The organism is Kribbella sp. ALI-6-A, assembly GCF_001984195.1.
GTDB lineage: Bacteria > Actinomycetota > Actinomycetes > Propionibacteriales > Kribbellaceae > Kribbella.
Genome location: NZ_MTQN01000008.1, coordinates 54,746 through 170,088 on the forward strand (window position 1 = coordinate 54,746; position 115,343 = coordinate 170,088).

Consider the following 115,343-nt stretch of genomic DNA (forward strand, 5'->3'; position numbering starts at 1 on the left):
GTACTCGCGCGTGTGGCGGACGCCGTCCACGGCGTACTGGACGCCGGCGAGCGAGTTCTCGACGTCGAGGTGCCGCCGGTACGCCGTCGGTGTGCCGGAATGCCGCATGGCCAGCTTCAGGTCGAGCAGCGGCTGGTAGTCGCCGAAGCCGATCTCGTTCTGGGCCAGCATGGTGGTGGCGACGTCGGGGGAGACCTTGCGGTCGCGGTCGATCATCGCGCGGATGTCGGTCAGCGCGTTCGGGCGCGGGGTGCGCCAGTTGCCGAAGTCGTAGCCCTGTTGCGACCCGGGACCGCCGGTCCACAGGGTCTTCTCGTTGAGCTGCAGATGCTCGGTGCCGGTGCCGCCGAACACCATCGCGCCGCTCGCGCCGTTGCCGATCGGCAGCGCCTCGGACTCCCAGTCGGTGGCCGGTGCGGTGTACCAGAGCGCGAGCTCCCCGGGACTGCGCGGCGGTGGCGCGGCTTCGGACGGCTCCGAAGGCAGGGTCAGTCCGGCCATCACCGTTGCCGCAGCCAGTAGGGCGAAACCAGCAGTGCGCATCCGAGCCCCCACAGAGATCCGATGAATTTCGGACACTGTAAGCGGGCGGTCACACGGTGTCTACAGCTCGTCTCCATACGTCATAGGATCTCTCACCCGGTCAGCACCTCGGCGATCAGGCGACCCACCTGGTCCAGCTCGAGCAGAAAGCCGTCGTGCCCGTACGGCGACTTGACCAGGTGCAACGGGCCGGACGGCGGATGGGCGTCGACGAGTTCGGCGGACAGGCGGGGCGGGTAGAGGCGGTCGGAGTCGACAGCGGCCACGACCAGGCGGGCTCGCAGTCCGTCGAGTGCCTGGACCAGACCGCCGCGGTCGCGGCCGATGTCGTGGGAGTTCATCGCGCGGGTCAGGACGACGTACGAGCCGGCGTCGAAGCGGGTGGACAACTTGGTGGCGTGGTGGTCGAGGTACGACTCGACGGCGAAGCGGCCGTCGCCTTGGGGGTTGCGGCCGAAGCGGGTGGCGAGTTCGTACTCGGAGCGGTAGGTGACGTGCGCGATGCGGCGGGCGATGCCGAGGCCGGTGAGCGGGGCTTCGCCGGTGTCGTAGTAGTCGCCGCCATGCCAGTGTGGATCGGATTCGATCGCGGCGAGTTGCGGTGCGCACCAGGCGATCTGCTCGGCGGTGGCGTAGCCGGTCGACGCCAGGACGACGGCCGTCGCGACTCTGTCCGGATGGAGCAGAGGCCATTCGAGCGCACGCATCCCGCCCATCGAGCCGCCGATCACCGCCGCCCAGTGATCGATGCCGAGGGCATCGGTCAGGGCGGCCTCGGCGGCGACCTGGTCCCGGATGGTGATCGCCGGGAACCGGCTGCCCCAGGCGCGGCCGTCGGGCGCCGGGGACGACGGCCCGGTCGAACCCTGGCAACCACCGAGCACGTTCGCCGCCACGACGTACCAGTCGTCCGGGTTCAGGTAGGCCGGGATCAACCCGTCCCACCAGCCCGGCGTCGGCTGCCCGGGCCCGGCCGGACCGACCACATGCGCGTCCCCGGTGAGCGCATGGCAGATCAGGACGGCGTTGTCGGCGGCCGCGTTCAGCCGTCCCCAGGTCTCGTAGGCGATCGTCACCCCGGGCAGCGATCCGCCGTACTCCAACGGCAGTTCGCCGACGGTCACGAACCGCCGGGCGCCGGCGGGATCGCCCGCCCGCCACCCACCGGCCACCTGACCTGGTGAGGGATCCGTTACGGGCGGGCGATCCCGGTCCATGGGGTCAGGCCGTCTTCGCCGCGGCGAAGCCGGTTTCGAGGTCGGCGAGAATGTCGTCGACGTGCTCGATGCCGACGGCCAGGCGGACCAGGCCCGGGGTGACACCGGCGGCCAGCTGGTCCTCGGCGGACAGCTGGCTGTGCGTGGTCGAGGCAGGGTGGATCACCAGCGACCGCACGTCACCGATGTTGGCGACGTGGCTGTGCAGCTGCAGGGCGTCGACGAACCGCTTGCCCGCCTCGACGCCGCCCTTGATCTCGAACGCGATCACGGCCCCCGCGCCGCGCGGCGCGTACTTCTGCGCCAGCGCGTGCCACGGCGACGACGGCAGGCTCGCGTACGCGACGCTCTCCACCTCGTCGCGACCCTCCAGCCACTGTGCGACCTTCAGCGCGTTGTCGACGTGCCGCTCGATCCGCAGCGACAGCGTCTCCAGGCCCTGCGCGATCAGGAACGCGTTGAACGGCGACACCGCCGGGCCGAGGTCACGCAACCACTGCACGCGCGCCTTGAGGATGTACGCGAGGTTGCCCAGCTCGCTGCCGACGCCGAGTGCCTGGGCGTAGGTGAGGCCGTGGTAGCTCGGGTCCGGCTGGTTGAAGCCGGGGAAGCGCTCCGGGTTCGCCGCGTAGTCGAAGTTGCCGGAGTCGACGATCACGCCGGCGATCGCGGTGCCGTGGCCGCCGAGGTACTTGGTGGCCGAGTGCACGACAACGTCCGCGCCGTGCTCGATCGGACGGATCAGGTACGGCGTGGCGACGGTGTTGTCGACGACCAGCGGGACGCCGTACTCGTGCGCGACCGCGGCGACGCCCGCGATGTCGAGGATCTCCGACTTCGGGTTGGCGATCGTCTCGGCGAACAAGACCTTGGTGTTCGGCCGGATCGCGGCCTGCCAGGAGGCCAGGTCGTTCGGGTCGTCGACGAACGAGACCTCGATGCCGAGCTTGGGGAAGGTGTAGTGGAACAGGTTGTACGTGCCGCCGTACAGGCTCGGGCTGCTGACCACGTGGTCGCCCGCCTCGGCCACGTTGAGCAGGGCCAGCGTCTCGGCCGCCTGACCGGACGACACCAGCAGCGCGGCTGTTCCGCCTTCCAGGCTGGCGATCCGCTGCTCGACGGCGTCCTGGGTCGGGTTCTGGATCCGGGTGTAGATGTTCCCGAACTCCTGCAGGCCGAACAGGCCGGCCGCGTGGTCGGTGCTGTCGAAGGTGTACGACGTGGTCTGGTAGATCGGCAGCGCCCGGGCCTTGGTGACCGGGTCGGAGGTCTGGCCGGCGTGGATCTGCCGGGTCTCGAAGGACCAGCTCGGGGTGTTAGTCATACAAAGACGATAGAGTTACTGCACTTTGAAGCCGGATGACCGTCCGCATCGTGAACACTGGCCCGATGACGACGCCTGGCGCTACGTGCTGCGGATGGCGTCACCGCCGAGTTCGCCGACACCGACCAGGGCACGGCGCTGCGCGTGCTGATCCGCTCGCAGGACACGGCGAACCGGGACGCGGTGCTCGCGTCCGGGGTCGCGGCCGGCTTGGAAGCCGGATACGCCGTACTGGAACAGGTGGCGCGGGAGCCCTAGTCCGTCTCGGCTGCGTGGTCCTTGCTCCACGGGCCGGACGGGGTGAGGTCGACCATGTTCGGGCCGAGCAGGATGCCGCCTTCGACGGGGAGCAGGACGCCGGTGATCCAGGCGGCGTCGTCAGAGGCGAGGAAGGCGACCGCCGCGGCGATGTCCTCGGGTTCCCCGACGCGGCCGAGCGGGTAGGCGGCGGCGAAGCGTTCCAGCGTCTCGAGCTGGTTGTCCCAGTTCGGCGTACGGATGGTGCCGGGGGCAACGAGGTTGAAGCGCACGCCGCTGCTGCCGTAGCGGGCGGCGAAGTTGTTGGTCATCGCGATCTGGCCGGCCTTGGCGGCGGAGTACTCGAGGTTGCCGAAGGCCGCCAAGCCGTTGACCGAGCTGATCGTGACGACGTTGCCGCGCGACTCCAGCAGGTGCGGCAGTGCGGCCTGCACACATTGCGCGGCGCCGACCAGCGTCAGGTCGAGCTGCCGGTGCCAGTCCTCGGCCGACGTCTCCTCCGGCAACGAACTCACGATGCAACCGCCGGCGTTGTTCACCAGGACGTCGAGCCGGCCGAACCGTTCGACCGCCGCCGCGACGGCCGCGTCGATCTCGTCCCGGCGGGTCACGTCGACCTTGACCGCGAGCGCCTGCCCGGCGCCGATCCCGGCGACCACCTCGTCGAGTTTGTCCTGCTGCAGGTCGGTGACCACGACCGCGCCGCCCTCGGCCGCGATCCGCCGGGCCACCGCGGCCCCGATGCCCTGGGCCGCTGCCGTGACCAGCGCGACCTTGCCCTCGAACCGCTGCACCATCAGTCCTCCACGACCCGATCGACCTTCTCGTCCGCGAGCCGTCGCTCCAGCTTGGCCGGATCGAGGTTGCGGCAGAGCACGATCGAACCACCTCCGGAGATCACCCCGACCAGCAGCCCGAGCCCGGCGGGGTCGACCAGGTCGCGGGTGACCAGGATCCGCTCCGCGATCGGCGTCGCGGCCGCGATCACCTCGGCGTGCGTGCGTCCGTCGTACGCCGGGCTGCCGGGCGTCGGCGGGTTGAACGGCACGAACAGGTCGGGGTGGTTGTAGACCTCGGCGCCGTAGTCGTGCACGCCCTCCGGCACCGGGTCGCGGAAGCGCCCGCCGAGCGGCAGCAGCGCGGACGCGATCGACTCGCGGTTGCCGCGGACCCGGAAGTCCGGGCCGGTGATCGCCAGGTCGCCCTCGCCGGTGGTCACCGACGCGCCCGCCGACCAGGTGGCCAGCGCCCAGACGACGCCGAGCCAGTGCGGCGGCAGACCGATCGCGACGGTCTCCTCCGGCTCCAGCTCGTACTCGTCGACGAGCAGGTTCGCGGTCTTGGCGACCCAGTTGGCGGTGGTCACCGCGCTGAGCTCGATCCGCTCGCCGGTGACGTCGTCGTAGTAGGTGAGAAACGGGCTGGCGCCGTCGCGGCGTACCGCGGCGGCGAAGAGTTCGGGCAGGGTTCCGGCCATGCCTCGCAGCCTACGTTCGCCGCCCGGAGTTGGCGTGGCCGGGGAGAAAGAAGGATTCAGCAGACCCCTCCGGCGGTCTTGGGCACGCGTCATCTGCACCGCTCCATCGGGCGGCGAGGCGGTGCGTGCCTTGTAGGGTCGGTGCATGCTGATCCTGATCGGCCTCGCGCTGATCCTGGCCCTGACTGTTGCCACCGGCTACTTCGTCGCGCAGGAGTTCTCCTACGTGGCGGTGGACCGTAGCCGCCTGCAGGGTCTGGCGGCGGAGGGCGACGCGGCCGCGGCCCGGGCGCTGAAGGTGACCGGGCGGCTCTCGTTCGTGCTGTCCGGGGCTCAGGTCGGGATCACCGTGACCGCGCTGCTGGCCGGGTACGTCGCCGAGCCGTACCTGGGCGAGGGGCTGCAGAAGATCCTCGGTACGGCGGGAGTGCCCGAGGGCGTCAGCCTGACCGTGTCGGTGGTCGCGGCGCTGCTGCTGGCCACGATCATCCAGATGGTGTTCGGCGAGCTCGCCCCGAAGAACCTGGCGATCGCCCGGGCCGAGGCGATCGCGCTGCGGCTGTCCCGCTCGACGCTGATCTATCTGGCGGTGGCCGGGCCGGTCATCCATCTGTTCGACGCGACCTCGAACCGGATCCTGCGCCGGGTCGGCATCGAGCCGGTCGAGGAGTTGCCGCAGGGCGCGACCGCGCAGGATCTGGACCGGATCATCGCCACGTCGTACGAGCAGGGGCTGCTGGATCAGGACACCACCCGCCTGCTCGACCGCGGGCTGGACTTCCGCGGCCGGCTCGCGGGTGAGGTGATGGTCCCGCGGGTGGACGTGATCACCGTGCACCAGGACGACCCGCTGACCCGCGTCGTCGAGCTGCTGGACACCGGGCACAGCCGGTTCCCGGTGGTCGCCTCGTCGGTCGACGAGGTGGTCGGCGTGATCGCGATCGGCGACGTCGTCGAGGTGGAGCCCGGCGACCGGCACCACGTGACGACAGGCGCGCTCGCGGCGGCTCCGGTCGTCGTACCGGACACGTTGCCGCTGCCCGCCGTCCTGGAGCAGCTGCGGACGACGCACCGGCAGCTGGCGATCGTGGTGGACGAGTTCGGCGGGTTCGCCGGGGTGGTGACGCTGGAGGACGTCGCCGAGGAGCTGGTCGGGCCGATCCGGGACGAGGACGACCTGCCGGAGAGCGACCTGATCGACAACGGCGACGGCAGCTGGATCCTGCCGGCCCGCTGGCGGCTCGACGAGGTCGCGGAGGCAACCGGGATCTCGCTGCCGGAAGACGAGGACTACGACACGGTGTCCGGCCTGGTGATGGCCCAGCTCGGCCGGATCCCGGTGGTCGGCGACGAACTGGTGATCACGCTGCCGCCGCGGTTCGACCACGACGGACGCGCGGTGCCGCTGGAGCGCGCGCGGCTGACCGTACAGACAGTACTTCGGCATGTGCCCGGCCTGGTCGTCCTGGAGCGGTGGTCATGAGTACGTCGGTCGCACTGCTGATCTCGCTGGTCCTGCTGATCTGCAACGGGTTCTTCGTCGCCGCGGAATTCGCGCTGGTCGCGTCGAAGCGGCACCGGCTCGAGCAGGCGGCGGCACAAGGCAGCCGGGCGGCCCGGGCGGCGATCGCCGGGGTGAGCGAGTTGTCGCTGATGCTGGCCGGGGCGCAGCTCGGGATCACGTTGTGCACGCTGGGACTGGGATCGCTGTCCGAACCAGCGGTCGCGCATCTGCTGCATCCGCTGTTCGAGCTGGTCGGTCTGCCGGAGAACGTCGGGCATGTGATCGCGCTGATCATCGCCGTGGGCGGCATCGGTCTGCTGCACGTGCTGCTCGGGGAGATGGCACCGAAGTCTTGGGCGATCAGTGATCCGGAGCGGTCGGCGCTGATCCTGGCGATGCCGTTCCGCGGGTTCACCTGGGTCTTCCGGCCGCTGCTGCTGGTGCTGAACTGGCTGGCGAACATCTGCGTCCGGGCGGTCGGCGTGACACCGCAGAACGAGATCGCCAACGCGCACGGCCCGGACGAGCTGCGACTGCTGATCGAGTCGTCCGGGGAACACGGCACGCTGGCGGCTGCCGAACACGACCTGCTGACCGCGATGCTCGCGCTGCAGAACACGACGGTCGCGCAGGTGATGACACCGACCGCCCGGCTGGCGACAGTACGGGCCGAGGCGTCGGCGCGAGACGTGGAGCTCGCCAGCCGGCAGCAGGGGCGGTCGAGGCTGGCGGTCGTGTCGGTGGAGACCCGGACGCTGTGCGGCATCGTGCACGTGCGCGACGCGGCCCGCGCGACGACGGGTGGAGGCGTGACGCTGCGCGCGGCCGACCTGATGACCGAGCCGTTGCGGTTGCCGGCCGACACCCCGGTCGCGGCGGCGATCCGGGTGATGCGCGAACGACGCTCGCAGCTGGCCGTCGTCGAGCAGGACGGGCATCCGGTCGGGGTGGTCGCGCTCGAGGACCTGCTGGAGGAGGTGATCGGGGAATTCGACGACGAGACCGACCCGATCATCACGGCCGCCCGCGAAACCAGCCAAGCAACCGCCCGCGAACCCGGCCCTGCCACCACCCCCGACCCCCGAGAAGCCTGACCCGGCACCCGCCCCGGCCGCCCAACCCCAGCCCCGGCTCGGAGGAGTCGGGCGTGGTCATGGCTGCCACGGCGCCGAGCGGATGTCAGGGAAATGTCGGCTGTCGGTGGTGATCTTGTCCCGACGCCCTACGGTGGTGCAGGACAGGACCGGAGTACCGTGCCGGTCCCGCCGTCGGAGAAGGAGAACGCCGTGCCCATCAGTCGACTCGGTCTGGTCGTGCACCAGGGCCGTCCGCTCGCCGTGCAGGCCGCGGAGGTGGTCCGCGCCTGGTGCAAGGACAACGACATCGGCTGCACCGACATCGACGTGTGGAAGCAGCACGAGGGCCGCCGCGGCGGCATGGACGAGCTGCACCACGCCGGCAACCCCGACCTGGTCGTCACGCTCGGCGGCGACGGCACGTTCCTGCGCGGCGCCCGGATCGCGGCGAAGAACGACGCGGCCGTGCTCGGCGTCGACCTGGGCAAGGTCGGCTTCCTCACCGAGGTCGCCTGCAGCGACGTCGAGGAGGCGCTGGAGGCGGTGCACCGCGACGAGGCCACGATCGAGAAGCGGATGACGCTGACCATGCGGGCGTCGCGCAAGCTGGAGATCCCGGTCGGGATCGACGCGCTGCTGCGGTACGGGCACGGCCCCGCGCTGCCGCCGCCCGCCGTCCGGACCGACGGCGACGGCGACGGCTGGGGCGTCGCGCTGGACGTCACCGCGCTGAACGACGTCGTGCTGGAGAAGCTGGCGCGCGACCACCAGGTCGCGCTCGGCGTCTACCTGTCCGGGCGGCTGCTGGCGTCGTACTCGGCGGACGCGGTGATCGTGGCGACGCCGACCGGCAGTACGGCGTACAGCTTCGCGGCGGGCGGGCCGATCCTGTCGCCGAACACCGAGGCGATCGTGTTCACGCCGGTCGCGCCGCACATGACCTTCAACCGCACGGTGGTCGCCGCGCCGAACGAGCCGGTCGGGCTGCGCGTCCTGCCGCACTCCGGCCCGGCCGCGGTGTCGATCGACGGCCAGTTGCGCGGCGTACTCGATCCGGGGGACTGGATCGGGGTCTACGGGTCGCCGCGTCCGCTGCGGCTGGTCCGGCTGCGGCCGACCGACTTCTACGGGCGGCTGCGTGACCGCTTCCGGCTCACCGACGCCCCCGCGACCGGCATCGACGGTGAGTCGGAACGGATCTGGCGGCCCGAAACCCCGGTGCCCGCCGACATGGCACACCTTCGCCTGCCGCCCGCGGCGCCCGCTCCCGAACGGCCGGCCAACCCGGCCTGCGAGGTTCCGGAGGAATAACACCAGCTGACCGGGTTGTCTGGTCGGTGGGGCAGGTAGGGTTCCTCCTCATGCGGAACGTGGTGATTCTGGCCGGCGGGTCGGGGACTCGGCTGTGGCCGTTGTCCCGGGCGGACAAGCCCAAGCAGGTCCTGCCGTTGGCGGCGGGCAACTCGCTGCTGCGGGTGGCCTACGACCGGCTGCGGGGATTGGTCGACCCGGCCAACATCTACGTCTGCACCGTGGCGGCGCACACCGAACTGGTCCGCGAACAGCTGCCCGAACTCGGTCCGAACAACATCATCGGCGAGCCGGTCGGCCGCGACACCGCGAACGCGGTCGGCCTGGCCTCGGCCGTGGTCGCGCGCAACGACCCCGACGCGGTGCTCGCGATCGTCGGGTCGGACCACCTGATCACGCCGGAGGCGGAGTTCCGCGCCGCGATCGAGAGCGGGTTCGAGCTGGTCGAGCAGCGGCCGCGGTCGCTGGTCACGTTCGGGATCGAGCCGACGCATCCGCACACCGGCCTGGGGTACGTCGAACGCGGCGACGCGATCGACGGTACGTCGGCGTACGTGGTCGACCGCTTCCGGGAGAAGCCGGACCGGGCGACCGCCGAACAGTACCTGGCCACCGGCCGGTTCTGGTGGAACTCCGGGATGTTCGTCTGGCGGGCCGAGACCGTGCTCAGCGTGCTCGACGCGCTGCTGCCCGAGTCGGCCGCGCAACTGCGCCAGGTCGCCGCCGTCTGGGACACCCCCGACCGCGACGCGACGCTGGCCGAGATCTACCCGACGTTGCGCAAGATCAGCGTCGACTACGCCGTGATGGAACCGGCCTCCCAGGGCAAGGTCGACGCCGACGTAGTGGTCGTCCCGATGCCCGTGCACTGGCTCGACGTCGGCTCCTGGGCCGCCCTGGCCGGCACCTACGAGGTCGATGCCAAGGGCAACCGTCACGACGGCTCCGCGCTCAGCTGCCTGCTCGACTCCCACGACAACGTGATCGTCACCGACGACCCCGACCACCTGATCGCCGCGGTCGGCCTGCGCGGCCACATCATCGTGCACACCCAGGACGTCACGATGGTCTGCCCACTGGCCGACGGCGAACGCGTCAAGGATCTGGTCGCCCAGGTCCAGTCCGACCACGCGGCACGCTACGTCTGAACCGGTACGCCGAAAGGGCGCCTGATCCGTCCCGGACCAGGCGCCCTTTTCGCTGAGTGCGGCGGCGATCAGCCGCCGTTGGGCTCCTGGGCGTCCATGGCCGGGTACTTCTCCATGAACTGGTTCAGGGCCTCGCCGGAGACCGAGCTGCAGAACTGGCGGTGGCCGAGGGCCGTGGTCTGGCCCTGGGTGTTGCCGCTCCAGTGGGAGAAGGCGATCTGCTTGCCCTCGGGCCAGGCGGCGCCGTCGGTCTCCTTGAAGGGCGCGGCGATGAACTTGCCGAGCGAGGAGTCGGGCAGCTTGGCCTTGGAGATGTTCTCGATCTGGTCGATCTGGTCCTGCGGCAGGGTGTCGCGGTACCAGAGGATCGTGTAGCCGTGCTCCAGGTTGTGCACGAGGTTCGGCACCGGCGGGCGGTCGTCGGTGCTGTAGAACTTCTTCCCGAACGGCGCCCAGGTGTTGTAGTGAGGGCCGGAGGACGGCGGGGACACCGGGTAGTTGATGACCGTGCCGTCGGGCTCGTGCACGAGGGTGCCGCTGGCCTTGTCGTCGATGATCTTGTCGCACGACGCGGCGGAGGCGGACACACCGAAGGAGTTGACCGCCTGGTCGCGCGTACGGGAGTCCTGGATCAGTTTGATCGCCGGGTAGGCGATGATCGCCAGGCCGACCAGGATCGAGGCGGCGACGATGATCAGCGTGCGGCGCTTGTCGGACCGGGCCTGGTCCCGCTGCATCTTCTCGATCATCTCGCGGCGCGACTGCTTCTGCGACGACGCTTTACCCACAGTGATTGGTCTTCCGATCCGGGCGGTCCGGCGCCGCCGTGCGGATGCAGTGTACGCAGTCCGCCTGAGAGGTTGCCTAGAAAACTACGTCGACCGTGAGCCGAACGTGACCGTCGCCTCACTGCCCGAACCCGTGCGGACCGTCACGCCGTAGCCCTCCGCGTGCAGCAGCACGGCCAGCCGCTCGGCGATGATCCCGACCGCGACCGGGTTGTCCCCGAACACCGCGATCGAGTTGTCCAGCACCTCCAGGTGCACGTCCTCGTCGTCCGCGAGCAGCCCGTCCCACAGCGAGGGGTCCACCTCGCGCGGGCCGGCCGGCGGCGTCCGCTCCAGTGCGGCGGCTCGCGCGGCCTCCCGCGTGCCGAGGCTGAACATGTCGCTCGCCGCGTCGCGCACCAGCGCCCGCGCCCCCGGCCCGTCCTCGCCGACCGGCAGGACGACGTCCGCCAGCCCCCGCAGTACGGCGACCGGCACCCCGTCGGCCTTGCCCTTCACCAGCTCGCCCGCCGACGCGATCTCGTCGGCGACAGCGGGCTCGGTGACGGCCAGCACGTTGCCGTGGCTGTCGGTCGTCCCGCGCAGGTCCTCCACGACCCGTACGCCGGCCGCGCCGATCGCCAAATCGACCTGCCCGACCCGCCACGGCCGCCCGAGCGTGTCCGTGACGACGACGCCGACGTTCACGTCGTACCGGTCCTTCAGGGCCGCGCGCAGCCGGCGAGCCGACAGGTCGGGGTCGACCGGGAGCAGCAGCACCGTGCCCGGGGCGGTGTTCGACGTGTCGGTGCCCGCGGCGGCCAGCACCAGCCCGTGCCGGGTCTGCACGATTCGCGTGTCCCCGCGCCGGGCGACCACCCGCACCAGCTCGTCGTCGATGGCCTCGTCGCGGCTGCCCGTGCTCAGCCGGCCCTCGGCCTTGCTGACGATCTTCGACGTCACCGCCACCACGTCGCCGTCGCGCAGGTCGGCCGCCTCGCCGATCAGCCCGGCCAGGTCGTCGCCGGCCGCCACCTCGGGCAGTCCGGCGACCGCGAAGATCTCCAGGTGCTTCCTCATCTGCGCAGGGCCTCCGCCAGGCTCAGGGCCGCGTCGGCCATCGCCGCGGTCGTGGTCTCGTCCGTCATCCACAACGGCACCGCCTGGGCGTGAATTCCGGCCCCGGCGATCGAGTCCAGCTGGGCGGAGTCGGAGGTGTCGATCAGCCAGCCGTCGATCACGCCGTCGCGGGCCCGGGCGCCGTAGTACCTGGCCACCGCGGACGCGGTCGACTCGACCCCGACGGCCGCGAGCACCTTGTCGGCCATGCCGCGGACCGGGCCGGTGCCGATGATCGGCGACAACCCGATCACCGGGGCCGCGGTCTTCTGCACCGCCTCCCGGATCCCCGGGACGCCGAGGATCGTGCCGACCGAGACCACCGGGTTCGACGGCGGCAGCAGCAGCACGTCGCAGTCGGCGATCGCGTCCAGTACGCCGGGCGCCGGCTTGGCCTTCTCCGACCCGACGGCGACGATCTGGTGCGCGGGCACCTCGGCGTGCAGCCGGACCCAGTACTCCTGGAAGTGGATCGCCTTCTTGGTCCCCGGGTTGTCCGGGTCGTCGATCACCACGTGGGTCTCGACCCGGTCGTCGCTCATCGGCAGCAGCCGCACCGGCAGCTTCCACCGCGCGCACAGGGCCTGGGTCACGGCGCTCAGCCCGTACCCGGCGTCCAGCATCTGGGTCCGGACCAGGTGGGTCGCCACGTCCCGGTCGCCGAGGCCGAACCAGGTCGGCTCCACGCCGTACGCCGCGAGCTCCTCCTTGATCACCCAGGTCTCGTCCTCGCGCCCCCAGCCGCGCTCCTTGGAGATCCCGCCGCCGAGCGTGTACATCACCGTGTCCAGGTCCGGGCAGACCCGCAGGCCGAACAGGGTGATGTCGTCCGCGGTGTTACCGATCACCGTGATGTCGGCGTCCGGTCGGGCCTTCAGCAGGCCGCGGAGGAAGGTGGATCCGCCGATGCCACCGGCCAGCACTGTCAATCGCATGGGAAGAGTCTGCACGAGTCGTCAATGCGACGGCCCACCGCACGACTATGCTGCCGTGGGTCCGAAGTGTGTTATCCGTAGTCGCCTTTCCTCTCGCTAGGCCCCCAACATCCCGAGGAGCCCTCGTGGTCACCGACGCAACCAAGAAGCTCAGAGAGCCGGTCGCGTACATCCTGCTCGCCTTCGCCGGCCTCGTGGCGCTGGCTTCGCTGCTCCAGCTGTTCGTCGGTGGTGCGGGGTTCACCGCCGCCGCCAGCGGTGTGCGCAACGTGCTCACCCCACCCGACCTGACCGGACTGGTGCTGGCGATCGCGCTGGTCGCCGCGGTGTGGCTGGTGGCCGAGGCGGGTGAGCGCACCCCCAACGCCCGGACCGTCGCGCTGGCCGCGCTGGTGATCGTCGGTGTGATCGCCCTGATCGACCTCATCGCGGTGTTCGCCCTGTTCGGTGCCTCGAGCACCGCCGGCGTGAAGATCGCCAGCTTCCTGTTCAACCTCGGCGGCCTGGCGCTGTACGGCGCGGCCGGCTTCTACATCCTGAAGACCTTCCAGACGCTGCCCGCCCCGGTCCGCGTCCCGAAGCCGGGCCCGCAGGGCCAGTTCGGCGGCCAGGGTCAGTACGGCGCCCAGGGCCAGTACGGCGGCCCGCAGGGGGCGCAGCCGGCCAACCAGTACGGCGGCCAGCAGGGCCAGCAGTACGGCGCCTACGGCAACCAGTTCGACCAGGGCCAGGCCGCACAGGGTCAGTACGGCCAGTACGGCGCGGCTGCCGCGGCCGGTGCCGGTGCGGGCGCTGTCGGCGGCTACGCGGTCGCCCAGCACGGCGACCAGCAGTGGCCGCAGGAGCAGGGGTGGAACCAGGGCGAGCAGCAGCAGGCCTGGTCCGCGGGCGACGACCAGCAGGGCGCGCAGCAGGCTTGGTCCGGTGCTGACGCCCCAGGTGCCGAGCCGACCCAGCAGTGGAGCCCGGAGGGCCAGCAGCAGTGGGCCGGCGCTGACGCCGGTCAGCAGCAGTGGCCGCAGGAGCAGCAGCAGTGGGGCGGCGGCGACGCCGGTCAGCAGCAGTGGGGCGCCACCGACGCCGCGCAGTACGGCCAGACCGGCCAGCCGGAGTGGCAGGCCGACCAGGACTCCGCGCAGAACGTGGCGCAGCACCAGGTCGGTCAGCAGGAGCCCGCTCACGACGTGGCCGAGCAGCCGCAGCACGAGGGCGGTCAGGCCGCGGGCGAGCAGTGGCCGGACCAGAACTGGCAGCAGGGCAGCCAGACCTGGCAGGGCGAGGAGGCCGCGCCGGCCGCCGAGCCGCAGGCGCAGCCGGAGACCGACGCAGCCGACGAAACCCGCGTGGATCCGCGGGTTTCCGACCCCGCCAAGGACGACGAGCAGCCGCCGCAGGGTGGTCAGGGACAGCCCGGCCAGCAGGGCTGGTGGTCGCAGCCGTCCTGATCGACGGCACGGCCGGCCGCGGAAAATCGCGGACTACGCATTCCGGTCGGCACGTTCGTGTCAGCCACCGGGACGTTTCCGGTGGCTGACACCGCAGCGAAGAGTGACGAGAGGCCTGTGTACACAGGCCTCTCGTTCTTTTGCAGCCGTGTTGCGGATACCGCCAATAGCAGACCACGGCTTGACTTTCGTGGATTGCAGGAATGTAATTTCAACCGTGTCGTTCGTTGGACACTCGGTATCGGGGACTGCTTTCAGCACACAGAGCGGTCGAGGTCAGGCATGTGGACCGCAAACTCCACATGTACAGGGGAACGAACAGGGTCGAGGAGGTCGTACCGTGACAGAAGCGCTGATGGCGATTGTCGACGGTGAGGCGATCGAGGAGGAGCCGAACTGGCAGGAACGGGCGCTGTGCGCCCAGACCGATCCAGAGGCTTTCTTCCCGGAGAAGGGCGGTTCCACCCGCGAGGCGAAGAAGGTCTGTCTGGGTTGCGACGTCCGGGGCGAGTGCCTCGAGTACGCGCTGCAGAACGACGAGCGCTTCGGGATCTGGGGCGGGCTGTCGGAGCGGGAACGCCGCAAGCTGAAGAAGAAGGCCGTCTAGACTTTCTCGGGCCGACGGGCGTGGTGCCCTGCCACCCCGCCGTCGCCGGTCTGTCAGCAGCAGCACAACAGAATCCAAACTTCCGCGTGAGGCCCCGGCCGGACAGACGAGTCCTTGTCCACCGGGGCCCGCTGCTGTGCGCGAGCAGTCGGCGAGTTCGCGTAAGGTGAGTGCTCGCCGCGGCCCCCGGGCCGTGGCTGGCCGATCCTTCCCCTTGAGGTGCAGCGCTCCCGATGGAATCCGAAGCTCCGGCCGGCTGGGACTTTTTCGACGCCGTCGACTTCCCGACCGGAATCACCCACGACCCGATGGGTCGCGCGCCGGTCCGGCACGTCGTCACCGCGGTCGTGGTCGGGCACGAGGGTGCCGCCTGGCTGCCCCGGCTGACCGAGGCGCTGTGGGCGCTCGAGCGCCGGCCCGACCGATTGATCGCGATCGACACCGGCTCCACCGACGACACCGCGCAACTGCTGGCCGAGATGCCCGGCGTCGAGCCGGTGGTCGGCCTGTCGGCCCGCACCGGTTTCGGTACGGCGGTCACCCGCGGCCTGGAAACGGTCGGTTTCGCGCCGATCCCGTCCGCGGCCGGCCCGTACGGCGACGACGGGCACGCCCCGGTGGTCGAGTGGCTGTGGCTGCTGCACGACGACTGCGCGCCGGCGCCCAAGGCGCTGGAAAAATTGTTGCTTCAGGCCACTTTATCGCCGGACACCGGGATCTGGGGACCGAAGCTGCGGTTGTGGCCGCGCGACCGCGAGTTGCTCGAGGTCGGCGTCACCACTTCGCTCGGTGGCCGCCGCGACACCGGCATCGAGGCCGGCGAACTCGACCAGGGTCAGCACGACCAGCCGCGCCAGGTGCTGTCGGTCAGCTCGGCCGGCATGCTGGTCCGCCGCGACGTCTGGGAAGCGCTGGGTGGCTTCGACCCCAAGCTGCCGATGTTCCGCGACGACCTCGACTTCGGCTGGCGGGCCAGCCGGGCCGGCTTCCGGGTCGGTGTCGCGCCCGACGCGGTCATCTACCACGCGCAGGCCGCGGCGACCGGTGAACGCGCACTGGCCGGCACTCGCCGCCACGCGTACCAGCTCGACCGCGCGCACGCCTACTACACCGTGCTGGCCAACGCTCCGGCGAAGTTGCTGCCGCTGCTGATCCTGCGGTTCCTGGCCGGGACCGTCGTCCGCTCGGTCTGGTTCCTGATCGGCAAGACGCCGTCCGGCGCGGTCGACGAGTGGACCGCCCTGCTCGGCACGGTGCTGGCCGGCGGCTGGACCCAGGCTCGCAAGGACCGCCGCAGCCTCGACCGCGTCCCGTACGACGACTTCAAGGGCCTGTTCTCTCGGTCGGTGCACGCCCTGCGGCACAACCTGGAGGAGACCGGCAGCACGATCTCCGAGCGGCTCCGCGAAGCCTGGGCCGACGAGCCCGAGGAGCAGCCGCCGACCTCGGCCCGCCGGGCCAAGAGCACGGCCCGCGTCGCGGTTGACCAGCCGCGCTGGCGGCGGCAGCTGATCCGCCGGCCGTTCCTGGTCGCGTGGGTCGTGCTGGCGATCGGTGCGATCGCGGCCGCGCGAAGCCTGATCGGCGGCGGGGTCCTGCGGTCCGACCTGATGCTTCCGCCCCACGACAGCCTGGCCGCGCTCTGGAACGCCGCGGCCGCCGCGCCGGAAGGCGTGACACCGCCGGCCTGGCTCGGCCAGTTCTGGGCGCTGTCGACTGTCAGCTTCGGCCCGTCCGGCGCGACGAACCTGTTGCTGCTCGGCGGGATCCCGCTGGCCGCGCTCGCCGCGTGGGCGTTGCTGCGGGCTTTCATCGTCGACCGGGTCGCCCGCGCGTGGGGCGCCTCGGCGTACGGGCTGGCGGTGTTCACCAACGGCGCGATCACGCAGGGCCGGATCGGGACCGTGGTGGCGGCGATCGTGCTGCCGTTGCTCGGTGCGGCTGTGCACACGGTCGCGCGCCGTCGGCGAGTGGTCATCCAGGGCAGCTGGCGGGCGGCCTGGTTCGCTGGAATCTGCCAGGCGGTGCTGTTCGCTTTCACCCCGGCGCTCGGTCTCCTGGTCGGCGTCGCGCTGGCCGCCGGAGCCGTGCTCGGACTCGGCTGGCGCAGGCAGGGGCGGCAGCTGGTGTTCTCGGTGGTGCTCGGCATGCTGCTGGTCCTGCCCTGGACCCTCCAGTTGGTGCTGCACCCCTCACGCCTCGGCCAAGAGGCCGGTGGCCCGCCGACCGCAGGTGTGGGCCCGGGCGACAGCCTGGCCAACCTGCTCACCGGTACGCCGGCCGGAGCGCCCGCGCCGTGGTGGTTCGCCGTACCGCTGATCCTGGTGGCTTTGCTGGCGCTGACCCGGGAGACCCGGCAGCGGTACGAGCTGGTCGGCTGGTTCGCCGTACTGGCCGGACTGGCCGGCACGCTGATCGCCAGCCGGCTCGGGGGCGGCAGTGGTCCGCTGATGTTCCTGATGACGGCCGGCTGGATCATGACCGTCGCCGTCGCCTGGGACTCGGTCGGCAAGTCGGCCGACCTGATCGTCCAGGGCGTGCTCGGGGTGGTGCTGGTGGCCACGGTGGTGACCGCCGGGTTCTGGGTGGTCCGTGGTGACGACGGGCCGCTGTGGCGTGGTCCGGCGCAGGACCTCCCGGCGTACCTGGTCTCGTCGCAGGGACCACCGCAGAACGCGTCGATCCTGGTCGTGCGCAAGGAGCCGGGCAGTGCGACCCGGTTCTCGCTGGTGCGCGAGGGGGGGCCCCGGATGGGCGCGCTGGAAGCGGCTCCGAAGCCCGAGCAGACCAAGCCGATCACGGACGTGCTGTCCGCGCTCGGTGGTGGCGGCACGGGTGAGGAGGGCCGGCAGCTCGCGGCGCTCGCGATCGACTACGTGTACCTGCCCGCGCCCGTCGACCCGACCTTGATGTCCACGCTCGACTCGCTGCCCGGCCTGACCCGGGCCAGCGCCGCCGACAACGACGCCTCCTGGCTGGTCGACCGGACCACGATCGAAGGCAAGACGCCGGTCGAGCCGGAAGTCCGCGAGCTGTGGCGGGTGCTCGGGATCATCGCCTGGCTGATCGCGCTGGTCTTCTGCCTGCCGAGCGCCCGGCGGACCGTCGCCGTACCGCACGGCACTCACGCCCGGAGGGACTCATGACCGGCCTGCTGTCGGATCTGAGGGTCCGGATCGGCGCCTGTGTGCTGGCGTTGGCGCTGGCCGCCGGGATCGGCGTGCTGACCAATCCCAAACCGGCCGTCACGCGGGCCGAGGGCGTCGAGGAGCCGACCAGGACGGTCGTCAACCGGGCCGCCCTGGCCTGCCCGGTGCCCGGCGCGGGCGTCAAGACGCAGAGCCTGGTCAGCGCGGTCGCCCCGACTCTTCCCGAGGGGACGCCGACCGCGGCCGGTGACGAGGCGCCGCTCGCGATCGCGCCGCTCGACAAGACCGCGAACCCGGTCGGCTCGGTGCTCGCCCGCGGCCGGATCGCCTCGACCGCGCCGACCAGCAAGCTCGCGACGCTCGGCATCCAGGGCACCGGCCCGTTGGCCGCCGGGACCGTGGCGACCGCGACGTCGACCGCGCCCGAAGGGGTGAACCGCGGCATGGCCAGCGTTCCGTGCGCCGTACCGGGCTCGGACTTCTGGTTCGTCGGTGCCTCCGGTGCGCCCGGCCGGCGCGACGTCCTGGTGCTGACGAACCTGGACAGCATCAACGCCGAGGTCGACGTCACCCTCTACGGACCGGCCGGGCAGCTCGACGCCCCGAACGCGCGGGGCGTCGTCGTACCGGCCCGGGGCAGCACCGAGCTCTACCTCGGTCAGCTCGCGGCCGGTCAGCGCGATCTGGCCCTGCATGTCGAGTCGACCGGTGGCCGGGTCGCGCCCGCGGTCCGCGACAACGCGACCAACGGCAAGATCCCGGCCGGCGTGGACTGGCTGAACCAGTCGGCCGCCCCGGCGCAGAAGGTGGTCGTGCCCGCGATCGCCCCGGGCGGCGGGGTGCGGATCCTCACCGTCGCGAACCCGACCGACCTGCAGGCCACGGCGAACATCACGGTGAACGGGCCGAACGGGCCGTTCAAGCCCGCCGGGCTGGCGACGATGCAGATCCCGGCCGGCGCGGTGAAGGTGGTCCGGCTGGAGAAGGTGCTGAACGGCGACGCGTCCGCGGTCACCATCACCTCCGACCAGCCGGTCACGGCGTCGGCCCGGGTGACCGACTCGACGGTGCGCGAGTTCGCGTCGATCGGCGCGACCGAGCCGCTGCGCGGACCGGCGTACCTGGTGCTGCCGGCGCACGCGCAGCCGGCCGTGCTGCAGGTGACCGCGCCGGGGGAGACGGCCGGGGTGAAGTTCGAGCTGCGCGACGCGGCGAACAAGATGGTGCAGGCCCGGTCGGTGGATCTGGTCGGGGGCGCGACGACGCTGATCACGTTCAAGCCGCAGGCCAGGCCGACGTACCTGATGGTCGAGCAGTTGCGCGGGGACATCGTCGCGGGCGTCACGCTGATGCCGGCCGCGAAGCCGAAGGAGGACGACGTACCGCAGGTCGCCGTCTGGCCGCTGACGACCTCGCTGGTCTTCCGCGCTCAGCTCGGTGCCCAGCCCGACGTCGGCGCGGCGCTGAAGTAGGTCAGTCCTCGTCGGTTTCGAAGTCCGGATCGATCTGCTCCGGCGACAGCGCCAGGACGTCGGCCAGCTCGAGCACCAGCGCGGAGCGGACCAGCCAGGCCAGTCCCGCGCCGGAGCGCTCGGCCCGCAGCTCGATCGGGCGGCGGAACACGACGATCCGGTACGGCTCGTGCGAGGTGCCGCCGGTGGAGTGGGTGAGCGGGATCTCGCCCGCGTGGGCGTCCAGGTTCGGTACGTCCTCGATCGCGAACTCGACCCGGGCCACCACCTGCGGCAGCCGTTTCTCCAGTCTGGTCACCTCGATCGCGACCACCTCGTCGAACTGCGCGGCGGCCGACCGCTGCAGCGGCAGTCCACGCGGCGCGAAGCTGCTCGGCCGGCTGATCGGCCCGAGCATGCCCCGGCCGTGCCGGTCGATGTGCCTGCGATGACGGCGAGCCTCGGTCACGCGCTCAGCCTAGTGGGGGTAACGTCTGGTCGTGAGCATCGCCAGGATCTGTTCGCGCGCCGCCTGTCATCGGCCGGCGGTGTCGACGCTCACGTACGTGTACGCCGACTCCACCTGCGTGCTGGGCCCGCTGGCCACCTACGCCGAGCCGCACTGCTACGACCTGTGCGCCGACCACGCCGACCGGCTGACCGCGCCGAACGGCTGGGAAGTGATCCGGCTCGCTCCGGACCCGGCCGCCGCCGGCCCGTCGTCCGACGACCTGGAAGCGCTGGCGAACGCCGTACGGGAGGCCGCGCGGCCGTTGCCGCCGCGGGAGACCGGCCGGCCTGGGTCGACGACGCCCGGCGCACCGGTCGAGGTCGCCCGCCGTGGTCACCTCCGCATGCTCCAGGACCCGAGCAACACCCAGACCCCCCGCACCACCGAAGGCGGAAGCGGTACCTCGTAGCGTCCGAAGACCCCGAGGTCATAGCGCACGGTTCTTCGGACGCTGTGACGTGGAAGACCGTGTTCGTAACGTGGGATGAGGTTGACCACGTTGTCAGGTACTGACCAGACTGCTGATCTGTGAACGATCAAAAACTACGGGTCGGAGTGGTCGGTCTCGGCTTTGCCGGGCGGACCGCACTCGAAGCGTTCTCGGAGCTGCCGGACGTCGAGGTGGTGGCGCTGGCCGGGCTGGAGAAGGACACCCTGGCCGAGCTCGGCGAGAAGCACCGGGTACCGCATCTCTACGAGAAGTGGGAGGACCTCCTGCAGACCGACGGCCTGGACGCCGTCAGCATCGGTACGCCGACGCAGCTGCACGCCCCGATCGCGCTGGCCGCGCTGGAGCAGGGGCTGCACGTGCTCTGCGAGAAGCCGCTGGCCCGCACGGTCGACGAGGGCACCGCGATGGTCGAGGCGTCGAAGAAGGCCGGCAAGGTGCTCAAGGTCATCTTCAACCACCGCGAGCGCGGGGACGTCGCCGCGCTGAAGCACCAGATCGACGAGGGCCAGCTCGGCCGGATCTACTACGCCAAGGCGCATTGGATGCGGCGCAACGGCATCCCGGGTATGGGCGGCTGGTTCACCAACCGCGAGCTGTCCGGCGGTGGCCCGCTGATCGATCTGGGCGTGCACATCCTCGACCTGGCGCTGCACCTGCTGCAGGAGCCGAAGGTCACCACGGTCAGCGCGAGCACCTTCGCCGAGCTGGGTCCGCGCGGCCGCGGCAGCGCGTCCAGCACGATCCGGCCGACGGTCGACACGCTCGGCTCGAAGTTCGAGGTGGAGGACCTGGCCACGGCGTACCTGCGGCTCGAGGGCGGCGGCGCACTGCAGCTGGAGACCAGCTGGGCCACCTACCGGGCGCCCGGCGACAACTTCGGCATCGAGCTGTTCGGCACCGAGGGCGGCGCCAAGATCGAGGTCCAGAATTACACCAACGAGGACACGCTGCGGATCTTCACCGATGTCGGCGGTGTGCCGGCCGAGGTCCGTCCGGCCACCGGGGCCGGGCTCGGCCACCGTGCGGTGGTCCGCGAGTTCGTCGCCATCGTGCGCTCCGGCGAGTGGTCGGCGCACAACGGTTCGGAGGCTCTGCTCCGGACCCAGATCATCGACGCCTGCTACGCCTCGGCGAACGCGGGACGAGAGGTAGTGCTTCATGGTTAACGTCACCGTCTGGGGCGAGAACGTCCACGACCAGCGCGACGCGTCGGTGCAGAAGGTCTATCCCGACACGATGCACGAGACAATCGCGGCCGCCCTGCGCGCCAAGCTCGGCGACGAGGTGAACGTCCGCACCGCGTGGTTGCAGCAGCCCGAACACGGCCTGACCGAGGAGGTCCTGGCCGACACCGACGTGCTCACCTGGTGGGGACACGCGGCGCACGAGGACGTCGACGACGCGGTCGTCGAGCGGGTGCACAAGCACGTGCTGTCCGGGATGGGCCTGATCGCGCTGCACTCGGCGCACTTCTCGAAGATCTTCGTGAAGCTGATGGGCACCACCTGCTCGCTGGACTGGCGCTCCGACAACGACCGCGAGCTGCTCTGGACCGTCGCCGCCGGGCACCCGATCGCGCAGGGGGTCCCGCACCCGCTGGTGATCGAGCGCGAGGAGATGTACGGCGAGCTGTTCGACATCCCGCAGCCCGACGAGCTGGTGTTCGTCAGCTCGTTCTCCGGCGGCGAGGTGTTCCGTTCCGGCTGCTGCTACCGCCGGGGCCAGGGCCGGGTGTTCTACTTCCGCCCGGGCGACCAGGAGTATCCGACGTACCACCAGCCGGAGATCCAGCAGATCCTCGGCAACGCCGTCCGCTGGGCCGCGCCGACCAGCCCGCGCCAGCTGCCGACGGTGCACCACCGCAAGACCCCCGGCTGGTTCGAGAACCAGGCCTGAGCCGGGCGCCGTCCACAGCCCGGGCGTGCCTGGTGAGCCAGGCACGCCCGCGGCCGGATAGGGTCCACGCATGGTTGACGTTGCTGCGATCTTCAAGGCGTACGACGTTCGCGGGGTCGTCCCGGACGAGCTGGACGAGTCGGTCGCCCGGGCGGCCGGCGCCGCGTTCGTCGAGGTGCTCGACGTGCTCGCCGGTCCCGGGGCGGTGGTGATCGGCTACGACATGCGTCCGTCCAGCCCCGCGCTGGCGGCCGCGTTCGCCGAGGGCGTGGCCGGCACCGGGGTCGACGTGATCGACATCGGCCTGGCCTCGACCGACATGCTGTACTTCGCCTCCGGCCGGCTGCAGCTGCCCGGCGCGATGTTCACCGCGAGCCACAACCCGGCGCGCTACAACGGGATCAAGATGTGCCGGGCCGGCGCGTCCCCGGTCGGCGCGGAGTCCGGGCTGCGCGACATCGCGGACCTGGTCGCCAAGGCCGTCGCCGAGCCGCCGGTGAGCGTGCCGGCGCCCGGCAAGGTGACCCGCAAGAACCTGCTCACGGCGTACGCCGACCATCTGAACGACCTCGTCGACCTGCGTGACATCCGGCCGCTCAAGGTGGTCGTCGACGCCGGCAACGGGATGGGCGGGCACACCGTGCCGGCCGTGTTCGCCACCGGCCCGGTCGAGATCGTCCCGCTGTACTTCGAGCTGGACGGCGACTTCCCCAACCACGAGGCCAACCCGCTGGACCCGAAGAACCTGGTCGACCTGCAGGCCAAGGTGGTCGAGGTCGGCGCCGACCTGGGCCTGGCCTTCGACGGCGACGCGGACCGCTGCTTCGTGATCGACGAGCAGGGCGCACCGATCTCGCCGAGCGCGATCACCGGCGCCGTCGCCGTCCGTGAGCTGGCCAAGCACCCCGGCTCGGCGGTGATCCACAACCTGATCACCTCTCACGCCGTGCCGGAGCTGATCGCCGAGCACGGCGGGACGCCGATCCGCTCGCGGGTCGGGCACTCCTACATCAAGCAGCAGATGGCCGAGACCGACGCCGTGTTCGGCGGCGAGCACTCGGCGCACTACTACTTCCGCGACTTCTGGCGCGCGGACACCGGCATGCTGGCCGCGCTGCACGTGCTGGCCGCGCTCGGTGAGCAGGACAAGCCGGCCAGCGCGGTGTTCGCCGAGTACGAGCGGTACAAGGCCTCCGGCGAGATCAACAGCCGGGTCGACGACGCGGCCGCCACGGTCGCCGCGATCGAGGACACCTACGCCGGGCGGGACGGGACTACCGTTGACCATCTGGACGGTCTGACGGTCGACGCGGGACAGTGGTGGTTCAACGTCCGCGCGTCCAACACCGAGCCGCTGCTGCGGCTGAACGTCGAGGCCGGGGACGCCGCCACCATGGAGCGTGTCCGGGACGAAGTACTGGCCCTGATCACCGGGAAACCGGTGGAGGAGAAGAACTGATGGCAGTCAACCTGGACCCGGACCTGCTCAGCATCCTGGTCTGTCCCAAGTGCCGGTCGGAGTTCCGCGTCGACGACGAGGCGAACGAACTGGTCTGCACCAACGCCGCCTGCGCGCTGGCCTACCCGGTGCGGGACGACATCCCCGTGCTGCTGATCGACGAAGCCCGTGAGACCAAAGAGGCCGAAACCACACGATGAGCTCCTTCGACGACTCGCGGCTGGACGACCCCGCCGCGCTCGAGGCGACCGACCACCTGCTGCGCCGGCTCGCCGGGGCCGGAGCCCGCGTCCGGGCCGAGATCGACGCTGCCGAGGAGGTGCTGTCGAAGCTCGGCTCCGACGGCTTCCGCTCGCGCGCGATCGTCGCGGCCGGCCGTGACGCCCGCCTGGTCCGTGCGGTGCTGGAGCCGGTCTGCCCGGTGCCGTTCGTGGCCTGGCCCGGTCCGGGCCTGCCCGGCTGGACCGGACCGCTCGACCTGGTGATCGTGCTGGGCGGCAACGCCGCCGATGCCGAAGCCATCTCGGCCGCCGCCGAGGCCGAACGCCGCGGCTGTGGCCTGATGGTCGCCTGCCCGGCCGGCTCGCCGATCGATCAGGCGTCGGCCGGCTCCCGGCACGCGATCCGGCTGCCGTCGCAGTCCGACGACCAGCTCGCGGCAGCGGTCGCCGTACTGCAGGGGCTGCACCAGATGGAGCTCGGCCCGGTCGTCGACGCCAAGGCCGTCGCGGCTCTGCTGGACGACGTCGCGATCGAGTGCTCACCGAACAACGACGTCGCGTCGAACCCGGCCAAGGACCTGGCGCTGATGCTGGCCGACGCGCTGCCGCTGGTCTGGGGTGGGTCCGTGCTGGCCGCGCGGGCCGCTCGCCGGGTCGTCGAGGCGCTGCGGCTGGCCAGTGGCCGTCCGGCGCTGGCGGCTGACGCGGGCCACCTGCTGCCGGTGCTGAACCAGCCGCCGCGGGACGTGTTCGCGGACCCGTTCGACAAGCCGGCGGAGCTGCGTCCGGGCCTGCTCATCCTGGACGACGGCGTCGAGGACGCCGGCGTGGCCGAGCACCGTCGCCAGCTCGAGCAGAAAGCGGAGCGGCACGACGTCCGCGTGCACGTGGTCACCCAGGCCAACGGCACCGACATCGCGCGCTACGCGGCCCTCACCCAGCAGGGCCGGTACGCCGCGGCGTACCTGGGTATCGGGCTGGGCCGCTACGGCACCGAGGCGACCGAGACGCCGATCGTCCCCGGCAACCCGGCGGTGGATCCGGCGTGGTAGCCCGACTCGCGACCACGATTCGCGACTACGCGTGGGGATCGCCGACCGCGATCCCGGCCCTGCTCGGCGTCGAGCCGGACGGCACCCCGCAGGCCGAGCTGTGGATGGGCGCGCACGAGTCCGCGCCGTCGGTCCTGCCCTCGGGCGAGTCGCTCTACGACCTGGTGTCGGCGCGGCCGGCTGAGATTCTGGGAGAGGAGACGGCCGAGCAGTTCGACGGCCGGTTCCCGTTCCTGGCCAAGATCCTGGCCGCGGCTCAGCCGTTGTCGATCCAGGCGCATCCGTCGCCGGAGCAGGCGGTCGAGGGTTTCCGGCGCGACGAGCAGGCCGGCATCCCGCGGGACGCCGCCGACCGCAACTACAAGGACGCCTGGCCGAAGCCGGAGATCCTGATCGCGCTCGAGCCGTTCGACGCGCTGGTCGGCTTCCGGCCGCTGGACCGGACGGTCGCGCTGCTCGAAGCCCTCGACCCGACCGGGCTCGAGGGTCTGACCGCGCAGCTGCGCGACGGCAAGCTGCGCGACGCGTTCACCGAGTTCATGAGCAGCGACCGGGACACGATCCGCCCGCTGGTCGGTGCGCTTGCCGAGGCCTGCGCCCGGTACGCCGGGCAGGCCTTCGCCGTCGAGATCGAGACGATCGGGCGGCTGGCGGAGGACTTCCCCGACGACCCCGGCGTCCTGGCGGCGCTGCTGCTCAACCGGGTGCGGCTGGAGCGGTTCGAGTCGGTCTACCTGCCGGCCGGCAACGTGCACGCCTACCTGCGCGGGACCGGGTTCGAGGTGATGGCCAATTCCGACAACGTGCTGCGGGGTGGTCTGACCAGCAAGCACATCGACGTCCCGGAACTGGTCTCGGTGATCGACTTCGAGCCGCTGGCCGACCCGGTGCTGCACGGGACCGTCGTCGCGCCCGGGATCACGGCGTACGAGACCGGGAGCCCGTACTTCGCGGTCCGGCGGGTGGACCTGGCCGGCGAGGCGGTCGTCGTACCGGCGGACGGGGCGCGGATCGTCGCTGTGGTGGACGGTGAGGTGACTGTCGGTGCCGAGGGCACCGATGAGACCGAAGCGTTGTCCGCCGGTCAGTCGGCGTTCCTTCGAGGACCCGAAGGAGCCTGTAACCTGCGTGGTTCCGGCACGGCGTTCGTCGTGTCCGCTCGCTGAACTTTTTGGCCCCCTGAGTCTCTGGAGGACTGACCGACATGGCTGGTGGCGGTACCAAGGCTGTTGTCGCGGCACTGCTGGCGAACACCGGAATCGCGATCACGAAGTTCGCCGCCTGGGGGCTGACCCAGTCGGCCTCGATGCTGGCCGAGGCGATCCACTCGGTCGCCGACGCCGGCAACCAGGTGCTGCTGCTGGTCGGTGGCAAGCGCGCCCAGCGGCAGGCCAACGAGCTGCACCAGTTCGGCTTCGGCCGGGAACGCTACGTGTACTCGTTCATCGTGGCGATCGTGCTGTTCAGCGTCGGTGGACTGTTCGCGCTGTACGAGGGCTACCACAAGATCCACGACCCGCACGCGATCGAGAACTGGAAGTGGGTCCCGGTCGTGGTGCTGGTGGCCGCGATCATCATGGAGACGTTGTCGTTCCGGACCGCGATCGTCGAGGCGAACAAGGTCCGCGGGCACGTCTCGTGGAGCCGGTTCATCCGCAACGCGCGGTCGCCGGAGCTGCCGGTGATCCTGCTGGAGGACTTCGCCGCGCTGACCGGTCTGGTACTGGCGCTGATCGGCGTCGCCCTGACCCTTGCCACCGGCAACGGTATCTACGACGGCGCGGGCTCGATGGCGATCGGCGCGCTGCTGGTCGTGGTGGCGGTCTTCCTGGCGATCGAGATGAAGTCGCTGCTGCTCGGCGAGTCCGCGACCCGCGAGGCGCAGCAGAAGATCGTGACGGCGATCGAGAACGCGCCCGGCGTCCAGCGGCTGATCCACATCAAGACGCTGCACCTGGGTCCGGAAGAGGTGCTGGTCGCGGCGAAGGTCGCGGTCGAGCCCGGTGCCGACGCGGCCGCGGTGGCGGCGGCGATCAACGCGGCCGAGCGCGCGGTGCGCGAGGCGGAGCCGATGTCGCAGCACGTGTACCTGGAGCCGGACATCTACGTCGAGGGCTACGTGCGCGAGGAGCGCCCGCAGGTGCCCGAGGCGCCGTCGCACTAGTCGCATTCCCCACCCCCGCCTCCTGGGTCCGCCCGGGTGTCATTGGTGGGTTGACCCATGAATTCGCCCGTTGGCCCACCGGAATTCGGTGGTCCAACGGGATTTTTGGTGGGTTGACCCACCAAATGATTCGGGCGAGGCGGAGGGCGTGGCCCGGGGATGGGGGCGGCGGGGCGAGGGGTCAGCGGGGGCGTTGGGCCGGGGGTGGGAGTACGCCGGAGCGGCCGAGCCAGCGCAAGGCTCGTTCGCGGTCGATCTCGGCGGGGCTGGGTGGGGTGGTCAGGCGGCCGGTGCGGTAGCCGAGGTTGCGCAGGTCGGCGGCGACCGACGGCTCGGCCAGCGCCTTGAGGGCGAAGGCCAGGGCGGCCGGCGTCACGTCGTAGCGGTGCTCGAGTTCGAGGGCGAGCTTGACGGCGGCGAGATCGCGTTCGTCGTACTGGCGCTGGGCGGAGCGGCTGGATCGGGTGCGCGGCAGCAGGCCGAGGGTCTCCCGGTAGCGCAGCATCCGCGCGGTCGTGCCCAGCAGTTTGGCGGCCTCGGTGATGCGCATGGGGATATCTTGACATTTAGGTGTCAGGAACAGCGACTCGGTACGCCACGTCGGGGGCCCGAACCGCTAGCCTCGTGCCGAAGACTTCACCAACCGACACCCTCAGGGAGCGGCACCGTATGACGTTCGACTACAAGGTGGCAGACCTCGGCCTGGCCGAGTTCGGCCGCAAGGAGATCCGGCTCGCCGAGCACGAGATGCCGGGTCTGATGGCGATGCGCGCGCAGTACGGCGACAGCAAGCCGCTGGCCGGCGCGAAGATCATGGGCTCGCTGCACATGACCATCCAGACCGCCGTGCTGATCGAGACGCTGACGGCGCTCGGTGCCGAGGTGCGTTGGGTTTCCTGCAACATCTTCTCCACCCAGGACCACGCGGCCGCCGCGGTCGTGGTCGGCCCGGAGGGTACCGCCGAGGCTCCGGCCGGTGTCCCGGTCTTCGCCTGGAAGGGCGAGACGCTGGAGGAGTACTGGTGGTGCACCGAGCAGGCGCTGAAGTGGCCCGGTGGTGAGGGTCCGAACATGATCCTGGACGACGGCGGCGACGCCACCATGCTCGTCCACAAGGGCACCGAGTTCGAGAAGGCCGGCGCCGTGCCGGACCCGTCGACCGCGGAGTCCGAGGAGTTCGCCGTCGTGCTGAAGCTGCTCGGCCGCACGCTGACCGAGGACCCGCAGCTGTGGACCACCATCGGCCAGGGCATCAAGGGTGTCACCGAGGAGACCACCACCGGCGTGCACCGGCTGTACGAGATGCACAAGGCCGGCACGCTGCTGTTCCCGGCGATCAACGTCAACGACTCGGTCACCAAGTCGAAGTTCGACAACAAGTACGGCTGCCGCCACTCGCTGATCGACGGCATCAACCGCGCCACCGACGTGCTGATCGGCGGCAAGGTCGCGGTCGTGTGTGGCTACGGCGACGTCGGCAAGGGCTGCGCGGAGTCGCTGCGTGGTCAGGGCGCCCGGGTGATCGTCACCGAGATCGACCCGATCTGCGCGCTGCAGGCTGCGATGGACGGTTACCAGGTGACCACGATCGAGGACGTCGTCGCGACCGCCGACATCTTCGTCACCACCACCGGCAACAAGGACGTCATCACCGCCGACCACATGGCGCAGATGAAGCACCAGGCGATCGTCGGCAACATCGGTCACTTCGACAACGAGATCGACATGGCCGGCCTCTACAAGACGCCGGGCATCGAGCGGGTCACGATCAAGCCGCAGGTCGACGAGTTCCGCTTCGCCGACGGCCACACCGTGATCATCCTGTCCGAGGGCCGGCTGCTGAACCTCGGCAACGCGACCGGGCACCCGTCGTTCGTGATGTCGAACTCGTTCACCAACCAGGTGCTGGCGCAGATCGAGCTGTTCGTGAAGACCGCCGAGTACCCGACCGACGTCTACGTGCTGCCCAAGCACCTCGACGAGATGGTCGCCCGGCTGCACCTCGACGCGCTCGGCGTGAAGCTGACCGAGCTGTCCAAGGAGCAGGCCGAGTACCTCGGCGTTCCGGTCGAGGGCCCGTACAAGTCGGACCACTACCGCTACTGAGCTCCCTTCGGTAGTCCTGCGCTGAGGCGCCTCACCGCTTGCGGTGGGGCGCCTTCGCCGTTGCCCCGGTTCGTGCCGGGGTCGCTGGGCGCGGCCCTCGGTGGCTGGGGACCCCGGGCGCCTGGCAAGGTAGCCGGCGGACCGGGTGAGAGGAGGACCGCTGGTGCCCGATGTGTTCGCCGGACGGTTCGAGCTGATCGATCCGATCGGCTCCGGGGGAACCGGGACGGTCTGGCGTGCCTGGGACCGGCGGCTGGAGCGGCTCTGTGCGGCCAAGGTCCTTCGGCAGCGGCACGCCGGGGTGCTGCTGCGGTTCGTGCGCGAGCAGGGCCGGCGGCTCGACCACCCCAACATCCTCAGCCCGTACGGCTGGGCGGCCGACGACGATCAGGCGCTGCTCGCGATGGAGCTGGTCGGCGGTGGGTCGGTCAGCACGCTGCTGTCCGACTTCGGCCCGCTGCCGGACCGGTACGCCGCCGAGCTGCTCGCCCAGCTCCTCGCGGCCCTCGCGCGGGTCCATTCGGCCGGGCTGGTGCACCGCGACGTCAAACCCGCCAATCTCCTGCTCGAAGCCACCGGGATCAACCCGCCGGTCCTGCGCCTCAGCGACTTCGGCATCGCCCTGTCCCTCGACGAGCCTCGCCTCACCCACCAGGGCGCCGTGGTCGGCACGCCCGGCTACCTCGCTCCCGAGACTCTGGCCGGCGAACCGCCCTCCACCGCCCAGGACCTGTACGCCGTCGGCGTGACGGCCTGGCAGCTGCTCACCGGCGACGAGCCGCCCAGCGAGCATCCGCTGCCGCCTCCCAGCACATCCACGCCGCTGTGGTCGTTGGTCGAACCTCTCCTGTCCGCCAACGCCGCGGACCGCACCTCGGCCGAGTCCGCGCTGGCCGCCCTCGCGCCACTGCTCGCCCGTCCGCTGGCCGTTCCCGCGAGGACCGCGGACGGCGAGCCCATCGAGGTCTTCGACCACCTCGCGCCCCTTCCGTCACCGCACGAGCACCTGGCGCCCGCGCCGGTCGTGGCAGCCCCCGAGCCAGTCGCACGCGAGACCGGCGGGGTCGCACGCGAGACCGGCGAGCAGGAGCGAGTGCCGCGACGTCTGGTGGGACGGCGCGGGATTCTGGCGGCAGTTGTCGTCGCCGCGCTGGCCGGCGCGGGAGTCGCCGGTGTGCTCGTGTTCGACGATCCGCCCGAGGAAGGCGGAGGCCCGTCCACGGAGCGTTCGACTCCGACGCCCACCCCCACGCAAGAGACGCCGGTGGTGGTGCCGACGGGAGCGGTGACGCCGAAGCCGAATCCCTCGATCACGATCGGCGGTGGGTGCGGCTGGCAGGAGGCCGGCAGCCTGGAAACAGTTGCTGACGGCACCCGAGTCGAGTGCCGTCAGCAAGGAACGTCCTATCGCTGGGTCAAGGTTGGATAAATCCTCCCGCTCACTGCTGGGGCGGCCAACCGCCGTACGAAGGAGCTTGCGGCGGCGCCGGGGGCTTGCGCCGGTGCACGATCAGGGCCGCGGTGACGATGGCCAAGGCGAGCACCAGACCCGCGCCGGCGATGATCCACGGGAGTGCGGACGACGAGTCGTCGCTCGGCGGGGTCTGCGGGGTGACCTCGCCGCCGGCCTGGTCGGTCGGCTCCGACGTCGTCGTCGGCTCGGTGGGCGTCGCCGACGGCGTCTCGGCCGGAGTCTCGCCGGTCGACGCGCCGTACTCCGGTCCGGCCACCTTCTCGCCCGCGACCGCCACGTCGATCGTGATCGGTACGCCGCCCGACGGGGCGTCGTTGCCGCTGGCAACACCGAGCTTCGCCACGATGTAGTACCAGCCGTCGACACCGGCCTTGCGGAGCTCGGCGTTGTTCGCGTTCCGGTTCAGGTACGTCACCCGCGGCGTCGCGATCGGCTCGCCGTCGGTCGGCATGGTCCGGGTCGATCCCAGGTACGCCGTCGTGTCGAACTTGATCTCGGACCGCACCGGGTTGAACAGGCTGGTCCGCATGTTGGTGATGGCACCGCCCGGCGTACCGGCGAAGGTGATCCGGTAGGCCAGCCCCTGCCCCCAGTCCAGCTTGACCCGGTAGAACAGCTCCTCACCGAAGTAGATCCTCTCGCCGTACCGGCCGGAGCCCGGCAGAGTGGTCGCCTCGTTGAACGACCCGCCGCCGCGGACGGCCGTGACCCCACCGGCCGGCGGCTGCGCGAAGGTGACCTTGCTGGTCTGGGCCGGCTCGCCCCTGCTGCCGGTCACCGGCGGCTCGATCCGCAGTTGCAGCTCGACCGGGACCCGGTCGGTCCCGCCGCCGCGTGCGTCCCGGGTGACGCGGAACGTGTACTTGCCCGGCACGCTGCAGCCCTTCATCTTCGACGATCCCGCGACCGTGCCGTTCCAGCTCATGACCGTGGTGAGCGAACCGCCGTCCTTCGCGCGGGTGTTCAGCTCGCGCTGCCGGTGCAGGCAGTCCGCGCCGTTGGGTCCGGTGATCCTGATGTCCAGCACCTCGATGTCGCGCGGGTTGCCGCGGGGGAAGACCGCGGTCGCCGCGAAGTACACCGTGTCGCCCTGCTTCAGCTCGGCGGCGTAGTGGCGCTCCTCGACCGGGTCGATCGTGTCGAGGTACTGCCCCGGTGTGATCACCGGCGCCGCGAACGGGTCCTTCGTCCCGGCCACCGGCTTGCCGGTCGGCTCGTAGTGCCGCAGCGCGCGCTCGGTCACCCGGCCCAGGACGCCGAGCAGTGAGTCGGCGTCGGACGCGTCGTGGTACGTGCCGCCGGTGTTCTGCGCGATGCAGGCGAGCTGGGCCCGGGCCTTGGCGTCGACGCGGAACCCGATGGTGTGGACGTGCAGGTCGACTCCCTGCTGGTGCAGCTCCTTCGCGACCTGGCACGGCTGCGGCGGCGCGCAGGTGTCCTCGCCGTCGGAGACCAGCACGATCGAGCGCTGGCCTTCCTTCGGCAGCTGGGCCGCGGCGGTCCGCAGCGAGTGGCCGATCGGGGTGTAACCGCTGGCCTTGGTCGCGCTGACCGCGCGCTTGAGGGCCGGCTTGTTCACCGTGCCGACGGGCTGGACGATGCGGACGTCTTTGCACCCGGCCGCCTTCTCGACGCCGCTGGACCCTGTCCCGGCGCCGTAGATGGCCAGACCGACCCGCGCCTCGGCGGGCAGCCCGTCGATCATCGATCCGACCGCCCGCTTGGCGGCGTCCATCCGGGTGCCGCTGCCGCCGGCGTCGCGGGCCGTCATCGAGCCGGACGAGTCGAGCACGACCATCACCGGGGACAACTCGCCCTCGGCAGCGGCGGGCGTAGCATTCACGAATGCTAACGTCGCGGCCAGGGCGGTCAGCGCCGTACCGGCAAAGACACGTCGTATCATGGGCTTCTCCAGGGGATCAGGCGGCTACGAGCACGAACGTACCGTTTGCATTCGCAATTTGCAAACCGTAATTCGGAGGTCTGGTGAGCGACCCGCACGCGCGCAACCTCGAGCTGCAGCAGCAGTGGTACGGCGAACCGCTGGGTGCGCGCTTCCGCCGCCTGCTCGACCGGCTCGGCCTGTCGCAGGCGCAGCTGGCCGGAGTGCTCGGGCTGTCCGCGCCGATGTTGTCACAGCTGATGTCCGGGCAGCGGGCCAAGATCAGCAATCCCGCGGTGCTGGCTCGGGTGCTGCAGCTGGAGACGATGGTCGGCGAGTCCGGGTGGGACGCGCTGCCGGCGGATGAGCGTGCGCGGCGGCTGGACGAGGTGCGCGCGACGAAGCAGACGACGCTGACCCTCGACCCGGCGGGCACGCGGGAGGCTCCGGTCGCGAGTGATCCGGTCGTGCTGATCCAGTCGCTGCTGCGGGATCTGGCGTCGGCAGCGGAGCTGGAGGGCGCGGCGAAGTTGCTGGACGCGCGGTATCCGGAGCTGGCCGAGGCGCTGCGGGTGCTCGGCGCGGGGCGTACGCAGGAGGCGCGGGCCTACTACGCGAAGGTCACCGGCCGTCGGTAGTTGCTTGAGGCAAGTCTGCTGGGTCCGGCGAGTGGTCCAGTGCCGGTTGCCTGGATTGGACCTTCTGCCAGGGCCGGTCGGGCCGCAGGGTGAGAGCATCCACGGCGCGCTCGCGCCGGCCGAAAGGAGCTCTGCTGTGGCGTCATCGGTGCTCGACATGTCGGTGTCCCTCGACGGGTACATCGCCGATCTCAACGACTACCTCGGCGGGGAGGACGACCACCGGCTGCACGACTGGCCGGAGGGAGAGTTCCTCGACGAGTGGAACGCGTGCGGCGCGGTCGTCGCCGGCCGGCGGACCGCCGAGCTGATGGATCACTGGGGCGGCGACCACAACGGCGTCCCGATTTTCGTCCCGAGCCACCGGCCGCCCAGCCCGGCCGCGCGGTGGGGGTATCCGCTGGTCACCTACGTCCGGGACGGCATTGCCAGCGCGATGGAGCAGGCGAAGGCTGCCGCCGGGGGCAAGGACGTGCAGGTGCGCGGCGGGTACACCGGGCAGAGCGCGCTCGCGGCCGGCGTACTGGACGAGATCCAGGTGCACCAGATCCCGGTGCTGCTCGGGCAGGGGCACCGGTTGTTCGACGTACTGCCGTCGTTGGTCGAGCTGGAGATCGTCCGCGTGATCGACACTCCCCAGGCCACGCATCTGCGGTATCGAGTACGGCGGTAGTTGGCCGCTCAGCGGATCGCGGTGAAGAGGTGCTTGTCGGCGACCTGGCCGAGCACGGCGACCTCGGTGAAACCGGCTTTGCGGAAGGCCTCGACGGTGTCGGTGAGGGTGATGTCGCGGCCCCGGTGGCGGTCCTTGAAGCGTTCTTCGCGCGCGGCGAGCACGTCGGCGAAGGCCGGCTCGTCGGCGGCGGCCTTCCACCACGTCTCCCAGTCCTCGACGCCGTCGGCGTGCGAGCTGGCCCAGATCTCGTCGCGCAGTGCCACGGCGAGCGCGTCCAGCCGCGGGACCTCCGTCGGGCCGAGGCGCATCGTGTCGGCGTTGAGGAAGACGCCGCCGGGCCGGAGTCTGGTGGCCAGGGTCTGCGCGAGGGTCGTCAGATCGGCGGGGTCGAGCCAGTGCAGCGCTGTTGCTGAGCAGACGGCGTCGACGGGCTCGTCACCCAGTACGTCGTCCCAGCCGGGCGCGCGCAGATCAGCCTCGGCGAACCGGACTCGGTCGGACGACACCGCGTGCTGGGCGATCTGGAGCAGGAACGGGTCGAGGTCGACGCCGATGATCTCGGTGGCTGGGAATCGCTGGGCGGTTCGGGTCGAGATCGAGCCTGGGCCGCAGGCGAGATCGACGAACCGCTTCGGCTCACCCACCAGGCGGTGGACGATCTCCAGCATGAGTGCGAACTGTTCTTCGCGGTCGGGCAGGTAGCCCGCCTGCTGGTCGTCCCAGCGCTGCAGCCATCCGGTCCAGTCAGGTTCTAGATGCGACATGGTCGCAAGACTAGAACCATTGGCCGGATTGTCCACTGCCCGGTGCGTGCCAGCCTTCGGGGTTGACCTGCTCGCCTGGGGGAGAGGGCGGGGGAGGTCCGCCGGGCTCGGGCGGAGGCGGGTGCGGGGCGCCGCCGTGGGGCTGCGCCGCGCCGGGCCGGCCGCCATAGGGCGGCACCCCGCCGGTCCCGCCGAAGGCGGGTTGTCCGCCGTACGGGGAGAGCTGCTGGCCATACGGGGTGGGCGGGGTGAATGGGCCCGTGGGAGCGCGATGGGCACCCAACCGCTCGAGTTCGCGGCGCCGGCGTTCGGCGAGGACCGCCGACAGAAAGGCAGGCGAGCTGATCGGCACAGGCGGCGCCGGGGCGGTGAGACCTCCCACCTTGAAGGCCAGCGCATCGCCGAGGGCGACCCGCGCAGCCGGTTCCAGTTCCTTGTAGCGGGCCAGGTACTCACGCGACGTGTTGGCAAGATCGTCCGAGAGTCGCGACAGCTCCAGCGACTGCGCCCACTGGACCAGATGGGCCGGCACGAACAGCGGCGGCGACGCCATCGGCTGGTGCCGTTCGCGGATGACCACCGTGCCGGCCACCATGTCGCCGATCCGCTTGCCCTGCTTGTTCATCAGGCTCGCGACGATGCCGGGACTGGCGGCGAACCACGGAGCGAAGTCCACGAAGATCCACAGCAACGACCGCACCAGCGCGTGCCGGAAGCGGATCGAGCTCCCGTCGTCCCGGACCACGCGCAGCCCGAGCAGCATCTTGCCGAGCGTCTTGCCGCGGGTGAGGGTTTCCATCACCACCCGGTAGCCGACCAGCACCAGCAGCAGTACGACGAACACGATCGCCGCCGCGAGCGCGTCGCTGGCCTCCTGCAGCAGGAAGCCGAACAACGCCAGGAACAGGATGATCAGCGCGATCACCTGCAGCGTGAAGTCGATCGCGCAGGCCAGTGCCCGGGTCGGCATCCGGGCGATCCGCACCTGGAGGACAACCGCTTCCCCCGTGACCAGCTGAGTCACCCTCGCCCCCTCCACGACTCCCGAGACAGCAAGTGTCGCCCATCGTGGGGCCGGTGGTGCGCATCCGACCCCGGAATGCGGGAGACTCGACCAGGCACCGGACAGAAAGGCGGGGGGATGGACGTCGAGGCGTACGTGTCGGTCCATCAGCCGCAGTGGGACCGGCTGGCCCTGCTGACCCGTCGTCAGCGCCGGCTGACCGGCGCGGAGGCCGAGGAGCTGGTGCAGCTGTACCAGCGGGTCGGCACTCACCTCGCCGCGCTGCGAGCGGCCGGTGCCGATCCCGTCACGGTCGGTCGCCTGTCCGGCCTGATCGCCGACGCGCGCGGTGCCGTGACCGGTGCGCATGCTCCGGTCTGGCGGGACATCTCCCGGTACTTCCTGGTCAGCTTCCCCGCCGCGCTCTACGTCTCCCGGCGCTGGTGGCTCACGATCGGCCTGCTGTTCTACCTCGTCGCCGCCTGGGTCGCCTGGCGCATCCTGGCCAACCCCGAGGTGCTCGGCTCGGTCGCGCCGCCGGAGGCGATCCAGCAGCTGGTCGACAAGGACTTCGCCGCCTACTACTCCGAGAACCCGGCGCAGGACTTCGCGCTCCGCGTCTGGATCAACAACGCGACCATCTCGGCGGCCGTGCTGGCGATCGGGGTGCTGATCGTGCCGGTCGCGTTCGTGCTGTGGAGCAACGCGACCAACCTCGGGATCAGCGCCGGCGTGATGATCGGGCACGACAAGGGCGACGTGTTCTTCGGGCTGATCACCCCGCACGGCCTGCTCGAGCTGACCGCCGTGTTCGTCGCGTCGGCCGCCGGGCTGCGGCTCGGCTGGTCCTGGATCGCGCCCGGCCCACGGACCCGCATGCAGGCGCTGGCCCAGACCGGCCGCGCGACCGTCGGGATGGCGATCGGTCTGGCCGTGATCCTGCTCATCACCGGATTGATCGAGGCCTTCGTGACCCCGTCGCCGCTGCCGACCGCCGTACGGGTCGGGATCGGTGTCGTGGCCGAGCTGGCGTTTCTCGTCTACGTCTGGACGCTCGGGCGGCGTGCGGTCCGCGCCGGTGAGTACGGCGACGTCGACGTCACCGACCGTGAGGCGAGCGCGCCCGTCTCGGCCTGATCGTTTGCGACTGGGTACGAGATTCGCAGGACGGGGACACCACCGGCCACGTCGTGAGGAGCAGGATGACTACCGCCAGCCAGGCCCAGAACAGTCGTGTGTACGACGTCGCGATCACCGTCGGTCTGATCGCGTACGGCGTGGTGTACCTGCTGGTCGCGTGGCTCGCGCTGCAGCTCGCTTGGGGCAAGTCCTCGGAGGAGGCGTCCCAGCAGGGCGCGTTGCAGGAGCTCGCTGACAAGCCGCTCGGCGGGTTCCTACTCTGGGTGGTTGCCCTCGGCCTGTTCGCGCTGGTGATCTGGAAGGCGCTCGAGCTGGTCTACGGCAACCTGGAGACGTCGAAGAAGGTCTCCGCGGCCGGCCGGGCTTTGGTGTACCTGGCCCTGGGCATCAGCGCGATCAGGGTCGCGGTCGGCTCGGGCGGCTCGGGCGGCAACGGCCAGGAGTCGATGACCGCGAGGCTGATGGAGAACGGCGCCGGCCGCGTACTGGTCGTGGTGATCGGCCTGGTGATCATCGGTGTCGGCATCCGCCAGCTCTACAAGGCGTACACGAAGAAGTTTACCGAGGATCTGACCGGCGGCGTCTCGCACACCACGATCGTGCTCGGCCGGCTCGGCTACGCCGCCAAGGGCGTCGCGTTCGCGATCGTCGGCGCGCTGTTCGCCTGGGCCGCGCTCGACTACGACCCGCAGAAGGCCGGCGGCCTGGACAGCGCGATGCACGCGATCAAGGACCAGCCGTTCGGCGCCGTCCTGCTGACCGTGATGGCGCTCGGCCTGGCCTGCTTCGGCGTCTACTGCTTCAGCTGGTCCCGCAACGCCAAGCACTGAACGCTCACTACCGCGCACCTACCACAACACCAGGGTCAAACGCGGGGTTCTGCCTCATCCGGTTCCGTTCAGCCACGGATGGGCTACGAAACTCCGTAAATCATTGACAGTGCATACCGCCTTGGTGTGGCTTTCTCTCTAAAAGCGCTTGGTGAGAGGTGCGTGGCGGGATGAGGAAGTTGTTCGCGGGGCTGGCGGCCGTGGTGCTGCTGGCAGTGGGTACGGCGCCGGCGCAGGCGGCCGAGCCGGGCAAGCCGAAGGTCGTCCGGGTGGGGGCGACACAGGCGATGGACTCGATGAACCCGTTCCTCGCGGTGCGGCTGGTGTCCTCGTCGATCCATCGCTGGATGTACGGGTTCCTGACCGTGCCGGACGCCAAGACCCTGCAGCCGAGCCCGGACCTGGCCGAGTCCTGGACGACGTCGCCGGACGGGCTGACCTGGACGTTCAAGATCCGGCAGACCAACTGGTCGGACGGGCAGCCGCTGACCGCCGAGGACGCCGCCTGGACGTTCAACAAGATGATGACCGACGACGGCGCCAAGACCGCCAATGGCCCGGCGGTGGAGAACTTCGCCAGCGTCAGCGCCTCCGGCCAGGACCTGACCATCAAGCTGAAGTCACCGCAGGCCTCGATGCTGGACAACCCGGTGCCGATCATGCCCAAGCACGTCTGGGAGAAGGTCGGCGACATCGCCAAGTACGACGCGGAGACCTACCCCGCGGTGACCAGCGGCCCGTACATCGCGGTCGAGCACAAGAAGGACCAGTACGTGAAGCTCAAGGCCAACCCCGGCTACTGGCGGGGCGCGCCGAAGATCGACGAGCTGCAGATGATCTTCTACGACAACCCGGCGGCCGCGGTGGTCGGGCTGAAGAAGGGCGACATCGACTTGCTGGGCCGGCTCGCGCCGCCGGACTTCGAAGCGCTGAAGGGCGACGGCAACATCGTCCAGTGGAACCAGCAGGGCCGGCGCGCGACGTACCTGCAGATCAACCACGGGGCCACCACCAGCGACAACAAGCCGATCGGCGACGGGCACCCGGCGCTGAAGGACCCGAAGGTCCGCCAGGCGCTGCACCTGGCGATCGACAAGCAGAAGCTCGTCGACGAGGTGCAGAACGGGCTGGCCAAGCCGGCCGACGGCTCGATCGTGCCGCCGATGTACAAGGACTTCTTCTGGCAGGCCGAGGGCGAGGAGAAGATCTCCTTCGACGTCGCCAAGGCCAACCAGATCCTCGACGCCGCCGGCTACAAAAAAGGTGCCGACGGCATCCGGACGATGCCGGACGGGTCGCGCAAGCTGCAGTTCCGGTTCAGCATCCACACCGACACCCCGATCGAGGACAAGCTCGCGGAGTACCTGACCGGCTGGTTCAAGGACCTCGGCATCGCGCTGACCACCAAGCGGCTGGACTCCAGCAAGTTCACCGAGGAGACCGGTACGACGGCGCTGTTCGACATCGCGATCAGCGGCTGGTCGGTGAACCCCGACCCGGAGGAGGTGCTCGCCACGCACCTGTGCAGCCGGCGGCCGACCGCGTCCGGTGAGGGCGGCGGGACCGAGTCGTTCTACTGCGACCCGCAGTACGAGCAGCTCTACCAGCAGCAGCTCAAGGAGCTCGACCGGACCAAGCGGGCCGGGATCATCAAGCAGATGCTGGAGCGGCTCTACACCGACGCGCCGGTGATCGCGCTCTACTACCCCAACGACCTCGAGGGCTACCGCAAGGACCGGATCGCCAGCATCACGCCGATCCCGGAGGACAACGGCATCCTGTACGGCGGTTCGGGCTACTGGCCGTTCTACACGGTCGAGGCAGTCACCACGGACACCGCCGAAACGGGCGGTTCGAACACCGGCGTGATCGTCGGGGCCGGCATCGGTGTGATCGTGCTGGCCGGCGTCGCGTTCTTCCTGGTACGGCGTCGCGGCGGCGTAGCGGACGACCGCGAGTGATGGTGCTGATGCTGCTCGGTCCAGGACGGGAGGCCCGATGACCGTCGCTCCGTCCGCCAGCCAGGAGCTGGAGGAGACCCCGGTCCGCAACGGGATGCTGCGCTACGCCCTGAGCAAGGCGGGCGGGGCGTTGCTCAGCATCTCGATGGTGATCGTGGCGACGTTCTTCCTGTTCCGGCTGCTGCCGGGGGACCCGGTCCGCGCGCTCGCGCAGGGCCGGAACATGACCCCGGAGCAGCTGGACCTGGAGCGGCACCGGCTCGGGCTGGACAAGTCGTTGCCCGAGCAGTTCTTCCAGTTCGTCAAGCAGACCGTGCAGTTCGACCTCGGGACGTCGTACGAGTACAAGCGGCCGGTGCTCGACCTGATCGGTGAGCGGATCGGGTCGACCCTGCTGCTCACCGGTACGGCGCTGGTCATCGCCGTCACCCTGGGGATCTGGCAGGGCGCTCGTGCGGGCTGGAAGCCGGGCAGCCGGTTCGACCGGTTCTCCACGGCGATCTCGCTGGTGCTCTGGTCGGTGCCGACGTTCTGGCTCGGGCTTCTGCTGCTGATGGTGTTCGCGGCCGGAGTCGGTCCGATCCCGGGCGTCTTCCCGACCCGCGGGATCGAGAGTGTGGACGCGCCGGACGGGTTCGGCTACGTACTCGACGTGGCCAAGCACATGGTGCTGCCGTGCCTGACGATGGTGGCCGTCGTCTACGCGCAGTACCTGCTGGTGATGCGCTCCTCGGTGCTCGACGAGGTCGGCCAGGACTACGTCACCACGGCCCGCGCGAAGGGGCTGAAGGACGACGACGTGCGCCGCAAGCACGCCGTACCGAACGCGCTGCTGCCGACCGTCACGCTGGTGTTCATGCGGATCGGCTTCGTTGTCGGCGGTGCCGTCACGGTCGAGGCGATCTTCAGCTGGCCGGGCCTGGGGCAACTGTTCTACGAGGCGATCCGGGTGCCGGACTTCACGCTGATGCAGGGCACGTTCCTGCTGATCACGGTGTCGGTGATCGTGATGAACACGCTCGCCGACGTCGTCTACCACCTGCTCGACCCGAGGGTGAGGTCCGCATGAGTGTCACCTGGACCCGGCGAAAGCGAAGCCTGTTACGGTTCTGGGCCGACTACCGCGGGCACAAGGCCGGCGTGGTCGGGCTGGCGGTGCTGCTCGTCGCCGTGCTGCTCGCGCTGATCGCGCCGCTGTTCATCGACGCCGGCGTGACGAACGTCGTCCGCGGCACCGGCGAGAAACTCGCGCCGCCCAGCTGGGACGCGCCGCTCGGCACGGACGAGTCCGGCCGCTCGGTGCTGCTGATGGTGTGGTGGGGCTCGCGGACGTCGTTGCTGATCGGCTTCCTCGCGGCGCTGCTGAGCATGGTGATCGGCACCGTGCTGGGCATCGTCGCCGGGCATTTCCGCGGCTGGATCGGTGCGGTCGTACTGCGCGTCACCGACTGGTTCCTGGTGCTGCCGTCGCTGGTCACCGCGCTCGTCCTGGCCGCGATCCTCGGCGGCAGCACGACGACCATCATCGTCGCGATCGGCGTCACCTCGTGGCCCTCGACCGCGCGACTGATCCGTGCCCAGACCCTCGCGGTCGAGGCCCGGCCGTACATCGAGCGGTCCACGGCCCTCGGCGGCGGGCATTGGCACATCACCACCCGGCACGTCCTGCCGAACGTCGCGCCGCTGCTGCTGGCCAGTACGACGCTGGAAGTGGCGAGTGCGATCGTCACCGAGTCCACGCTGGCCTTCCTCGGCATCAGCGCGAACAAGACCTCCTGGGGAACCATGCTGCGCGGCTCGTACGACTGGGGCGCGGCGACGTCGGGCGCCTGGTGGTACATCCTCGTTCCCGGCCTGTGCATCGTGACCGTGGTAATGGCGTTCACGCTGTGCGGCCGCGCGCTCGAGACCGTGCTGAACCCGAGACTGCGGAGCGCGCGATGAGCCTTCTCGAGCTGGACGACGTCTCGGTGACGTACCGGATCGCCGGCGGCGAGGTGCCCGCCGTCCGAGGAGTGTCGCTGGCGCTGAACGCCGGCGAGGCGCTCGGCATCGTGGGCGAGTCGGGATCGGGCAAGTCGTCGCTGGCGATGGCGATCCTGCGGCTGCTGCCGCGCGACGCCCGCACGGGTGGGCGGATCCTGCTCGACGGCGACGACGTACTGACGATGACCTGGGGGAGGTTGCGCGCGGTCCGGTGGGCCGAGGCGTCGATCGTGTTCCAGGGCGCGCAGCACGGACTCAACCCGGTCCGGCGGATCGGGGAGCAGATCGCCGAACCGTTGCTCGTGCACAAGCTCGCCGGTCCGGAGAAGGCGCGGCGCCGGGTCGCGGAGCTGCTCGACCAGGTCGGGCTGCCGGCCTGGCGCGCGAAGAGCTACCCGCACGAGCTGAGTGGTGGCCAACGGCAACGAGTCATGATCGCGATGGCGCTGGCCTGCGAGCCGCGGCTGATCATCGCCGACGAACCGACCACCGCGCTCGACGTGATGGTCCAGGCGCAGGTGCTGACGCTGATCAAGGAACTGGTCGCGGCCGAGGACATCGCGCTGCTGATGATCTCGCACGACCTGTCCGTGCTGGCCGACCTGTGTGACCGGCTGGCCGTGATGTACGCCGGCCGGGTGGTCGAGACCGGTCCGTCCGGTGGTGCGTTCGCGCATCCGTACAGCCGCGCGCTCTCGGCGGCGTTCCCGACGATCGGAGATCCGGCGTCGCGGCTCGCTCCGAAGGGGCTCGGCGGCGATCCGCCGGATCCGGCCGAGCTGCCGTCGGGGTGCGTGTTCCATCCGCGCTGCCCGGTGGCGCTGGAGAGCTGCTCGACGGTGAACATCGACTTGCGTCCGGCGGGCGACCGTCGTACGGCGGCTTGTGTGCTGGTGGGGGAGGAGGTTTAGGTGCTGGAAGCAAGGAACCTGTCGGTCGAGTTCGCGTCCCGGGGACGGCGCGCGCGGGCCGTCGACGGGGTCAACCTCGCGGTCGGCGCGGGCGAGATCGTGGCGCTGGTCGGCGAGTCCGGCTGCGGCAAGACGACACTCGCACGAACACTGCTCGGGCTGGAGAAACCGGCCGGCGGCGAGGTCTTCTACGACGGCAAGCCGTTGAGCTACAAGGCGCGGGAGTTGAAGGCGTACCGGCGACGGGTGCAGCTGGTGCTGCAGGATCCGACCGGTTCGCTGAACCCGCGGCAGACGGTGTACGAAGCCGTTGCCGAGGGCCCGCGCATCCACAAGCTGCCGGACGAGGAGAAGGTGGTCGCCGACGCCTTGTCCCGGGCCGGGCTGCGGCCGCCCGAGCGGTTCTTCCTCCGCTACCCGCACGAGCTGTCCGGGGGACAGCGTCAGCGCGTGGTCATCGCCGGGGCGCTCGCGCTCAATCCCGACGTACTGATCGCCGACGAGCCGGTTGCCTCGCTCGACGCCTCGGTCCGGGGCGAGATCCTCGCGCTGCTGCTCCGGCTCCGCGACGACCTCGGCCTGTCGGCACTGGTCGTCACGCACGACCTGGGCCTGGCCTGGAACATCGCCGACCGGGTCGCCGTCATGTACCTGGGCCGCATCGTCGAGTCCGGGCCGACCGAGCAGGTCCTGCAGAGCCCGCAACACCCCTACACCAAGGCGCTGCTGTCGGTGCTGCCCGAGTCGCCGGAGAAGATCGTGCTCACCGGCGAACCACCGGACCCGACCCGCATCCCGTCCGGCTGCCGCTTCCATCCGCGCTGCCAGGTCGTGTTCGGGGACTGCCGCACGGTCCCGCTGCAGATCCTGCCCGCCGCCGAGACGCAGCAGGCCGCGTGCCATCTCCTTAAGCTGGACGGGTGAGAATCCACTCGGTCAACCGAGACACCCAGCACCACTTCAGCAAGCCGCCGGTGCCCGAGATCCAGCTGATCGAGGGCGTCGGCGTCGAAGGCGACGCGCACGCCGGCGCGACCGTCCGCCACCGCCACCTGGTACGGCGCGATCCCTCCGCGCCGAACCTGCGGCAGGTCCACCTGATCCAGTCCGAGCTCTTCGCCGACCTCGCCGCCGCCGGCTTCGAGGTCGGCCCCGGTGACCTCGGCGAGAACGTCACCACCGCCGGCGTCGACCTGCTCGCCCTCCCGGTCGGCACCACGCTGCAACTCGGCGACACCGCCGTCGTCACCCTCACCGGCCTGCGCGACCCCTGCTCCCAGATCAACAAGTTCCGCAAGGGCCTGCTCAAACAGGTCCTCCGCAAGACCGCCGAGGGCGAGCTCGTCCGGCTGACCGGCGTGATGTCCGTGGTCACCCGAGGCGGAGTCGTCCGCCCCGGCGACAAGCTGAAGGTCGTCCGCCCGCCCGAGCCGCACCAGCCACTCGACTTGGTCTGACCACCATCCCCGGCCCACCCTGGCGCCGGGGTTCACTCCGTCCCCGGGCCTGTGACGCAGCTAGAGCCGGCCGGCCTTCTTCAGGGCCAGATAGGTGTCGGCCAGCGCCGGGGCGATCTGGTCCGGGTTCTCGTCGACGACAGTGACGCCGGCGCGGGTGAGTACGGCGGTGACGCGTTCGCGGTCGAGGCGGGAGCGGGCGGCGGAGGCGGCGCCGTACAGCTCGATCAGGTCGGCGCGGGAGGCCTCCAGCTCGTCGAGGCGGGGGTCGGCGACGGAGGCCAGGACGACGACGTGGCGGCGTAGCAGCGGGCCGATGACCGGGAGCAGGGACTCCTCGATGACCGCGGGTTCCAGGCCGGTAAGCAGGACGACCAGGGAGCGCTGGCCGAGGCGTTCGAGGGTCTGCGAGACGACGACGCGGAAGTCGGTCTGGACGAGCTCGGCGTCGACGGTGGCCAGCGCGTTGACGAACGACGGCAGGACGTCCTCCGGTGCGGGACGGCGTACGTCGGCGCGGACGGCCGAGTCGCAGGCCAGCAACGAGACCCGGTCGCCGGCGCGCGTGGCCAGCGCCGCGAGCAGCAGTGCGGCGTCCATCGCGTGGTCGAGGCGTGGGGCGTCGCCGACCCGGCCCGCGGACATCCGGCCGGAGTCGATCACGATGGCGACCTGCCGGTCCCGCTCGGGCCGCCAGGTCCGCAGTACGACGTTGCCGCGGCGGGCGGTGGCCCGCCAGTCGATGCTCCGCACGTCGTCGCCCGGCACGTAGTCGCGCAGCGAGTCGAACTCCGTCCCCTGGCCGCGGACGAGCAGTGCGGTCCGTCCGTCCAGCTCCCGCAGCCGGGCCAGCCGCGACGGCAGGTGCTTGCGGCTGTTGAACGGCGGCAACGCCCGCACCGTCCACGGCACGTCGTGCGAGCCCTGCCGGCCCGCAAAGCCCAACGGGCCGATCGAGCGCACCGTCACCCGGTACGCCTTCCGGTCACCTCGCCGCGTCGGCACCAGATGCGTCGTCAGCCGCCGCCGCTCACCACCGGGCAGGTCCAGCTTGTGCGGCGGATCCTGTACGCCGGCCGACGGCGGCCACGCGTCCCGCAGCAGCCCCTTGACCCGGCGGCCAGGATTGGCGACCAGCAGCGACACCACAGCCTGCTGACCCAGCCGAACCGCGTTGTCCCCGTCCCTGCTCAGCTGAAGCCGCCGGGGCGACCCGGCGAGCAGCACGTCGACCAGACACACGACCAGCACGACAGCGACCACCACACCGACACCGGACCAGCTCGGCATCGCCAGTGCGACGAAGAGAACTCCCAAGCCGGCCAAGAGACCGGCCCGGCCCGTGACGACCATCAGCGTGGTACCGGAACCGTGGCGAGCACGCTCTCCAGTACGGCGTCCGCGGTGACGCCCTCCAGCTCCGCCTCCGGCCGGATCTGCACCCGGTGCCGCAGGCAAGGACGTGCCATCGCCTTCACGTCGTCCGGGATCACGTAGTCACGCCCGGACAACCACGCCCACGCGCGTGCGACCGCCAGCAACGCGGTCGCCCCTCGCGGTGATACCCCGAGCTGCAGCGACGGCGACTGCCGAGTCGCCCGGCACAGGTCGACCACGTACGCCAGCAGATCCTCCCGTACGGCGACCCGCCGTACGGCGGCCTGTCCGGCCAGCAGGTCCTCCGGTCCGGCCACCGGGCGGATCCCCGCCGCGACCAGGTCCCGCGGGTCGAACCCCTGCGCGTGCCGGGCCAGTACGGCGATCTCCGCGTCCCGCGGCGGCATGTCCAGCGTGACCTTGAGCAGGAACCGGTCCAGCTGGGCCTCGGGCAACGGGTAGGTGCCCTCGTACTCGATCGGGTTCTGGGTCGCGGCGACGACGAACGGCGACGGCAGCTTGCGCGGTACGCCGTCGACGGTGACCTGCCGTTCCTCCATCGCCTCCAGCAGCGCGGCCTGGGTCTTCGGTGGCGTTCGGTTGATCTCGTCGGCCAGCAGGATGTTGGTGAACACCGGGCCCGGCCGGAACTCGAACTCGCTGGTCTTCGCGTCGTAAACCAGCGAGCCGGTGACGTCACCGGGCATCAGGTCCGGCGTGAACTGCACCCGCTTGGTGTCCAGCCGCATCGCCATCGACAGCGCCCGCACCATCAGCGTCTTCGCCGTACCGGGAACGCCCTCGAGCAGCACGTGGCCGCGGCAGAGCAGCGCGAGGACCAGAGCGGTCACCGCGGTGTCCTGGCCGACGACGGCCTTGCCGATCTCCGTCCGGAGCTCGACCAGCGCTTGCCGGGCCCGCTCCGGGGTGACCTCAGCGGTCGTGGACGTCACGGGCTACCTCCTGGGTGAGAACTTGCAGAGCGTCAGACAGGGACAGCAGCGCGGCGTCGTCGACCGGAGGCCCGCCGTAGAGGATGTCGTACAGCATCGCCGGGTCCATGCCGGTCCGGGCGGCCAGTGCGGTGACCACCGCGGTCGGCTCGGCCCGGCGGGGGATGCCGTAGACCTTGAACAGCTTGCCGAGCGCCGACTCGCGCAGTGCGGCGGCCGCCCGGTCCCTGGCGCGGGAACGCCGGTAGAGCCGTGCCCGGCCCTCGGTGGTCTCCGCCGCGTGCACGATGACCGGCAGCGGCTCCGGCACGACCGGGCCCAGCCTGCGGCCTCGCCACAGCGCGACGACGAGGACGGCGAAGGCCAGGGCCCAGGCGATGTACCGGACGTCCGGCGGGATCAGTGGCGGCCCGTCGTCGGTCTCCGGGTCGTCGAAGCTCGACGACTCGTACTGCGGGAGGTACCAGACCAGGACCGGGTGAGTGCCGAGCAGGTTGAGCGCGAGCGCCGCGTTGCCGTCGTTGGCCAGCTCGGCGTTCGTGAACGACTGCTGGGTGCCGATCACGTCGACGATCCGGCCGTCGGTCTCCAGCCGCACCACGGTGTAGTTGATGCCGTCGCCGTAGCAGGCCTCGGCCCCGGGAGGCGCCGTGTACGTCGTCCCGCGGACGGTCACCGTGCCGGCCTTGACCGCGGCGGGCAGGTGGCAGTCCGGCGAGCGGCTGCCGGCGGGCAGGGTGGAGCTGGCGTTCTCGATGCCTGGAGCAAGCGTCTCCAGCGCGGTACGGCCCGGGCGCACCAGCACCAGGTGGTCCCAGCGCGCCGCCGCGATCCTGCGCCAGTCCTCGGCGGAGAGACTTCCGGACGGGCCGATCAGCAGCGTCCGGCCGGAACCGCTGCCCACGGCGTCGTCCAGGCTCTCCGTGCCGGTCACCTCGACGCCGTGGTCCTCCAGCAACGTGGCCAGCGCCCGGGCACCGCTGGAATCGGTCGAGTCGGGACTGAACGGACCCGAGGTCCGCGCGGCAGTCGCGACCAGCAGGACCACCACACCGAGCACGATCACGCCGGTGATCAGCAGGGGAAGGCGCAGCGCCCGCCAGCCCTCGCCGACGCTTCGCCCGACCGCGGTGCTCATCCCTGAACCAGCGCCCTGGTGGAGACGCGGCGAGCGGCCTCGTCGGCAGCGACCACCGCGGCGTAGCGCTCCGGCGTACCGGGGCGGTTGCCGTAGACAACTTCGGTGAAGACGTCGGCGGCCGGGCGCAGCGGGTCGCGCAGCTCCGGGACCGCGCGGCCGGCGTCCGCGACTGCCTCGTACGCCGTCCGTCCGGCGCGCTCGTCCAGCACAGTGCGCTCGGTGAGCTCCGCGACGCAGGCGCGGAACCTGCTCCGCACAGCGCCCGTGTAGTCGCCCGCAGCGGCCTCCTGCTCCGCCTGCGAGCGGTACTGCGCGGCGCTGCGCTGGCGCTCGGTGTCGAAGACCGTCTGGGTGCTCTTGCCACCTGAGGTCCGCAGCACACCGGCTCGCCAGAGCACGACGACCACCACCAGAGCGATCAGGCCGAGCAGCATGAACAGACCGACCCGGCCGTCACCGCTCGGGTCCACCACGCCGTCGAGCAGGTCGGCGATCCACTCCAGCACCTTCCCGACAGCCTTGCTGATCAGGGAGTCACCGGCCTGGCCGTAGACCGGCTTGGACAGCTCCTTGGCGGCTTCGGCCGCGGCCTCTTCGCGGCTGATGTCCACCGGCGGTTCGTAAGGGATCAAGGTCGCCACTCCGTCGGTCCGGGCACGGTCGGCCGCAGCGAGGGCCGCAACCACAGGTCCAGGCCTTCCCGCCGGACACGCAGGTCCAGGTAGATCAGGGCCTGGACGGCAGACATGAAGGCGAGGCTGGCGATCAGCGTGGCGACCGTCGCGACGCCGGCGGCGATCGTGACCGCGATGCCGATGATCAGCGCGGCGTCGCCGTCACTGCCGTCGATCCAGCCTCCCAGCGTGACCACGATCGCGGTCACGCCGAACTGCAGCGCGTAGCTGACGATGTTCACCACCACCCCGCCGAACAGCAGGATGCCGAAGACCCGCCAGAACCGGCCCTTGACCAGGTACCACGAGCGTTTCAGCGCGCCCCAGGCACCGACCCGGACCGGGATGTAGAGGCCGACGTCCGGAGCGTGCCTGCCCTCCATCAGCACGACGGTCCCGGCCAGCACCAGGCGGATCCCGAAGATCAGCACCAGCAGGCCACCGAGCAGCATCAGCAGCAGCGCCACCGCGCCGGCCACGTCGGAGTTGATCGCCGCGTCCGCACCGGCCCCGGCACCGAAGACCGCCAGCCCCCAGCCGGCCAGCAGTACGACGAACGACAGCGACTGGAGCAGCCCGACCGCGGCGAGCGCGGGCAGTGCCGGCCGGACCAGTCGGAGCAGCTCGCGCGGCGCCAGGCGCCGGCCCAGCTGGCTGCGCACCGCCGCCAGCGCGATGATCCCGGCCAGCGTGCTCGAGACCACCGCGAACAGGACCAGCTGGACGCCGTACATCAGCAGGAGGGCCGCACCGGCCTGCTCGAACGGGTCGTCCTGGCCGAAGAGCGCGCCGATGCCACCGGGCACCGTCAGCTGCGTCAGACCGGCCTGGACGGCGGCCAGGGCGATCCCGGCCAGCACCGGCAGGCCCAGCATGATCGCCTTGTTCTCCGAGATGGTCCGGGCCGCGTTGTCGAGCAGGTCGGCCGGCAGCCAGGGCCGCAGCGGCTCCCCGCCGTCCTCCCGTACGCCGAGATCGTCGCGCACGCCGTGCCTCCCCTCACTCGTTCCACGGCCGGCCGCCGGGTTGTCCGCCGGGCGCGACTTGCACCATGATCACCCCCCGGGTGGTCCACCGAGCGGCATTGGCGGGGCCTCGCCCGGCGATCCGGCGTGTGCACCACCTGGGGAATGGGACACTATCCGTAGTGCGTACGCTCGGCGGCCGCTGGGCGGACAGCGTTGGGCCAGCGGGATGTCGAGGACCCGGACCGTCAGACAGTAGGCAGGGAGCAGGGCGTGGCAGAAGGCAACCGGACGATGCGAGGACGAGTTCTCATCGTCGACGACGACACGGCGTTGTCGGAGATGCTCAGCATCGTGCTGCGCAACGAAGGCTACGACACCTATCTGTGTGCGACCGGTGACAAGGCGGTACCGGCGTTCCGGGAGTTCAAGCCCGACCTGCTGCTGCTCGATCTGATGCTGCCCGGCATGGACGGTATCGACGTGTGCCGCGCGATCCGCGCCGAGTCCGGCGTACCGATCGTGATGCTGACCGCGAAGAGCGACACCGTCGACGTGGTGCTGGGCCTGGAGTCCGGCGCCGACGACTACGTGGTGAAGCCGTTCAAGCCCAAGGAGCTGGTGGCCCGGATCCGGGCCCGGCTGCGCCGGATGGACGAGCCCGGACCGGAGTCGCTGACCATCGGCGACCTGACCATCGACGTGGCCGGCCACTCGGTCAAGCGCAGCGGCGAGACGATCCAGCTGACCCCGCTGGAGTTCGACCTGCTGGTCTGCCTGGCCTCCAAGCCCTGGCAGGTGTTCACCCGTGAGGTCCTGCTGGAGCAGGTCTGGGGCTACCGCCACGCCGCCGACACCCGGCTGGTCAACGTGCACGTGCAGCGGCTGCGGTCCAAGATCGAGAAGGACCCCGAGCACCCGGAGATCGTGGTGACGGTCCGCGGCGTCGGTTACAAGGCGGGTGCGGACTGATCGAGTACGGCCGCGACGACGCGTCGCAGGCGGACAAGCCGGACACCGCACCGGAACCCCGCGGGACCGAGATCGAGCTCACTGCCGCTGGGTTGGACTGGCATGCCTCCCCGCTGCCGTTCTGGCGCACCCATCCCAAGCGCTGGCCCGACCTGTGGCGCCGCTCGATCCAGGCCCGGATCGTCACCGGCACGCTGCTGATGTCGACCGTCGTCCTGATCCTGGTCGGCTGGGTGATGATGAGCCAGGTCACCGACGGCGTACTGGAGTCGCGCCGGACCAGCGCGCAGGCCGAGGCCGCCGCCCAGCTGAACGCGCTGTCCAGCTCGATCAACGCCGCCGACCCGGCCACGATCACGCAGAAGCTGACCGAACTGGTCCAGAACGCGAACCGCGCCGGCCTGTACGACGTGGTGCTGATGCCCACCTCGACCTCCGGGTCCGTGCTGATCCAGCAGACCGGTGGCGTGCTGAGCAGTTCGGTCCCGCAGGAGCTGCAGTCGTCGGTGGGCAGCGACGACTCCCAGCTCTACGACACCTACACGCTGATCAGCTACGACGACGGCCAGCCCAGCGCACCGGGGCTGGCGATCGGTTCGCAGGTCCGGGTCAACTCCACCGCCGAGCGGTACGAGGTCTACTTCCTCTTCCCGCTCACGGCCCAGCAGGAAACGCTCGACGTTGTTCAGCGAGCGCTGCTCACCGCAGGCCTGCTCCTGGTCGTCCTGCTCGGTGCGGTCGCCTGGCTGGTCACCCGGCAGGTCGTCACCCCGGTGCGGATGGCCCGGCGGATCGCGGAGCGGCTCGCGGCCGGCAAGCTCGAAGAGCGGATGCAGGTCCGCGGCACCGACGACCTGGCCCGGCTGGCGGTCTCGTTCAACAAGATGGCCAGCAACCTGCAGCAGCAGATCCGCCGGCTCGAGGAGCTGTCGCGGTTGCAGCGCCGGTTCGTCTCCGACGTGTCGCACGAGCTGCGCACGCCGCTGACCACGGTCCGGATGGCCGCCGACCTGCTGCACGAGACGCGCGACGAGTTCGACCCGATCACCCGCCGCTCGGTCGAGCTGCTGCAGAACGAGCTGAACCGCTTCGAGGAGCTGCTGTCCGACCTGCTGGAGATCAGCAGGTTCGACGCCGGCGCGGCCGCGCTCGACCTGGAGGACGTCGACCTGCGCGACATCGTCGCCCGGGTGCTGGAGAACCACGAGACCCTGCTGGAGCGCAAGGGCTGCCAGGTCGAGCTGGCGATGCCCGAGCCGTGCCGCGCCCAGGTCGACTCGCGCCGGATCGAGCGGATCCTGCGCAACCTGATCGGCAACGCGATCGAGCACAGCGAGGGCCGGCCGATCCGGATCAGCACGGCCACCGACGCCGACGCCGCCGCGGTCGCCGTCCGCGACCACGGCATCGGCTTCCGGGCCGAGGAGGCCGAGATGGTGTTCAGCCGGTTCTGGCGGGCCGACCCGGCCCGCGCCCGGACCACGGGCGGCACCGGTCTGGGGCTGTCGATCGCCCTGGAGGACGCCCGGCTGCACGGCGGCCGCCTGGACGCGTGGGGCTCGCCCGGCGACGGCGCCTACTTCCGGCTGACGCTGCCGCGGCGCCCGGACGTCACGCTGTCCGGCTCGCCGCTGCCCGCCCGCCCGGCCGACGCGTCACGGGTGGTGCCGGAGATGCTGGTCGATGTCGGAGCGCCGTACCAGAAGCTGACCGGGAGTGAGGACCTGTGAGGACCCGACGAGCCGGTGGGTTGCTGGCGGCAGCGCTGGTCGCCGTCCTGGTGGCCGGTGGCTGCGCGTCGGTGCCCACCGAGGGACAGATCCGCAACGGCAGCAAGAACGCCGCCGCCGCGTCCGGCGGCCGGGTCGGCGTCGAAGCCCAGGCACCGCGCACGAACGCGAAGCCGATGGCACTGGTCAGCGGGTTCCTGGAGGCGATGTCGGACTTCAACAGCTACGACACCGCCCGCCAGTACATGACACCCGACGCCGGGGCCCAGTGGCGGCCGGAGACGAAGATCTCGGTCTACGACCAGAGCTCGACCAAGGCGCTGACCCAGCTGCCCGGCAGCAACACGATCCGGCTGCGGGCGCCACTGGTCGGGACCATCGACGAGCGCGGCAGCTGGTCGTCGGCGCCGCGCGGCGCGTTCGTGCAGTTCGACTTCAAGGTGGCGCAGGCCGACGGGCAGTTCCGGGTGTCCAGCGTGCCGCCCGGCGTCTTCCTGGGCAACAACCAGCTGGAGTCACGGCTCGAGCCGTACGCGCTGTACTACGCCAACCGGGACCGCTCGATGCTGGTCCCGGACCCGATCTTCCTGCCGGCGCTGCCGGCCGGGCAGGTCGCGACCCGGCTGGTCCAGGAGCTGCTCAAGGGCCCGACCGGCCGGCTCGGCAACGGCGTCGGCACCGCGGCGCCGCCCGGCACGCAGGTGAACGTCTCGGTTCCGGTCGAGCTCGGCGAGGCCACCGTCGAGCTGAGCACGGCGGCGGCCGGACTATCGGCCGCGGACCGGACCGTGCTGGCCGCACAGATCATGTGGACGCTGCGCCCGATCAGCACCCGGGTGAAGATCACCGTCGACGGCACCGGGCTGGTGGAGAGCAACGACGACCCGCTTCAGTTCACCACCTACGCGCAGTACGACCCGACGGTGCCGGTGCCGCAGATGAAGGAGCTGTACGGCGTCCTGAACACCGGGAAGATCGCGCGGGCCAACCTCGACAGCGCCACCACGATCGGGATCACCCCGCTGGACAAGAGCCGGCTGTTCGCGTTCAACGCCGAAAGCTTCGCGGTCAACCTGCGTGGCTCGTACGGCGCGGTGGTGACCAGGACCGACGGCAAGCAGGTGGTGGCCTACGGCTCGCTGGACGAGGCCGAGGACGACAACGAGAAGGTCGACTTCGTGCCGGCCGTCGGCACGGTCCTGCGGCCGAGCTTCGACAACCAGGAGAATCTCTGGATCCTGGACCGGGCCGACAGCGCCGCCCCACGACTGCGGTTCCGCGCCAGGGACGGCAAGCTCACCGACGTCCGGGCCGACTTCCAGGGCCGGACGCCGGTCCAGCTGCGGATGGCCCCGGACGGTGTCCGGGCGCTGCTGGTGCTCAGGGACAAGGCCGGCCAGAACTCGGTCGTGACCCGCACGATCACCACCGACGACGCCGGCAAGCTGCAGCTCACCCAGGAGCACCGGCTGGAGGTCCCGCTGTACGACATCACCGACGCGACCTGGAACCAGGTCGGCATCCTCGTGGCCGGCCGCCCGGCCCGCAACAGCCCGCGCCAGCCCTGGCTGGTCAACGTCGACGGCTCCGCACCCCGGATCGTGCCCGGCGCGTCCAACAACCGCTTCCAGGCCCTGCACGTCGCCTCGAACCCCAACCTCGACACCCTCCCGGTGGTCCAGGACACCGAGGGCGTCACCCACTGGCAGAGCAAGGACCTCAACTGGTCGGTTCTCGACGACGACCAGCAGGTCAAGATCGACCCGCTGTACCCCGGCTGATCCCTCGATGTCGTCGGTCCTGAGCGCCTTCTTCACCCTCGTCGCGGTCGCCGTTCTCGGGTACGTCGTCGGCCGGGCCGGCGTGTTGCGGTCCGACGACGAGCTGGTCCTGTCCCGGCTCGCCTTCTACGTCGCCACGCCCGCGCTGCTGTTCGGCACGGTCGCCCGCGCGGACCTGACCGCGATCTTCTCGCCGGTGCTGCTCACCAGCCTGGCCGGGGTGCTGGTCATCGTCCTGCTGTCCGTGACCGTGTCGGCCCTGATCTGGCACCGGGACCGGGCTCAGTCGACGATCGGCGCCCTGGCCGCGTCGTACGTCAACGCGGGCAACCTGGGCGTGCCGGTCGCCGTGTACGTGCTCGGCGACGGCGCGCTGGTCGCGCCGATCGTGCTCTTCCAGCTACTGGTGATGGCTCCGGTCGCCTTCGCCGTACTGGACGGGTACCGCCAGGGCTCCGGGCGCCGGGTGTCGCTGCGGACCGTGCTGAGCCGGCCGGTGCGCAACCCGCTCACCGTCGCGTCGCTGCTCGGCCTGCTGGTCGCGGCCGTCGGAGTGGACCCGCCGACGCTGCTGATGCGACCGATCGAGCTGGTCGGCGCCGCGGCGGTCCCGGTGGCCCTGATCGCGTACGGGCTCAGTCTGAGCGCCAGGACCAGCAACACCCGGCTCGGTCCCGGACCGGACGTCGTACTGGCTGTCACGCTGAAGACCGTGCTGCAGCCCGCCGTCGCGTACGCCGTCGGCCGGTGGGTCCTCGGCCTGGAGGGACACGCCCTGCTCGCCCCGACCTTGCTGGCCGCGCTGCCCACCGCCCAGAACGTCTATGTCTACGCCGTGCACTACCGGACCGGCCAGCAGCTCGCCCGCAGCAGCGTTCTGCTCACCACGCTGCTGTCCATCCCCACGATGACCCTGATCACCGGCCTGCTCGCCTGAGTTGTCCACAGGGCCGGTTTGTGGTCGACCGGCGGGATGGCGCAGGGTTTCGGCGTGGGGCTCCGGGATGCGTGGCTGGATCTCGTGCTCGGCGGCACCTGCGCGGGGTGTGAACGCCCAGGCCGTGGTCTGTGCCGCGATTGCCGAGCCGAGCTGGCGGCGCTCACTCCGTTTGCCGCTGTCCCAGCTCCGGTGCCCGCCGGATTTCCGGGCGCGACCGCCTGTGCGCCGTACGACGGGATGCTGCGCCGGCTGATCGTCGAGCACAAGGAGCACGCCCGCTACAGCCTGGCCGAGCCGCTCGGCCGGACGCTCGCGGTCGCTGTCGCCGAAGCGATCGCTCCGGGGCGTGCCGTGTGGCTGTGCCCGATCCCCTCGGCGGCCGCGACGGTCCGCGCGCGGGGGCACGAGCCGCTGCGGCGGATCGCGATTGTTGCCGCGCGCCACCTCCGCGCCGACGGGTACGACGTCCGCCTGGCGGACGCTCTGCGGTTGCTCCGGCGGCCGGCCGACCAGGCCGGGCTGTCCGCGCGGGAGCGGGCGGTCAACCTGGAGGGCGTGTTCGCCGTACGTTCGCGCTGGGCTGAAACGCTGACGGATCAACGGGTCTTGCTGGTGGACGACGTGCTGACCACCGGATCCACGCTCACGCAGGCCGCCGGAGCCTTGGAAACAACGGGAATCGCGGTGTTCGGAGCCGCGGTACTGGCCGCCACCCGGCGCCGGGTGGTGCCCGGTTCATGAGAACTTCCCTACCGGTTTTCGCCGAAGCCGACTAGCGTTGGCCTATGACACCCGCTAGGGCTTGTCGGGCAGTGAAGTGGCGCAGGACCGGATCAGCCGGATTCCTGGCCACGGGCTCCGACCGGCTCGACAGCGGGTGTTGTCGTTTCGGGCGCCATGCCGTTGGAAACGGGGGTCCCGGGACGTAAAAGAAGTCGCCGATCGATGGAGGTTTCCGTGGACGTCGTTGTCAAGGGTCATCACTGCGAGGTCAGTGACCGCTTCCGGCAGTACGTCGAGGAAAAGCTCGCCAGGATCGAGAAGGTCGATCATCGGGTGCTGCGATGCGAGGTGGAAGTCAGTCAGGAGAAGAACCCGCGACAGCACGATCGGGCGATGCGCGTCGAGCTCACCATGTACACCAAGGGCCCGGTGGTCCGGGCCGAGGCCAGCGGTGAGACCAAGCAGGCGGCGTTCGACGTCAGCCTGGACCGGCTGCGCGCCCAGGTCCGCAAGGCGGCCGACCGCCGCCGGGTGCACCGCGGCGAGCACGCTCCGGAAGGCCTGCGGCACGTCAACGCCAAGCAGACCCTGAACGGCAACACCCCCGAGGTGGAGGACACCGGCGCCGAGGACGAGGTGCCGACCAAGAAGTTCGGATCGCTGACGGTGACCGGTGACGGCCCGCTGGTGATGCGCGAGAAGACCCACACCGCCAAGCCGATGTCGCTCGACCAGGCGCTGTACGAGCTGGAACTGGTCGGCCACGACTTCTACCTGTTCGTCGACGCCGACGAGAACCAGCCGAGCGTCGTCTACCGCCGCCGCGGCTACGACTACGGCGTGATCCGCCTGTCGGTCTAGCGGCGCCCCGAAGCACGTGAGGAGGGGCCCGGGCGGAAATGCCCGGGCCCCTCTCGCTGTGAAGGTTCTGTCTTCGCCTGGGAAGATCTAACCGGCGATCTGCGCCTGCAGCTCGGCCGAGTAGGTCGCGACCTCGGCGTACACGCCCGGGTTGCCGGCGTCGGCGCAGCCGATGCCCCACGAGACGACGCCGAACAGCCGGCCGTTCAGCACCAGCGGGCCACCGGAGTCGCCCTGGCAGGAGTCCTTGCCGCCGTTCTCGTAGCCCGCGCAGATCTCGCCGTCGCCGGCGTAGCCCTGGCTGGCGTACGCCTTCTGGCAGTAGGCGTCACCGAGCACCGGGACGGTCACCTTCTGGAAGGTGTCGGCCGGGCCCGTGCCCTCGGTGTTGCCGTAGCCGTAGACAACCGACTGCGCGCCGGCCACGTCAGCGGCGGTGTCGGTCTCCAACGGCAGCGTGGGCACACCGGTGAACGGCGTCTCCAGCGTCATCACCGCGACGTCGTGCCCGGGCTCCTTCCCGTACGCCGGGTCGGCCCAGATCTTGGTGATCTTCGAGGTCTTGCCGCCGGTGTCCGCGAGCTTGTCGCGCCCCTGGATCGCGGTGTAGGTGCTCGCCGCCTCGGTCGCGCAGTGCGCCGCGGTGACGATCTTGTCCGGCGCGACCAGCGTGGCACCGCAGTACTGGCCGCTGGGGACCGGGGATCCGCTGTTGTTCAGCGCCAGCGCCCACGGTGTGTCGGCGGTGTGCGCGATCTCGCCCCCGACGATCCGGTTGCGCGGGGGTTCGGGCGCCGGGGCGGCCGACGCGGTGGCGACCGCGCCGAGTGACGCGACGGTCAGCGCCCCCGCGGCCAGGGTGGCACGAACCAGCTGGAGTTTTCCTGTCATTGCCTCACGCTCCACAGGGTGACGGAGACCGCGCGGGCGTCGCGGCCTACCGAGCAGCGTCCACCGCGTACGGTGCGTAGCGCACCTCTCACTTGCGGTAACGCCGGAGTTATGACCGGAATCTGTCGGTACTGCCCGGCAGAATGTCGGCGTGAACCAGACACAGGTGCTGTCGCAGGCCCAGGCCCGCCGGATCGCGCTGGCCGCTCAGGGGTTCACCGATCCACGGCCGAAGGGCGTACCCGACCTGCGGGCGCTCAGTCGGGTGCTGGGCAGGATCGGGCTGCTGCAGATCGACTCGGTCAACGTGCTGAGCCGCGCGCAGTACCTGCCGCTCTACTCCCGCCTCGGTCCCTACCCGCGCGACCTGCTCGACCGGGCCGCGGGCAAGGCGCCCCGCCGCCTGGTGGAGTACTGGGCGCACGAGGCGTCGCTGATCCCGGTCGAGACCCACCCGCTGATGCGCTGGCGGATGGCCCGGGCGACCACCGAAGCCTGGGGCGGGCCGCGCTCGATCGCGGCCGAGCGGCCCGACCTGGTCAAGCAGGTGCTCGCCGACGTCACCGCGCAGGGCCCACTGACCGCGCGCGAGATCGACGACGACGTGGAGCGCGACCGCGACAACTGGGGCTGGAACTGGTCGGACGTGAAACGCGCGCTGGAGTTCCTGTTCTTCGCCGGCGAGATCACCGTGGCGAAGCGCAACCAGCAGTTCGAGCGGCTGTACGACGTCCCGGAGCGGGTGCTGCCGGCGTCCGTGCTGGCCACGCCGGTCCCGACCCTGGAAGAAGCGCACCGCGAGCTGGTCCGGATCGCGGCCAAGGCGCACGGGGCGGCGACCGCGCAGTGCCTGAAGGACTACTTCCGGACCGGCCCGGCGCCGACCACCCAGGCGATCCAGGAGCTGGTCGACGAGGGCGAGCTGCTGCCGGTCGCCATCGAGGGGTGGAAGCGCCCGGCGTACCTGCACCGCGACGCCAAGCTGCCGCGCCGGGTGAACACCCGCGCCCTGGTCAGCCCGTTCGACTCGCTGGTCTTCGAGCGGACCCGGACCGAGAAGCTGTTCGACTTCCGGTACCGGATCGAGATCTACGTGCCGGCCGACAAGCGAATCTACGGGTACTACGTGCTCCCGTTCCTGCTCGGCGACCGGCTGGTGGCCCGGGTCGACCTGAAGGCGGACCGGACGGCCGGCGTACTGCTGGTGCAGTCCGCGCACGCCGAGACGGGCGCGCCGGCCGAGACTCCGGAGGAGCTGGCCGCCGAGCTGGTCCAGCTGGCCGGCTGGCTCGGCCTGTCCCAGGTCCGGGTGGCCGGGCCGGGCGACCTCGCGCCTGCGCTGAGTCACGCCCTGCGCGGACAGTGACGGCCGGAACTTTTCGGCGCCCTCGCACGTGAGTCCGGAAGGCCCTGAGGCACGCACTAGGCGTGGCTTGGCTCACCCGGCCCCGTACGATAGGTGACGCACGCCGCCCGGCGGGTGGACCGTGCCGTGCCCAGTGCGGGTACGACGCCGGCAAGTCCGCCGCAACCAGGCTTCAGCAGCAAGGAGAGAACTGCCCACCATGAAGGTGATCGACAGAGTCCTGCGAATCGGCGAGGGCAAGACGCTGCGCCAGCTCGAGCGCATCGCGAAGGTGGTCAACTCCATCGAGGACGACTTCGTCGCGATGTCCGACGAGGAGCTGCGCGGCCAGACCGCCGACTTCAAGCAGCGGGTGGACAACGGCGAGTCCCTCGACGCGCTGCTGCCGGAGGCCTTCGCGGTCGTCCGGGAGGCGGCCAAGCGGACCCTGCACCAGCGCCACTACGACGTCCAGATCATGGGCGGTGCCGCGCTGCACCTGGGCAACATCGCCGAGATGAAGACCGGTGAGGGCAAGACGCTGGTCGGCACGCTGCCGACGTACCTCAACGCGTTGTCCGGCAAGGGCGTGCACGTGGTCACGGTGAACGACTACCTGGCCAAGTTCCAGGCCGAGTGGATGGGCCGGGTGTACCACTTCCTCGGCCTCGACTACGGGGTGATCCTGCCGGAGATGACGCCGGCCGAGCGCCGGATCGCCTACGCCAAGGACATCACCTACGGCACGAACAACGAGTTCGGCTTCGACTACCTGCGCGACAACATGGCCAACGACATCGCCGACTGCGTGCAGCGGGGCTACAACTACGCGATCGTGGACGAGGTCGACTCGATCCTGATCGACGAGGCCCGGACCCCGCTGATCATCTCCGGCCCCGCCGAGGACTCCCAGCGCTGGTACGTCGAGATGGCCCAGATCGCCGCCACCCTGCAGGCGTGGACCAACGCCGACGAGCAGAAGCTGAAGAACGAGCGGCGCAGCGTCTCCGACCTGGAGATCGACGAGAAGAAGCGCAAGGTCGCCGACTACGAGGTGGACGAGAAGAAGCGCACCGTCGCCATTCTCGAGCGCGGCATCGAGAAGGTCGAGGACCGGCTCGGCATCGACAACCTCTACGAGTCGGCCAACACCCCGCTGATCAGCTACCTGAACAACGCGCTGAAGGCCAAGGACCTGTTCAAGCGCGACAAGGACTACGTGGTCGTCGACGGCGAGGTGCTGATCGTCGACGAGCACACCGGCCGTACGCTGCACGGCCGCCGCTACAACGAGGGTCTGCACCAGGCGATCGAGGCCAAGGAGAAGGTCGAGATCAAGGAGGAGTACCAGACCCTGGCGACGATCACGCTGCAGAACTACTTCCGCCAGTACTCCAAGCTGGCCGGCATGACCGGTACGGCGATGACCGAGGCGGCCGAGTTCTCCAAGATCTACAACCTCGGCGTGGTCCCGATCCCGACCAACAAGCCGATGGTCCGGGTCGACCAGCGCGACCTGATCTACCGCACCGAGGACGCCAAGTTCGACGCGGTGGTCAAGGACATCGTCGACAAGCACAAGACCGGGCAGCCGATCCTGGTCGGCACCACCAGCGTGGAGAAGTCCGAGCGGCTGTCCGCGCAGCTGCGCAAGGAGAACATCGCGCACGAGGTGCTGAACGCCAAGCAGCACGCGCGCGAGGCGGCGATCGTCGCCGAGGCCGGCCGCAAGGGCGCGGTCACGGTGGCCACCAACATGGCCGGCCGTGGTACCGACATCATTCTCGGCGGCAACCCGGAGTTCCTGGCCGACAAGGACCTGCGGGCGCGCGGCATCGACCCGGTGGAGTCGCCGGAGGAGTACGAGGCCGAGTACCCGAAGGTGCTGGAGAAGTTCGAGCAGCAGGTCAAGGAGGAGCAGAAGGAGGTCCGCGAAGCCGGCGGCCTCTACGTGCTCGGCACCGAGCGGCACGAGTCGCGCCGGATCGACAACCAGCTGCGCGGCCGGTCCGGCCGTCAGGGTGACCCGGGTGAGTCGCGCTTCTACCTGTCCCTCGAAGACGACCTGATGCGGCTGTTCAAGCGCGAGATGGTCGACTGGGCGATGTCGCGCAACGAGGACGACACGGTGCCGCTGGAGAACAAGGTGGTCACCAAGGCGATCGCGTCGGCGCAGTCCCAGGTCGAGGCGCAGAACTTCGAGACCCGCAAGAACATCCTCAAGTACGACGACGTGATGAACCGCCAGCGGCACGTCGTGTACGCCGAGCGCCGCCGGGTGCTCGAGGGCGCCGACCTGCGCGAGCAGGTGCTGGACATGCTCGACGAGACCGTCACCGGTTACGTCCAGGGCGCGACCGCGGACGGGTTCGCCGAGGACTGGGACCTGGACCCGCTGTTCACCGCGCTGCGCACGCTGTACCAGACCGAGCTGACCGAGGAAGACCTGATCCAGGAGGCCGGCGGCGAGCGGTCCGGCCTGACCCAGGACTTCATGATCGATAAGTTCCTCACCGACGCCCGCGAGGCCTACGCCCGGCGCGAGGAGCTGCTCGGCAACGAGGCGATGCGCGAGCTGGAGCGCGGCGTCGTCCTGAACGTGCTGGACCGCAAGTGGCGCGAGCACCTGTACGAGATGGACTACCTGCGCGAGGGCATCGGCCTGCGCGCGATGGCGCAGCGCGACCCGCTGGTGGAGTACCAGCGCGAGGGCTACGACATGTTCGCCGCGATGATGGAGTCGATCAAGGAGGAGTCGGTCGCGTTCATCTTCAACGTCGAGGTCGACGTCGAGGCGATGCGCGCCCAGCAGGCCGCGGCGGCCGAGGTCGTCGAGGAGGCCGAGGACATCCTCACCCCGGGCGCCCCGGTGGCGGAGTTCCCGGGCCGCGACACCGACCGTCCGCAGGACGGCCCGCGGCTGACCGACCGTCCCAAGCTGCTGGCCAAGGGCCTGGGCAAGGAGAACCGCCCGCCGCAGCGCCTGTCGTACTCGGCGCCGACGATCGACGGTGACGAGGAGGTCGAGGTCCGCACCGAGGGCGGTGGCGACGCGAGCGGCCTGATGTACCCGGGCACCCCGCGCAACGTGGCGTGCCCGTGTGGCTCGGGCAAGAAGTACAAGCGCTGCCACGGCGACCCGCAGTCGGACGTCTACAAGTAACCACCCGCAGCACCGCGAAGGCCGTCCCCACCTGGTGGGGGCGGCCTTCGTCGTTGTGTCGCGGTGGGCCGCTGTCACAGCGGCGACCGGCGCTCGGTCAGTCAGGTGAACCCGGACTTCGGCTCTTGACGTAGCGGGTTTTGACCGGTTTAGTGACTATTTAAACCGGTTTAAACGCTCAGCTCAAGGAGTACGCCGTGGTCAAGGACCGACCGACGATCGCCGACGTGGCCGCCCGCGCCGGTGTCTCCAAGGGCTCGGTCTCGTTCGCCCTGAACGGCCGCCCCGGGCTCGCCCAGGCCACCGTCGACCGGATCCTCGCGGCGGCCGACGAGCTCGGCTGGCGGCCCAGCAACCGGGCCCGCTCGCTGTCGGTCTCCAAGGCGTTCGCGCTCGGTCTGGTGATCACCAGGGATCCGGCCGTGCTGTCGTCCGACCCGTTCTTCCCGGCCTTCATCGCCGGCGTCGAGAGCGTGCTCGCCCCGCGCGGCCAGGCCCTCGTCCTGCAGGTCGTGACTCCGGGCGAGGACGAGGCGGCCGGTTACCGGCGGCTGGCCCAGGACGGCCGGGTCGACGGTGTCTTCCTGTCCGACCTCCGGCACGACGATCCGCGGATCGACCTGCTCAGCGAGCTCGGCCTGCCCGCCGTCACGCTGAACCGCCCGGTCGGCCCGTCGCCGTTCCCGGCCGTGTGTCTGGACGACCGTCCGGGCACGGTCGCGGTCGTCGAGCACCTGCTCGAGCTCGGCCACCGGCGGATCGCACACGTCGCCGGTCCGCCGGCCTTCGTACACGCCACCGCGCGGTCCGAGGCCTTTGTCGCGACGCTGGCCGAGGCCGGACTGGAGCCGGTCGCGATCGAGGGCAGCGACTTCACCGCCGCGGGCGGGATCGAGGCGACCCGGCGGCTGCTCGCCCTGCCGCAGCGGCCGACCGCGATCGTGTACGCCAACGACCGGATGGCGATCGCCGGGCTCGGCGCCGCTCAGCAGGCCGGGCTGTCCGTGCCCGGCGACCTGAGCATCGCGGGCTTCGACGACAGCGAGCTCGCCGAGTTCGTGCATCCCGGCCTGACCACGGTGCGCGCCGACCCCTACGCCTTCGGCGAGGCCGCCGCGACCACGCTCAACCACCTGATCGACGGGACCCGGGACGTCGCCGACGTGGAGCTCCCACCGGCCCGCCTGATCGTCCGCAGTTCGACCGCACGTCTGGAGGAGTCATGAAACGCAAGCTGACCGCAGGGCTGCTGGCACTGGGGCTGACCGGGGTCGCCGCCGCGTGCGGTGGTGGTGACGGCGGAGGTGACGCCGACGCGGCCGCCCAGGCCCGTGGCGAGATCACCGTCTGGTTGTCGAACAACCCCGAGGAAGTGGCCTGGGGCAAGCAGATGGTCGCCGCCTGGAACGCCGCGAACGCCGACCAGTTGGTCACCGCGCAGGAGATCCCGGCCGGCAAGAGTTCCGAGGAGGTGATCGGCGCCGCGATCACGGCCGGCAACGCGCCGTGCCTGATCTTCAACACCTCGCCGGCCTCGGTGTCGCAGTTCCAGAAGCAGGGTGGCCTGGTGGCGCTCGACAGCTTCGAGGGCGGCAAGGAGTACGTCGAGAGCCGCAGCGGCAAGGTCGCCGAGCAGTACAAGTCCACCGACGGCAAGTACTACCAGCTGCCGTGGAAGGACAACCCGGTGATGATCTTCTACAACAAGAAGGCCTTCGCCAAGGCCGGCATCGACACCACGAAGCCGCCGCTGGCGACGTACGACGAGTTCCTGGCCACGTCGCGCAAGCTGGTCGCCGCCAAGGCCGCGAAGTTCGCGATCTACCCGGCGCCGAGCAACGAGTTCTACCAGTCCTGGTTCGACTTCTATCCGCTGTTCGCGGCCGAGAGCGGTGGCAAGCAGCTGGTGGCCGACGGCAAGGCGCAGTTCGCCTCCGACGAGGGCAAGAAGGTCGCCGCGTTCTGGCGCACGCTCTATACCGAGAAGCTCGCGTCGCAGGAGAAGTACACCGGTGACTCGTTCGTCGACGGCACCGCCGCGATGGCGATCGTCGGGCCGTGGGCGGTCGCGACGTACAAGAACAAGGTGGAGTGGGGCGCCGTGCCGGTGCCGACCTCGGCCGGCAAGCCCGCGAACGAGACCTACACGTTCAGCGACGCCAAGAACGTCGCGATGTACGCCTCCTGCAAGAACCGCGGCACCGCCTGGGACGTGCTGAAGTTCGCCACCAGCAAGGAGCAGGACGGCAAGCTGCTCCAGGCCACCGGCCAGATGCCGCTGCGCGACCAGGTCGCCACGGCGTACCCGGAGTACTTCCAGGCCAACCCCGACTACCAGCAGTTCGCCGACCAGGCGGCCCGCACGGTCGAGGTGCCGAACGTGCCGAACTCGATCACGATCTGGCAGACCTTCCGCGACGCCTACTCCAAGTCCGTGATCTTCGGCCAGGAGGACCCGGGCGCAGCCCTCGACGGCGCCGCCCAGAAGGTCGATCAGCTCGCCAAACAGTCATGAGGACGAGCACGGGGGTGCTCGGCCGGATCCTCGGCAAACAGCCGATCGGCAGTGCGTTCGTCGTCCCGTACGTCGTGTTCCTGGCCGCGGTCTTCGCCTACCCGCTGGGGTTCGCGGTCTACATGTCCTTCCACGACTACTTCTTCGCCGCACCCGGCGCGATCGTGGACCGGCCGTTCGTCGGGTTCGAGAACTACGCAGAAGTACTCTCGGACCCGGCGGTCCGGCGCTCGTTCGTGAACGTCGGCATCTTCCTGGTGATCAACGTGCCGCTGACCGTGCTGCTGTCGCTCGGTCTGGCGAACGCGCTCAACGCGGCGATCCGGTGGCGCACGTTCTTCCGGGTCAGCTACTACGTGCCGTACGTGACGGCGAGCGTGGCCGTGGTCGGAGTCTGGCTGTTCCTGTTCAACTCCAACGGCCTGGTCAACTCCGTGCTCGGGCCGCTCGCCCCTGACCCGTCCTGGCTGGTCAACTCGAAGCTGGCGATGCCGACGGTCGCGATCTACGTGACCTGGAAGCAGCTCGGGTTCTTCATCCTGCTCTACCTGGCCGCGCTGCAGAACGTGTCGAAGGACCTGTACGAGGCCGCGTCGATGGACGGCGCCGGGCGGTGGAAGTCGTTCTGGAACGTGACCGTGCCGGGCGTCCGGCCGGCGACGACGCTGGTGGTGCTGCTGGCCACGGTGACCGGGGCCAACCTGTTCACCGAGCCGTACCTGCTGACCGGCGGAGGCGGCCCGGACGGCGCGTCCGCGTCACCGGTGCTGGTGATGTACCAGCGCGGGATCGAGCAGGGCAATCCCGACATCGGGTCCGCGATCGGCGTGCTGCTGGTGATCGGCGTACTGATTCTGGCGCTGGTCGAACGGCGCTTCGTCGGGAAGGAGGAGTGATGCGCAGCCCCTGGCGCTTTCTGGCCCTGCTGGTGGGAGCCTTCGTGTTCCTGTTCCCCTTCTACTACATGCTGGTCGGCAGCCTGCAGACCGAGCCCGATCCGTCCGTCGGCGGCGCGTTTCCCGAGCCGGGCAACCTGACCGGGCACAACTACGCCGAGATCAACGCGGCGATCGACCTCGGCCGGTCGCTGCTGAACTCGGGCATCTTCACCGGCGGCGTCATTCTCGGCACGCTCGTGTTCGGGGTGCTGGCGGGCTACGCGCTGGCCCGGCTGCAGTTCCGGGGCCGGGGCACAGTGTTCAATCTGGTGCTGCTGGTCCAGGTGATCCCGTTCCAGCTGCTGACGATTCCGCTGTACGTGATGATCGTGCGCAGCTACGGGCTGGCCGACAACTACCTCGGCATGATCCTGCCGTTCGCGATCAACTCGACCGCGGTGTTCGTGTTCCGGCAGTACTTCCTGCAGTTGCCGCAGGAGCTGTTCGACGCCGCCCGGATCGACGGGGCCGGTGAGCTGGCCATTCTCTGGCGGGTCGCGATCCCGTTGGTCAAGCCGGCGCTGCTGACCGGCGTACTGCTGACGTTCATCGGGCCGTGGAACGAGTTCCTCTGGCCGTTCCTGATCACCAAGCAGCAGGACCTGCAACCACTCGCGGTCTCGCTGTCCAACTACCTGACCACCGTGTCGGCGCGGGCCGCGAACCCGTTCGGCGCCGTGCTCGCCGGGGCCTGTGTCCTGGCCGCACCGGCCGTCGCGCTGTTCGTCGTGTTCCAGCGCCGCTTCATCTCCTCCAGCCTCGAGTCCGGGGTCAAGGGCTGAACTCCCGAAAGGTTCTACTGTGACTGTTCCGTACACGCTGACCCGCGTCGGTGTCCTGATGACGCCGGAACCCGGCAACGAGCTCGAGTCCGAGGGTGTGCTGAATCCCGCCACCGGCCACACGCCCGACGGTACCCTGTACCTGCTGCCGCGACTGGTTGCACCGGGCAACGTTTCCCGCGTCGGCCTGGCCAAGGTCGAGCTGACCGACGGCGTGCCGACCGGGGTTTCCCGGGAGGGCGTCGTACTGGCCCCCGACGAAGGCTGGGAACGCGGCCTCAACAACGCCGGCGTCGAGGATCCGCGGGTGACGTGGGTCCCGTCGCTGGGCAAGCACGTGATGACGTACGTCGCCTACGGGCCGCTCGGGCCGAAGCCGGCGCTCGCGGTGTCGGACGACCTGCGGACCTGGACGCGGCTCGGGCCGCTGCACTTCGAGTACCAGGCCGATCTGGACACCGATCTCAACCTGTTCCCGAACAAGGACACGGTGTTCTTCCCCGAGCCGGTCCCGGGGCCGGACGGCGAACCGGCGTACGCGATGCTGCACCGGCCGATGTGGGACCTCGGGTGGTTCCGGGAGGGCGAGGGCGTGCACCTGCCGGCCGGGGTGACCGACGATCGGCCGGGCATCTGGGTGTCGTTCGTGCCGGTCTCCGAGGTCGAGCGTGGGCTGGAGAACCTGGTGCACCTGCGCGACCACCGGCTGGTGGCGATGTCGGAGCATCCGTTCGAGGAGTTGAAGATCGGCGCGGGCCCGGCGCCGCTGCGGGTGCCGGAGGGCTGGCTGGTGATCCACCACGGGGTGACCGGCGAGCAGCCGAAGGGGTTCGACCCGACGACGCAGCGGGTCAGCTACGCGGCCGGCGCGCTGCTGCTGGACTTCGGCGACGTGACGAAGGTGCTGGACCGGACGGCGGAACCGATCCTGGTGCCGGAGACCGAGGAGGAACGGATCGGCACGGTCGGCAACGTGGTGTTCCCGACCGCGATCGAAGAGGTCGGCGGGGTGCACTACGTGTTCTACGGCATGGCGGACGCGAAGATCGGCGTCGCCCGGCTGGACCGGGTGTCATGACCGTCTCGCGGCGTGCGGTCCTGGGTGGATCGCTCGCGGTCGCGGCTTCCGCGGGGTTGCCTGCGGCAACTGCTGTGGCTGGGCCCTCAGGCGCTGCAGCGGGGCCGGTCTCCGGCGCGGCCGGGGGCTCGGCGGGTGGGCGGTTGGTGAACCTGGCCCATCTCGACTTCCTGGGCGACTTCGTGTCCCCGCCCGCGGTCGCCGGGCACTCGTCGTACGGGTCCGGTCCGCTCCGCGTGCTCTGGACGTACGCCGATCGCCGGGCGGACGGCTCGTACGCGCGGATCGGCGGCGGCCCTTACGATCCCGCCTCCGACACCTACGGTCAGGGCGCGTTCAACGCGGACGACATCGCTCGGGCCGCGGTCGTCTACCTGCGGCACTACCGGGCGCGTCGGGACGCGCACAGCCGTTCGGCGGCGTACGGGTTGCTGCGGGGACTGGCATACCTGCAGACGACCAGTGGGCCGAACGCGGGAAACGTGGTGCTGTGGATGCAGCCGGACGGACAGCTGAACCCCAGCGCCGAGCCGGTCGAACTGCCGGACCCCTCGGACAGCGGGCCGTCGTACTGGCTGGCTCGGACGGTCTGGGCGTTGGGGGAGGGGTACGAGGTCTTCCGGACGGTTGATCCCGCGTTCGCTCGCTTCCTGCGCACCCGGCTGGAGCTTGCTCTCGATGCGCTCGATCGTCAGGTCCTGGTTCGCTACGGCTCGTGGAACGTCGTCGACGGGCGTCGGGTCCCCGCCTGGCTGATCGTCGCCGGCGCGGACGCCACCTCCGAAGCCGTGCTCGGTTTGACCGCTTATGTCCGTGCGGGCGCCGACCGGCGGGCTCGGCGAGCGCTGGCCCGCTTCGCCGAGGCTGTCGCGGCCATCAGCGCCGGTGGGATTCGCGAGTGGCCGTTCCGCGCGCTGCTTCCGTGGGGCGAGTCGATCTCCAACTGGCATGCGTGGGGAGCGCAGATGCCGTCTGCGCTTGCTGTGGCGTCGACGGTGCTGGGTGACCGGCGGCTGCTTGTCCCTGCGCTCGGTGACACGGCCGGGTTCACCCCACTGCTGCTGACTGCTGGTGGACCGGACAACGGCTGGCTTCCTGCTCCGGTGGATCGCACGCAGATCGCCTATGGGGTCGACGCTCGGCTGCAGGGCTTGCTGAGCGTTGCAGCCGCCGGGGATCGGCCTGGTCTTCGGCAGGTCGCCGCGTTCGTCGCCGCTTGGTACTTCGGCGCGAACCGGGCTGGGGAACCGATGTACGACGCGGCCACCGGCCGGACGTACGACGGCATCTCCGGTGAGGGTGTGGTCAACCGCAACTCCGGGGCGGAATCGACCATCCACGGTCTGCTCTCGATGCTGGCGTTGGATGCCGACGCTGGCCTTGCCCGGCGCGCGCGAACGCTGGCTGCTTCTCAGCGGGTGCTGGCTGGACTGCAGGTCGTCGAGGCCGAGTCGGCTCGCCTCAGCTCCGGCGCCAGTGTCGTCACCCCGCCGTCCGCCTGGACCGGAGAATCCCAGTGGAGCAACGGCTCGTACGTCGACCTGCCGGCCGGCGGAGCCGCGGAGTGGACACTGCCGGCGTCAGCTGAACGTCGCCTGGTTCTTCCGGTTGTGGACCTGGTCCCCGACCGCACTGCCGGACGGAGCACCTGGTCCACCGGCGGCGTGATCGACCACGGGTCTGGCGGCCCGCAAGGCGTCTCCGCAGCTCCGGGCGCACTGCTTCCAGTGGCGGCTGGTGTCCTTCCTGCCGCCGCCACAACCCTTACCGCCAGGTCTACCGGCCCCGACGTCCGCGTCGATGCGCTCCTGCTGCTCCCGCTGATCAGCAGGCTTCAGCTAGGTGGCAACGAGCTGCTGGTCAGCGTCGACCGGGACACCCGCTCGGTGCCAGTCGCGCGCCGGGGGACGGCGTACTCGTACACGGCTTCCGGCGTACTCCACTCTCGCCGTCGCGCGGCGGGACGGGCACAAGTGCTTCCGGGAGGTTTCACCGTCGTACTGACGTGAGGGCTGCCAAGCACCCATCGGCGACGAACTCGAGCGCCGAACCCCTTTGCTGGAACAGGTGCCGACTGTCGGCCTGCTGGTGGTACGCGCGGTGGGATTTGTCCGCCGCCTGCCCCAGCAGGCCGGGCAGCAACCAGGCGTATTTGACCCCCGAGGCCATCACCGCCAGCCGCACCTGATCGGCGTCACCGCGCCAACCGCCTTCGCGGAGCCCGTCGAGGTAGGCGTTCACACAGGTGTCGGCCAGTTCGTGGATCCGCTCGGCCGGCCAGAACAGGTCGAACACGGCGTCCGGGATGTGGTTGCCGATGTCTTCGCCCAGCGCGCCGTCGCCGGTGAACGCCCAGTCCAGCAGGGCGAGCTCACCCTTCGGCCGGCGGATCACGTTGCTCACCCAGAGATCCAGGTGGCACCAACGCCGCGGCAGTCGCTCGACGATGTCCAGCAGTTCATTGCGATGGGCAACGAGTTGTTGCCACTTCGCGCGTAGTCCGTCCGGCCAGTGCTCGGCGATCAGCGGCTGCCGCCAGGCGGTGTCGTCGTGCAGCAGGTCCCAGGGGACGATCCGGCTGGTCGAGTAGTCGCGGAGGAAGTTGCGGGAGGTCCAGTCGGTCGGCTCGATCGGCCGCGCTTGCCATCGGCCGCACGCCTGGGCCAGCGCCGCATGGTCTTCGAGTGAGAACTCGGTTCCCGGCGTACCGGTGAGGTCCTCCAGCAGCAGCACCGCGCCACCGTCGTACTCCTCGACCTGCGCCTCGGCGAGATAGAGCCCCGCTTCCTTCAGCCGTGTTCGCAGTCCGCTGTCGCGATAGACCTCGACCTCACGCCGCCAGTAGTTCCAGTGCCGAGGATCCGAGGACCCCGCCCAGGACGCGGCCACCGCCGACGGCTGATCCCCGTCACTGCGCGGCCGGGCCAACTCCTTGCGAACAACCGTCCTGCCCGCACCATCGGTGATCCGCTCCACCGACCGCGTCACCAGATTCAACGGGTTGTGCCGCAGCGTCGTCCGGGTGCCTTCCTGGTCGTCCACGCTTCCATCCAACCAGGTGGGTCGTCCGGTCAGCCGAGTTCGAGGGCGGTGCAGACCCAGCGGTTGCGGTGGACCTCGAGCCGGAGTGCCATCGCGCGGGACCGGCCGCCGGTTCGCAAGTGGGCGGCGACCTCGACCACGCCGTCGGTCGGCCGGGAGACGTGCACCGAACGCACGGAACTGCGCTCCTTGGCCGCCCGCCGTCCTGCCGTGGTCGTCAGCCCGAGCAGCCGGACCCGGCGCTGGAGGTCCATGTAAACGGCGGTGTCCGCCCACCGAGTCATTTGGCTCACCGGCCGGTCTCCGGCGATCGTCTCCGCGAGCGCCAGCACCAACCGCGTCGACCAGGCCTGGACGTCCGGCAAGCCTTGCCCACCCGGCAGCAACCGCAGCCTCGGCCGGGGCTGCGCGACGAGCTCTTCGGCCGCGTCGTACTGCAGCGCGAGCGCGCCCTGGGTTGGCGGCAGGTCCTCGTGGTGCTTCCGGATCGCCGTGGCGCCCATCGGGTAGGTCCGCTGCGGTCCGTCCTCGCTCGGGTGCTGGTCTGTGGGGGAGGTGCTTGTGCTGTGGCGTCCTGCGCCGGTGCTAGCGGGAGATGCTGCGACCGCCCTGACCGGACGGCGTTTCGCAGGCGACGGTTCGTCGACGAGGCTCGCGGCATCCTCGGCAGGGGTGACTCGACAGCTCCGGGCAATGGTGGGCTCGGGGGTGGATGGACCGGACTCGGGGTGAGAGCCGAGTTGGACGGCGGCGAGGGTGCGTCGGGTGGTCATGTCACTTCTCCTGAGGGGTCTGCGGCACGGGACGGTCGAGGGAGGCCGGCGCCTGGAGCACCTGGCCGGGGAGCAGCAGGTCGGGATCGGGGCCGATCACCGCGCGGTTGGCGGCGTACCACTGCGGCCAGCGAGCAGCGATCGCCGATTCCGAAGCGCCAGGCCCGAGCTCGGCGGCGGCGATGGACCAGAGCGACTCACCCCGCAGTACGACGTGCCGGCCGCTGTCCAGATCGGTGTAACGGACGGGAGCGCCGTCGGTCGGCCGGTCCGGTACGCGGACTCCCGGACGATTGGTGGTGTCGCCTGGCCGAGGAGCCACCGGGTCTCCCGTGGTGTGGCGCGTCGTGGGAGCCATCGGATCCGCGGCGGTGTGGCCCGGCTTAGCGGTGACCGGATCGCCGAGCCGGCCCGAGTCGGTGGCGCCGGGGCGGCCGGTTGCGTCTCCCGGCCGAGGAGTCGCTGGATCCGCGGTCGTGCGGCCCGGCCGAGGGGCTGCCGGGTCCTCGATCCGGCCGGTATCCGTGGCGCCGGGGCGGGCTGCGTCCCCCGGCTCCTGCTGCTCCGAAAGCCGGGAGGGTTGCTGCTCCGCGGGCCGCGCGGGGTGCTGTTCTACAGGCCGGGCCGGCTGCTCCGCGGGCCGACCCGTTTCCTGGGTGGGGCGGCTGGTTGACGCGCTTTGACTGCAGTCTTTCACGGGCCGGCCGATCTCCGCCTTGGACCTCGGCTCGTACTGCGGCCGGGACGTCTGCTCGGTACTGCCCTGGCCGGTGAGGCGGATCGTCGAGGGTTTCTCGGTGAGGCGCCAGTCGTTCGGGGAGACCGGCTCGTCGAGGCGGATGGTGGACGCCGGCTCGGTGGCGCGCCAGTTGGTACCGGAGTTGGTGGCCGAGTCGCTGTGCTGCGGGGGATTGGCGGGCGACGCGTGAGCGACGCCGATGGTGAGCGGCGCGACCGCGGCCACCCCCAGCGCCGAACGCAACAACGCCCGCGAGGTCGTCGAGGTGATCCGCCCCGCCACCGCGGCTCCGGCGCGTCCCAGCACGCCGGGCGCCTGCTCGAGCACCGTGGCGGCGACGGCCAGCACCAACCACCCGTACGCCGTCCAGGCGACGGCGGCGACCGCGACGAACGCCATCGAGATCAGGTCCTGCGAAGACGCCTCCGCGATCGCCCCGGCGGTCACCCAGCGCAGCAGGAAGCCGGCGCCGGCGAGCGCACCCAGCGCGATCAGCGTCTTCAGTCCCCGAACCATCGCGTTCCCCTGCTTTCTCCGTTGATCTATCAGTTTGCTTTAGTTTGCTTTGGCTTGACCAATATAGACCGGTGTAGACCGGACTTGGCAAGTCCATCAGCGCGCCGTCCGCGACGCAGAGTGCGATTCGAGCACGCAGAGTGCCGGTGAGCGGCTGAGCGGGTAGGTTCGGCGCATGCGTCTGGATGCTCTGTTCGAAGACCTGGAGTCGCAGTTCGCGGCGCTGCAGGACGGCGACCTGTACGGCGAGGTGGCGGAGCGGATCCGGGCCGAGGTCGGCAAGATCACGATGCTCGACCGGCTCCGCGGTGCGGTCGGGACGATCGTCCGGGTCGAGCTCACCCACGCCGAGCCGGTTCAGGGCGAGCTCGTCCGGGTCGGCAAGGACTGCCTGCTGCTGGAGGCCGAGCGGTTCGAGGAGTGGTTGATCCCCGCCGAGGCGCTCACCGCCGTCCACGGCCTCGGCCCCTGGGCCGAACCGGCCGAAGGAGCCGTCGCCGCGAAACTCGGCCTCGCGCACCTGCTGCGCGGGATCGCCCGCGACCGTTCCCCGGTCACCCTCTTCTGCGCCGGCCCCAGCGGCCACCCCGTCACCGGCACGATCGACCGCGTCGGCGCCGACTTCGTCGAGATCGCCGAGCACCCGCTGGACGCTCCCCGCCGCCGCACCGAGGTCTACAACACCCGCCTCGTCCCCACCCAGTCCCTGTCAGCCCTCCGCCGCCGCTGAGCCCTCACGGGTGGACCGCCGTAATCCTCAGGCGATCGGGGGAACCGCGTTCTCGGACGGTTTCACCTCAAACGGCGGTCGGCAGTACGGCGACGCGATGCGGCTGGTCACCGGTGTACCCGCGTGATGCTCATGCGGTGTCGGGTGTGCCCGCGCGATGCTCATGCGGTGTCGGGTGTGCCCGCGTCGTGCTCGTGCGGTCTCGGGAGCACCCGTCGTCCCCGCGGGTCGGCAGAACCGCGCCCAAGGGGTCCGCCAAGTCGGCAGGTCACCGGCGAGCCCGCATCCCCCACCAGCCGCGCGCACCTAGTGGTTGACGTCCTCCGACTGCTCCGCGTCCTCGCCGAACGGATGCGTGGTGATGAACTGCCGCGTCTCCGTGTACAGCCGTTCGATGTACTTCTCCAGCTCGGTCGCCTCGACCCGCCACTGGCCGCGGCCGCCGATCTTCACGGCCGGAATGTCGCCGCGGCGGACCAGGGCGTAGACCTGGTTGGCCGAGATGTTCAGCACCTCGGCGACGTCGGAGAGCTGGAGGAAGCGCGGTGCCGGCATACGTGCGAACGCCCTTTCGCTGGTCGACGCGGGGTGCGAACTGCAACTTCCTGCAGTTTCGTTCCTTCAGTTTGCCATGGTTGGCCGCCGGACGATTGAGTTTGTCCCCAGGTCCGGACCCTGTGGACAGCCCGCGGCGGCGACCGCGGCGGAGTTGGCACAATGGGCGACTCCGGAGCGCGATCGACAGGTGACAGGAAAGAGTCAGACGTGGTGCAGAGTCCAGTTCGCAGCAGCGGGTTCGCGGTGCCGTCGCCCCCGCCGCAGCGCAACCGCCGGGCCCGGTGGAAGGACGGCCGGCTCGTGCTCGGCGTGCTGCTGGTCGCGATCACCGCGCTGGCCGGCGCGAAGCTGCTCTCCTCCGCCGACGACACCACCGCGATCTGGGCCGCCGACCGCGATCTCCCGGCCGGGACCAGGCTGACCTCGGCGGACCTCACGACCGTCCGGGTCCGCTTCACCAGCAGCGACGCCGCGGGCCGGTACGTCGCCGCCGACGCGGATCTGCAGGGTCTGGTGATGGTTCGCCCGGTAAAGGCCGGTGAGTTCGTCCCGCGCGAGGCGGCGGTCAGCCAGGCGGACAACGACCGCACCGAGCTGCCGCTGTCGATCGCGACCGGCCGTCTGCCCGCCGACACCGCGGCCGGGGACCAGGTGGACATCTGGGTCGTGCCCAAGGACGCCGCCCTGCCGGCCCGGAAGCTGTGGGAGACCATCCGCGTCAGCCAGATCGACGCGGTCAAGGGCGTCGCCGGCGGCTCGGCGCGCCGGCAGGTTCTGGTCGCGCTCGACCCGGCCGATCTGCCCAAGCTGCCCGCCGCGCTGGCCGCGATGAGCACCGGCGAACCTGTGCTCGTCCGGCGGGGTCGCTGATGGCCGTTCCCGTCCTGCTCGCGGTGACCGGGGCGCCGTGGGAGGCCGACGTCGTCCGCCGGGCCGAGCAGGCGCCGGGCATCCGGATCGTTCGCCGCTGCGTGGACATCGCGGACGTGATGGCGGCCGCCGCGAGCGGTCAGGCCCGCGCCGTCCTGCTCGCCGAAGACCTGCCCCGGCTCACCTCCGACGCCGTAGCCGCGCTGCACGCGCGCCGCATCGTCGTACTGGCCCTGGTGGATCCGTCCGACAACGGTGAGCCGAGCGGTGCGGAGGACCGGCTGGCCCGGATGGGGATCGAGCGGATCCTGCCGGCCGACGTCAGCGGCGAGGACCTGGGCCGCGCGATCACCGACGCGGTCGACTCCGGGCCGCCGACCACCGTCTCGCACTTCGCGGGTGGCTTCGTCCCCGTCCCACCCGGTACGACGCCGCCGGAGCGGCACTACGACCCCTCGGGCAAGGGGCGGCTGCTCGCCGTCTGGGGGCCGACCGGCGCGCCGGGGCGGAGCACAGTCGCGGTCGGGCTGGCCACCGAGCTGTCCGCGCGACAGATCCCGACGCTGCTCGCCGACGCCGATGTGTACGGCGGATCCGTCGCGCAGATGCTGGGGATTCTCGACGAGACCTCGGGGCTGGCCGCGGCGGCACGGTCGGCCGGCAGCGGGGCGCTCGATGTCGAGCTGCTGGCCCGGCACGCGCGCGGCGTCGCCGACTACATGCTGGTGCTCACCGGTCTGAGCCGCGCCGACCGATGGACCGAGTTGCGGCCGACGGCGCTGGAGTCGGTCTGGTCGACGGCCCGGCAGCTCGCGCCGTGCACGGTGGTCGACGTCAGCTTCTGCATCGAGAGCGACGAGGAGATCTCGTTCGACACGATGGCGCCGCGGCGCAACGGCGCGACGCTGGCGACGCTGGAGGAGGCCGACGAGGTGATCGTCGTCGGTACGGCGGACCCGATCGGCCTGACCCGGCTGATCCGGTCGCTGCACGAACTCCGGGCGATGGTGCCGTCGGCGACGACCCGCGTGGTGGTGAACAGGGTTCGCTCGGGGTCGCTCGGCAGCTCCCCGGCCGACGCCGCCGCCGAGGCCCTCATCCGGTACGCCGGGGTGGAGCCGGCCGCGTTGCTGCCGTTCGACCAGGCCGCGTGCGACACCGCGCTGACGCAGGGGCGCAGCCTGCTCGAGACCGCCAGGTCGAGCAAGCTCCGCAAGGCGCTCCAGCAGCTGGCCGCGGGCGTGGAACGGGACCACCTGCGGTAGTCCGCCCAGCGGGGGCGACCAGGGTGAACTGAGTGGGTTTTGGGGGGAAAACCCCACCGACAGCGCGCCCCGGATGTGCCAGGGTGAAGGACGTCACCAGGGGAGCAGCAAGGGGAGTGCGATGTCCGACGTGCAGGGTCGTGCCAGCAGCACGATGAGTACCGAGCGGCGGTTCGGGATCGCGATCTCGGTCGCGCTGATCCTCGGCGGGGCGTACTGGGCGCTGACGAACCTGACCGAGGAGGAGAAGTCCAGCCAGGACACCTATCCCGTGCACGGCACGTCGCTGACCGTGGTCAGCAAGTCGGCCGACGTCGAGGTGGTCTCGAAGGACGTCCAGGAGATCCGGGTGGACCGGAAGTTCAAGAAGACCGTGTTCGGCAGCGACCCGGACGAGAGCTACCGCAACGGCAAGCTCGAGGTGAAGTCGAACGGCTGCCGCTTCCTGTCCTTCGGCTGCGGCACCGAGTACGTGATCACCGTGCCGAAAAACCTGTCGGTCAAGGTCGACAACACCAGCGGCACGATCAAGGTCTCCGACCTGGCCGGCGGCGCGGACCTGAAGACCACGTCCGGTGACGTCGAGGCGCACGCGATCGGCGGCGAGCTGTCCATCGAGGCGACCTCCGGCGACATCGAGGCGAGCGCGCTGACCGCGACCAAGGTGCACAGCAAGACCACCTCCGGCAGGGTCGAGCTGACCTTCGCGGCGGTGCCCGACCAGGTCAGCGCGCAGGGCACGTCGGGCGACGTCACGGTGTCGGTGCCGGAGGGCACCGAGGCGTTCAAGGTCGACACCGAGACGTCGTCCGGCGACGAGCACACCGAGGTGCGGACCGATCCGGCCGCGACCCGGTCGATCACCGCGAAGACGTCGTCCGGCGACGTCACCGTCGAGTACGCGCACTGACCCCGCGAGGCCACGGCCGGGACGACCGAAGCCCGTGAGTAGTCTTGCGCGCATGTCCGACGACAAGGTGCTGCGGGGTCTGCTGGTCGACTGGGGTGGTGTGCTGACCTCCGGGCTGGACGTCGCCCTCGGGCGCTGGGCCGAGCTGGACAACCTCGACTTCGAGGCCTACTTCAAGGCGGTCGTCGAGTGGCTCGGCGCGAGCCCGGCCGAGGCCGAGCTGAACCCGGTCCACGCGCTGGAGCGCGGCCAGATCGCCGTACCGGACTTCGAGCGCAAGCTGGCCGCGCTGCTCGTCACCCGTGACGGCAGCCCGCTGAAGGCCGAGGGCCTGATCGAGCGGATGTTCGCGCACTTCGAGCACGAGCCGCGGATGACCGCGCTGGTCCGCCGGGCCAAGGGCCACGGCATCAAGACCGCCCTGCTGTCGAACTCGTGGGGCAACTCCTACCCGGTGGACACCTGGGAGGGCATGTTCGACGACCTGGTGATCTCCGGCGAGGTCGGCCTGCGCAAGCCCGAGCCCGAGATCTATCTGCTCGCCGCCGAGCGGGTCGGCCTGAGCCCGGCCGAGTGCGTGTTCGTCGACGACCTGGAGCTCAACGTCGAGGCCGCGCGGCAGCTCGGCATGACCGCGATCCACCACACGTCGTACCTGGACACCAAGCACGAGCTGGAGACGTTGTTCGGGGTCGACCTGACGTGACCGCGACCTCCTCCACCCACACGGTCCGCCGGACCGACCCGCGCTGGATCGTCGTCGCGGTCCTGGGCTGCGCCGCGTTCGTTGCCCTCGGCGCCTGGGCGTACGGGCTGTTCGACGGCATGATCGACCTGCGCGTCTACCGGATGGGCGGCTCGGTCCTGCTCGACCGCGCGTCCCTGTACGACGCGCAGCTGCCCGGCTCGGGGCTGCCGTTCACCTACCCGCCGTTCGCGGCGATCGCGATGGTCCCGCTGGCCGCGGTGCCGTGGGGTGTCGCGCTGGTGGTCTGGACGACGATCTCGGTGCTCTGCATCGCCGCGATCTGGCGGGCGGCCTTGCCGGGTGGTGCCTGGAGCTTGCTGCCGGCAACGTGGCGCGGCCGGCGGCTCGCCGTCCTGGCGGGGCTGACGCTCGCGTCACTGCTGCTCGAACCGGTCTGGCAGACGATCCAGTTCGGCCAGATCAACCTGTTGCTGACGGCAATGATTCTGCTCGATCTGGTGCGGCCGGAGAACGCGCGCTGGCGCGGGTTCTGGGTGGGCGTGACGATCGGCGTGAAGCTGACTCCGCTGCCGTTCCTGGCGTTCCTGCTGGTCACCAAGCAGTGGCGGGCGTTCCGCAACGCGCTGCTCGGGCTGCTGGCGACGATGGCGATCGGCTTCGCCGTCGTACCGAACCAGTCGTGGGAGTACTGGACCGTTGTCGTCCGCAACGCCAACCGCGTCGGGGGACTGGCCTACACCGCGAACCAGTCGTTCATGGGCTTCCTCAGCCGGCTCGGCGACGACGCGTCCTGGATCCAGCCGGTCTGGTTCGTCCTGTCCGCGATCTTCGGCCTGCTCGTGCTCTGGCTGGCCCGCCGCTACTGGCTCGCCGGCGAGCGGGTCACCGCGATCTCCGTGATGGCCCTCGCGGTGCTCTACGCGTCGCCGGTCTCGTGGAGCCACCACTGGGTCTGGATCATCCCGCTCGGCATCAGCCTGATCCGCGCCGTCGACCGCCGCTGGGGCCGCCGCCCGGCCATCGCCACCGCCGTGCTCTGGTACGGCCTGTTCGTGCTCCGCTCGATCTGGTGGGTCCCCTACCGCGACGACCGCGAGCTCAGCTGGTCGTTCTGGCAGTCCGTCCCCGGCAACTCCCACCTGATCCTCGGCCTGGTCGCCTTCGTCGTGCTGGCGATCACGTCGCGAGCGAAAGCTCCCGTAGCGGACCGGACAACCGGCTAGCCAACGCGTCGTCGACCGCGGCGACCTCGTCCAGGAAGGCCCCGATCGCCGCGCCGAGCGCTCGATCGAGCTCGGCCGGGTCGATCGCACGGACCAGCGTCGCCTCGAGCGGCCGCAGCACAGCAGGCGGCAGCTGGTGGTAACCGCGGCCGTGCCCGGCTGGAAGATCGTGCCGAAGGCAAGCGAGCATGAGGATCTGGTCGCGCAACCCGCTGATCATGTACTCCGCCTGCCACCCTCTGCCGCGCATGATGCTCGACCGTGCGTGCAGCGCGTACAGCCAGCCCATGCCGACCAGTCCCATCGCTCCCAGCGGGGATGGAACCGGTTGCTCCAGTGGTTGCCCGAAGACGACCTGGAATGCCGGTCCCAACGGGCCGAACTCCGCCGCCGGGGCGAACGCGAGGTCCACCTGCAACGTGCTGGCCAGGAAGAACACCCGGTACGTCGTACCGCGCACCCGCAGGTCGGTGTGTGCGACGCAGTCGTGCTCGGCGTACATGCGCGAGGTCCAGTCCGCCAGCACCGCCGACTGGTCGGCGCCCTCGGCCAGACCGAGGTAGAGGTCGATGTCCGACCACTCGTCCTCCCCGCCCGAGGCGGCGGAGCCGGTGAACGCCAGACCGGTGATGCGGTCGTCCGCTCGCGCCTCCGCGACCAGCTGGTCGCGGAGGGCCGAGCGTTGCTGAGGCGTGAACACTACGACGAGAACAGCAGGAGCAAGCCACCGGCGGTGTAGCCGACCATGACGACCAGGAGGGGGACCTGGCCGGCCAGCGCCTTGTGGCGTGGGAAGAGGGCGACCGCGCGGTCGTGGGCCGAGACGACGCCGAGCAGGTGGCCGCAGACGACGGCCAGGACCTGGATCACCGAGATCGCCGTGCTGTGGTTGGTGATGCCGGTGTTGACGGCGAGCAGCCCGGTGCCGAAGACGTTGGCGCCGTTGCTGAGCGGGTCGCTGAGGTAGATCAGCGTCCGCTGGCCCTCCAGGATGAACAGCGTCAGGTAGTGGGCGACGACGTAGCCGAAGGCGATCGGAACGACCGAGTGGGCGAACAGGCCGGGCAGCGACGTCCGCGAGCTATCGGACAACCGGCCGGCCAGCAGCGTCGCGCCGGAGTACGTGATCAGCACGAACAGGATGAACGCGATCAGCATCAGCGTGCCGAGCAGCGTCATCGAGTAGCCGGAGTTCTGCGCCCAGCCGATCCAGGCCGACGAGTTCGAGAAGCCGTCGTACGCCGTACTGCCGAGCAGCGCGGCGACGAGCCCGACCAGGCCGGGCTGGACCTTCAGGCCGTCCAGGTTCTCCAGCGGACGGCGCAGCACCAGCGCGCCGTCGGTCCGCCGGCCCCAGGGCGACATCCGGGCCAGCAGCGTCGCGTACGCCTCGAACGGATCCCCACTCGCGAACCAGCGGTCGCCGAACAGGATCGCGCCGAACAGCGTGATCACGACGTACAAGGCGATCCAGGCCTGCAGCACCGGCAGCGTCGCGCGGTCGGGCGCGACCAGCTCGAGCCAGGTGAACGCGAAGATGCCCAACGCGGCGGGCCAGAGCCCGACCCATTTCGGCAGCTCCAGCACCCCGCGCGACGCGGGCTGGCGGAGCAGCTTCGACAGCAGCAGGTGGATCGTGCGCAGCGGGTTGAGCGTGCGCCACACCGGGCCGAGCAGCAGCGACAGCGGCACGAGGCCGACCCAGACCAGAATGTAGACGAACCCGAAAATCGGGTTGGTCAGCCGGTCGACGCCGAACAGCAGCGACACCATCGCGTACAGGAACACGGCCAGCCCGACCAGCCGGACGACCCAGCGAAACCACGCCGCGTCGACGGTCCGGGTGACGCCGTCCGGCAGCGGCCGGCCCGACGCGTCCCCCCGGTACTTCGGGCTGCGCCAGGCCAGGCCCAGGACGACGAACGACAGCGCGATCGCGACCGCGGCACCGCCGACGGCCAGGCCGAACGGGACGGGCAGGTCCTGCCGGCCGCCGATCCCGTGCAGCGGCAGCAGAAGAGACGTCATCGGCTCAGGAGACGACGAGCTTGGCGACCAGCTTGCCGCTCTCGTGCGTCTCGACCTCGAAGGTGCCCTTCATGTCGGCGGTGAACTTCACCGACGCCGGCTTGCCCGGCGCCAGCTCGAGTTCCTTGTCGTAGCCGTGGATGTGCAGCTCGTCGGCGGCGTCGCTGACCGCGGTGACCAGCACGGTCTGGCCGGCCTTCACCTTGATGCTCTGGCCGCTCGGGTTGACCTTGCCGTTGGCAACGGTGACGTTGACCGTCACGTCGGCCTGCTCGCCGGACGGGTCGGCGGTGTTCGACGGGGTGCCGGTCTTCGGGCCGCCCGGGGTGCTCGTGGTGGTCGGCGCGCTCGACGGGGTCTCGCTCGGGGTGGTGGCCGGGGCGCTCGGACTCGCGCCGGCCGTGTCGCCGCCGCTGCCGGAGTCGTCGCCGCACCCGGCGAGGACCAGCATGCCCAGCGCGGGCAGGAGAGCGAGGGCGGTACCGCGGGAGAACGTCGAACGCATGATGTCGAGGGGCCTTTCAGCATGTCGAGAGCAGACGGGCGCCGAACACGCCCACCAGGTGCTACGAACACCGGGCACGCCGGGTTCCCGCACCGGCGATCAGTCGTGTCACGATCGCCTTCAGTAGTGTCGCAGCTCACTGTCGGGGCAGGCGGCTAGGGTGATCGCACCAGATCCTGGAAGGAAGGGAACGCGGATGCCGGACCGGTTGTCGTCGCTCGACCTGACCTTCCTCAAGGCCGAGTCCCCGGCCACTCCGATGCACGTCGGCACGGTGGACATCTTCGAGCCGCCGGTGCACTCCGACGACGAGTTCGACTACGAGAGCCTGGTCGCGCTGATCCGTGACCGGATCGCTTTCGTGCCGCGTTACCGGCAGCGCGTGCAGCACGTGCCCGGCCGGTTCGCCGGGCCGGTCTGGGTCGACGACGAAGAGTTCGACATCACCTTCCACGTCCGGCGCTCCGCCCTGCCGCGCCCCGGCACGCACGCGCAGCTGCTGGAGCTGGTCGCCCGGATCATGTCCCGGCGGCTCGACCGGGCCCGGCCGCTGTGGGAGATGTACCTGGTCGAAGGCCTGCAGGGCGACCGGTTCGCGATCATCTCCAAGTCCCACCAGGCCCTTGTCGACGGCAACAGCACGGTCGACATCGGCCAGGTAGTGCTCGACTCGACCGCGCAGCCGCGGGAGACGCCGACCGACACCTGGCAGCCCGAGCACCCGCCGTCGGCGCTGGAGTTGCTGGCCGGCGTCTTCGCCGACGCGACCCGGCACCCGACCGCCGTACTGGAGCTGGCCCGGGCCGAGATGGCCAGCCTGACCGGTTCGACCTCGGTGCGCGAGGTGATCGGCGACGTGGTCGGCTCACTGGTCGCCCAGCGGCACGGGCACGAGAGCTCGCTGCACGTGAAGACGTCCGGGCAGCGCCGGTTCACCACCGTGCAGACCGACCTGGAGGACTACCGAACCGTCCGCGCGATGCACGGCGGCACGGTCAACGACGTGATCCTGGCCGTCGTGGCCGGGGCGTTCCGGGCCTGGATGATGACCCGCGGCGAAGGCGTCGGGCCGACCCGCAGCGTGCGCGCGGTGGTGCCGATGAGCATTCGTGACGACGAGGACGAGGAGCCGACCTCGCTGGGGTCCTCGGTGGTCTCGTCGACCGTGACGCTGCCGGTCGGGGAGAACTCGCCGGTGATGCGGCTGCACCAGATCTCGTACCAGACCAAGGTGCACAAGGACACCGGGCGCGCGGTCAGCGCCCGCTCGCTGGTCGGCATCGCCGGCTTCGCCCCGACCACACTGCACGCGCTCGCCGCCCGGGTCGCCACCGCCACGGTCCGGCCGATCGACGACGTCGTGATCACCAACGTGCCGGGCCCGCAGTTCCCGCTCTACGCCCAGGGCGCGCCGATGCTCGCGTCGTACCCGGTGGTGCCGCTGATGCCGGGGCAGGGACTGTCGGTCGGCGTCACCTCGTACGACGGCAAGGTCTCGTTCGGGCTGAACGCGGACCGCACGGCGATGCCGGACCTGGCCGTCTTCGCCCAGTGCGTCACCGACGCGCTGGACGAGTTGCTGGACACCACCAAGGGCAGCCGGAACCGGGCCACGCGCGGCCGGAAGACGCCCCGGAGTACGAAGAAGGCGGGCTCATGAGGGTCTACGTTCCGTCCACCGTGCCGCTGCTCGACGCGGCCTGCCACGCCGGGGAGGTCGGCTCGATCCCCTTCACGGCGTACGCCGTGACCCCGGCGCTGCGCGAGTGGTACAGCCAGGCCGACGACGAGGAGCTGGAGTACGCCGCGATGGCGCAGGCGGCCCGGGCCTCGGTCGGCTTGCTGGCGGCCGATCCGCAGGCCCCGCGCAAGCGAGTGGTGATCGCGTGCGAGGTGGCGGCCGTTCCGCCGGCCGACGGCAGCGTGCACCTGGGCGACGCCCGGCTCGAGCTGAACGTGGTGATCCCGTGGACGTCCGTCGCGGCGGTGCATCTGGACGGCGACGCGGCCGCCGAGGTGGTCGCCAAGGCGGCGGAGCTGTGGGACGTCGCGCACGGTGACACGGCGAATCCGGAGCACGAAGACGCTGTCTTCGCCCTCGACTCGTGCGAAGGTGAAGACCTGCTGTGGTACGCGACGCAGGAGATCCCCGATCTCCTCGCAGCGCTTGGCCGGCGGGGCAAGGCTTGACGTAAAGCTGACAGGGAGCTGATGGCGATGGCACAGGCGATCTGGAAGGGCGCCATCTCGTTCGGGATGGTGACGATCCCGATCAAGGTGTACTCCGCGACCGAGGAGAAGGACATCTCCTTCCGGCAGGTGCACGTCGCCGACGGCGGCCGGATCCGGTACAAGCGGGTCTGTCAGGAGTGCGGCGAGGAGGTCCCGTACAGCGACATCGGCAAGGGCTACGAGATGGCCGACGGCCGGATGATCGTGCTGGAGCCGGACGACTTCGCCGACCTGCCGCTGTCCAGCAAGAAGGTCATCGACGTGCTGGAGTTCGTGCCGGCCGACCAGGTCGACCCGCTCTACCTCGGCAAGTCGTACTACCTCGCCGCGGACGGCGGCCCCGGCGGCAAGCCGTACGTGCTGCTGCGCGACGCGCTCGAGGGCTCCGAGCTGTACGCGCTGGTGAAGGTGGCGCTGCGGTCGCGCGAAAGCCTCGCGCTGCTGCGCACCCACGAGAACGTGCTGGTCCTGCAGGTGATGCTCTGGCCGGACGAGGTGCGGGACGCGTCGTTCGCGGCTCCCGACTCCGACATCGAGATCCGCAAGCAGGAGAAGGCGATGGCCGAGTCGTACATCGACACCCTGCGCGGGGAGTTCGACCCCGACCAGTACCACGACGAGTACCGGCACGCGCTGGAGCAGGTGGTCGAGGCGAAGGCGGCCGGCGTACCGATGCCGGAGACCGAGGAGGAGGAGCCGGAGGGCGCCGAGGTGGTCGACCTCGTCGCCGCGCTGCGCGCGTCGGTCGAGGCCGCGAAGGCCCGTCGCGCCGGTGGTGGGTCCGCGTCGTCGGCGGAGGAGCCGGCCAAGAAGTCGGCGCCGGCGAAGAAGGCCGCGGCCAAGAAGGCGGCCCCGGCGAAGAAGGCCGCCGCGAAGAAGGAGCCGGCCAAGAAGACGGCCGCCAAGAAGACCGCCAAGAAGTCCGCATGAGCGACGAGCGGCCGACCCAGACGAAGGTGCCGGCCGGTCCGGACGAGATCCAGCCGGACCCGGCCGCTGATCCGGTGCTGCCGGGCAACTACCTGCTCGAGCTGATCCCGGTGCCGGTGGCCGACCTGGACGTGGCGAAGGAGTTCTACGTCGCCGCCGGCTTCCACGCCGACGTGGACGTCACCCCGGCCGAGGGCGTGCGCATCGTCCAGCTCACCCCGCCCGGGTCGCACTGCTCGATCGTCCTGTCCACCGGCCTGAACAACCTCGAGATGCCGCCCGGCTCGCTGCGCGGCCTGCACCTGGTCGTCGCCGACATCGAAGCCGCCCGCAACGACCTGATCGCGCGCGGTGTCGACGTCCAGCCGGTCCAGGACCTCGGCGGCGTTTTCTACGCCGCCTTCAGCGACCTCGACGGCAACACCTGGACCCTCCAGCACATGCCCTGGCGTCAGTAGCCCGGACGATCCGCGCGCCGACCGGCCGAATCCGCAACTTCCCGACCTCCCGCCGCATCACCTAGGCAAGGGGAGGGGATCGGGATGAGGAAACGCCGGCTGGCCGGGATGGTTCTGGTGCTGGGGATGGTGCCGGCCTCGGCCGGGGCGGCGGGGGTGCAGGACCTCAACCGGGTCCTGTTCGACCGCCCGTACGTCGAGGTCCTGGGGGCCTCGCCGGCCGGCGTGCTGTACAAGGTCTCGCGGCTGGACCTGGACGTGCTGGTGGAGGTCGCGACCTGGGTGAAACCGACCGGCGCACCGGCGTACCAGGTGGAAGCGGGCTTCAAGCGGCTCGCCGGGGACAAGATCTTCGGGACCGGCAACAGGTACCAGTACGTCGGGACGCCGGTGACGAAGGTGTGTGCCGACGTTCCACCACCGGCCGATCCCGGCGGACGCTACGACGGTCTCGGCCTGTACGCCTCCTGGGGCTGGATCTCCAGTGCAGGCGAACGAGTCGATGTGACCCCGACCGGCTGCCGGGTGACCGCGCGCTACCCGGCGCCCGGCAGCTACTCCCTGGCCGCGATGGACGACACCGGCTGGGTCACCGTCGACGCCGTCGGCGAGGACGGCGACAAGCAACTCACCTATCGCTCGTACGCCGATCCGACGCACCCCCGCGTGATCGCCGACGGCGGCCACGTCCGCTACCTCGGCGCGGTCTCCCTCAACGGGACGGCGGTCGCCTGGGCGCACCAGGACTACACCCAGCAGCCGATCAGCAGCTCCTTCGTCGTCAGGTCGTCGACCGACGGTTCGGCACCGCCGAAGGCGACCCGAATCCAGGGCTGGGTGGTCGCCAGCGCGATCGCGGGCGGCGCGACCGGCTGGACCACCTGTCAGGGAGCGCAGCCGTGCGCGACCGGCTCGATCGCGGCGAGCGGCGCACAGACCTCGACGACCGAAACCCGCAGCCTGGCCGGTGACCGGGGCCGGTTCGTCTTCGACACCCTGCAGCCGACGCCGGGCGTCGACGAGGCCGCCGCGATCGGCGGCACCGCACCGCGGACCCGGCTCGCCGGCGTCGACCTGTTGCCGCCGGTCACCCGGGCGGTCTCGCTCGGCGCGGGCGGAGCGGTGTACGTCGACACTCAGCTGCCCGCCGACTCGCTGAGCCGCCGGTTCTACGCCCGCCCGGCCGGCGCGGTCGCGCTGACGGCGCAGACCAAGCTCGGGCAAGCGGCCGCCGGACCTTCCCGCGAGGGCCGCCGGACGGCGTACCTGGACGCCGCGGGCGTGCTTTGGCTGGTCACCGACGACGGTGTCCGGACGCGGGTCTTCGCGCCGGTGGTGCGCGAGGCCATCGTCGATGGGTCGAACCTGCGGATCTCCGGATCGCGGTTGCTGTGGTGGAAGGCCTTGTACACCGGGGAACACTGCGGCCCACCCGCCCCGGACTGCTCACCGATGTACGGCAACTACTTGCCGATGATCTACGACCTGCGTACCGGCGTCAGCACGCAGTTGGCGATCACCTCGAACTGGTCGCATCCCGTCGACCTCTGGGGCAACTACCTGGCTTGGGTCGACGACAAGAACGCCGTCTGGCGGCGCGATCTGGCCAGTGGCGCACTGCTGCAGGCCAAGCCGGCCGGCACCGCGCTCGTGCGCAGCGTTGCCGTGCACGACGACTACGTGGCCTGGGCGACCTGTGCCAGCAACGGCCAGGACGACTGCGTCCAGTCGCTGATCGGCCATCGCAACCTGCAGACCAAAGCGGCGGCGATCACGATCACCTCCGCGCACACCGCGCACCTGAAGATGTCCGGCGGTCATGTCGTGTTCGACACGTATCCGAGCCGGTTCCCAGGCGCCGGAACGCTCAAGGTCGGCCGGCTCGGCACCACCGCGACCGGTGTCGTCGGCGCGCTGCGCTGGCAGGCCTCGTTCGACGTGCACGACGAGACGCTGGCCTGGATCGCCCCGGACGACGTCGCCCGGATCGGCCCGAACTCCGCGTTCGTCGCCTACCCGAAGTACCTCGGCAACGGCAGTGCGCCGCCCTCGTTCAACCCGGCGCTGCGGCTGTGGAACGCGGAGTTCGGGATCAGCAAGGCGCTGCCGACCTGCGCGCTCACGATCATGTCGGGTACGACGGTTCGCCGTACGCTCAACTGCGCGACCACCAACGGGTCCGCCCGGGCCGACTGGGACGGTCGCGACTCGGCCGGCCGGTTGCTCCCGCCCGGCGCCTACACCTGGACGCTGACCGGGCGGGACGGCGACGGCACGCTGCGCTGGTGGACCGGCGCGACCCACGCGATCACCGGCACGGTGCGGATCGTCTCGTAACGAATACGCCAGAACTGCCCTGATCTGAATTATCTGCTACAACAGGGGGGACCAGTCGGGTTCGTGGTCCCAGGGTCCGGCGTGGCAGCATGAAGACGCGAACGTGTCGCGGCGGACCCCGATCGGGCCGCCGCGGGCTCGCAGCCACGTACCGGCGTACCCACAGCCCAGTCGATCGAGGAGCAGCGCAGCATGGATGCCGTCACCGCCGTCCCCACCCCCGCCAACGAACCGGTGCGGGGCTACGCGCCGGGCTCGCCCGAGCGGGGCAGTCTGGAGGCGAAGCTCAAGGAGTTCAACGCCGCCGGGGCGATCGACCTGACCTGCACGATCGGCGGCGAGCAGCGGCTCGGCGGCGGCGCGACCATCGAGGTCGTCCAGCCGCACAAGCACGCGCACGTGCTCGGCACACTCGGCAACGCGACCGAGGCCGACGGCCGGGCGGCCGTCGACGCGGCGCTCGCGGCCGCGCCGTCGTGGCGCGCGCTGTCGTTCGACGACCGCGCGGCGATCTTCCTCAAGGCCGCCGACCTGCTGGCCGGCCCGTGGCGCGACACGCTGAACGCGGCGACCATGCTCGGGCAGTCCAAGACTGTGCAGCAGGCCGAGATCGACGCCGCCTGCGAGCTGATCGACTTCCTGCGCTTCAACGTCGCGTTCGCGCGCAAGCTGGTCAGCGACCAGCCGATCTCGTCGCCGGGCGTCTGGAACCGGGTGGACTACCGCCCGCTCGAGGGCTTCGTCTACGCGATCACCCCGTTCAACTTCACCGCGATCGCCGGCAACCTGCCGACCGCGCCCGCGCTGATGGGCAACACGGTGGTCTGGAAGCCGTCGCCGACCCAGCAGTTCGCGGCGCACTGGACGATGCGGCTGTTCGAGGCCGCCGGGCTGCCGGCCGGCGTGATCAACCTGGTCACCGGTGACGGCATCGAGGTGAGCAAGGCCGCGCTGACCCACCCGGACCTGACCGGCATCCACTTCACCGGCTCCACCAAGACCTTCCAGTCGCTGTGGGGCACGGTCGGCGCCAACATCGCGTCGTACAAGACCTATCCGCGGCTGGTCGGCGAGACCGGCGGCAAGGACTTCATCCTCGCCCACCCGTCGGCCGACCCGGCGGTGCTGAAGACCGCGATGCTGCGCGGCGCCTTCGAGTACCAGGGCCAGAAGTGCTCGGCCGCCAGCCGCTCGTACGTCGCCCGCTCGGTCTGGAACCAGATCCGCGACGACCTGGCCGCCGAGACCGACGCGCTGACGATGGGCGACGTCACCGACCTGTCGAACTTCCTCGGCGCGGTGATCGACGACCGGGCCTTCGCCAAGCACAAGACGGCGATCGACCGGGCCCAGGCCAGCGACGCGATCGAGGTGCTGGCCGGTGGCACGTACGACGACAGCGAGGGCTACTTCGTCCGCCCGACCCTGCTGGTCTCCGACGACCCGACCGACGAGATCTTCACCACCGAGTACTTCGGCCCGATCCTCGGCGTGCACGTGTACGACGACGCGGACTACGACAAGGTGTTGCGCGAGATGGAGAGCGCGGCGCCGTACGGGCTGACCGGCGCGGTGATCGCCCAGGACCGGCACGCGATCGCGGCCGCGGCCGACTACCTGCGCTTCGCGGCCGGCAACTTCTACGTCAACGACAAGCCGACCGGCGCCGTCGTCGGCCAGCAGCCCTTCGGCGGTTCCCGCGCCAGCGGCACCAACGACAAGGCCGGCTCGCTGTGGAACCTGATCCGCTGGACCAGCCCGCGGTCGATGAAGGAGACCTTCACCCCGCCGACGGACTACCGCTACCCGCACCAGGGCTGAGGTCTCCGCAGCTCGGGCACCCGATCTGCCGCAGGCGGCGATGCTCCGCGAGCGTCGCCGCCAGGCCGGTGCCCGGGCGGCGACGGCGTTGATGTTCGAGGTGAGCCCGCAGGAGCGTCAGTTGCCGGCCCAGCCGGTGCCGCTCGAAGGTCACCACTCCCAGCAGGACAAGCACGAGGAACACCCGGACGACCGTCGGTGGCGGCGTGTCCGGAGCCGCGTAACCGCCGTCGGTGAGGCCGGCGGCCCGCTCGAAGTGGTTGTGGGCGCCGGGAGCGAAGAGCTCGTCGAGGCTGTAGGCGACCGGAAAGCCCAGCGGCCCGGCGAGCGCCGTACCGACCGTCCACTGGACCGTGTGCCGGGACTCGTGCCGCTTGATCGGTACCAGCTCGGCGTACGTGCGGTCCTGCCCGGGTGAGGTCAGGAATGCGTGCCCGTACATCGTTCCGCCGCGCGCGTAGCCGGACTCCATCCGCGCCACCAGCGTGCCGTTCGGCGCGAACCTGCAGACGTCGGCGTCCCGGGTCCTTGCCCAGAGCAACGCCAGGCCGGTCTGCCCGGAGGTCAGCACCTGCCGCGTCCGCAACCACGGGCCTTCGCCGGCGGTCGTGTAGGCGATCGCCTCCTCGCGGTTCAGCGTCGGCGGCGGCGGGCACACCGGGGCGCCGAGCCCGAATGCGACCAGGCCCGCGATCCCGACCACCTGCAGTGCGACCAGTCCGCCGAGCGCCCGGAGCAGGCGGCGATGCCGCTTCCGGCAGCCGCCGCAGGTCGTACGCCGGTCGGCCCGGGCCCGCCGCGCCGATGGCCGCAGGTGCCAGATCCCCAGTAGTCCGGTGCCGAGGACCCGCAGCGTTCCCTCGACCCACCCCGGCGGCTCGGCCTGCGGCCGCCGTACGTCGTCCTGGGTGCCGACCGCCACGACCCACCTCCTCCCGGATCAGGATGAGGCCGGGTCGGCGCCGGAGGCCAGCGATCCGGGCGACTTTCAGTTGTCGGTGATCAGCCCGCGCCGGACGGTGATGTAGAAGCTGGTCAGGTCGTCGATCAGGTCCTCCAGCTGGTTGGGGTCGTGCAGGTCCGCGTCCAGCAGCCAGTCGGCGATCAGGTCGAACAGGCCGCCGACCAGCCCGATCGCAACTCCGTGGCGGGTGTGGCGGTCGAGGTCGGACTGCGGACCGTCGTAGGCGTCCCAGAGCTGTTCGAGAAAGCCGGCCGCCCAGCGGCGGTTGGTCCGGCGCTGCCGCTCGACGGTGGGGGAGATCCCGCCGGCCTGGCCGAAGGTGACCCGGGCGATCCGCGGATCGTCGATCAGCGCGTGCGCGAAGGCCGACAGCAGGCCGGGGGCGACCTCGCGTTCGCTGCCTCCGGCGTGGGCCGCGGCGAGCGTGGTCATGGTGTCCTCGAGTCGCTCGGACGTGCGTTTGAGCAGCGCGACGTAGCAGTCTTCCCGGCTGCCGAACACCTCGTAGAAGCTCTTGGTCCCGACGTACGCCGTGGTGCAGATCTGCTCGATCGACGTGTTCGGGTACCCCTGCGCGGCGAACAGCTCGAGCGCGGCGTCGAGCAGCTGCTCCCGCCGCTCGGCGCGTCGCTGGTCCGCGTCCAAACCTCTGATCACTCGCGCCATGCGCCGACGTTACCCCCTGCCGCCGGTCGGTAACCAGCCGAACTGTTACGAACACGAGGACTTGTCGAGAGTCGGGGAACGTGCTCCACTGTCGGTCACCCTGTCGTCACCCAACGACACTGCCCTCAGGGAGCCGCGATGAAACCTCACCTCCGCCGAGCCGCCGCCGGTCTGCTGGCCGCCGTCCTGCTCACGGCCGGCGCCGCGACCGCGCCCGCCTCCGCGACCGCGCCCGCGGCTGCCGCCGCACCCACGTCAGGCTTCGACAACTGGGCCTGCAAGCCGTCCGCGGCCCACCCGAACCCGCTGGTCCTGCTGCACGGCCTCGGCGGCAACGGTCCCGGCAACTACTCCTTCCTCGGCCCGTACCTCGCGGCCCGGGGATACTGCGCCTTCACGCTCACCTACGGCCAGGCGACGCCCGCGATCCCGGTCGGCGGCACGGTCTCCATCGTGCGGTCGTCGGCGGAGATCGAGGCGTTCGTCGACCGGGTCCGGACGGCGACCGGCGCCGCGAAGGTCGATCTCGTCGGGCACTCCGAGGGCGGCTTCCACAGCCTCTACGGGCCGAAGGTCCGCGGGTACGCCGCAAAGGTCGGCAAGGTCGTCGCACTGGCACCGCCCACGCACGGTACGACGTTCGCCGGGCTGGTCAGCGTCGGCGACTACCTGGGGCTGCGCCCGCTCGTCGACCAGGTCCTGCGCGACTTCGGCTGCCCGGCGTGCGACGAACTCATCGTCGGGGGTGCCCCGGTGGCGCAGTTGACCGCCGGTCCGATCGCCCAGCCCGGAGTCAGGTACACGGTGATCGCGTCCCGGCTGGACGCGCTGGTGACGCCGCACGAGACGTCGTTCGTCCGGGAGCCCGGGGTGAAGAACCAGTTCGTCCAGGACGTGTGTCCGCTGGACCCGGTCGGGCACGTCGGGCTGGCCTTCGACCCGACGGTCGCGCAGCTGGTCGCCAACGCGCTCGACCCGGCGCGGGCCCGGCCCGTGCTCTGCGGCTTCGGCCCGCCGGTGTAGGCGGCCGGTGAAGGCGCGGATGCCGGCAGCAGGGGAGCCTGCATCCGCGCCTGGCTCAGCGGCGTACCGGCCCTCAGGCGGTGTGTTCGAGATGCTGCAGCGGTGGTCCGATCAGCAGGGCCGAGCCGCAGCTGACGCAGATCCACTCGCCGGCCGGGTCGTCGACCGGATGGTCCGCGGCCTCGACCCGCTCGAAGAGCACCGTCGCCTCGCAGAACACGCAGTACTGCGCGTCCTCGCCGGCCGACGGTGCGGCAGTCCTTCGCTTGTAACGCACGACAGGCTCACCTCCGGTGACTCTCCGACTCCAGAGTGCCACCATCCACGCCACCGATCCGGCAGCGACACGGCCTTGCCTGCTGAGCGCGACCCTCGTCAGCCCGCGGCCGTTCGCCGTACGTCGAGGAGCAGGTCGCCGGTCGCCTCCCACAGGGCGCGCTGGACCTTCGGGTCGCTTCCGGCGGCGGGGCAGCGCAATGGCTCTGCGTCCCGCGCGGCGAAGTAGCCGCCGGTGCCGGCCGAGAATGCCGGATCGGTCGCGAGTCGCACGATGATGCCGGCGCCATGCCGGGGGTCGCCGACACCGAGCCGGGTCAGCGCCTTCTCGAGCAGGCTCGCGAACGGGAGCTCACGGCCCAAGCCGGTGGTGTTGAAGCCTGGGCAGCAGCACATGACGGCGACACCGGTGCCCGCCAACTGCCGGGCGAGTTCCTCGGTGAACATGATCGCCAGCAACTTCGACAGCGCGTACCGGCGAGACGACTCCCGCCGGCCGTAGTCGCTGATGTCGCCGAGCGCGAGGTCCAGGTCGAGCGACGTGACCTGGCGCGACGCCCGTGAGGTGACCGTGACGACCCGGGCCGGCGCCGAGGCGATCAGTTTGGCGCGCAGGACGTCGGTGAGCACCCAGGGGGCGAGGTAGTTGACGGCCGTCATCTCGGCCAGGCCTTCGGGTGTCACGCGTTGCGAGAAGGCGTGGATGCCGGCGTTGTTGACCAGCACGTCGATCCGCGGGTAGCGCGCGTCGATCTGTTCGCCCGCCCGTTGGACTTCGGCGATCGACGACAGGTCGGCGAGAAAGACGTCGACCGGCGTACCCGGTGCGACCTGCTCGATCTCCTGCCGCAGTGCCGCGGCCTTCTGCTCGCTCCGAACGACCAGGCCCAGGTGGGCGCCGCCGCGGGCGAGTTCGAGTGCCGCCAGCCGGCCCAGTCCGTTCGTGGCGCCGGTCATCACGATGACGGGGCGAGTGGTCATGGGGTCTCCTCCGACGATATGCTGAGGTACCTCACTATACTCGTGCTCGAAAGGAGCGACGATGGCGGACGAGGCGGTGCGCGTGGGCCTGCGGTATCTGACGGTCGGCTATCAGGTGCGGCGGACCGTCGACCAGCGGATGGCCGGGGAAGGGACGTCCTTGGCCCGGACGAAGGTTCTGCAGGTGCTGGCCCGGCGGGGCGCGGTGCGGCAGTCCGAGCTGGCGAACGAACTCGGACATGCGCCGCGTTCGGTGACGCAGGCCGTCGAGGCGCTGGAGCGGGACGGGTTGGTCGAACGCGAGGCCGCCACGGATGACCGGCGGGCGAAGCTCGTCGTACTGACGGGGCGGGGGGCCGAGGCGCTGGCGGCCGGCACGGTGGCCGGCGAGCGAGCCGTCCGGGAGGTCTTCGGAGCCTTGAGCCCGGCTCAGCTGGCGGAGTTGGACGCGGCGCTGGCGGTCATCGAGGGCGTGGTCGGGGTCGCTGCGCCGATCAGCTGGCCTGGCCCCCCAGCGAGCTGATGTCACGGCCCCGCGGGTGGAGCGCGGGGCCGCAAAGACACCTGCGATCAGTTGGTGCCGTCGTGCCAGGAGCGGCCGAGCTCGTGCTCCTTGGCCAGGCCGGAGCGGATCGCGTCCACCACGAACGGCTCGATCTTCTTGCCGATCAGCGGCACCGCGACCTTCACGTCCAGCGTGATCGTCTGCACGGTCTGCGCGCCGTCGGGCCGGATCGTCGCGGTGCCCTTCAGCGTCACCGGCGTCCCGGCGATCTCGCCGCGCACGTCGGCGTCGCGCGACCCGTCCGGCTTGGCGGCGTGCCAGGTCTCGGTCTGCACCACGGTCAGCGTCTCGCCGACGAACTTGCGGGCGATGTCCGGTACGTCGTTCGACGGCATCTTGCGCTCGACCCGGACGACGGTGTCGTCCCCGGTCGTGCTGACCTGGACGTCGTACGACAACGCCTTGGTCTTCTCGCAGGCCTGCTCGCGAAAGGTGGCGTCGGTGACGATCGCGAAGACTTCCTCAGCGGTGGCGTCGTACGACGCCGACATCTTCAGCTCCATGCGGCACATCATGGCATCACCGGTCGGTCACCGGCCGGATGCGGCTGGTCGGAACAATGGGGGCTGACAACAAAGCCGGCGTTCGTCTCGTATTCACCGGTGACAGACCGAGTGAGGGGAAGACCGAATGGCGGCGCGGGACGAGGAGTTCAGCGAGTACGTAGTGCACCGGCGCAAGCAGTTGCGGCGGATCGCCTACCTGCTCTGCGGTGACGTGCACAAAGCAGAGGACCTGGTGCAGACCGCGCTGATGAAGCTGTACGTCGCGTGGCCGCGGGTGCAGCGGGCCGGGAACGTGGACGCCTACGTCCGGCGCATCCTGGTCAACTCCGGCATCGACGAGAGTCGCCGGCCGTGGCGCCGGGAGGCTCCCGGGCTCGACGGGCTGGACGAGCCGGTGATGGCGTCGCCCGCGGTCGAGGACCGCAGCGCCGTACTGGCTGCGCTGGCGACTCTGCCGCTGGGGCAACGCCGGGTGGTCGTGCTCCGGCACTTTCTCGGAATGTCGATCGATGAGACCGCGGCGGATCTGCACTGCAGTCCCGGCACGGTCAAGAGCCAGAACGCCAGGGCGCTCGCCCGGCTGACCGAGTTGCTCACCGCCCAATTCGGGACGGTAGGAGGGCAGGACCGATGATCGACGAGAAGGAGCTGGGCCGGCGGCTCAGCGAGGCCGCGGGGTGGCAGGACGACTTGCTGCCGCGCGCCACGGAGGACGACCTGGCGGCAGGCCGCCGCCGATTGCGCCGCCGCCGTGCTCTCACGGCTGCCGGAGGACTCGGCTCGACCGCCGCCGTCTGCGCGGTCGTCGTCGGGCTGACCAGTTGGCTGACGCCGACCGCGAACCCGGTCGAGGGCGACCTGCCGGCCGCCGCGACAACGGCATCGGCGACCCGTGGGCCGGTGACCGATCCCGCCGATCCGGCGGCGTACAAGGCTCAGGATCGTGCGTTCGACCAGGCGATGCGGGCTGCGCTGAAGCAGCACCTCGACCCGAGGGGTGTCCACCTCGACTACAGCAGCAAGGGTGGCTTCGGCATCGACCACACGCCGGGCATCCGGCGCGGTGGAGGGCGGGTCGGCTGGCGGATCGCCGGCCAGCAGGGCGTCGGCTACGTCGACATCGGCGTGGCCACGGCAGCGACCGCTACCAGTGCCCGCTGTGGATCCCAGGAGTTCACCCCGGCGCTGGACTGCAAGGCGGTGACCTTGCCGAACGGGCGGACAGCGCAGCTCGGCCGGCGAGGTGAGGCCGCGGAACTCACCTACACCAAAGCCGACGGCGAATTCGTGACGTTGACGGTCAACCCGCTGTGGGGTAACAACGCGAGCGTGCCCGTGCGCGGCATGGGCATCACGGACGCGAAGCTGTTCGCGCTCGTCACCGATCTGCGGGTCGACCTGCCGCCGCTGACCCCCGAGGAGCAGCGGGCCGAGGACGAGCTGAAGAACTTCAAACCGACGTACGCCGAGGCGCACGCGGCCGCCGCGCGGGTCCTGACCGGTGGCACGCTCACCCACGCGTTCAACGGCTCCGTGCCAGAGCAGTTCGGCCTGGTCCAGACGTGGCGGTCCGGGGCGATCGAGCAGACGGTGATCATCGGAGTCGACTCGGCCCAGTTCGTCAGCAAGTGCTCCGAGGAACTCGGCGGCCTGACCTGCACCGAGACGACAATGCCCGACGGCCGCAAGGTCCTGTACGCCGAGGGCGTGCCGCCGAAGGGCAAGGGCAAGCAGAAGTACATGCTCGGCGCGGCCTATCTGCAGCCGGACGGCAACCTGGCGTCGGTTCTGGTCCAGAACCCCGGCCGGACGCCGCAGCCCGGCGGGATCACCAAGCAGCAGGTGATCGCTCTGGCGACTGATCAGGCGCTGGACAAGTAACGACGCCGGAACACCAAGGCGATCAACTGGTACGCGAGGAGAAGACCCGGGGCCCTTCCGGCAACGGAGGGCCCCCGTCAGTCCGAGTTGATCCAGGTCCAGGTCTCGGTTTCCGCGGCGATGCCGGCCTGTTCGCACCAGGCGGCGACCTTGCGATGGTTCTCCTGCAACGGGAGACCGTCGCCGAGTTCTCCGGCGGCTACCAGGGCGTGGAAGCAGGCGACGAGGCGGTCGGCGGGCTCGCCCTCGAAGGACTCCCCGAGCAACGTCTCCAGGAACTCGGTCAGCGGGACGAGCGCGGCGTACTCGGTGTAGACGGAGTAGATGTACTCGCGCCCGGGATCGGAGCCCAGCGGCAGGTAGTCGTAGCTTTCGGCGAACGCGATGCCGCGCTCACTGCGCCCGGCGTCCAGCGTGAGCCGCAGGCCGAACACGCAGTCGTTCCGGGTCCGTCGTACCTCCACCAGCAACTCCCGCCGATCCACCGGGACAGGGTAATCGGCGGGAGCAAGGCCGGTTCAGGGTGTCGCGTTCAGGAGATCGAGCGCGCTGTGCTGACGGGCGGCGTCGAGCTTGTCGACCGGTCCGGACCAGCGCAGGCCGTACTGGTCCATCGCCGTCCGGTCGGCCGCGAACGCCCGGTCGGCCTGGCGCCGCAAGTACGCCGTGTACGGGTGGTCCGGCAGAGCCGCGTTGAGCTTGCCCAAGCCACGGACGTGCGCGCCCTTGAACGACGGTCCGTCGCCGCCGCAGTCGCCGGACTCGCACGGCTCGCGCAGAATCCCGTCGGCGGTGTGCAGCCCGGGCGCGGTCGTCGCCGCGTCGGCCAGTTGGCGTGCACGCGTCAGGTAGGTGCTGTTGCTCGCGGCCTTCGACAGCTCGGTCAGCGCGCCGATCAGCACACCCTGGTTGTAGCTCCAGGCAACGTCCCCGTTGTTCCTGCAGGTGGACAGGTCGATGCCGTCGTTCACCAGGTTCGAGCCGTTGATCATCCCGGTCTGCTGGAACCAGGTCCAACCCGCCTGGGCCCGTTGCAGGTACGTCGTGTCGCCGGGAATCCGGTTGTGCAGCGCCGCGCTGAGCTGGATGTAGAGCGAGTTCGTGATCGCGTTCTTGTAGGTTTTCGCCTGGCTCCACCAGACCCCGCCGCCGCAGGTGCTGTCCCAGTACGCCGCCATGTGGTCGGCGTCCGCGCGAGCGGTCTGCAGATAGCGCGCCTCGCCGGTCAGGTCGTACGCCGCGATCCACGCGAGTCCCCACCAACCGGTGTCGTCGAGGTAGTCGTTGCGGAACTGGCCCTGCTGCGCGTTCAGGTTGAGGTCGTACGTGCGGGCGATCGCGTAGCGGTAACTGCCCATGCCGGTGACCCGGATGTTGTCGATCACCGCGTTCAGCGCGTTGGCCGAGTTCCACCAGCCGGTGGTGTCGAACAGGCCGGTGCCGTAGTTGTAGAACTGCATCTGCGCGGTCGCCGCCGCGGTCCGCCGGTCACCGGCGTTCCAGGTCGTCCGCGCCCACGTCGTACAGGCGATGTCTGGGCGGTCGCCCGCCTTGCCGCAGGCGCGCAGCGCGCCGACGCCGTGGTTGTTCCAGTCGTCGACGTTGTACATCTGCGTGCGCCAGGCGGTCTGACCGGCCGGGATCGCGGTGTGGCCGAGCCGGCTGCCGGACGACCAGGTCCGGCCGCCGTCGAACGACCGATCCAGCCAGACCTCGTCGCCGGGCGATCCGCCCTCGATCGAGGCCCAGCCCATCGCGTCGGCGTCGTCGAAATGCAGCCGCAACGTCCGGCCGAACAGCGTGGCACTCACCGGCGAGCGGTCGCCGGGGGACAGCGCGGGGTCGCGGGCGTCGCAGTACTTGTTGCAGACGGTTGCCTGGAGTGACATCGTCACCTCGGGAGTCGGCGGCGGCTGGGGAGCGCCGAGCGGCACGGACAGGACGGCAACGGCGGAAACGATTCCAGTGAACACGGGATCTCCCTGGGGCGGTAGGAAGAGAGCGCTTCCACCGCAGTGTGGTCGCCGTGCGTGACGACGTCAATACGCCGAACTCTTGACCCGTCCCGTGCATCGTCCTAGGCAGGATCCACGACGAGGAGAGTCATGCACCGGCTGCGACGCCCGATCGGGTATCTGCTCGCCCTCGTGCTCGCGTGCGGAATAGTCGGCGTGGTCGGAAGCGCGACCGGGGCTGACGGACCGGACGACGTCTACGGCTACCTGGACGATCCCGGCCGGGTCGCCGAGGGCCAGGTCGCACCGCACACCCGGCTGTGGCCGTACGCCGACGACGCCGCTGCGGTGCGCGGCAGCGGTACGCCGTACGTGAGATCGCTGGACGGCGCCTGGAAGTTCCGGCTGTTCGACAAGCCGTCGGCGGTGCCGGCCCGGTTCCCCGCGTCCGACGGCGCCGGCTGGTCGACCGTGCAGGTGCCGCATACCTGGCAGAGCGACTTCCTCGACCATCCGATGTTCCGCAACATCCCGGAGGAGCTCTGGCCGGACGCGCCGCCGAAGACACCGCGTGACGTCAACCCGACCGGCGCCTATCTCAAGACCTTCGACCTTCCGCGCACCGAAACGGGCCGTCGGCAACTGCTCCGGTTCGAGGGGGTGACCAGCGGCTACTTCGTCTGGGTCAACGGCGAATACGTCGGCTACGACCAGGGCGGCTACAGCCCGGCCGAGTTCGACATCACCGACGCCGCCCGGCCCGGCCCGAACACGGTCGCCGTCCAGGTTCACCGGTGGTCGGCCGGCTCCTACCTGGAGGACTTCGACCAGTGGCGGTACGCCGGGATCTTCCGTGACGTCTACTCGTACTCGGTTCCGCGATCGAGAATCCAGGACCTTGCCATCAGCACCGACCTCGACGCGGCGTACCGGGACGCGACGCTGACCGTCGACGCGGAACTGGTCGATGCCCGCGGCCACCGACTGACCGCGTCGCTGCGGGATCCGGCCGGTCGGGAGGTCACGGCGCTGAGCGGGACGACGGAGGGGAGCGAGCTGAAACTCAGTGGCGTCGTGAAGGCGCCGGCGCAGTGGTCCGACGAGACGCCGACGCTCTACAGCCTGGTGTTCTCGCTGGCCGACGAAGACGGCCGGGTCGTGCACCGAACCAGTCAGAAGGTCGGATTCCGCGAGATCGAGGTGAAGAACAAGCAGGTCCTGCTGAACGGCAAGCGCGTGCTGTTCCGCGGCGTCAATCGGGCCGAGACCGATCCCGCGACCGGACGCCACGTCACCCGCGCGGCGATGGAACGCGATGTCCGGCTGATGAAGCAGCTGCACCTCAACGCGGTCCGGACCTCGCACTACGAAAGCGATCCGTACTGGTACGAGCTCGCGGACCGCTACGGGCTGCTGATCGCCGACGAGGTCGATATCGAGACGCACGCGCACGAGGCCTGCCCGAAGGCGTGCCTGGCCGACAGGCCGGAGTGGCAGGCGGCGTACGCCGATCGCTTCACCGCGATGGTCGAGCGCGACAAGAACCACCCGAGCGTGGTGTTCTGGGACACCGGCAACGAGGCGGGCCTCGGCGCCGCGCACTTCGCGATGGCCGCCTGGGCCGACCGGCACGAGCCGACCCGGTTGCTGTACCACCAGTCGAACAGGCCCGACGGCGATGCGCCTTACGCCGATGTGGCCGGTCCGCGGTACCCGACGCCGGCGGCGCTGGAGGCGAAGGCGAAAACCTTCAGCAAGCCGATCGTGATGGGGGAGTACGCGCATGCCATGGGCAACGGGCTGGGCAACTTCGACCAGTTCTGGGCGCTGGCGCGCAAGTATCCGTCGGTGCAGGGCGGTTTCATCTGGGACTGGGCCGAGCAGAACCTCGACCAGCCGCTGGTCGTCACGCCGGACTCGTCGCCGCGGCGGATCCAGGCCTTTTTCGTCGGCAAGCCCGAGCTCGGTCACGGTCGTGCGGGGCAGGGTGTGGTGCTGTCCGGGCTGGACGACTTCGTGGACGTCTTCCGCGATCCGGCGCTCGACGTCGCCGGGCCGCTCACGGTGGACGCCTGGGTGAAGCCCGATGCCTGGTCCGGCTCGTTCCCGATCGTCACCAAGGGCAATCAGTACGCGCTGCAAATGCCCAACGCTTCGACGGTGGAGTTCCGCGTCACGCTCAACGGCGTGGAGAAGGCGGTCACCGCGCCGGTCCCAGCGAATTGGGCAGGGGCCTGGCATCAGGTCACCGGCTCGTACGACGGCTCCTCGCTGACGCTCTCGATCGACGGCCGACCGGTCGCCCGGACTGCCGCGACCGGCGTCATCGAGCCCAGCGTCTGGGAGGTCAACATCGGGCGTAACGCTCAGCTCCAGCAGGACCACACGCGGGCCCGCTTGGCCCACGGCACCGTCGACAACGTCCGCATCCTGTCGGGTGCTGAGACCGTTCTGGCTTTGGACTTCGACTCCACCGCGCCTCAGGGCTCGTTCGCCAGCCTCGGCCTGAGTCTGTCAGGCACCGATGGTCTGGTGAGCACGGACCGGACCTTGCAGCCAGAGACCGCCGAGCTCGCCTGGGCTCAGTCGCCGCTTCGGTTGACGTCTGCGCAGCCCGGCGTGATCACCGCGCGCAACGAGCGGCAGTTCGCGCCGCTCACATTCATTCTCAACTGGTCGATTCGTGAAGCGGACAAGGTGATCCGCCAAGGCCGGATCCCGCTGACCCTTCCGCCCAACTCGAGCCGGAGCATCCGAGTCCCGGCAGCGGCGCAACTTCCGAGTCAGCCCGAGCGCTTCTTGAACGTGGATGCCGCTGCCGCCTCCCCTGCTGTCCCCGGTCCGCCGCGGCGATCCGCCGACGCGCTGCTGCAGCGTGCGCAGTTCGCCCTCGGCGGGACCGTGCTCGCCGGCAAGGCGGCAGCCGGAGCGCCGGCGTACCGGACCATCAGGCCTGGCCGGGCAGTCGTTTCCGGGACCGGCTTCGCCTACACCTTCGACGGCGGTCGACTTGTCTCCATGGTTGCTCGGAGCAAGGAGCTGGTGCGGACCGGTCCGGTGCTCGACGTCTGGCGCCCGCCGACGTCCAACGAAACCTACGACTGGGGCACCGCCGATCGCCTGATCTGGAACAAGCTCGGCCTCGACCGGCTCCGGACCACCGTCGGCACGGTCACCACCCGTCGCCTCCCGGACGGCCGCGTGCAGCTCGTTGTGCCGAGCGTTGCGGCCGCTCCCGGGCATGCCGCCGAGCTCGCGTTCCGGCAGACGATGACCTACACGATCGATGCCGCCGGCGCGATCGGGTTGGCCCACCAGGTCACCCCGACCGGCAGCAAGCTCGCCACCTTGCCGTATCTCCCGCGCCTCGGCTTCCAGCTCCAGGTCCCCGACGACTTCACCGACTTCGCCTACTACGGCCGCGGTCCCGAAGAGTCGTACAGCGACCGCGCGTCAGGAACCCGGATCGGCGTCTACCGCAGCACGGTCGACCAGCAGTACGTCGCCTACTCCCGTCCGCAGGCTCACGGCAACCACACCGACACCCGCTGGGCCTCGCTGTCCGACCAGCAGCACGGTCTCGGCGTCGCCGCCGCCCAGGGCGCGTCCGTCGACGTCAGTGTCACGCCGTACGACCGGCTCGATCGCGCCGAGTACGACTTCCAGCTCCCGCTCGTGCGCAACAGGGGCTGGGTGACGCTGCACGTCGGCGCCGCGGAGACCGGCATGGGCGAGACGCCGAACGGCGTACTCGCGCCGTACCGGATCGATCCCACCGCACCACGCACGTACGGCGTGACGCTACGGCCGCTGTCCGCGGCCGAAGCGAAGGCGCGCTAGGGCTTTCACTTCAGCAGCGGGTAGATCGTGGTGCCGGTGGTCACGTGTGCGCTGACCCGCGATGTCATGCGACCAGGCAGCGCGACGACCGGTCCAGGCACGGTCTGCGTGCCGACGGTCAGCCGATCGACGCCCCGGCTCCCGGCCGCGAGCAGGTACATCACCCCGGTCGGCGAACGCCACGCGGTTGTCGCCAGCACGTGCTGGTCGAAGCGGCTGCAGATCGCCGTGTTGGTCGCGTGGCCCCCGGAAAGCCCGGCCGGGAACAGCTTCACGGTGGCCCAGCCGCCGCCTGCCCAGCTGTCCGACCGCGTGCACACCCAGGCGCCGTACGTGCCGTCCGGCAGCCGCTGCTCGGCGAAGGTCCAGTTGTTGGCGGCCTTGACACCCTTGTTCTGCAGGGTTCGCAGTCCGCAGACCGTGCGCGACCAGCTCACCAACGCGGCGCCGCTCGTCGCCTCTCGCGGGGCTCGGGCGTCACCGACCGACGGCGCCGGCAGGTACGTCAGGTGCGCCGGGGACAGCCCACCGAGATGCGTCACGAGGAACGCGTGGTTCTCCGCGATCGCGTCCGACGAGCGCAGGTGCAGGGCGGGCCACGACGAGCAGTTGGCGGCCGGCGGCTTCACCGGTGCGGTGATGCCATCGGTCGTCTGCAGCTTGCCGGTCGCCGCGTCCGGGTTCTTCAGGTCGCGCAGCCCGGTCTCGGCGACCCAGGGCGCGGTCAGGAAGCGCACGCCACGGGCGGTCTCGCTGATCGCCACCACCGCGGATGTCGTCACGTCGGCGTCGTCGGTCCGCGCGACGACGACCTTGCCGCCGTCGCGGTCGGTGTAACGCGCGAGGCGCTGTCCGTCGTGGAAGAGGACCACCGCCGCGCCGTCCACGTCACCGGCGTACAGGAGTTGCGGTGCTTCGGTGGGCGCGGTCGTCCACGCTCCGGCGACCGACGTCACGCCGGTCCCGTTCGTCCAGGCGTCGAGGGCCTTCGACAACAAGTCGCGGTCGTTGATCCGGCTGCCGCGCGCCGGCCAGGCGGTGAAGTCCACCCGTGCCGTGTCCTGCCACAACACCCGCGTACGCCGGAGGGCGTCGACGCTGAGCTGCTTGGTCTCCTGCTGGGCCGCGACGGGCGCCGCTTGGGCGGTGGGCTCCCTCCCGGCGGTCAGCGCGAGGGCGGCCAGCAGGATCAGCGCCAGGAAGAGCGTGACGGCGATCGCCACCGCCCGGCCGCGCGCCTTCCGGCGCATCAGATCGGTCGGCGCCAGCCGCACGGCGCACGGGTCGAACACCTGCGCGCCCAGCGGCCCGCGGACTCCGGCGACCGCACTCTCGTCGAGCTCCGCCGCCTCCTTGATCGCCTCGGACGCCTGCTCGACGCCCGCCGCGCGGAGTTCGGCCTCCGCCTCGGTGACGTCGAGGTGCTCGATGCGGACCAGCGTCCAGGCGGCCCTGGCCTCCGGCGTGCAGCCGGACATCACCTGGTCGAGCACCAGGTCGTCGGCCGCGCCGGAGCGGGGGAACAGGCGCAGTCCCCACACCTGCGGCAGCATTCGCAACGGCGTTCGGGCGCGGGCCTGGCGTACGGCGTCGCGCAGCACGCGGCGGCGGATGTACTCGAACGCGCTGGCCTCGCCGATCAGCTCACGCTCGAGCCTGCGGCGGTCCGGCAGCGCCCGTTGCACGACACCGTGCGCGGCGAGGATCCGCCGGTGCCTGCCCAAGGCGGACGGAAGGACCAGGTAGGCCAGGCGCACGAGCGCCGGGTAGTTCTCCAGCAGCGCCGCCTCGACCTCGGCCGGTCCGACCTCGACCGTCGTTCGCTCCGCCAGCGTGTGCACTCGCCCCACCACATTTCCTTCGACCCCGTTGACGCCAGGATCAACGATCGACGCGACGTCACGTCACACGCGCCGCTCGATCAGGTCACAGCCACCACACGGTCACCCGTCGTAGCGGCGGTTATCCTCAGGAAGTGAGCAGCCAGAGTGAGAACGACCAGGGACGTCCCAGCGCCGAAGCGGTCACCGGGCGGTGGGACGGGGTCGACGTGAACTTCGGTGAGGAGGGCGGCCGGCTCACCTACGGCAGCTACCTGCGGCTGCCCCAGCTGCTCGACCAGCAGCGGCTGGAGTCGGATCCGCCCGCGCACGACGAGCTGCTGTTCATCACCATCCACCAGGTCTACGAGCTGTGGTTCAAGCAGGTCCTGCACGAGATGACGGCGTCCCGCGACGCGATGCTGTCCGGCGAGCTGTGGCTCGCCCAGCACCTGCTGCGCCGGGTGCACACGATCGAGCGGACCCTGACCCAGCAGGTCGACATCCTGGAGACGATGACCCCGCAGGACTTCGGGCAGTTCCGCCACCGGCTGTCGCCGGCCAGCGGGTTCCAGTCGGTGCAGTTCCGCGAGATCGAGTTCCTGTCCGGCGCCAAGGACCCGTCGTTCGTGAAGAGGTTCAAGGGGCTGAGCGACGAAGAACGCGCGCGGCTGGAGCGGCGGCTCGCGGAGCCGACGCTGTGGGACGCGTTCCTCGTCGTCCTGCGGGAGGCGGGGTTCGGCGCGGAGACCGAGGAGGAGTTGCGCGTCGGACTGTCGGCCGTCGCGCAGGACCGTGGGAAGTACGGCACGGTGTGGGAGCTCGCCGAGGCCCTGCTCTACCACGACGAGCTGGCGGCCTCCTGGCGCGCGCGGCACGTCGTCATGGTCGAGCGGATGATCGGCACCAAGCCGGGCACGGGCGGCTCGTCCGGAGCCGGCTATCTGCGATCGCGGCTCGATCTGCGCTATTACCCCCACCTCTGGCACCTGCGCACGTCGCTCTGAGCCGTTAGTGTCACGCCCCTAGCAGCTCCAGGGGAAGGTGGCACGGTGAAGCTCTACTCCGCGGTCCGGACACAGCGGTTCTGGCAGGTCTTCGGCGATCTGATGCTGCTCGGCTGGATCGCCTTCTGTACGGCGCTCGGCCTGGCCGTCTTCCGCATCACCAACGCCCTCGGCTACCCGGGCCGCAAGGCCGCCTCCGCCGGCGACAGCCTCGCCGAGGACCTCCGCAACATGTCCGGCCCGGTCGGCAAGGTCCCGGTCGTCGGCGACGAACTCCGCGCCCCCATCGACGGAGCCGCCGGCGCCGCCGTCCGCCTCGCCGACGCCGGCCGCGAACAGGCCCACGCCGTCGAACAACTCGCCTACCTCCTGGCCGGCGTCACCATCGGCCTGCCCGTCCTGTTCGCGCTCCTGATCTGGCTACCCCGCCGCATCCGCTTCTCCCGCCGAGCCACCGCCGCCCAGAAATTCATCGACAACGCCGCCGACCTCGACCTCTTCGCCCTCCGAGCCATGGCCAACCAGCCGATGCACAAACTGGCGAGGATCTCGCCGGATCCGGTCACGGCGTGGCGAGACCGGGACTCCGTGGTCATCGCACAACTGGCTGATCTGGAACTCCGCAGCTCGGGCCTGCGAGCGCCCAAGCAGTTGACCCCGCCGCCGCCCACGGACCCGGAACTCGCCGAGTAGCCCCGGCACCCCACCGCGCCGAGGCTCGCAGCTGACCTACCGCGAAATCCGCCCCTTGTTCGCTTCGGCCCACTCCTTGAACGACAGCAGTTCCGGATTCAACTCCCGGACCAACTTCAGATCCCGATCTCCGGTGAACCGCTCCGAGTCCTCCGCGTAGAACTGGAACATGTTCCCCGTCTCCACGGCCCCCGGGAACCCCGACTGCCGGAACTCGTCCCAGGAGTACGGCCGGTAGACCACCGGCTCCCCAAGAGCCTCAGCCAGCACCGCCGCGTACTCCTTGCCGGTCAGGTGATCCCCGGCGATGCTCACCGTCCGCCCCACGAACTCCGAACCCCGCTTGAAGATCCCGTACGCCGTGCGCCCGATGTCCTCCGACGCGATGCCCGACAGCGGCTCCTCGTTCATCGGCAGCGTCAGCTCCAGCACCCCGTCGGCGTTGCGCGTCGGCCAGATCCCCATCGTGAACGCCTCGTAGAAGAACGTGGTCTGCAGGAACGTCGTCGGTACGCCGTACTGCGTGAACAGCTCGTTCGCCTCGCCCTTCGCGTCGAAGTGCGGGACCTTGAACCGGCCGTCGTCCAGGCTCGGGACCCGGTCGTCGTCGCCGAAGTGCCGGCGGGTGTCTTCCAGCGTCGACCAGATCACGTGCCGCAGGCCGGCGTCACGAGCGGCGCGGGCCGCGTTGCCCGCCTGCTCGAGCTCCATCTCGGCGCGGCTGCGCGCCGCCTCCTGCTCGGGCGTCATCGGCGCCCAGTAGTTCGTCACCACGAAAGCGCCGTACGCGCCCTCGAAGGCCTTCCGCACACTCGCCTCGTCGTCCAGATCGGCCGCGACCACCTCGGCCCCGGCCTCAGCGAGCGCCCGTGCGCTCGCCGACTCCGGATCCCGCGTCAGCGCCCGTACGCCGTACTCGCGGCCGCCGTCGGCGAGGATCGCCCGGACCAGCCCGCCGCCCTGTGAACCGGTCGCTCCGACCACCGCGATCAACTTCTGCTCCGTCATTGCTGACATCTCCCTGAATTGGCTTGAAGCTTCAACTCAATCGACAGTACCTCAAATGGTTGATACGTCAACCCTGCCGGGTAGGATGGTGACGTGGCGAACGAACCGTGGCTCGAGGATGACGAGCAGAAGGCATGGCGCAGCTATCTGCTGATGTGGAAGTTGCTGGAGACGCACGTGGCCCGGCATCTGCAGCGCGAGTTCGGGTTGTCCGCGTCCGACTTCGAGATCCTGGTCAACCTGTCCGAGGCGCCGACCGGGCGGATGCGGGCGTTCGAGCTGGGGCAGGCGACGCAGTGGGAGAAGAGCCGGATGTCGCACCACCTGACCCGGATGGAGAAGCGTGGCCTGATCGCCAAGGTCGCCTGCGACGCGCGCTACCCCGAGATCGCGATCACCGACCAGGGGCTCGACGCGATCCGCGCCTGCGCGCCGGCGCACGCCGCGCTGATTCGCGAGCTGGTCGTCGACACGCTCGGCACTGACCGCCTGGTCGCGCTCGGCGAGGCCAGTGACGACGTGGTCACCGCGGTCGGGAAGCACCTGGAGACGACCTGCCCGCCGGCGGTCCGCGGCGAGTAGTGGGACGCCCTCCGACCCACCGGTCCAGCGGTGAAAGGTGATCCGTAAGGCACTCGCAAGGACCGTCCCGGGATCACACCAGTGACAGAAGTGGACTAATGTCTGAGTGACCGCACAACGGCGTGCGGCGGGGCGCGCGCAGCGCCGAAACACGCGTGTGGAACGGTGGGGAATGCAGAGCAAGCTGGACGTCCAGAAGGCGGATGTACTCGCCAAGGCGGTGGCCGCGGGGTCGCACGGGCACGACAAGTCGGTCGACCCCGAGAAGCTGAGAAGCTTCCTCGAGCGGTATTACCGCTACGTGGCCGCCGAGGACGTGGCCGAGCGCCAGCCGCAGGACTGCCTGGGCGCCGCCAAGCACCACTACAAGGCCGCCACGTCGCGGCCGCAGGGCACGGCCAAGGTGCACGTGTTCACCCCGACCGTCGAGCAGCACGGCTGGTCCGCGAACGGCCGGACCGTGGTCGAGATCGTGGTCGACGACATGCCGTTCCTGGTCGACAGCGCGGCGATGGTGGTGACCGACCACGGCCTGGAGCTGCAGCTGCTGATCCACCCGCAGTTCGTCGTACGCCGTGACGTCGCCGGCACGCTGCAGGAGGTGCTCGACGACGCCAACGACTCCGACGCGCACGACCTGGTCCGGGAGAGCTGGATGCACCTGGAGGTCGAGCGGATCTCCGACCCGGTCGCGCAGCGCGAGCTGGAGAAGGCGCTGCAGCGGGTGCTCGGTGACGTCCGCGAGGCGGTCGAGGACTGGCCCAAGATGCACGAGAAGGCCGTCGGCATCGCCGCCGAGCTGGCCGAGTCCGGCGACCAGCTGCCGGTCAGCGCGACCGAGGTCGAGGAGGCCCGCGAGCTGCTGGAGTGGCTGGCCGACGAGCACTTCACCTTTCTCGGCTACCGCGAGTACACCTTCACCATGCGCGGCGACCAGGGCATCCTGCGCGGCGTCCCCGGTTCGGGCCTGGGCATCCTGCGGCCCGACCAGCAGCAGAGCGAGACCGCCGGTTTCCTGCCGCCCGAGGTGAGCGCCAAGGCCCGCGAGAAGAAGCTGCTGATCCTCACCAAGGCCAACTCGCGCTCGACCGTGCACCGCTCGACGTACCTGGACTACGTCGGGATCAAGTCGTTCGACGACAACGGCGAACCGGTCGCCGAGCGCCGCTTCATCGGTCTGCTCTCCTCGACGGCCTACACCGAGAGCGTCATGCAGATCCCGGTCCTGCGGCGCAAGGCGCTGGAGCTGTTCCGCCTGACCGGCTTCGACCCGAACAGCCACAGCGGCAAGGGTCTGCTCGACGTCCTGGAGACCTACCCGCGCGACGAGCTGCTGCAGGCGCCGGTCGAGGACCTGCTGCCGATCGTGCAGACCGTGCTGCACCTGCAGGAGCGCCGCGCGGTCAAGCTGTTCGTCCGCCGTGACGTCTACAACCGCTACCTGTCCTGCCTGGTCTACCTGCCGCGCGACCGCTACACCACCGCGGTCCGGCTGAAGATGCAGCAGATCCTCAAGGACGCGATCGGCGCCGACTCGGTCGACTACGCCGCCCACGTGACGGAGTCCGTGCTGGCCCGGGTGCACTTCGTGGTCCGGATGAAGCAGGGCCAGACCGTCGGCGAGTACGACGCCGAGCTGCTGGAGCAGCGGGTCGTCGAGGCGACCCGTGCCTGGCAGGACGACTTCGCGGTCGCGCTGCACGCCCAGGGCGGCGACGGCGCCGTCACCCGGTTGAACGCGCAGTACGCAGGCGCCTTCCCGGAGGCGTACAAGGAGGACTTCGACGCCCGCGTCGCGGTCAAGGACGCCACGATCCTGGACCAGTTGCCGGCCGAGAACGGGCTGGCGATGTCGCTGTACACGCCGATCGACGAGGAGTGGGTGGGCGAACGCCGGTTCAAGGTCTACCGGACCGGGTCGCCGCTGTCGCTGTCACAGGTCCTGCCGCACCTGACCCACATGGGCGTCGAGGTGATCGACGAGCGCCCGTACGAGATCCGGCGCCCCGGCGGCACGGCGTACATCTACGACTTCGGTCTGCGCGCGCCGGCGGAGTCGGAGGAGCGTGAGGAGTTGCGCACGCTGTTCTCCGACACGTTCCGCGCGGTCTGGGACGGCCGGGCCGAGTCCGACAAGCTGAACGCGCTGGTCCTGCGCGGCAACCTGAGCTGGCGGCAGGTCTCGATCCTGCGCGCCTACCAGCGCTACATCCGCCAGGGCGGGACGCCGTTCAGCCAGGACTACATCGAGAACACCTTCCTCAACCACGTCGACGTCGCCGGCCTGCTGGTCCAGCTGTTCGAGGCCTGCTTCGACCCGGCCCGCGGGGACGCCGACGACCCGGTCCGGCAGCAGACGATCGCCCAGCTGGAGAAGGAGATCGGCGCCGCGCTGGACACGGTCAAGAGCCTGGACGAGGACCGGATCCTGCGGTCCTACCTGACCGTGATCAAGGCGACGCTGCGGACCAACTACTTCCAGCCCGGACCGGACGGGCAGCCGCGCGACTACATCAGCTTCAAGCTGGAGCCGAAGGCGATCCCGGACCTGCCGCAGCCGCGGCCGGCGTACGAGATCTTCGTGTACTCACCGCAGGTCGAGGGCGTGCACCTGCGCTTCGGCGCGGTCGCGCGCGGCGGGCTGCGCTGGTCGGACCGGCGCGAGGACTTCCGGACCGAGGTGCTCGGCCTGGTCAAGGCGCAGATGGTGAAGAACTCCGTGATCGTGCCGGTCGGCGCGAAGGGCGGGTTCTACGCCAAGCAGTTGCCCGACCCCGCGGTCGACCGGGACGCGTGGTTGGCCGAGGGCATCGCGTCGTACAAGACCTTTATCTCCGGCCTGCTGGACATCACCGACAACATCGTGGCCGGCTCGGTCGTGCCGCCGCGCGACGTGGTCCGGTACGACGGTGACGACGCGTACCTGGTCGTTGCCGCCGACAAGGGCACGGCGACGTTCTCCGACATCGCGAACGGTGTCGCCAAGCAGTACGGCTTCTGGCTCGGCGACGCGTTCGCCTCGGGTGGTTCGGCCGGGTACGACCACAAGGCGATGGGCATCACCGCGCGCGGCGCGTGGGAGTCGGTCAAGCGGCACTTCCGCGAGATGGGCCACGACTGCCAGAACGAGGACTTCACCGTCGTCGGGGTCGGCGACATGTCGGGTGACGTGTTCGGCAACGGGATGCTGCTGTCGGAGCACATCCGGCTGGTCGCGGCGTTCGACCACCGGCACATCTTCCTCGACCCGGCTCCGGACGCGGCGACCTCGTTCGCGGAGCGGCGGCGGTTGTTCGAGCTGCCGCGTTCGTCGTGGGCCGACTACGACACCGCGCTGATCTCGGCCGGTGGTGGCGTCTACCCGCGCACCGACAAGGCGATCCCGATCACGCCCGAGGTGCGCGTCGCGCTCGGCCTGGAGGGCAGCCCGGCGACGCTGACGCCGGCCGAGCTGATGCAGGCGATCATCAAGGCACCGGTCGACCTGTTCTGGAACGGTGGCATCGGCACCTACGTGAAGGCGACCACCGAGTCGCACGCCGACGTCGGCGACAAGGCCAACGACGCGATCCGGATCAACGGGTCCGAGTTGCGCGCCCGCGCGGTCGGTGAGGGCGGCAACCTCGGCTTCACCCAGCTCGGCCGGATCGAGTACGCCGCCACCGGCGGCCGGATCAACACCGACTTCATCGACAACGTGGCCGGGGTGGACACCTCCGACCACGAGGTGAACATCAAGATCCTGCTCGACAAGGTGGTCGCCGACGGCGACCTGACCGAGAAGCAGCGCAACGACGTGATCGCGTCGATGACCGAAGAGGTCGCCGCGCTGGTGCTCAAGAGCAACTACCGGCAGAACATCGGCCTGGCCAACGCCTCCGCGCAGGCCGCGGCTCTGATGCACGTCCACCAGGACTGGGTCCGCCGGCTGGAGAAGCAGGGTCTGCTCGACCGGGAGCTGGAGTTCCTGCCGAGTGTCGCGGAGTTCAAGCGACGCAAGGCCGAGGGGCGTGGGCTGACCTCGCCCGAGCTGTCGGTGCTGATCGCCTACACCAAGATCGTGCTCGAGGCCGAACTGCTGAAGACCTCGCTGCCCGACGACGACTTCCTGGCGCACAAGCTGATCAGCTACTTCCCGAAGGCGATCCAGGACCGGTTCGCCGAGCCGATGAAGTCGCACCAGCTGCGCCGGGAGATCATCACCACCCAGGTGGTCAACGAGTTCGTCAACTCCTCCGGGATCACGGCGTTCCACCGGCTCTCGCTGGAGACCGGCGGCACCGCCGAGGACGTCGTGCGCGCCAACCTGGCCGCCTCGCGGATCTTCGCCCAGCCCGACCTGCTGGCGCTCAACGCCGACCTCGACAACGTGGTCGACGCCGAGACCCAGACCCGGATGCGCCTGGAGACCCGCACCCTGGTCGAGCGAGCCACCCGCTGGCTGGTGAGCAACCGGCGCCCCCCGATGGACATCGCGGAGCTCATCGAGTTCTTCACACCCGGCATCGCGAAGCTGACGACGGCATTGCCCGAGGTCCTGCGCGGCCGCGAGCTCGCTCTGTTCGAACAGCGCCGCGAAGCGCTCGTGAGCAAGGGAGTCCCGGCCGACTTCGCCACCCGCATCGCGGTCCTGCCCCCGGCGTACGCGGGTCTGGGAATCGTCGAAACGGCCGACCGCGACGACCTCGACATCCTGGAGGTCGCCAAGGTCCACTTCGCCCTCGGCGAGCGGCTGCAGTTGGGCCGTTTCCTCGAGCGCATCGTGGCCCTCCCACGCACGGACCGCTGGCAGACCATGGCCCGCGCCGCCCTCCGGGACGACCTGCACACGGTCCACGCCCGCCTGACGGCACAGGTTCTGGCCACCACGGACCCGACCGCGGAGCCCGAGGACCGCGTCATCTCCTGGCAGGACCAGAACGAGGCAGCCCTGTCGCGCGCAGCCACGATGCTGGAGGAAATCGTCGAAACCGAAGGCCCGGAACTGGCCCACCTGTCGGTCGGGCTTCGCCTGGTCCGCACTTTGATGGGCAACCAGGCCTAGTACGTCGCGTTGTCGGTGGGTCCGGATCTCCTCCGGGCCCACCGGCTTCGCCTTTCGTTCATGGACTGACTCCTGGGGGGAGCGGACGGATGCGCCGACCAACGGTGTGGCTGGCTTGCGCGATCGTGCTGATGGCGGCCGGCTGCGACTCCAGCCCGGAGCAACCTGCCCCGGATCGAACGGTTGCCGCACCGGCCCCCGCAACCCCTCAGCCGACGGGGAACGTGTGTGAGCGCGTACGCCCGACCCTGCCTGGCGACTGGAAGATCGAGGTCCAGCGGCCGACGATCAGCCCGATCGCCGACTCCTGCTGGCTGACCAGCACCACCGACCCGAAGAACCAATACCGGATCGCGGTCGGGGTGCTACCGCTGACCAGGCAGGACATCGCCGACTTCCGCAGAAATGCCGAACGCAGCATGAAGGAGGAGGGGTACGCAGCCAAAGCTGTCGACGCGGGGATCGGCGAGAACTCGTGGTCGGTGAACCCGGCTGTTCTCGGCCCGTGGTTGGTCTTCTTCAACGGCGGAAGGATGGTCAGAGTCGCTCAGGAGTCCTACGGTCCGGGCCAGCTCGCAGCCATCACCGCCGTCGCGAAGACGATCAACACCCTGCCCGGTGGACTTCCGGCCGCTCCGAAGATCGTCGGCCGCCCGGAGTGCGAGCGGGCGACCGCCGCCGCGGAAAAGGTCCTGGGCGGCAAGGCTCTGGCCCGCCGGGACGCGGTCGTCTACGGAAAAGTCACGTGCCAGTGGGGCTCTGCCCGCGCGGGTGTCGTCGTTCTCGCCGGCGGTCCGGCCTCCGAAGCGGCGACGAATTTCAGCATCGTGAAGTCCACCAGCACCAACCCGACACCCGACGCTCGGCGCGTCGACGTCGGTCAGGAGGCTTGGCAGCACGACGGCGGCGACCTGGTGTACCGGATCAGAAAGGACCTCTTCGTCTACATCACCTCGGTGACACTGTCGGCGAAAAAGTCCGCCGCGATCGTTGCCCTGGGCAAGGCGGTCATCCCGATCTACGACCGCTGAACGACGTCGACTGCAGCGGGGGATCACCGCACGGCAGATCCTTCGAATCGGTCGCGCACCCGCGTGCGTCGCCGATGTTGCCGCGCCCAACCCCAGCGCACGACCGCGGCGCCCGACCCCAGTGTCTGACTGCGGCGCCCGACGCCAGTGTCTGACTGCGGCGCCCGGCGCCGGCGCCCAATCCCAGTGCCCGACGCGGGCGCCCGACCCCAGTGTCTGATCGCGGTGCCCGACGCCGGTGCCCGACGCCGGCGCCTGATCGCGGTGCCCGACGCCGGTGCCCGACCCCAGCGCCCGATCGCAGCGCCCAATCCCAGCGCCCGATCGCAGCGCCCAACCCCAGCGCCCAACCCCAGCGCCCGATCGCAGCGCCCGACGCCGGTGCCCATCCCCAGCGCCCGACCGCGGCGCCCGACGCCGGTGCCCGACCCCAGCGCCCGACCGCGGCGCCCGACGCCGGTGCCCGACCCCAGCGCCTGACCGCGGCGCCCGACGCCGGCGCGCAATCCCAGCGCCCGATCGCGGTGGTGCCCAACCCCAGCGCCCGATCGCAGCGCCCAACCCCAGCGCCTGACCGCGGCGCCCAACCCCAGCGCCCGACCGCGGCGCCTGATCGCGGCGCCTGATCGCCGGCGCCCAATCCCAGTGCCCCGACGCGGGAGCCCAATCCCAGCGCCTGACCGCGGCGCCCGACGTCGGCGCCCGACGTCGGCGCCCGACGTCCGGGCGTGGTCTCACCGGTCGGAGACGATGACCTCGACGGAGTACTGGTCGGCGCGGTAGCAGTGGTCGCCGAACTCGACCGCCGAACCGTCCGCGTCGTACGCGCTGCGCGTCATCGTGACCAGCGGTTCGGCCTTGGACATGTGCAGGGTTCGGCGTTCCTCCGCCGACGCGTTGCGGGCGCCGATTCGCTGCCGCGCGACTGTTGGGCGGATCCCGCGGGCGCGCAGGACGGCGTACAGGCCTTCGGTGGTGAGCTGCTCCTGGGTGAGGTCGTTCATTGTCGGGGGCAACCAGTTGCGCAAGATCGCGAGCGGAACGTCGCCGGCGTAGCGGAGGCGGACGATGGCGACCAGCGGTGTGCCGGGTGGCAGGCCGAGCGCATCCGCGGCGCGATCGTCGTGGGCCGTGCAGTTGAGGGAGAGGACGTCCGTGCGCGGCGTCCGGCCCTCGCGTTCCAGGTCGTCGTACAGGCTGGTCAGCTCGGCCTTGCGGTGCACCATCTGGTTCGCGACCGTGGTGCCGATGCCGCGGCGGCGGACCAGGAGTCCTTTGTTGACCAGCTCGGAGATCGCGCGCCGCACGGTGGGTCGCGACAGGCTGAGCCGGTCCGACATTGCGAGCTCGTTCTCGAACGGGTCGCCGGGGCGCAGGGTGCCGTCGGTGATCGCAGCCGTCAGCTGCTCGGCCAGCTGGTGGTACAGCGGCACCGGGCTGGTCCGATCGATCTGAATCGGCAGGGCGGCCATGGGCGGATGCTACCGAGGAACGTGCATATGTGTCGACGTGAAAATGTGCTTACAAACTATTGACTCTCCCCGGCCGGGCCGGAAAGCTGGGCACGGCCACTGGCGCGAGACCGTCCGGGCGTCGTTCGCGATCCGTCGCGAGGCGCTCGTGCGGCGAGACAGTCGCGCGGCCGAGCTGCGAACGAGTTACAGATCGAGCGAACGAGAGGGCGGCCGCGGATGCGGATCGGGTTGGTCGGGGTCGGGCGGATCGGTGCGTTCCACGCGACGACGCTGAAATCGCTGCCGGCGGTCGAACAGGTGGTCGTCGCCGACGCCGACGCCACTCGCGCGGAGCTGACCGCGAAGGAGCTGGGGCTCGAGTTCGCGCCGGACGTGCCCTCGCTGCTGACCAGCGGGATCGATGGGCTGGTGATCGCCGCCGCGACCTCCGCGCACGCCGAACTCATCGCGGCCGCGGTCGCCGCGGGGATCACCACGTTCTGCGAGAAGCCGGTCGCTCTCGATCTGGCGGAGACGCAGCGGGTGGTCGAACTGGTCGAGGGCTCGGACGTACCGGTGCACATCGGCTTCCAGCGCCGCTTCGACGCCGGCTACCAGGCAGCCGCCGCGCAGGTCCGCTCCGGCGAACTCGGTTTCGTCCACCACATCCGCGCGAACACCAACGACGCCTTCCCGCCGCCGGCCGGCTACATCCCGACCAGCGGCGGCTTCTTCCGCGACTGCACGGTGCACGACTTCGACATCATCCGGTACGTCACCGGTCGCGAGGTGGTCAGCGTCTACGCGACCGGCGCCAACCGGGGTGAAGCCTTCTTCGGCGAGTACGGCGACGTCGACGCGGCCGCCGCGCTGCTCACGCTCGACGACAGCACCTTCGCCACCGTCAGTGGAACCCGCTACAACGCGGCCGGCCACGACGTCCGGATGGAGGTCCTCGGCAGCCTCGGCTCGATCGCGGTGGGCCTCGACGAACACACCGCGCTGCGCTCGGTCGAAGCCGGCGTCACCTTCCCCGGCGGCGAGCCGCACGCCACGTTCATGGACCGCTTCGGCCCGGCGTACGTCGCCGAACTGACCGCGTTCACGGAGGTCGTCGCCGGTACCCGCGAGGTCCCTTGCACCGTCCGGGACGCCCTGCAGGCCTTCCGCATCGCCGACGCCTGTGAACTGTCCCGCAAGGAAAACCGAGTCGTTTTCCTGGACGCCGACACATGATCACGACCGCCCGGACCAGGCCCCGACTGAGCGCGGTCAACGACCACCCGACGCTGACCGAGCGAGCCGGCGCCGCCTCGACACTGATTGAGCGAGCCGCCCAAGCTCCGGCGCTGATTGAGCGAGCCGGCCACATCGCCACGCTGACCGAGACAGCCGGCGACGCCCCGGCGCTGACCGAGCGAGTTGGCGACACTCCGGCGCTGTCCCAGCGAGTTGGCGACGCCCCGGCGCTGATCGAGCGAGTTGGCGAGGCCCCAACGCTGACCGAGGGAGCCGGAGACATTCCAACGCTGACCGGGACAGCCGGCGACGGCCGGGCGTTGAGCAGCCGTCGAGCCGCGACGTACCCGGCGACGACACGCCATGCTGCCCCACACGCCCGCTCGGCATCGACCAAGACGAACCGACCCGGCGCTGATC

General features: G+C 70.5%; 101 protein-coding genes (1 of these 101 cut by a window edge). 65 read left to right on the forward strand and 36 right to left on the reverse strand.

The window, feature by feature from the left end; genetic code table 11:
* From BWI15_RS06210 to BWI15_RS06230, 5 genes are all read right to left on the reverse strand, one after another.
* Positions 1 to 543, reverse strand: partial view of a glycosyl hydrolase family 95 catalytic domain-containing protein gene (locus BWI15_RS06210; RefSeq protein ID WP_143465427.1) — the 5' portion only. 2,607 nt of this gene lie to the left of the window's left edge; the window shows 543 of its 3,150 coding nt (coding positions 1-543); it begins with the start codon at positions 541 to 543; its stop codon lies beyond the left edge, outside the window.
* 92 nt (positions 544 to 635) lie between these two features.
* Entirely contained in the window at positions 636 to 1,715 is a 1,080-nt protein-coding gene (gene metX, locus BWI15_RS06215) for a homoserine O-acetyltransferase MetX (protein ID WP_237771159.1), read from the reverse strand.
* A gap of 49 nt (positions 1,716 to 1,764) precedes the next feature.
* Entirely contained in the window at positions 1,765 to 3,084 is a 1,320-nt protein-coding gene (locus tag BWI15_RS06220) for a bifunctional o-acetylhomoserine/o-acetylserine sulfhydrylase (RefSeq protein ID WP_077013345.1), read from the reverse strand.
* Positions 3,085 to 3,338: 254 nt separating this feature from the next.
* Entirely contained in the window at positions 3,339 to 4,139 is an 801-nt protein-coding gene (locus tag BWI15_RS06225) for an SDR family NAD(P)-dependent oxidoreductase (RefSeq protein WP_237771160.1), read from the reverse strand.
* Positions 4,139 to 4,819, reverse strand: coding sequence for a TIGR03089 family protein (locus tag BWI15_RS06230; protein WP_077013346.1), 681 nt, complete (start codon positions 4,817 to 4,819; stop codon positions 4,139 to 4,141). The genes BWI15_RS06225 and BWI15_RS06230 overlap by 1 nt, the downstream gene beginning before the upstream one ends.
* Positions 4,820 to 4,964: 145 nt before the next feature.
* Between BWI15_RS06230 and BWI15_RS06235 the strand changes: the two genes are divergently transcribed.
* From BWI15_RS06235 to BWI15_RS06250, 4 genes are all read left to right on the forward strand, one after another.
* Complete coding sequence (locus tag BWI15_RS06235; RefSeq protein ID WP_077013347.1) at positions 4,965 to 6,302, forward strand: hemolysin family protein; 1,338 nt, start codon at positions 4,965 to 4,967, stop codon at positions 6,300 to 6,302.
* The gene (locus tag BWI15_RS06240) at positions 6,299 to 7,417 is read left to right on the forward strand and encodes a hemolysin family protein (protein WP_077013348.1); all 1,119 of its coding nucleotides are present in this window, start codon (positions 6,299 to 6,301) and stop codon (positions 7,415 to 7,417) included. Before BWI15_RS06235 ends, BWI15_RS06240 begins: the two co-directional genes overlap by 4 nt.
* A gap of 192 nt (positions 7,418 to 7,609) precedes the next feature.
* Positions 7,610 to 8,710, forward strand: coding sequence for an NAD(+)/NADH kinase (locus BWI15_RS06245; RefSeq protein WP_077013821.1), 1,101 nt, complete (start codon positions 7,610 to 7,612; stop codon positions 8,708 to 8,710).
* Positions 8,711 to 8,760: 50 nt separating this feature from the next.
* Positions 8,761 to 9,858 carry a mannose-1-phosphate guanylyltransferase gene (locus BWI15_RS06250; protein ID WP_077013349.1) on the forward strand — a complete coding sequence of 366 codons (1,098 nt, stop codon included), beginning with the start codon at positions 8,761 to 8,763 and terminating at the stop codon, positions 9,856 to 9,858.
* Between the two features lie 68 nt (positions 9,859 to 9,926).
* On the opposite strand, the gene BWI15_RS06255 is transcribed toward BWI15_RS06250, so the two are convergent.
* The 3 genes from BWI15_RS06255 to cofD form a co-directional block, all read right to left on the reverse strand.
* Entirely contained in the window at positions 9,927 to 10,607 is a 681-nt protein-coding gene (locus BWI15_RS06255; RefSeq protein WP_237771161.1) for a DUF3105 domain-containing protein, read from the reverse strand.
* A 123-nt stretch (positions 10,608 to 10,730) separates the two neighbouring features.
* Complete coding sequence (locus BWI15_RS06260) at positions 10,731 to 11,705, reverse strand: coenzyme F420-0:L-glutamate ligase (protein WP_077013351.1); 975 nt, start codon at positions 11,703 to 11,705, stop codon at positions 10,731 to 10,733.
* On the reverse strand, positions 11,702 to 12,679 hold the full coding sequence (cofD, locus tag BWI15_RS06265; protein WP_077013352.1) for a 2-phospho-L-lactate transferase: 978 nt from the start codon (positions 12,677 to 12,679) through the stop codon (positions 11,702 to 11,704). Before cofD ends, BWI15_RS06260 begins: the two co-directional genes overlap by 4 nt.
* Positions 12,680 to 12,804: 125 nt before the next feature.
* On the opposite strand from cofD, the gene BWI15_RS06270 reads away from it, so the two are divergent.
* From BWI15_RS06270 to BWI15_RS06285, 4 genes are all read left to right on the forward strand, one after another.
* On the forward strand, positions 12,805 to 14,124 hold the full coding sequence (locus tag BWI15_RS06270) for a hypothetical protein (protein WP_077013353.1): 1,320 nt from the start codon (positions 12,805 to 12,807) through the stop codon (positions 14,122 to 14,124).
* Between the two features lie 355 nt (positions 14,125 to 14,479).
* A complete protein-coding gene (locus tag BWI15_RS06275) occupies positions 14,480 to 14,731 on the forward strand; it encodes a WhiB family transcriptional regulator (RefSeq protein ID WP_020389877.1) in 252 nt (83 codons plus the stop codon).
* 233 nt (positions 14,732 to 14,964) lie between these two features.
* Positions 14,965 to 17,877, forward strand: a complete 2,913-nt coding sequence (locus BWI15_RS06280; protein ID WP_077013355.1) for a glycosyltransferase — start codon at positions 14,965 to 14,967, stop codon at positions 17,875 to 17,877.
* Positions 17,874 to 19,352, forward strand: a complete 1,479-nt coding sequence (locus BWI15_RS06285; protein WP_077013356.1) for a DUF5719 family protein — start codon at positions 17,874 to 17,876, stop codon at positions 19,350 to 19,352. The genes BWI15_RS06280 and BWI15_RS06285 overlap by 4 nt, the downstream gene beginning before the upstream one ends.
* 1 nt (position 19,353) lies before the next feature.
* Here BWI15_RS06285 and BWI15_RS06290 read toward each other — a convergent pair whose 3' ends face one another.
* A complete protein-coding gene (locus BWI15_RS06290; protein WP_077013357.1) occupies positions 19,354 to 19,800 on the reverse strand; it encodes a metallopeptidase family protein in 447 nt (148 codons plus the stop codon).
* 31 nt (positions 19,801 to 19,831) lie between these two features.
* Between BWI15_RS06290 and BWI15_RS06295 the strand changes: the two genes are divergently transcribed.
* The 8 genes from BWI15_RS06295 (at position 19,832) to BWI15_RS06330 (ending at position 27,085) form a co-directional block, all read left to right on the forward strand.
* Complete coding sequence (locus BWI15_RS06295; RefSeq protein ID WP_143465428.1) at positions 19,832 to 20,251, forward strand: DUF3499 domain-containing protein; 420 nt, start codon at positions 19,832 to 19,834, stop codon at positions 20,249 to 20,251.
* 119 nt (positions 20,252 to 20,370) lie between these two features.
* Entirely contained in the window at positions 20,371 to 21,459 is a 1,089-nt protein-coding gene (locus tag BWI15_RS06300) for a Gfo/Idh/MocA family protein (RefSeq protein ID WP_077013359.1), read from the forward strand.
* Positions 21,452 to 22,189 (forward strand): ThuA domain-containing protein, encoded by a 738-nt coding sequence (locus BWI15_RS06305; RefSeq protein ID WP_077013360.1) that lies wholly within the window; start codon positions 21,452 to 21,454, stop codon positions 22,187 to 22,189. The genes BWI15_RS06300 and BWI15_RS06305 overlap by 8 nt, the downstream gene beginning before the upstream one ends.
* Positions 22,190 to 22,259: 70 nt before the next feature.
* Positions 22,260 to 23,648, forward strand: coding sequence for a phosphomannomutase/phosphoglucomutase (locus BWI15_RS06310; protein WP_077013361.1), 1,389 nt, complete (start codon positions 22,260 to 22,262; stop codon positions 23,646 to 23,648).
* Complete coding sequence (locus BWI15_RS06315; RefSeq protein ID WP_077013362.1) at positions 23,648 to 23,848, forward strand: Trm112 family protein; 201 nt, start codon at positions 23,648 to 23,650, stop codon at positions 23,846 to 23,848. The genes BWI15_RS06310 and BWI15_RS06315 overlap by 1 nt, the downstream gene beginning before the upstream one ends.
* Positions 23,845 to 24,921: an SIS domain-containing protein gene (locus tag BWI15_RS06320; RefSeq protein WP_077013363.1), complete on the forward strand. Its 1,077-nt coding sequence runs from the start codon at positions 23,845 to 23,847 to the stop codon at positions 24,919 to 24,921. Before BWI15_RS06315 ends, BWI15_RS06320 begins: the two co-directional genes overlap by 4 nt.
* The gene (manA, locus tag BWI15_RS06325; protein WP_077013364.1) at positions 24,915 to 26,087 is read left to right on the forward strand and encodes a mannose-6-phosphate isomerase, class I; all 1,173 of its coding nucleotides are present in this window, start codon (positions 24,915 to 24,917) and stop codon (positions 26,085 to 26,087) included. Before BWI15_RS06320 ends, manA begins: the two co-directional genes overlap by 7 nt.
* 38 nt (positions 26,088 to 26,125) lie before the next feature.
* Positions 26,126 to 27,085 carry a cation diffusion facilitator family transporter gene (locus tag BWI15_RS06330; protein ID WP_077013365.1) on the forward strand — a complete coding sequence of 320 codons (960 nt, stop codon included), beginning with the start codon at positions 26,126 to 26,128 and terminating at the stop codon, positions 27,083 to 27,085.
* A 181-nt stretch (positions 27,086 to 27,266) separates the two neighbouring features.
* Here BWI15_RS06330 and BWI15_RS06335 read toward each other — a convergent pair whose 3' ends face one another.
* Complete coding sequence (locus tag BWI15_RS06335; RefSeq protein ID WP_077013366.1) at positions 27,267 to 27,635, reverse strand: MerR family transcriptional regulator; 369 nt, start codon at positions 27,633 to 27,635, stop codon at positions 27,267 to 27,269.
* A 119-nt stretch (positions 27,636 to 27,754) separates the two neighbouring features.
* On the opposite strand from BWI15_RS06335, the gene ahcY reads away from it, so the two are divergent.
* The gene (ahcY, locus tag BWI15_RS06340; protein ID WP_077013367.1) at positions 27,755 to 29,191 is read left to right on the forward strand and encodes an adenosylhomocysteinase; all 1,437 of its coding nucleotides are present in this window, start codon (positions 27,755 to 27,757) and stop codon (positions 29,189 to 29,191) included.
* Between the two features lie 163 nt (positions 29,192 to 29,354).
* Positions 29,355 to 30,620, forward strand: a complete 1,266-nt coding sequence (locus tag BWI15_RS06345) for a protein kinase domain-containing protein (RefSeq protein WP_168197271.1) — start codon at positions 29,355 to 29,357, stop codon at positions 30,618 to 30,620.
* 10 nt (positions 30,621 to 30,630) lie between these two features.
* Here BWI15_RS06345 and BWI15_RS06350 read toward each other — a convergent pair whose 3' ends face one another.
* Positions 30,631 to 32,568, reverse strand: a complete 1,938-nt coding sequence (locus tag BWI15_RS06350; protein ID WP_077013369.1) for a vWA domain-containing protein — start codon at positions 32,566 to 32,568, stop codon at positions 30,631 to 30,633.
* Positions 32,569 to 32,651: 83 nt separating this feature from the next.
* Here BWI15_RS06350 and BWI15_RS06355 point away from each other — a divergent pair, with 83 nt between their 5' ends.
* Complete coding sequence (locus BWI15_RS06355) at positions 32,652 to 33,185, forward strand: helix-turn-helix domain-containing protein (RefSeq protein ID WP_083750592.1); 534 nt, start codon at positions 32,652 to 32,654, stop codon at positions 33,183 to 33,185.
* A gap of 136 nt (positions 33,186 to 33,321) precedes the next feature.
* On the forward strand, positions 33,322 to 33,858 hold the full coding sequence (locus BWI15_RS06360; protein ID WP_077013371.1) for a dihydrofolate reductase family protein: 537 nt from the start codon (positions 33,322 to 33,324) through the stop codon (positions 33,856 to 33,858).
* Positions 33,859 to 33,866: 8 nt separating this feature from the next.
* Here the strand turns inward: BWI15_RS06360 and BWI15_RS06365 are convergent, their stop codons facing one another.
* Together BWI15_RS06365 and BWI15_RS06370 are read right to left on the reverse strand one after the other, a co-directional pair.
* On the reverse strand, positions 33,867 to 34,625 hold the full coding sequence (locus tag BWI15_RS06365; protein WP_077013372.1) for a class I SAM-dependent methyltransferase: 759 nt from the start codon (positions 34,623 to 34,625) through the stop codon (positions 33,867 to 33,869).
* Between the two features lie 10 nt (positions 34,626 to 34,635).
* Positions 34,636 to 35,649, reverse strand: coding sequence for an RDD family protein (locus BWI15_RS06370; RefSeq protein WP_083750593.1), 1,014 nt, complete (start codon positions 35,647 to 35,649; stop codon positions 34,636 to 34,638).
* A gap of 117 nt (positions 35,650 to 35,766) precedes the next feature.
* On the opposite strand from BWI15_RS06370, the gene BWI15_RS06375 reads away from it, so the two are divergent.
* The 8 genes from BWI15_RS06375 to BWI15_RS06410 all read left to right on the forward strand — a co-directional run bounded on the left by BWI15_RS06375 (position 35,767) and on the right by BWI15_RS06410 (position 43,913).
* A complete protein-coding gene (locus BWI15_RS06375) occupies positions 35,767 to 36,765 on the forward strand; it encodes a stage II sporulation protein M (RefSeq protein ID WP_077013373.1) in 999 nt (332 codons plus the stop codon).
* A 65-nt stretch (positions 36,766 to 36,830) separates the two neighbouring features.
* Positions 36,831 to 37,598, forward strand: coding sequence for a DUF1206 domain-containing protein (locus tag BWI15_RS06380; protein WP_077013374.1), 768 nt, complete (start codon positions 36,831 to 36,833; stop codon positions 37,596 to 37,598).
* Between the two features lie 170 nt (positions 37,599 to 37,768).
* Positions 37,769 to 39,559: an ABC transporter substrate-binding protein gene (locus BWI15_RS06385; protein WP_077013375.1), complete on the forward strand. Its 1,791-nt coding sequence runs from the start codon at positions 37,769 to 37,771 to the stop codon at positions 39,557 to 39,559.
* A gap of 37 nt (positions 39,560 to 39,596) precedes the next feature.
* Positions 39,597 to 40,628, forward strand: coding sequence for an ABC transporter permease (locus BWI15_RS06390; protein WP_077013376.1), 1,032 nt, complete (start codon positions 39,597 to 39,599; stop codon positions 40,626 to 40,628).
* Positions 40,625 to 41,503, forward strand: a complete 879-nt coding sequence (locus BWI15_RS06395; protein WP_077013377.1) for an ABC transporter permease — start codon at positions 40,625 to 40,627, stop codon at positions 41,501 to 41,503. Before BWI15_RS06390 ends, BWI15_RS06395 begins: the two co-directional genes overlap by 4 nt.
* On the forward strand, positions 41,500 to 42,456 hold the full coding sequence (locus BWI15_RS06400; protein ID WP_077013378.1) for an ABC transporter ATP-binding protein: 957 nt from the start codon (positions 41,500 to 41,502) through the stop codon (positions 42,454 to 42,456). The genes BWI15_RS06395 and BWI15_RS06400 overlap by 4 nt, the downstream gene beginning before the upstream one ends.
* Positions 42,457 to 43,380, forward strand: coding sequence for an ABC transporter ATP-binding protein (locus tag BWI15_RS06405; protein WP_077013379.1), 924 nt, complete (start codon positions 42,457 to 42,459; stop codon positions 43,378 to 43,380).
* Positions 43,377 to 43,913, forward strand: a complete 537-nt coding sequence (locus tag BWI15_RS06410; RefSeq protein WP_077013380.1) for an MOSC domain-containing protein — start codon at positions 43,377 to 43,379, stop codon at positions 43,911 to 43,913. The genes BWI15_RS06405 and BWI15_RS06410 overlap by 4 nt, the downstream gene beginning before the upstream one ends.
* A 60-nt stretch (positions 43,914 to 43,973) precedes the next feature.
* Here BWI15_RS06410 and BWI15_RS06415 read toward each other — a convergent pair whose 3' ends face one another.
* The 5 genes from BWI15_RS06415 to BWI15_RS06435 are packed head-to-tail and all read right to left on the reverse strand — an operon-like array spanning position 43,974 to position 49,044.
* Entirely contained in the window at positions 43,974 to 45,230 is a 1,257-nt protein-coding gene (locus BWI15_RS06415) for a DUF58 domain-containing protein (RefSeq protein ID WP_237771162.1), read from the reverse strand.
* Between the two features lie 35 nt (positions 45,231 to 45,265).
* Positions 45,266 to 46,243, reverse strand: coding sequence for an AAA family ATPase (locus BWI15_RS06420; protein WP_077013382.1), 978 nt, complete (start codon positions 46,241 to 46,243; stop codon positions 45,266 to 45,268).
* Positions 46,224 to 47,381, reverse strand: a complete 1,158-nt coding sequence (locus BWI15_RS06425) for a DUF4350 domain-containing protein (protein WP_077013383.1) — start codon at positions 47,379 to 47,381, stop codon at positions 46,224 to 46,226. The genes BWI15_RS06420 and BWI15_RS06425 overlap by 20 nt, the downstream gene beginning before the upstream one ends.
* Positions 47,378 to 47,995, reverse strand: a complete 618-nt coding sequence (locus BWI15_RS06430; protein WP_237771163.1) for a DUF4129 domain-containing protein — start codon at positions 47,993 to 47,995, stop codon at positions 47,378 to 47,380. The genes BWI15_RS06425 and BWI15_RS06430 overlap by 4 nt, the downstream gene beginning before the upstream one ends.
* Before the next feature lie 17 nt (positions 47,996 to 48,012).
* Entirely contained in the window at positions 48,013 to 49,044 is a 1,032-nt protein-coding gene (locus tag BWI15_RS06435) for a hypothetical protein (protein ID WP_077013384.1), read from the reverse strand.
* A gap of 273 nt (positions 49,045 to 49,317) precedes the next feature.
* Here BWI15_RS06435 and mtrA point away from each other — a divergent pair, with 273 nt between their 5' ends.
* From mtrA to hpf, 6 genes are all read left to right on the forward strand, one after another.
* Complete coding sequence (gene mtrA, locus BWI15_RS06440) at positions 49,318 to 49,995, forward strand: MtrAB system response regulator MtrA (protein ID WP_077013824.1); 678 nt, start codon at positions 49,318 to 49,320, stop codon at positions 49,993 to 49,995.
* Positions 49,996 to 50,087: 92 nt separating this feature from the next.
* Positions 50,088 to 51,725, forward strand: coding sequence for an MtrAB system histidine kinase MtrB (gene mtrB, locus BWI15_RS06445; protein WP_077013385.1), 1,638 nt, complete (start codon positions 50,088 to 50,090; stop codon positions 51,723 to 51,725).
* Positions 51,722 to 53,506: an LpqB family beta-propeller domain-containing protein gene (locus BWI15_RS06450; RefSeq protein WP_077013386.1), complete on the forward strand. Its 1,785-nt coding sequence runs from the start codon at positions 51,722 to 51,724 to the stop codon at positions 53,504 to 53,506. The genes mtrB and BWI15_RS06450 overlap by 4 nt, the downstream gene beginning before the upstream one ends.
* A 7-nt stretch (positions 53,507 to 53,513) precedes the next feature.
* Positions 53,514 to 54,443, forward strand: coding sequence for an AEC family transporter (locus BWI15_RS06455; RefSeq protein WP_077013387.1), 930 nt, complete (start codon positions 53,514 to 53,516; stop codon positions 54,441 to 54,443).
* A gap of 192 nt (positions 54,444 to 54,635) precedes the next feature.
* Positions 54,636 to 55,187, forward strand: coding sequence for a ComF family protein (locus BWI15_RS06460; RefSeq protein ID WP_237771164.1), 552 nt, complete (start codon positions 54,636 to 54,638; stop codon positions 55,185 to 55,187).
* Positions 55,188 to 55,403: 216 nt separating this feature from the next.
* Positions 55,404 to 56,030: a ribosome hibernation-promoting factor, HPF/YfiA family gene (hpf, locus tag BWI15_RS06465; RefSeq protein ID WP_193432145.1), complete on the forward strand. Its 627-nt coding sequence runs from the start codon at positions 55,404 to 55,406 to the stop codon at positions 56,028 to 56,030.
* Between the two features lie 87 nt (positions 56,031 to 56,117).
* On the opposite strand, the gene BWI15_RS06470 is transcribed toward hpf, so the two are convergent.
* Positions 56,118 to 56,921 carry a S1 family peptidase gene (locus BWI15_RS06470; RefSeq protein WP_077013390.1) on the reverse strand — a complete coding sequence of 268 codons (804 nt, stop codon included), beginning with the start codon at positions 56,919 to 56,921 and terminating at the stop codon, positions 56,118 to 56,120.
* Between the two features lie 151 nt (positions 56,922 to 57,072).
* On the opposite strand from BWI15_RS06470, the gene BWI15_RS06475 reads away from it, so the two are divergent.
* The 8 genes from BWI15_RS06475 (at position 57,073) to BWI15_RS06510 (ending at position 68,751) form a co-directional block, all read left to right on the forward strand.
* On the forward strand, positions 57,073 to 58,287 hold the full coding sequence (locus BWI15_RS06475) for a winged helix-turn-helix domain-containing protein (protein ID WP_077013391.1): 1,215 nt from the start codon (positions 57,073 to 57,075) through the stop codon (positions 58,285 to 58,287).
* A 199-nt stretch (positions 58,288 to 58,486) separates the two neighbouring features.
* Positions 58,487 to 61,429 (forward strand): preprotein translocase subunit SecA, encoded by a 2,943-nt coding sequence (gene secA / locus BWI15_RS06480; RefSeq protein WP_077013392.1) that lies wholly within the window; start codon positions 58,487 to 58,489, stop codon positions 61,427 to 61,429.
* A 197-nt stretch (positions 61,430 to 61,626) separates the two neighbouring features.
* On the forward strand, positions 61,627 to 62,655 hold the full coding sequence (locus BWI15_RS06485; protein ID WP_077013393.1) for a LacI family DNA-binding transcriptional regulator: 1,029 nt from the start codon (positions 61,627 to 61,629) through the stop codon (positions 62,653 to 62,655).
* Positions 62,652 to 63,944 (forward strand): extracellular solute-binding protein, encoded by a 1,293-nt coding sequence (locus BWI15_RS06490; RefSeq protein WP_077013394.1) that lies wholly within the window; start codon positions 62,652 to 62,654, stop codon positions 63,942 to 63,944. Before BWI15_RS06485 ends, BWI15_RS06490 begins: the two co-directional genes overlap by 4 nt.
* Positions 63,941 to 64,840 (forward strand): carbohydrate ABC transporter permease, encoded by a 900-nt coding sequence (locus BWI15_RS06495; protein ID WP_077013395.1) that lies wholly within the window; start codon positions 63,941 to 63,943, stop codon positions 64,838 to 64,840. Before BWI15_RS06490 ends, BWI15_RS06495 begins: the two co-directional genes overlap by 4 nt.
* Positions 64,840 to 65,664 carry a carbohydrate ABC transporter permease gene (locus BWI15_RS06500; RefSeq protein ID WP_077013396.1) on the forward strand — a complete coding sequence of 275 codons (825 nt, stop codon included), beginning with the start codon at positions 64,840 to 64,842 and terminating at the stop codon, positions 65,662 to 65,664. Before BWI15_RS06495 ends, BWI15_RS06500 begins: the two co-directional genes overlap by 1 nt.
* 19 nt (positions 65,665 to 65,683) lie before the next feature.
* Positions 65,684 to 66,742, forward strand: coding sequence for a glycoside hydrolase family 130 protein (locus tag BWI15_RS06505; protein WP_237771165.1), 1,059 nt, complete (start codon positions 65,684 to 65,686; stop codon positions 66,740 to 66,742).
* Between the two features lie 146 nt (positions 66,743 to 66,888).
* Positions 66,889 to 68,751, forward strand: coding sequence for a hypothetical protein (locus tag BWI15_RS06510; RefSeq protein ID WP_237771166.1), 1,863 nt, complete (start codon positions 66,889 to 66,891; stop codon positions 68,749 to 68,751).
* Here BWI15_RS06510 and BWI15_RS06515 read toward each other — a convergent pair.
* From BWI15_RS06515 to BWI15_RS06525, 3 genes are all read right to left on the reverse strand, one after another.
* Positions 68,732 to 69,784 (reverse strand): aminoglycoside phosphotransferase, encoded by a 1,053-nt coding sequence (locus tag BWI15_RS06515; protein ID WP_077013398.1) that lies wholly within the window; start codon positions 69,782 to 69,784, stop codon positions 68,732 to 68,734. The genes BWI15_RS06510 and BWI15_RS06515 overlap by 20 nt on opposite strands.
* 29 nt (positions 69,785 to 69,813) lie before the next feature.
* On the reverse strand, positions 69,814 to 70,287 hold the full coding sequence (locus BWI15_RS06520; protein ID WP_077013399.1) for an Rv3235 family protein: 474 nt from the start codon (positions 70,285 to 70,287) through the stop codon (positions 69,814 to 69,816).
* 271 nt (positions 70,288 to 70,558) lie between these two features.
* Positions 70,559 to 71,812, reverse strand: a complete 1,254-nt coding sequence (locus tag BWI15_RS06525) for a LysM peptidoglycan-binding domain-containing protein (RefSeq protein WP_077013400.1) — start codon at positions 71,810 to 71,812, stop codon at positions 70,559 to 70,561.
* Between the two features lie 175 nt (positions 71,813 to 71,987).
* Between BWI15_RS06525 and BWI15_RS06530 the strand changes: the two genes are divergently transcribed.
* Positions 71,988 to 72,542, forward strand: a complete 555-nt coding sequence (locus tag BWI15_RS06530; RefSeq protein WP_077013401.1) for a hypothetical protein — start codon at positions 71,988 to 71,990, stop codon at positions 72,540 to 72,542.
* Positions 72,543 to 72,848: 306 nt separating this feature from the next.
* Here the strand turns inward: BWI15_RS06530 and BWI15_RS06535 are convergent, their stop codons facing one another.
* Positions 72,849 to 73,097: a helix-turn-helix domain-containing protein gene (locus BWI15_RS06535; RefSeq protein WP_077013402.1), complete on the reverse strand. Its 249-nt coding sequence runs from the start codon at positions 73,095 to 73,097 to the stop codon at positions 72,849 to 72,851.
* Positions 73,098 to 73,307: 210 nt separating this feature from the next.
* Between BWI15_RS06535 and BWI15_RS06540 the strand changes: the two genes are divergently transcribed.
* The 5 genes from BWI15_RS06540 (at position 73,308) to BWI15_RS06560 (ending at position 78,077) form a co-directional block, all read left to right on the forward strand.
* The gene (locus tag BWI15_RS06540; RefSeq protein ID WP_077013403.1) at positions 73,308 to 73,970 is read left to right on the forward strand and encodes an SAF domain-containing protein; all 663 of its coding nucleotides are present in this window, start codon (positions 73,308 to 73,310) and stop codon (positions 73,968 to 73,970) included.
* Positions 73,970 to 75,235: an AAA family ATPase gene (locus BWI15_RS06545; protein WP_077013404.1), complete on the forward strand. Its 1,266-nt coding sequence runs from the start codon at positions 73,970 to 73,972 to the stop codon at positions 75,233 to 75,235. The genes BWI15_RS06540 and BWI15_RS06545 overlap by 1 nt, the downstream gene beginning before the upstream one ends.
* A gap of 121 nt (positions 75,236 to 75,356) precedes the next feature.
* Entirely contained in the window at positions 75,357 to 76,145 is a 789-nt protein-coding gene (locus BWI15_RS06550) for a DUF4097 family beta strand repeat-containing protein (protein ID WP_077013405.1), read from the forward strand.
* Positions 76,146 to 76,197: 52 nt separating this feature from the next.
* Positions 76,198 to 76,851 carry an HAD family hydrolase gene (locus BWI15_RS06555; RefSeq protein ID WP_077013406.1) on the forward strand — a complete coding sequence of 218 codons (654 nt, stop codon included), beginning with the start codon at positions 76,198 to 76,200 and terminating at the stop codon, positions 76,849 to 76,851.
* The gene (locus BWI15_RS06560; RefSeq protein WP_077013407.1) at positions 76,848 to 78,077 is read left to right on the forward strand and encodes a glycosyltransferase 87 family protein; all 1,230 of its coding nucleotides are present in this window, start codon (positions 76,848 to 76,850) and stop codon (positions 78,075 to 78,077) included. Before BWI15_RS06555 ends, BWI15_RS06560 begins: the two co-directional genes overlap by 4 nt.
* Here the strand turns inward: BWI15_RS06560 and BWI15_RS06565 are convergent.
* Genes BWI15_RS06565 through BWI15_RS06575 form a run of 3 tightly spaced genes read right to left on the reverse strand, consistent with a single transcriptional unit; the run spans position 78,031 to position 80,610 of the window.
* Positions 78,031 to 78,777: a hypothetical protein gene (locus BWI15_RS06565; protein WP_077013408.1), complete on the reverse strand. Its 747-nt coding sequence runs from the start codon at positions 78,775 to 78,777 to the stop codon at positions 78,031 to 78,033. The genes BWI15_RS06560 and BWI15_RS06565 overlap by 47 nt on opposite strands.
* Positions 78,777 to 80,105, reverse strand: coding sequence for a hypothetical protein (locus BWI15_RS06570; RefSeq protein ID WP_077013409.1), 1,329 nt, complete (start codon positions 80,103 to 80,105; stop codon positions 78,777 to 78,779). Before BWI15_RS06570 ends, BWI15_RS06565 begins: the two co-directional genes overlap by 1 nt.
* Before the next feature lie 4 nt (positions 80,106 to 80,109).
* Positions 80,110 to 80,610, reverse strand: coding sequence for a cupredoxin domain-containing protein (locus tag BWI15_RS06575; protein ID WP_077013410.1), 501 nt, complete (start codon positions 80,608 to 80,610; stop codon positions 80,110 to 80,112).
* A gap of 196 nt (positions 80,611 to 80,806) precedes the next feature.
* Between BWI15_RS06575 and BWI15_RS06580 the strand changes: the two genes are divergently transcribed.
* The 6 genes from BWI15_RS06580 to pruA all read left to right on the forward strand — a co-directional run bounded on the left by BWI15_RS06580 (position 80,807) and on the right by pruA (position 88,388).
* Positions 80,807 to 82,270, forward strand: a complete 1,464-nt coding sequence (locus BWI15_RS06580) for a WS/DGAT/MGAT family O-acyltransferase (RefSeq protein WP_077013411.1) — start codon at positions 80,807 to 80,809, stop codon at positions 82,268 to 82,270.
* Complete coding sequence (locus BWI15_RS06585) at positions 82,267 to 82,800, forward strand: DUF6912 family protein (protein ID WP_077013412.1); 534 nt, start codon at positions 82,267 to 82,269, stop codon at positions 82,798 to 82,800. The genes BWI15_RS06580 and BWI15_RS06585 overlap by 4 nt, the downstream gene beginning before the upstream one ends.
* Before the next feature lie 21 nt (positions 82,801 to 82,821).
* Positions 82,822 to 83,772 carry a non-homologous end joining protein Ku gene (gene ku, locus BWI15_RS06590; RefSeq protein WP_083750595.1) on the forward strand — a complete coding sequence of 317 codons (951 nt, stop codon included), beginning with the start codon at positions 82,822 to 82,824 and terminating at the stop codon, positions 83,770 to 83,772.
* Entirely contained in the window at positions 83,769 to 84,230 is a 462-nt protein-coding gene (locus tag BWI15_RS06595) for a VOC family protein (protein ID WP_237771167.1), read from the forward strand. The genes ku and BWI15_RS06595 overlap by 4 nt, the downstream gene beginning before the upstream one ends.
* An 84-nt stretch (positions 84,231 to 84,314) precedes the next feature.
* Positions 84,315 to 86,567, forward strand: a complete 2,253-nt coding sequence (locus BWI15_RS06600; RefSeq protein WP_143465430.1) for a hypothetical protein — start codon at positions 84,315 to 84,317, stop codon at positions 86,565 to 86,567.
* A 192-nt stretch (positions 86,568 to 86,759) separates the two neighbouring features.
* The gene (gene pruA, locus BWI15_RS06605; protein ID WP_077013414.1) at positions 86,760 to 88,388 is read left to right on the forward strand and encodes an L-glutamate gamma-semialdehyde dehydrogenase; all 1,629 of its coding nucleotides are present in this window, start codon (positions 86,760 to 86,762) and stop codon (positions 88,386 to 88,388) included.
* Here the strand turns inward: pruA and BWI15_RS06610 are convergent.
* Together BWI15_RS06610 and BWI15_RS06615 are read right to left on the reverse strand one after the other, a co-directional pair.
* Positions 88,348 to 89,310, reverse strand: a complete 963-nt coding sequence (locus tag BWI15_RS06610) for a hypothetical protein (RefSeq protein ID WP_077013415.1) — start codon at positions 89,308 to 89,310, stop codon at positions 88,348 to 88,350. The genes pruA and BWI15_RS06610 overlap by 41 nt on opposite strands.
* 66 nt (positions 89,311 to 89,376) lie before the next feature.
* Positions 89,377 to 90,018 (reverse strand): TetR/AcrR family transcriptional regulator, encoded by a 642-nt coding sequence (locus tag BWI15_RS06615; protein WP_077013416.1) that lies wholly within the window; start codon positions 90,016 to 90,018, stop codon positions 89,377 to 89,379.
* A 138-nt stretch (positions 90,019 to 90,156) separates the two neighbouring features.
* Here BWI15_RS06615 and BWI15_RS06620 point away from each other — a divergent pair, with 138 nt between their 5' ends.
* Entirely contained in the window at positions 90,157 to 91,041 is an 885-nt protein-coding gene (locus BWI15_RS06620; RefSeq protein WP_077013417.1) for an alpha/beta fold hydrolase, read from the forward strand.
* Positions 91,042 to 91,114: 73 nt separating this feature from the next.
* Here BWI15_RS06620 and BWI15_RS06625 read toward each other — a convergent pair whose 3' ends face one another.
* Together BWI15_RS06625 and BWI15_RS06630 are read right to left on the reverse strand one after the other, a co-directional pair.
* Complete coding sequence (locus tag BWI15_RS06625; RefSeq protein WP_077013418.1) at positions 91,115 to 91,318, reverse strand: hypothetical protein; 204 nt, start codon at positions 91,316 to 91,318, stop codon at positions 91,115 to 91,117.
* 98 nt (positions 91,319 to 91,416) lie between these two features.
* Positions 91,417 to 92,298 (reverse strand): SDR family NAD(P)-dependent oxidoreductase, encoded by an 882-nt coding sequence (locus tag BWI15_RS06630; RefSeq protein WP_077013419.1) that lies wholly within the window; start codon positions 92,296 to 92,298, stop codon positions 91,417 to 91,419.
* A gap of 61 nt (positions 92,299 to 92,359) precedes the next feature.
* On the opposite strand from BWI15_RS06630, the gene BWI15_RS06635 reads away from it, so the two are divergent.
* Positions 92,360 to 92,821: a MarR family winged helix-turn-helix transcriptional regulator gene (locus BWI15_RS06635; protein ID WP_077013420.1), complete on the forward strand. Its 462-nt coding sequence runs from the start codon at positions 92,360 to 92,362 to the stop codon at positions 92,819 to 92,821.
* A gap of 47 nt (positions 92,822 to 92,868) precedes the next feature.
* Here BWI15_RS06635 and BWI15_RS06640 read toward each other — a convergent pair whose 3' ends face one another.
* The gene (locus tag BWI15_RS06640; RefSeq protein ID WP_237771168.1) at positions 92,869 to 93,366 is read right to left on the reverse strand and encodes a DUF2505 domain-containing protein; all 498 of its coding nucleotides are present in this window, start codon (positions 93,364 to 93,366) and stop codon (positions 92,869 to 92,871) included.
* 127 nt (positions 93,367 to 93,493) lie between these two features.
* Between BWI15_RS06640 and BWI15_RS06645 the strand changes: the two genes are divergently transcribed.
* Both BWI15_RS06645 and BWI15_RS06650 read left to right on the forward strand, forming a co-directional pair.
* Positions 93,494 to 94,003 carry a SigE family RNA polymerase sigma factor gene (locus BWI15_RS06645; protein ID WP_077013422.1) on the forward strand — a complete coding sequence of 170 codons (510 nt, stop codon included), beginning with the start codon at positions 93,494 to 93,496 and terminating at the stop codon, positions 94,001 to 94,003.
* Positions 94,000 to 95,250, forward strand: a complete 1,251-nt coding sequence (locus tag BWI15_RS06650; protein WP_077013423.1) for a hypothetical protein — start codon at positions 94,000 to 94,002, stop codon at positions 95,248 to 95,250. The genes BWI15_RS06645 and BWI15_RS06650 overlap by 4 nt, the downstream gene beginning before the upstream one ends.
* A gap of 77 nt (positions 95,251 to 95,327) precedes the next feature.
* On the opposite strand, the gene BWI15_RS06655 is transcribed toward BWI15_RS06650, so the two are convergent.
* Together BWI15_RS06655 and BWI15_RS06660 are read right to left on the reverse strand one after the other, a co-directional pair.
* Positions 95,328 to 95,735, reverse strand: a complete 408-nt coding sequence (locus tag BWI15_RS06655; RefSeq protein ID WP_077013424.1) for a hypothetical protein — start codon at positions 95,733 to 95,735, stop codon at positions 95,328 to 95,330.
* 33 nt (positions 95,736 to 95,768) lie between these two features.
* A complete protein-coding gene (locus BWI15_RS06660; protein ID WP_237771169.1) occupies positions 95,769 to 97,223 on the reverse strand; it encodes a glycoside hydrolase family 76 protein in 1,455 nt (484 codons plus the stop codon).
* Between the two features lie 132 nt (positions 97,224 to 97,355).
* Between BWI15_RS06660 and BWI15_RS06665 the strand changes: the two genes are divergently transcribed.
* On the forward strand, positions 97,356 to 101,045 hold the full coding sequence (locus tag BWI15_RS06665; protein ID WP_077013425.1) for a glycoside hydrolase family 2: 3,690 nt from the start codon (positions 97,356 to 97,358) through the stop codon (positions 101,043 to 101,045).
* A 5-nt stretch (positions 101,046 to 101,050) separates the two neighbouring features.
* Here the strand turns inward: BWI15_RS06665 and BWI15_RS06670 are convergent, their stop codons facing one another.
* Positions 101,051 to 102,895 (reverse strand): hypothetical protein, encoded by a 1,845-nt coding sequence (locus BWI15_RS06670; RefSeq protein WP_077013426.1) that lies wholly within the window; start codon positions 102,893 to 102,895, stop codon positions 101,051 to 101,053.
* 125 nt (positions 102,896 to 103,020) lie between these two features.
* Here BWI15_RS06670 and BWI15_RS06675 point away from each other — a divergent pair, with 125 nt between their 5' ends.
* Both BWI15_RS06675 and BWI15_RS06680 read left to right on the forward strand, forming a co-directional pair.
* Entirely contained in the window at positions 103,021 to 103,872 is an 852-nt protein-coding gene (locus tag BWI15_RS06675) for a tryptophan 2,3-dioxygenase (RefSeq protein WP_083750597.1), read from the forward strand.
* A 45-nt stretch (positions 103,873 to 103,917) separates the two neighbouring features.
* Complete coding sequence (locus BWI15_RS06680; RefSeq protein WP_077013427.1) at positions 103,918 to 104,565, forward strand: hypothetical protein; 648 nt, start codon at positions 103,918 to 103,920, stop codon at positions 104,563 to 104,565.
* Between the two features lie 36 nt (positions 104,566 to 104,601).
* On the opposite strand, the gene BWI15_RS06685 is transcribed toward BWI15_RS06680, so the two are convergent.
* The gene (locus BWI15_RS06685) at positions 104,602 to 105,573 is read right to left on the reverse strand and encodes an NmrA/HSCARG family protein (protein ID WP_077013428.1); all 972 of its coding nucleotides are present in this window, start codon (positions 105,571 to 105,573) and stop codon (positions 104,602 to 104,604) included.
* A 93-nt stretch (positions 105,574 to 105,666) separates the two neighbouring features.
* On the opposite strand from BWI15_RS06685, the gene BWI15_RS06690 reads away from it, so the two are divergent.
* The 3 genes from BWI15_RS06690 to BWI15_RS06700 all read left to right on the forward strand — a co-directional run bounded on the left by BWI15_RS06690 (position 105,667) and on the right by BWI15_RS06700 (position 112,230).
* Positions 105,667 to 106,155 (forward strand): MarR family winged helix-turn-helix transcriptional regulator, encoded by a 489-nt coding sequence (locus BWI15_RS06690; protein WP_077013429.1) that lies wholly within the window; start codon positions 105,667 to 105,669, stop codon positions 106,153 to 106,155.
* 172 nt (positions 106,156 to 106,327) lie between these two features.
* The gene (locus tag BWI15_RS06695; RefSeq protein WP_077013430.1) at positions 106,328 to 111,199 is read left to right on the forward strand and encodes an NAD-glutamate dehydrogenase; all 4,872 of its coding nucleotides are present in this window, start codon (positions 106,328 to 106,330) and stop codon (positions 111,197 to 111,199) included.
* Positions 111,200 to 111,288: 89 nt separating this feature from the next.
* The gene (locus BWI15_RS06700) at positions 111,289 to 112,230 is read left to right on the forward strand and encodes a hypothetical protein (protein WP_143465431.1); all 942 of its coding nucleotides are present in this window, start codon (positions 111,289 to 111,291) and stop codon (positions 112,228 to 112,230) included.
* A gap of 734 nt (positions 112,231 to 112,964) precedes the next feature.
* On the opposite strand, the gene BWI15_RS06705 is transcribed toward BWI15_RS06700, so the two are convergent.
* Positions 112,965 to 113,702 (reverse strand): GntR family transcriptional regulator, encoded by a 738-nt coding sequence (locus BWI15_RS06705; RefSeq protein ID WP_077013432.1) that lies wholly within the window; start codon positions 113,700 to 113,702, stop codon positions 112,965 to 112,967.
* Positions 113,703 to 113,921: 219 nt separating this feature from the next.
* On the opposite strand from BWI15_RS06705, the gene BWI15_RS06710 reads away from it, so the two are divergent.
* The gene (locus BWI15_RS06710; RefSeq protein ID WP_077013433.1) at positions 113,922 to 114,920 is read left to right on the forward strand and encodes a Gfo/Idh/MocA family protein; all 999 of its coding nucleotides are present in this window, start codon (positions 113,922 to 113,924) and stop codon (positions 114,918 to 114,920) included.
* The last annotated feature ends 423 nt before the right edge of the window (positions 114,921 to 115,343 follow it).

Coding starts and splice junctions, on each gene's coding strand:
- BWI15_RS06220 (WP_077013345.1), bottom strand. CDS start 3,084: ATGACTAACACCCCGAGCTGGTCCTTCGAGACCCGGCAGATCCACGCC.
- BWI15_RS06225 (WP_237771160.1), bottom strand. CDS start 4,139: ATGGTGCAGCGGTTCGAGGGCAAGGTCGCGCTGGTCACGGCAGCGGCC.
- BWI15_RS06230 (WP_077013346.1), bottom strand. CDS start 4,819: ATGGCCGGAACCCTGCCCGAACTCTTCGCCGCCGCGGTACGCCGCGAC.
- BWI15_RS06235 (WP_077013347.1), top strand. CDS start 4,965: ATGCTGATCCTGATCGGCCTCGCGCTGATCCTGGCCCTGACTGTTGCC.
- BWI15_RS06240 (WP_077013348.1), top strand. CDS start 6,299: ATGAGTACGTCGGTCGCACTGCTGATCTCGCTGGTCCTGCTGATCTGC.
- BWI15_RS06250 (WP_077013349.1), top strand. CDS start 8,761: ATGCGGAACGTGGTGATTCTGGCCGGCGGGTCGGGGACTCGGCTGTGG.
- BWI15_RS06255 (WP_237771161.1), bottom strand. CDS start 10,607: ATGATCGAGAAGATGCAGCGGGACCAGGCCCGGTCCGACAAGCGCCGC.
- BWI15_RS06260 (WP_077013351.1), bottom strand. CDS start 11,705: ATGAGGAAGCACCTGGAGATCTTCGCGGTCGCCGGACTGCCCGAGGTG.
- cofD (WP_077013352.1), bottom strand. CDS start 12,679: ATGCGATTGACAGTGCTGGCCGGTGGCATCGGCGGATCCACCTTCCTC.
- BWI15_RS06275 (WP_020389877.1), top strand. CDS start 14,480: ATGGCGATTGTCGACGGTGAGGCGATCGAGGAGGAGCCGAACTGGCAG.
- BWI15_RS06280 (WP_077013355.1), top strand. CDS start 14,965: ATGGAATCCGAAGCTCCGGCCGGCTGGGACTTTTTCGACGCCGTCGAC.
- BWI15_RS06285 (WP_077013356.1), top strand. CDS start 17,874: ATGACCGGCCTGCTGTCGGATCTGAGGGTCCGGATCGGCGCCTGTGTG.
- BWI15_RS06305 (WP_077013360.1), top strand. CDS start 21,452: ATGGTTAACGTCACCGTCTGGGGCGAGAACGTCCACGACCAGCGCGAC.
- BWI15_RS06310 (WP_077013361.1), top strand. CDS start 22,260: ATGGTTGACGTTGCTGCGATCTTCAAGGCGTACGACGTTCGCGGGGTC.
- BWI15_RS06315 (WP_077013362.1), top strand. CDS start 23,648: ATGGCAGTCAACCTGGACCCGGACCTGCTCAGCATCCTGGTCTGTCCC.
- BWI15_RS06320 (WP_077013363.1), top strand. CDS start 23,845: ATGAGCTCCTTCGACGACTCGCGGCTGGACGACCCCGCCGCGCTCGAG.
- BWI15_RS06330 (WP_077013365.1), top strand. CDS start 26,126: ATGGCTGGTGGCGGTACCAAGGCTGTTGTCGCGGCACTGCTGGCGAAC.
- BWI15_RS06335 (WP_077013366.1), bottom strand. CDS start 27,635: ATGCGCATCACCGAGGCCGCCAAACTGCTGGGCACGACCGCGCGGATG.
- ahcY (WP_077013367.1), top strand. CDS start 27,755: ATGACGTTCGACTACAAGGTGGCAGACCTCGGCCTGGCCGAGTTCGGC.
- BWI15_RS06350 (WP_077013369.1), bottom strand. CDS start 32,568: ATGATACGACGTGTCTTTGCCGGTACGGCGCTGACCGCCCTGGCCGCG.
- BWI15_RS06365 (WP_077013372.1), bottom strand. CDS start 34,625: ATGTCGCATCTAGAACCTGACTGGACCGGATGGCTGCAGCGCTGGGAC.
- BWI15_RS06375 (WP_077013373.1), top strand. CDS start 35,767: ATGGACGTCGAGGCGTACGTGTCGGTCCATCAGCCGCAGTGGGACCGG.
- BWI15_RS06380 (WP_077013374.1), top strand. CDS start 36,831: ATGACTACCGCCAGCCAGGCCCAGAACAGTCGTGTGTACGACGTCGCG.
- BWI15_RS06385 (WP_077013375.1), top strand. CDS start 37,769: ATGAGGAAGTTGTTCGCGGGGCTGGCGGCCGTGGTGCTGCTGGCAGTG.
- BWI15_RS06390 (WP_077013376.1), top strand. CDS start 39,597: ATGACCGTCGCTCCGTCCGCCAGCCAGGAGCTGGAGGAGACCCCGGTC.
- BWI15_RS06395 (WP_077013377.1), top strand. CDS start 40,625: ATGAGTGTCACCTGGACCCGGCGAAAGCGAAGCCTGTTACGGTTCTGG.
- BWI15_RS06400 (WP_077013378.1), top strand. CDS start 41,500: ATGAGCCTTCTCGAGCTGGACGACGTCTCGGTGACGTACCGGATCGCC.
- BWI15_RS06425 (WP_077013383.1), bottom strand. CDS start 47,381: ATGAGCACCGCGGTCGGGCGAAGCGTCGGCGAGGGCTGGCGGGCGCTG.
- mtrA (WP_077013824.1), top strand. CDS start 49,318: ATGCGAGGACGAGTTCTCATCGTCGACGACGACACGGCGTTGTCGGAG.
- BWI15_RS06455 (WP_077013387.1), top strand. CDS start 53,514: ATGTCGTCGGTCCTGAGCGCCTTCTTCACCCTCGTCGCGGTCGCCGTT.
- BWI15_RS06470 (WP_077013390.1), bottom strand. CDS start 56,921: ATGACAGGAAAACTCCAGCTGGTTCGTGCCACCCTGGCCGCGGGGGCG.
- secA (WP_077013392.1), top strand. CDS start 58,487: ATGAAGGTGATCGACAGAGTCCTGCGAATCGGCGAGGGCAAGACGCTG.
- BWI15_RS06490 (WP_077013394.1), top strand. CDS start 62,652: ATGAAACGCAAGCTGACCGCAGGGCTGCTGGCACTGGGGCTGACCGGG.
- BWI15_RS06495 (WP_077013395.1), top strand. CDS start 63,941: ATGAGGACGAGCACGGGGGTGCTCGGCCGGATCCTCGGCAAACAGCCG.
- BWI15_RS06500 (WP_077013396.1), top strand. CDS start 64,840: ATGCGCAGCCCCTGGCGCTTTCTGGCCCTGCTGGTGGGAGCCTTCGTG.
- BWI15_RS06520 (WP_077013399.1), bottom strand. CDS start 70,287: ATGGGCGCCACGGCGATCCGGAAGCACCACGAGGACCTGCCGCCAACC.
- BWI15_RS06525 (WP_077013400.1), bottom strand. CDS start 71,812: ATGGTTCGGGGACTGAAGACGCTGATCGCGCTGGGTGCGCTCGCCGGC.
- BWI15_RS06530 (WP_077013401.1), top strand. CDS start 71,988: ATGCGTCTGGATGCTCTGTTCGAAGACCTGGAGTCGCAGTTCGCGGCG.
- BWI15_RS06535 (WP_077013402.1), bottom strand. CDS start 73,097: ATGCCGGCACCGCGCTTCCTCCAGCTCTCCGACGTCGCCGAGGTGCTG.
- BWI15_RS06545 (WP_077013404.1), top strand. CDS start 73,970: ATGGCCGTTCCCGTCCTGCTCGCGGTGACCGGGGCGCCGTGGGAGGCC.
- BWI15_RS06550 (WP_077013405.1), top strand. CDS start 75,357: ATGTCCGACGTGCAGGGTCGTGCCAGCAGCACGATGAGTACCGAGCGG.
- BWI15_RS06555 (WP_077013406.1), top strand. CDS start 76,198: ATGTCCGACGACAAGGTGCTGCGGGGTCTGCTGGTCGACTGGGGTGGT.
- BWI15_RS06570 (WP_077013409.1), bottom strand. CDS start 80,105: ATGACGTCTCTTCTGCTGCCGCTGCACGGGATCGGCGGCCGGCAGGAC.
- BWI15_RS06575 (WP_077013410.1), bottom strand. CDS start 80,610: ATGCGTTCGACGTTCTCCCGCGGTACCGCCCTCGCTCTCCTGCCCGCG.
- BWI15_RS06580 (WP_077013411.1), top strand. CDS start 80,807: ATGCCGGACCGGTTGTCGTCGCTCGACCTGACCTTCCTCAAGGCCGAG.
- BWI15_RS06585 (WP_077013412.1), top strand. CDS start 82,267: ATGAGGGTCTACGTTCCGTCCACCGTGCCGCTGCTCGACGCGGCCTGC.
- ku (WP_083750595.1), top strand. CDS start 82,822: ATGGCGATGGCACAGGCGATCTGGAAGGGCGCCATCTCGTTCGGGATG.
- BWI15_RS06595 (WP_237771167.1), top strand. CDS start 83,769: ATGAGCGACGAGCGGCCGACCCAGACGAAGGTGCCGGCCGGTCCGGAC.
- BWI15_RS06600 (WP_143465430.1), top strand. CDS start 84,315: ATGAGGAAACGCCGGCTGGCCGGGATGGTTCTGGTGCTGGGGATGGTG.
- pruA (WP_077013414.1), top strand. CDS start 86,760: ATGGATGCCGTCACCGCCGTCCCCACCCCCGCCAACGAACCGGTGCGG.
- BWI15_RS06615 (WP_077013416.1), bottom strand. CDS start 90,018: ATGGCGCGAGTGATCAGAGGTTTGGACGCGGACCAGCGACGCGCCGAG.
- BWI15_RS06620 (WP_077013417.1), top strand. CDS start 90,157: ATGAAACCTCACCTCCGCCGAGCCGCCGCCGGTCTGCTGGCCGCCGTC.
- BWI15_RS06630 (WP_077013419.1), bottom strand. CDS start 92,298: ATGACCACTCGCCCCGTCATCGTGATGACCGGCGCCACGAACGGACTG.
- BWI15_RS06635 (WP_077013420.1), top strand. CDS start 92,360: ATGGCGGACGAGGCGGTGCGCGTGGGCCTGCGGTATCTGACGGTCGGC.
- BWI15_RS06640 (WP_237771168.1), bottom strand. CDS start 93,366: ATGGAGCTGAAGATGTCGGCGTCGTACGACGCCACCGCTGAGGAAGTC.
- BWI15_RS06645 (WP_077013422.1), top strand. CDS start 93,494: ATGGCGGCGCGGGACGAGGAGTTCAGCGAGTACGTAGTGCACCGGCGC.
- BWI15_RS06650 (WP_077013423.1), top strand. CDS start 94,000: ATGATCGACGAGAAGGAGCTGGGCCGGCGGCTCAGCGAGGCCGCGGGG.
- BWI15_RS06665 (WP_077013425.1), top strand. CDS start 97,356: ATGCACCGGCTGCGACGCCCGATCGGGTATCTGCTCGCCCTCGTGCTC.
- BWI15_RS06685 (WP_077013428.1), bottom strand. CDS start 105,573: ATGACGGAGCAGAAGTTGATCGCGGTGGTCGGAGCGACCGGTTCACAG.
- BWI15_RS06695 (WP_077013430.1), top strand. CDS start 106,328: ATGCAGAGCAAGCTGGACGTCCAGAAGGCGGATGTACTCGCCAAGGCG.
- BWI15_RS06700 (WP_143465431.1), top strand. CDS start 111,289: ATGCGCCGACCAACGGTGTGGCTGGCTTGCGCGATCGTGCTGATGGCG.
- BWI15_RS06705 (WP_077013432.1), bottom strand. CDS start 113,702: ATGGCCGCCCTGCCGATTCAGATCGATCGGACCAGCCCGGTGCCGCTG.
- BWI15_RS06710 (WP_077013433.1), top strand. CDS start 113,922: ATGCGGATCGGGTTGGTCGGGGTCGGGCGGATCGGTGCGTTCCACGCG.